The 114,207-nt window shown below is 71.6% G+C and carries 100 protein-coding genes, 3 tRNA genes, 1 pseudogene and 1 other annotated feature (2 of these 105 running past the window's edge); of the genes and pseudogenes, 49 read left to right on the top strand and 55 right to left on the bottom strand.

Features of this window, described 5'->3' with window-relative positions; translation table 11 throughout:
* A protein-coding gene (locus ABIH81_RS30325) for a DUF6458 family protein (protein ID WP_013284878.1) crosses the window boundary here: on the bottom strand, nucleotides 1-48 show its 5' portion. 198 nt of this gene lie to the left of the window's left edge; only the first 48 of its 246 coding nucleotides appear in the window; the start codon lies at nucleotides 46-48; its stop codon lies off the left edge, out of view.
* A 159-nt stretch (nucleotides 49-207) separates the two neighbouring features.
* Here ABIH81_RS30325 and ABIH81_RS30320 point away from each other — a divergent pair.
* From ABIH81_RS30320 to ABIH81_RS30310, 3 genes are all read left to right on the top strand, one after another.
* Nucleotides 208-280, top strand: a tRNA-Gly gene (locus ABIH81_RS30320).
* Nucleotides 281-291: 11 nt separating this feature from the next.
* Nucleotides 292-363: transfer RNA gene (locus ABIH81_RS30315), tRNA-Val, on the top strand.
* Between the two features lie 167 nt (nucleotides 364-530).
* Nucleotides 531-2,177, top strand: a complete 1,647-nt coding sequence (locus tag ABIH81_RS30310; RefSeq protein WP_349878253.1) for a PKD domain-containing protein — start codon at nucleotides 531-533, stop codon at nucleotides 2,175-2,177.
* Between the two features lie 61 nt (nucleotides 2,178-2,238).
* Here ABIH81_RS30310 and ABIH81_RS30305 read toward each other — a convergent pair whose 3' ends face one another.
* The gene (locus ABIH81_RS30305) at nucleotides 2,239-2,811 is read right to left on the bottom strand and encodes a hypothetical protein (RefSeq protein WP_349878252.1); all 573 of its coding nucleotides are present in this window, start codon (nucleotides 2,809-2,811) and stop codon (nucleotides 2,239-2,241) included.
* Between the two features lie 1,045 nt (nucleotides 2,812-3,856).
* Here ABIH81_RS30305 and ABIH81_RS30300 point away from each other — a divergent pair.
* Nucleotides 3,857-4,858 carry an NAD-dependent epimerase/dehydratase family protein gene (locus ABIH81_RS30300; RefSeq protein ID WP_349878251.1) on the top strand — a complete coding sequence of 334 codons (1,002 nt, stop codon included), beginning with the start codon at nucleotides 3,857-3,859 and terminating at the stop codon, nucleotides 4,856-4,858.
* A gap of 18 nt (nucleotides 4,859-4,876) precedes the next feature.
* On the opposite strand, the gene ABIH81_RS30295 is transcribed toward ABIH81_RS30300, so the two are convergent.
* Nucleotides 4,877-5,851 carry a nitroreductase gene (locus tag ABIH81_RS30295; protein ID WP_349878250.1) on the bottom strand — a complete coding sequence of 325 codons (975 nt, stop codon included), beginning with the start codon at nucleotides 5,849-5,851 and terminating at the stop codon, nucleotides 4,877-4,879.
* Nucleotides 5,852-6,038: 187 nt separating this feature from the next.
* Here ABIH81_RS30295 and ABIH81_RS30290 point away from each other — a divergent pair, with 187 nt between their 5' ends.
* The gene (locus ABIH81_RS30290; protein ID WP_091427689.1) at nucleotides 6,039-6,677 is read left to right on the top strand and encodes a response regulator transcription factor; all 639 of its coding nucleotides are present in this window, start codon (nucleotides 6,039-6,041) and stop codon (nucleotides 6,675-6,677) included.
* 7 nt (nucleotides 6,678-6,684) lie between these two features.
* Here ABIH81_RS30290 and ABIH81_RS30285 read toward each other — a convergent pair whose 3' ends face one another.
* Together ABIH81_RS30285 and ABIH81_RS30280 are read right to left on the bottom strand one after the other, a co-directional pair.
* Nucleotides 6,685-8,352, bottom strand: coding sequence for a GAF domain-containing sensor histidine kinase (locus ABIH81_RS30285; protein ID WP_349881251.1), 1,668 nt, complete (start codon nucleotides 8,350-8,352; stop codon nucleotides 6,685-6,687).
* A gap of 93 nt (nucleotides 8,353-8,445) precedes the next feature.
* Entirely contained in the window at nucleotides 8,446-9,456 is a 1,011-nt protein-coding gene (locus ABIH81_RS30280; protein WP_349878249.1) for a nitroreductase, read from the bottom strand.
* A gap of 166 nt (nucleotides 9,457-9,622) precedes the next feature.
* Between ABIH81_RS30280 and ABIH81_RS30275 the strand changes: the two genes are divergently transcribed.
* Nucleotides 9,623-11,971, top strand: coding sequence for a heavy metal translocating P-type ATPase (locus tag ABIH81_RS30275; RefSeq protein WP_349878248.1), 2,349 nt, complete (start codon nucleotides 9,623-9,625; stop codon nucleotides 11,969-11,971).
* A gap of 1 nt (nucleotide 11,972) precedes the next feature.
* Here the strand turns inward: ABIH81_RS30275 and ABIH81_RS30270 are convergent, their stop codons facing one another.
* The 4 genes from ABIH81_RS30270 to ABIH81_RS30255 all read right to left on the bottom strand — a co-directional run bounded on the left by ABIH81_RS30270 (nucleotide 11,973) and on the right by ABIH81_RS30255 (nucleotide 17,080).
* A complete protein-coding gene (locus tag ABIH81_RS30270; RefSeq protein WP_349878247.1) occupies nucleotides 11,973-12,839 on the bottom strand; it encodes a universal stress protein in 867 nt (288 codons plus the stop codon).
* A complete protein-coding gene (locus ABIH81_RS30265; protein WP_349878246.1) occupies nucleotides 12,836-15,238 on the bottom strand; it encodes a phosphoketolase family protein in 2,403 nt (800 codons plus the stop codon). Before ABIH81_RS30265 ends, ABIH81_RS30270 begins: the two co-directional genes overlap by 4 nt.
* Before the next feature lie 128 nt (nucleotides 15,239-15,366).
* Nucleotides 15,367-16,197, bottom strand: a complete 831-nt coding sequence (locus tag ABIH81_RS30260; protein WP_349878245.1) for a universal stress protein — start codon at nucleotides 16,195-16,197, stop codon at nucleotides 15,367-15,369.
* An 82-nt stretch (nucleotides 16,198-16,279) separates the two neighbouring features.
* The gene (locus ABIH81_RS30255; protein ID WP_349878244.1) at nucleotides 16,280-17,080 is read right to left on the bottom strand and encodes a PP2C family serine/threonine-protein phosphatase; all 801 of its coding nucleotides are present in this window, start codon (nucleotides 17,078-17,080) and stop codon (nucleotides 16,280-16,282) included.
* Between the two features lie 96 nt (nucleotides 17,081-17,176).
* Here ABIH81_RS30255 and ABIH81_RS30250 point away from each other — a divergent pair, with 96 nt between their 5' ends.
* The 6 genes from ABIH81_RS30250 (at nucleotide 17,177) to ABIH81_RS30225 (ending at nucleotide 22,474) form a co-directional block, all read left to right on the top strand.
* Complete coding sequence (locus tag ABIH81_RS30250; protein ID WP_030275209.1) at nucleotides 17,177-17,413, top strand: HTH domain-containing protein; 237 nt, start codon at nucleotides 17,177-17,179, stop codon at nucleotides 17,411-17,413.
* Complete coding sequence (locus ABIH81_RS30245; RefSeq protein WP_349878243.1) at nucleotides 17,413-17,988, top strand: Clp protease N-terminal domain-containing protein; 576 nt, start codon at nucleotides 17,413-17,415, stop codon at nucleotides 17,986-17,988. Before ABIH81_RS30250 ends, ABIH81_RS30245 begins: the two co-directional genes overlap by 1 nt.
* A gap of 91 nt (nucleotides 17,989-18,079) precedes the next feature.
* On the top strand, nucleotides 18,080-19,087 hold the full coding sequence (locus ABIH81_RS30240) for a diacylglycerol kinase family protein (RefSeq protein ID WP_349878242.1): 1,008 nt from the start codon (nucleotides 18,080-18,082) through the stop codon (nucleotides 19,085-19,087).
* Entirely contained in the window at nucleotides 19,080-20,081 is a 1,002-nt protein-coding gene (locus ABIH81_RS30235) for a YihY/virulence factor BrkB family protein (RefSeq protein ID WP_349878241.1), read from the top strand. The genes ABIH81_RS30240 and ABIH81_RS30235 overlap by 8 nt, the downstream gene beginning before the upstream one ends.
* Nucleotides 20,082-20,181: 100 nt before the next feature.
* Nucleotides 20,182-21,672, top strand: coding sequence for a phosphatase PAP2 family protein (locus ABIH81_RS30230; RefSeq protein WP_349878240.1), 1,491 nt, complete (start codon nucleotides 20,182-20,184; stop codon nucleotides 21,670-21,672).
* 4 nt (nucleotides 21,673-21,676) lie between these two features.
* A complete protein-coding gene (locus ABIH81_RS30225; RefSeq protein WP_349878239.1) occupies nucleotides 21,677-22,474 on the top strand; it encodes an endonuclease/exonuclease/phosphatase family protein in 798 nt (265 codons plus the stop codon).
* Here ABIH81_RS30225 and ABIH81_RS30220 read toward each other — a convergent pair.
* The gene (locus ABIH81_RS30220) at nucleotides 22,461-23,117 is read right to left on the bottom strand and encodes a GAP family protein (protein ID WP_349878238.1); all 657 of its coding nucleotides are present in this window, start codon (nucleotides 23,115-23,117) and stop codon (nucleotides 22,461-22,463) included. The two genes, ABIH81_RS30225 and ABIH81_RS30220, sit on opposite strands and share 14 nt — an antisense overlap.
* Nucleotides 23,118-23,377: 260 nt before the next feature.
* Entirely contained in the window at nucleotides 23,378-24,340 is a 963-nt protein-coding gene (locus ABIH81_RS30215) for a TIGR03557 family F420-dependent LLM class oxidoreductase (protein WP_349878237.1), read from the bottom strand.
* A 296-nt stretch (nucleotides 24,341-24,636) separates the two neighbouring features.
* On the opposite strand from ABIH81_RS30215, the gene ABIH81_RS30210 reads away from it, so the two are divergent.
* Nucleotides 24,637-26,025 (top strand): cellulase family glycosylhydrolase, encoded by a 1,389-nt coding sequence (locus tag ABIH81_RS30210; RefSeq protein ID WP_349878236.1) that lies wholly within the window; start codon nucleotides 24,637-24,639, stop codon nucleotides 26,023-26,025.
* A gap of 88 nt (nucleotides 26,026-26,113) precedes the next feature.
* On the opposite strand, the gene ABIH81_RS30205 is transcribed toward ABIH81_RS30210, so the two are convergent.
* From ABIH81_RS30205 to ABIH81_RS30190, 4 genes are read right to left on the bottom strand one after another with little or no spacing between them, the layout of a single operon-like run.
* Nucleotides 26,114-28,324 carry an alpha-galactosidase gene (locus ABIH81_RS30205; RefSeq protein WP_349878235.1) on the bottom strand — a complete coding sequence of 737 codons (2,211 nt, stop codon included), beginning with the start codon at nucleotides 28,322-28,324 and terminating at the stop codon, nucleotides 26,114-26,116.
* A complete protein-coding gene (locus ABIH81_RS30200; RefSeq protein ID WP_349878234.1) occupies nucleotides 28,321-29,202 on the bottom strand; it encodes a carbohydrate ABC transporter permease in 882 nt (293 codons plus the stop codon). Before ABIH81_RS30200 ends, ABIH81_RS30205 begins: the two co-directional genes overlap by 4 nt.
* A complete protein-coding gene (locus ABIH81_RS30195; protein WP_349878233.1) occupies nucleotides 29,199-30,155 on the bottom strand; it encodes a sugar ABC transporter permease in 957 nt (318 codons plus the stop codon). The genes ABIH81_RS30200 and ABIH81_RS30195 overlap by 4 nt, the downstream gene beginning before the upstream one ends.
* Before the next feature lie 22 nt (nucleotides 30,156-30,177).
* Nucleotides 30,178-31,509, bottom strand: coding sequence for an ABC transporter substrate-binding protein (locus ABIH81_RS30190; RefSeq protein WP_349878232.1), 1,332 nt, complete (start codon nucleotides 31,507-31,509; stop codon nucleotides 30,178-30,180).
* A 279-nt stretch (nucleotides 31,510-31,788) separates the two neighbouring features.
* Here ABIH81_RS30190 and ABIH81_RS30185 point away from each other — a divergent pair, with 279 nt between their 5' ends.
* From ABIH81_RS30185 to ABIH81_RS30175, 3 genes are all read left to right on the top strand, one after another.
* Nucleotides 31,789-33,798 (top strand): beta-galactosidase, encoded by a 2,010-nt coding sequence (locus ABIH81_RS30185; protein WP_349878231.1) that lies wholly within the window; start codon nucleotides 31,789-31,791, stop codon nucleotides 33,796-33,798.
* A gap of 34 nt (nucleotides 33,799-33,832) precedes the next feature.
* Nucleotides 33,833-34,609 (top strand): DeoR/GlpR family DNA-binding transcription regulator, encoded by a 777-nt coding sequence (locus ABIH81_RS30180; protein ID WP_349878230.1) that lies wholly within the window; start codon nucleotides 33,833-33,835, stop codon nucleotides 34,607-34,609.
* Between the two features lie 103 nt (nucleotides 34,610-34,712).
* The gene (locus ABIH81_RS30175; protein WP_349878229.1) at nucleotides 34,713-35,699 is read left to right on the top strand and encodes a sporulation protein; all 987 of its coding nucleotides are present in this window, start codon (nucleotides 34,713-34,715) and stop codon (nucleotides 35,697-35,699) included.
* Between the two features lie 60 nt (nucleotides 35,700-35,759).
* On the opposite strand, the gene ABIH81_RS30170 is transcribed toward ABIH81_RS30175, so the two are convergent.
* On the bottom strand, nucleotides 35,760-36,092 hold the full coding sequence (locus ABIH81_RS30170) for a hypothetical protein (RefSeq protein WP_349881250.1): 333 nt from the start codon (nucleotides 36,090-36,092) through the stop codon (nucleotides 35,760-35,762).
* 317 nt (nucleotides 36,093-36,409) lie between these two features.
* Between ABIH81_RS30170 and ABIH81_RS30165 the strand changes: the two genes are divergently transcribed.
* Nucleotides 36,410-36,832: a hypothetical protein gene (locus ABIH81_RS30165; protein WP_349878228.1), complete on the top strand. Its 423-nt coding sequence runs from the start codon at nucleotides 36,410-36,412 to the stop codon at nucleotides 36,830-36,832.
* A gap of 160 nt (nucleotides 36,833-36,992) precedes the next feature.
* On the opposite strand, the gene ABIH81_RS30160 is transcribed toward ABIH81_RS30165, so the two are convergent.
* Together ABIH81_RS30160 and ABIH81_RS30155 are read right to left on the bottom strand one after the other, a co-directional pair.
* Complete coding sequence (locus ABIH81_RS30160; RefSeq protein ID WP_349881249.1) at nucleotides 36,993-39,218, bottom strand: AAA family ATPase; 2,226 nt, start codon at nucleotides 39,216-39,218, stop codon at nucleotides 36,993-36,995.
* A 241-nt stretch (nucleotides 39,219-39,459) separates the two neighbouring features.
* Nucleotides 39,460-40,569: a sigma-E factor regulatory protein RseB domain-containing protein gene (locus ABIH81_RS30155; protein WP_349878227.1), complete on the bottom strand. Its 1,110-nt coding sequence runs from the start codon at nucleotides 40,567-40,569 to the stop codon at nucleotides 39,460-39,462.
* Nucleotides 40,570-40,664: 95 nt separating this feature from the next.
* On the opposite strand from ABIH81_RS30155, the gene ABIH81_RS30150 reads away from it, so the two are divergent.
* Nucleotides 40,665-41,321 (top strand): response regulator transcription factor, encoded by a 657-nt coding sequence (locus ABIH81_RS30150; protein WP_349878226.1) that lies wholly within the window; start codon nucleotides 40,665-40,667, stop codon nucleotides 41,319-41,321.
* On the top strand, nucleotides 41,318-42,721 hold the full coding sequence (locus tag ABIH81_RS30145) for a HAMP domain-containing sensor histidine kinase (RefSeq protein ID WP_349878225.1): 1,404 nt from the start codon (nucleotides 41,318-41,320) through the stop codon (nucleotides 42,719-42,721). The genes ABIH81_RS30150 and ABIH81_RS30145 overlap by 4 nt, the downstream gene beginning before the upstream one ends.
* 3 nt (nucleotides 42,722-42,724) lie before the next feature.
* Here the strand turns inward: ABIH81_RS30145 and ABIH81_RS30140 are convergent, their stop codons facing one another.
* Together ABIH81_RS30140 and ABIH81_RS30135 are read right to left on the bottom strand one after the other, a co-directional pair.
* Nucleotides 42,725-44,290, bottom strand: a complete 1,566-nt coding sequence (locus ABIH81_RS30140; protein ID WP_349878224.1) for a tetratricopeptide repeat protein — start codon at nucleotides 44,288-44,290, stop codon at nucleotides 42,725-42,727.
* 48 nt (nucleotides 44,291-44,338) lie between these two features.
* A complete protein-coding gene (locus tag ABIH81_RS30135) occupies nucleotides 44,339-44,809 on the bottom strand; it encodes a MarR family transcriptional regulator (protein WP_349881248.1) in 471 nt (156 codons plus the stop codon).
* A 50-nt stretch (nucleotides 44,810-44,859) separates the two neighbouring features.
* On the opposite strand from ABIH81_RS30135, the gene ABIH81_RS30130 reads away from it, so the two are divergent.
* Entirely contained in the window at nucleotides 44,860-45,381 is a 522-nt protein-coding gene (locus ABIH81_RS30130; RefSeq protein ID WP_349878223.1) for a VOC family protein, read from the top strand.
* A gap of 48 nt (nucleotides 45,382-45,429) precedes the next feature.
* Complete coding sequence (locus ABIH81_RS30125) at nucleotides 45,430-46,332, top strand: hypothetical protein (protein WP_349878222.1); 903 nt, start codon at nucleotides 45,430-45,432, stop codon at nucleotides 46,330-46,332.
* On the opposite strand, the gene ABIH81_RS30120 is transcribed toward ABIH81_RS30125, so the two are convergent.
* Together ABIH81_RS30120 and ABIH81_RS30115 are read right to left on the bottom strand one after the other, a co-directional pair.
* Entirely contained in the window at nucleotides 46,298-46,816 is a 519-nt protein-coding gene (locus ABIH81_RS30120) for a potassium channel family protein (protein WP_349878221.1), read from the bottom strand. The two genes, ABIH81_RS30125 and ABIH81_RS30120, sit on opposite strands and share 35 nt — an antisense overlap.
* A gap of 110 nt (nucleotides 46,817-46,926) precedes the next feature.
* A complete protein-coding gene (locus ABIH81_RS30115; protein WP_013284922.1) occupies nucleotides 46,927-47,106 on the bottom strand; it encodes a DUF4236 domain-containing protein in 180 nt (59 codons plus the stop codon).
* Nucleotides 47,107-47,370: 264 nt separating this feature from the next.
* Between ABIH81_RS30115 and ABIH81_RS30110 the strand changes: the two genes are divergently transcribed.
* From ABIH81_RS30110 to ABIH81_RS30080, 7 genes are all read left to right on the top strand, one after another.
* Nucleotides 47,371-47,448 carry a putative leader peptide gene (locus ABIH81_RS30110; protein WP_349881247.1) on the top strand — a complete coding sequence of 26 codons (78 nt, stop codon included), beginning with the start codon at nucleotides 47,371-47,373 and terminating at the stop codon, nucleotides 47,446-47,448.
* Between the two features lie 135 nt (nucleotides 47,449-47,583).
* Nucleotides 47,584-48,612 (top strand): ABC transporter substrate-binding protein, encoded by a 1,029-nt coding sequence (locus ABIH81_RS30105; RefSeq protein ID WP_349878220.1) that lies wholly within the window; start codon nucleotides 47,584-47,586, stop codon nucleotides 48,610-48,612.
* Nucleotides 48,609-49,427 (top strand): ABC transporter ATP-binding protein, encoded by an 819-nt coding sequence (locus ABIH81_RS30100; RefSeq protein WP_349878219.1) that lies wholly within the window; start codon nucleotides 48,609-48,611, stop codon nucleotides 49,425-49,427. Before ABIH81_RS30105 ends, ABIH81_RS30100 begins: the two co-directional genes overlap by 4 nt.
* Nucleotides 49,420-50,268, top strand: coding sequence for an ABC transporter permease (locus ABIH81_RS30095; protein WP_349878218.1), 849 nt, complete (start codon nucleotides 49,420-49,422; stop codon nucleotides 50,266-50,268). The genes ABIH81_RS30100 and ABIH81_RS30095 overlap by 8 nt, the downstream gene beginning before the upstream one ends.
* 11 nt (nucleotides 50,269-50,279) lie before the next feature.
* Nucleotides 50,280-51,614 (top strand): LLM class flavin-dependent oxidoreductase, encoded by a 1,335-nt coding sequence (locus tag ABIH81_RS30090; protein ID WP_349878217.1) that lies wholly within the window; start codon nucleotides 50,280-50,282, stop codon nucleotides 51,612-51,614.
* On the top strand, nucleotides 51,611-52,174 hold the full coding sequence (locus ABIH81_RS30085; protein WP_349878216.1) for a flavin reductase family protein: 564 nt from the start codon (nucleotides 51,611-51,613) through the stop codon (nucleotides 52,172-52,174). The genes ABIH81_RS30090 and ABIH81_RS30085 overlap by 4 nt, the downstream gene beginning before the upstream one ends.
* Nucleotides 52,171-52,782, top strand: coding sequence for a malonic semialdehyde reductase (locus tag ABIH81_RS30080; RefSeq protein WP_349878215.1), 612 nt, complete (start codon nucleotides 52,171-52,173; stop codon nucleotides 52,780-52,782). Before ABIH81_RS30085 ends, ABIH81_RS30080 begins: the two co-directional genes overlap by 4 nt.
* A gap of 1 nt (nucleotide 52,783) precedes the next feature.
* Here the strand turns inward: ABIH81_RS30080 and ABIH81_RS30075 are convergent, their stop codons facing one another.
* Together ABIH81_RS30075 and ABIH81_RS30070 are read right to left on the bottom strand one after the other, a co-directional pair.
* A complete protein-coding gene (locus tag ABIH81_RS30075; protein WP_349878214.1) occupies nucleotides 52,784-53,239 on the bottom strand; it encodes an Rrf2 family transcriptional regulator in 456 nt (151 codons plus the stop codon).
* Between the two features lie 7 nt (nucleotides 53,240-53,246).
* Nucleotides 53,247-54,164, bottom strand: coding sequence for an AraC family transcriptional regulator (locus tag ABIH81_RS30070; RefSeq protein WP_349878213.1), 918 nt, complete (start codon nucleotides 54,162-54,164; stop codon nucleotides 53,247-53,249).
* A gap of 187 nt (nucleotides 54,165-54,351) precedes the next feature.
* Between ABIH81_RS30070 and ABIH81_RS30065 the strand changes: the two genes are divergently transcribed.
* The gene (locus ABIH81_RS30065; RefSeq protein WP_349878212.1) at nucleotides 54,352-55,128 is read left to right on the top strand and encodes a glucose 1-dehydrogenase; all 777 of its coding nucleotides are present in this window, start codon (nucleotides 54,352-54,354) and stop codon (nucleotides 55,126-55,128) included.
* A 74-nt stretch (nucleotides 55,129-55,202) separates the two neighbouring features.
* Here ABIH81_RS30065 and ABIH81_RS30060 read toward each other — a convergent pair whose 3' ends face one another.
* Entirely contained in the window at nucleotides 55,203-55,634 is a 432-nt protein-coding gene (locus ABIH81_RS30060; protein WP_007457244.1) for an SsgA family sporulation/cell division regulator, read from the bottom strand.
* Between the two features lie 273 nt (nucleotides 55,635-55,907).
* On the opposite strand from ABIH81_RS30060, the gene ABIH81_RS30055 reads away from it, so the two are divergent.
* Together ABIH81_RS30055 and ABIH81_RS30050 are read left to right on the top strand one after the other, a co-directional pair.
* Entirely contained in the window at nucleotides 55,908-56,447 is a 540-nt protein-coding gene (locus ABIH81_RS30055) for a TIGR02611 family protein (RefSeq protein WP_349878211.1), read from the top strand.
* Nucleotides 56,448-56,497: 50 nt separating this feature from the next.
* Nucleotides 56,498-56,572: transfer RNA gene (locus ABIH81_RS30050), tRNA-Val, on the top strand.
* A gap of 606 nt (nucleotides 56,573-57,178) precedes the next feature.
* Here the strand turns inward: ABIH81_RS30050 and ABIH81_RS30045 are convergent.
* On the bottom strand, nucleotides 57,179-58,636 hold the full coding sequence (locus ABIH81_RS30045; protein ID WP_349881246.1) for an IS1380 family transposase: 1,458 nt from the start codon (nucleotides 58,634-58,636) through the stop codon (nucleotides 57,179-57,181).
* An 80-nt stretch (nucleotides 58,637-58,716) separates the two neighbouring features.
* Nucleotides 58,717-58,959: a hypothetical protein gene (locus tag ABIH81_RS30040; RefSeq protein ID WP_349881245.1), complete on the bottom strand. Its 243-nt coding sequence runs from the start codon at nucleotides 58,957-58,959 to the stop codon at nucleotides 58,717-58,719.
* Between the two features lie 2,413 nt (nucleotides 58,960-61,372).
* Here ABIH81_RS30040 and ABIH81_RS30035 point away from each other — a divergent pair.
* A protein-coding gene (locus ABIH81_RS30035) for an IS3 family transposase (protein ID WP_349878210.1) occupies nucleotides 61,373-62,607 on the top strand; the annotation gives its coding sequence in 2 pieces (ribosomal slippage) (nucleotides 61,373-61,652 and nucleotides 61,652-62,607; 1,236 coding nt in all).
* Nucleotides 61,648-61,779, top strand: a sequence feature (AL1L pseudoknot). (Overlaps the previous gene by 132 nt.)
* Here the strand turns inward: ABIH81_RS30035 and ABIH81_RS30030 are convergent.
* Nucleotides 62,582-63,058, bottom strand: coding sequence for a hypothetical protein (locus ABIH81_RS30030; protein WP_349878209.1), 477 nt, complete (start codon nucleotides 63,056-63,058; stop codon nucleotides 62,582-62,584). The genes ABIH81_RS30035 and ABIH81_RS30030 overlap by 26 nt on opposite strands.
* 222 nt (nucleotides 63,059-63,280) lie before the next feature.
* Here ABIH81_RS30030 and ABIH81_RS30025 point away from each other — a divergent pair, with 222 nt between their 5' ends.
* The gene (locus ABIH81_RS30025) at nucleotides 63,281-64,120 is read left to right on the top strand and encodes a DUF4253 domain-containing protein (RefSeq protein ID WP_349878208.1); all 840 of its coding nucleotides are present in this window, start codon (nucleotides 63,281-63,283) and stop codon (nucleotides 64,118-64,120) included.
* A 1-nt stretch (nucleotide 64,121) separates the two neighbouring features.
* On the opposite strand, the gene ABIH81_RS30020 is transcribed toward ABIH81_RS30025, so the two are convergent.
* Both ABIH81_RS30020 and ABIH81_RS30015 read right to left on the bottom strand, forming a co-directional pair.
* Nucleotides 64,122-65,192, bottom strand: coding sequence for a peptidoglycan DD-metalloendopeptidase family protein (locus ABIH81_RS30020; RefSeq protein ID WP_349878207.1), 1,071 nt, complete (start codon nucleotides 65,190-65,192; stop codon nucleotides 64,122-64,124).
* A gap of 115 nt (nucleotides 65,193-65,307) precedes the next feature.
* Complete coding sequence (locus tag ABIH81_RS30015) at nucleotides 65,308-66,345, bottom strand: hypothetical protein (RefSeq protein ID WP_349878206.1); 1,038 nt, start codon at nucleotides 66,343-66,345, stop codon at nucleotides 65,308-65,310.
* A 1,181-nt stretch (nucleotides 66,346-67,526) separates the two neighbouring features.
* Here ABIH81_RS30015 and ABIH81_RS30010 point away from each other — a divergent pair.
* Both ABIH81_RS30010 and ABIH81_RS30005 read left to right on the top strand, forming a co-directional pair.
* Nucleotides 67,527-69,536 (top strand): hypothetical protein, encoded by a 2,010-nt coding sequence (locus tag ABIH81_RS30010; RefSeq protein ID WP_349881244.1) that lies wholly within the window; start codon nucleotides 67,527-67,529, stop codon nucleotides 69,534-69,536.
* 29 nt (nucleotides 69,537-69,565) lie between these two features.
* Nucleotides 69,566-69,961, top strand: a complete 396-nt coding sequence (locus ABIH81_RS30005) for a hypothetical protein (RefSeq protein ID WP_043328857.1) — start codon at nucleotides 69,566-69,568, stop codon at nucleotides 69,959-69,961.
* A 447-nt stretch (nucleotides 69,962-70,408) separates the two neighbouring features.
* Here the strand turns inward: ABIH81_RS30005 and ABIH81_RS30000 are convergent, their stop codons facing one another.
* From ABIH81_RS30000 to ABIH81_RS29945, 12 genes are all read right to left on the bottom strand, one after another.
* A complete protein-coding gene (locus ABIH81_RS30000; protein ID WP_349878205.1) occupies nucleotides 70,409-70,555 on the bottom strand; it encodes a hypothetical protein in 147 nt (48 codons plus the stop codon).
* A 134-nt stretch (nucleotides 70,556-70,689) separates the two neighbouring features.
* A complete protein-coding gene (locus tag ABIH81_RS29995; protein WP_349878204.1) occupies nucleotides 70,690-71,337 on the bottom strand; it encodes a GGDEF domain-containing protein in 648 nt (215 codons plus the stop codon).
* Nucleotides 71,338-71,432: 95 nt separating this feature from the next.
* Entirely contained in the window at nucleotides 71,433-72,431 is a 999-nt protein-coding gene (locus ABIH81_RS29990) for a MarR family transcriptional regulator (RefSeq protein WP_349878203.1), read from the bottom strand.
* A gap of 180 nt (nucleotides 72,432-72,611) precedes the next feature.
* Entirely contained in the window at nucleotides 72,612-72,962 is a 351-nt protein-coding gene (locus ABIH81_RS29985) for an Lsr2 family protein (protein WP_349878202.1), read from the bottom strand.
* Between the two features lie 29 nt (nucleotides 72,963-72,991).
* Complete coding sequence (locus ABIH81_RS29980) at nucleotides 72,992-74,128, bottom strand: monooxygenase (RefSeq protein WP_349878201.1); 1,137 nt, start codon at nucleotides 74,126-74,128, stop codon at nucleotides 72,992-72,994.
* Between the two features lie 251 nt (nucleotides 74,129-74,379).
* A complete protein-coding gene (locus tag ABIH81_RS29975) occupies nucleotides 74,380-74,697 on the bottom strand; it encodes a hypothetical protein (protein ID WP_349878200.1) in 318 nt (105 codons plus the stop codon).
* Entirely contained in the window at nucleotides 74,694-75,539 is an 846-nt protein-coding gene (locus ABIH81_RS29970) for a hypothetical protein (protein ID WP_349878199.1), read from the bottom strand. The genes ABIH81_RS29975 and ABIH81_RS29970 overlap by 4 nt, the downstream gene beginning before the upstream one ends.
* Before the next feature lie 415 nt (nucleotides 75,540-75,954).
* On the bottom strand, nucleotides 75,955-76,605 hold the full coding sequence (locus tag ABIH81_RS29965; RefSeq protein WP_349878198.1) for a hypothetical protein: 651 nt from the start codon (nucleotides 76,603-76,605) through the stop codon (nucleotides 75,955-75,957).
* Between the two features lie 603 nt (nucleotides 76,606-77,208).
* Complete coding sequence (locus ABIH81_RS29960; RefSeq protein ID WP_349881243.1) at nucleotides 77,209-78,024, bottom strand: replication-relaxation family protein; 816 nt, start codon at nucleotides 78,022-78,024, stop codon at nucleotides 77,209-77,211.
* 356 nt (nucleotides 78,025-78,380) lie between these two features.
* Nucleotides 78,381-80,897 (bottom strand): DUF87 domain-containing protein, encoded by a 2,517-nt coding sequence (locus ABIH81_RS29955; RefSeq protein ID WP_349878197.1) that lies wholly within the window; start codon nucleotides 80,895-80,897, stop codon nucleotides 78,381-78,383.
* Entirely contained in the window at nucleotides 80,894-82,666 is a 1,773-nt protein-coding gene (locus ABIH81_RS29950; RefSeq protein ID WP_349881242.1) for an ATP-binding protein, read from the bottom strand. Before ABIH81_RS29950 ends, ABIH81_RS29955 begins: the two co-directional genes overlap by 4 nt.
* A gap of 65 nt (nucleotides 82,667-82,731) precedes the next feature.
* The gene (locus tag ABIH81_RS29945) at nucleotides 82,732-83,697 is read right to left on the bottom strand and encodes a PrgI family protein (RefSeq protein WP_349878196.1); all 966 of its coding nucleotides are present in this window, start codon (nucleotides 83,695-83,697) and stop codon (nucleotides 82,732-82,734) included.
* On the opposite strand from ABIH81_RS29945, the gene ABIH81_RS29940 reads away from it, so the two are divergent.
* The gene (locus ABIH81_RS29940; RefSeq protein ID WP_349878195.1) at nucleotides 83,655-84,083 is read left to right on the top strand and encodes a DUF5372 family protein; all 429 of its coding nucleotides are present in this window, start codon (nucleotides 83,655-83,657) and stop codon (nucleotides 84,081-84,083) included. The genes ABIH81_RS29945 and ABIH81_RS29940 overlap by 43 nt on opposite strands.
* Nucleotides 84,080-86,119 carry a recombinase family protein gene (locus ABIH81_RS29935; RefSeq protein ID WP_328853271.1) on the top strand — a complete coding sequence of 680 codons (2,040 nt, stop codon included), beginning with the start codon at nucleotides 84,080-84,082 and terminating at the stop codon, nucleotides 86,117-86,119. Before ABIH81_RS29940 ends, ABIH81_RS29935 begins: the two co-directional genes overlap by 4 nt.
* Nucleotides 86,120-87,096: 977 nt before the next feature.
* Here ABIH81_RS29935 and ABIH81_RS29930 read toward each other — a convergent pair.
* The 3 genes from ABIH81_RS29930 to ABIH81_RS29920 are packed head-to-tail and all read right to left on the bottom strand — an operon-like array spanning nucleotide 87,097 to nucleotide 90,032.
* Entirely contained in the window at nucleotides 87,097-87,591 is a 495-nt protein-coding gene (locus ABIH81_RS29930) for a DUF892 family protein (RefSeq protein WP_349878194.1), read from the bottom strand.
* Nucleotides 87,592-87,627: 36 nt separating this feature from the next.
* The gene (locus ABIH81_RS29925) at nucleotides 87,628-89,697 is read right to left on the bottom strand and encodes a glycogen debranching N-terminal domain-containing protein (protein WP_349878193.1); all 2,070 of its coding nucleotides are present in this window, start codon (nucleotides 89,695-89,697) and stop codon (nucleotides 87,628-87,630) included.
* Nucleotides 89,694-90,032, bottom strand: a complete 339-nt coding sequence (locus ABIH81_RS29920) for an SCP2 sterol-binding domain-containing protein (protein ID WP_349878192.1) — start codon at nucleotides 90,030-90,032, stop codon at nucleotides 89,694-89,696. The genes ABIH81_RS29925 and ABIH81_RS29920 overlap by 4 nt, the downstream gene beginning before the upstream one ends.
* 328 nt (nucleotides 90,033-90,360) lie before the next feature.
* On the opposite strand from ABIH81_RS29920, the pseudogene ABIH81_RS29915 reads away from it, so the two are divergent.
* A pseudogene (locus tag ABIH81_RS29915) lies at nucleotides 90,361-90,853 on the top strand (transposase); the annotation flags it as partial.
* Between the two features lie 176 nt (nucleotides 90,854-91,029).
* Here ABIH81_RS29915 and ABIH81_RS29910 read toward each other — a convergent pair.
* The gene (locus ABIH81_RS29910; protein ID WP_349878191.1) at nucleotides 91,030-91,410 is read right to left on the bottom strand and encodes a metalloregulator ArsR/SmtB family transcription factor; all 381 of its coding nucleotides are present in this window, start codon (nucleotides 91,408-91,410) and stop codon (nucleotides 91,030-91,032) included.
* Between the two features lie 97 nt (nucleotides 91,411-91,507).
* On the opposite strand from ABIH81_RS29910, the gene merA reads away from it, so the two are divergent.
* Nucleotides 91,508-92,929, top strand: a complete 1,422-nt coding sequence (gene merA / locus ABIH81_RS29905; protein ID WP_349878190.1) for a mercury(II) reductase — start codon at nucleotides 91,508-91,510, stop codon at nucleotides 92,927-92,929.
* 126 nt (nucleotides 92,930-93,055) lie between these two features.
* Entirely contained in the window at nucleotides 93,056-93,562 is a 507-nt protein-coding gene (locus ABIH81_RS29900; RefSeq protein ID WP_349878189.1) for a DUF1440 domain-containing protein, read from the top strand.
* Between the two features lie 407 nt (nucleotides 93,563-93,969).
* Here the strand turns inward: ABIH81_RS29900 and ABIH81_RS29895 are convergent, their stop codons facing one another.
* The 3 genes from ABIH81_RS29895 to ABIH81_RS29885 form a co-directional block, all read right to left on the bottom strand.
* A complete protein-coding gene (locus ABIH81_RS29895) occupies nucleotides 93,970-94,884 on the bottom strand; it encodes a conjugal transfer protein TrbL family protein (protein WP_349878188.1) in 915 nt (304 codons plus the stop codon).
* 2 nt (nucleotides 94,885-94,886) lie between these two features.
* Entirely contained in the window at nucleotides 94,887-95,279 is a 393-nt protein-coding gene (locus ABIH81_RS29890; protein WP_013285002.1) for a pilin, read from the bottom strand.
* Between the two features lie 647 nt (nucleotides 95,280-95,926).
* Nucleotides 95,927-96,811: a hypothetical protein gene (locus ABIH81_RS29885; RefSeq protein WP_349881241.1), complete on the bottom strand. Its 885-nt coding sequence runs from the start codon at nucleotides 96,809-96,811 to the stop codon at nucleotides 95,927-95,929.
* Between the two features lie 836 nt (nucleotides 96,812-97,647).
* On the opposite strand from ABIH81_RS29885, the gene ABIH81_RS29880 reads away from it, so the two are divergent.
* Together ABIH81_RS29880 and ABIH81_RS29875 are read left to right on the top strand one after the other, a co-directional pair.
* On the top strand, nucleotides 97,648-98,568 hold the full coding sequence (locus ABIH81_RS29880; protein ID WP_349878187.1) for a hypothetical protein: 921 nt from the start codon (nucleotides 97,648-97,650) through the stop codon (nucleotides 98,566-98,568).
* Nucleotides 98,552-99,553 (top strand): DNA methyltransferase, encoded by a 1,002-nt coding sequence (locus ABIH81_RS29875; protein ID WP_349878186.1) that lies wholly within the window; start codon nucleotides 98,552-98,554, stop codon nucleotides 99,551-99,553. Before ABIH81_RS29880 ends, ABIH81_RS29875 begins: the two co-directional genes overlap by 17 nt.
* A 219-nt stretch (nucleotides 99,554-99,772) precedes the next feature.
* Here ABIH81_RS29875 and ABIH81_RS29870 read toward each other — a convergent pair whose 3' ends face one another.
* Nucleotides 99,773-100,315 carry a hypothetical protein gene (locus tag ABIH81_RS29870; protein ID WP_349878185.1) on the bottom strand — a complete coding sequence of 181 codons (543 nt, stop codon included), beginning with the start codon at nucleotides 100,313-100,315 and terminating at the stop codon, nucleotides 99,773-99,775.
* Nucleotides 100,316-101,248: 933 nt separating this feature from the next.
* Here ABIH81_RS29870 and ABIH81_RS29865 point away from each other — a divergent pair.
* The 3 genes from ABIH81_RS29865 (at nucleotide 101,249) to ABIH81_RS29855 (ending at nucleotide 104,252) form a co-directional block, all read left to right on the top strand.
* A complete protein-coding gene (locus ABIH81_RS29865) occupies nucleotides 101,249-101,551 on the top strand; it encodes a helix-turn-helix domain-containing protein (RefSeq protein ID WP_349878184.1) in 303 nt (100 codons plus the stop codon).
* A 63-nt stretch (nucleotides 101,552-101,614) separates the two neighbouring features.
* Complete coding sequence (locus tag ABIH81_RS29860; RefSeq protein WP_349878183.1) at nucleotides 101,615-102,751, top strand: tyrosine-type recombinase/integrase; 1,137 nt, start codon at nucleotides 101,615-101,617, stop codon at nucleotides 102,749-102,751.
* 409 nt (nucleotides 102,752-103,160) lie between these two features.
* A complete protein-coding gene (locus ABIH81_RS29855) occupies nucleotides 103,161-104,252 on the top strand; it encodes an IS630 family transposase (RefSeq protein WP_349878182.1) in 1,092 nt (363 codons plus the stop codon).
* On the opposite strand, the gene ABIH81_RS29850 is transcribed toward ABIH81_RS29855, so the two are convergent.
* Nucleotides 104,231-104,743 (bottom strand): hypothetical protein, encoded by a 513-nt coding sequence (locus ABIH81_RS29850; RefSeq protein WP_349878181.1) that lies wholly within the window; start codon nucleotides 104,741-104,743, stop codon nucleotides 104,231-104,233. The genes ABIH81_RS29855 and ABIH81_RS29850 overlap by 22 nt on opposite strands.
* 181 nt (nucleotides 104,744-104,924) lie before the next feature.
* A complete protein-coding gene (locus ABIH81_RS29845) occupies nucleotides 104,925-105,707 on the bottom strand; it encodes a transposase family protein (RefSeq protein WP_349878180.1) in 783 nt (260 codons plus the stop codon).
* A 148-nt stretch (nucleotides 105,708-105,855) separates the two neighbouring features.
* On the opposite strand from ABIH81_RS29845, the gene ABIH81_RS29840 reads away from it, so the two are divergent.
* From ABIH81_RS29840 to ABIH81_RS29830, 3 genes are all read left to right on the top strand, one after another.
* A complete protein-coding gene (locus ABIH81_RS29840) occupies nucleotides 105,856-106,371 on the top strand; it encodes a hypothetical protein (protein WP_349878179.1) in 516 nt (171 codons plus the stop codon).
* A gap of 330 nt (nucleotides 106,372-106,701) precedes the next feature.
* Nucleotides 106,702-107,205, top strand: coding sequence for a DUF892 family protein (locus ABIH81_RS29835; protein WP_116507033.1), 504 nt, complete (start codon nucleotides 106,702-106,704; stop codon nucleotides 107,203-107,205).
* Between the two features lie 168 nt (nucleotides 107,206-107,373).
* Nucleotides 107,374-108,672 carry a low temperature requirement protein A gene (locus tag ABIH81_RS29830; RefSeq protein WP_349878178.1) on the top strand — a complete coding sequence of 433 codons (1,299 nt, stop codon included), beginning with the start codon at nucleotides 107,374-107,376 and terminating at the stop codon, nucleotides 108,670-108,672.
* A 176-nt stretch (nucleotides 108,673-108,848) separates the two neighbouring features.
* Here ABIH81_RS29830 and ABIH81_RS29825 read toward each other — a convergent pair whose 3' ends face one another.
* Nucleotides 108,849-109,505 carry a DUF1345 domain-containing protein gene (locus tag ABIH81_RS29825; RefSeq protein WP_230650317.1) on the bottom strand — a complete coding sequence of 219 codons (657 nt, stop codon included), beginning with the start codon at nucleotides 109,503-109,505 and terminating at the stop codon, nucleotides 108,849-108,851.
* Between the two features lie 600 nt (nucleotides 109,506-110,105).
* Between ABIH81_RS29825 and ABIH81_RS29820 the strand changes: the two genes are divergently transcribed.
* Nucleotides 110,106-112,580 (top strand): ATP-dependent Clp protease ATP-binding subunit, encoded by a 2,475-nt coding sequence (locus tag ABIH81_RS29820; RefSeq protein WP_349878177.1) that lies wholly within the window; start codon nucleotides 110,106-110,108, stop codon nucleotides 112,578-112,580.
* Nucleotides 112,581-112,925: 345 nt separating this feature from the next.
* Here ABIH81_RS29820 and ABIH81_RS29815 read toward each other — a convergent pair whose 3' ends face one another.
* On the bottom strand, nucleotides 112,926-113,696 hold the full coding sequence (locus tag ABIH81_RS29815; protein ID WP_349878176.1) for a hypothetical protein: 771 nt from the start codon (nucleotides 113,694-113,696) through the stop codon (nucleotides 112,926-112,928).
* On the bottom strand, nucleotides 113,693-114,207 hold the 3' portion of the coding sequence (locus ABIH81_RS29810; RefSeq protein ID WP_030275000.1) for a cytochrome d ubiquinol oxidase subunit II. The gene runs 505 nt beyond the window's last position; 515 of the gene's 1,020 nt are visible here — the last part of the coding sequence; the start codon falls outside the window, past its right edge; the stop codon is at nucleotides 113,693-113,695. The genes ABIH81_RS29815 and ABIH81_RS29810 overlap by 4 nt, the downstream gene beginning before the upstream one ends.

Here is a 114,207-nt window from a genome sequence, read left to right as displayed (position 1 = left end):
GAGGATCGCGCCGACCGCGATCAGGAAAATGCTCGTACCGATACCCACGACAGCCTCCTTCGGGGGGATGGTTGTGCTGTCACCGGCCTCAGTACCCCGGCGGCGAGCAGCGCAACCACACGGCCACCGGGCGCGGCGGGGGCCTGCCGCACGGCGATCTTGGCATCGGGTAGAGTTCACCCCGTCGCCGGCGCGAACCGGCGGCACGCGGACGTAGCGCAGCTGGTAGCGCATCACCTTGCCAAGGTGAGGGTCGCGGGTTCGAATCCCGTCGTCCGCTCGCGATTGCCCGGGCGATTGGCGCAGTGGGAGCGCGCTTCCTTGACACGGAAGAGGTCACTGGTTCAAACCCAGTATCGCCCACCGAGATTCACCCTCCCCGCCCGCCGGCGCCGCCGGTCGATCGGCGGACGTATCCCACCGGACGGTTCGTACCGGCCACATCGGTCACCCGGCTCCACCGTGCGGGTTATTCAGCCGCCGCCACCGCGCGTGTCACTGTGATGCCCGATACGCAGGGAGGCGGTCACATGCACATGATCGAGCGGGGACGGTGGCGGCGGACGGCCGCCCGGTTAGGGGTGGCGACTGTCGTCGCGGCGGCCGGGGTGACGGTCTCGGCCGCGCCCGCTCAGGCCACCGCGACGCGGACGGTGGCGTTCTTCAGCATGGACGAGCCGGCGTCGTCGACGGTGCTGACCGACTACAGCGGCAACGGCCGCCACGGCACGATCGGCGGCGAGGTGGTCACCGGCGCGCTCTACGCCGGGGCGACCGGCCACCGCTTCGCCACCCACCTGCCCACGGACAAGGAGTACGTCCCGGGTCACGTCGACGTGGTGCCGCACAGCACCGACTTCAACCCGGACGCCGGGGACTTCTCGGTGACCATCCGCTACCGGACCACGTACTCCTTCGGGAACCTCCTCCAGAAGGGACAGGGCAACACGGCCGGCGGCTACTGGAAGTTCGAGGCGCCGAACGGCAAGCCGAAGTGCCTGTTCCGGGGCGCGGACGGCGCCTCCCGTACCGGCTACACGGATGTGCCGATCTCCGACGGCCAGTGGCACACGGTCACCTGCAACCGCACCTCCGCGTACGTGGAGATGTACGTCGACGGCGTGCGGACCAGCCGCCTCAACGGGCCGACCGGCACCATCGCCAACACCTGGCCGCTGTCCGTCGGCGGCAAGAGCCAGTGCGACGGTACGAAGGTCACCTGCGACTACTTCGCCGGCGACATCGACTACGTGAAGATCCTGAAGGGATCGGGCGGCCCGGCCAACCAGGCGCCGGTCGCGGCGCTGACGCCGACCTGCTCCGGGCTGGTGTGCACGTTCTCCGGCGCGGCCTCCACCGACGCCGACGGCGCGATCCAGGACCACAGCTGGAACTTCGGCGACGGGGACACCACCGGCACCGCCTCCGTACCGACCACGTCGCACACGTACGCGGCCGCCGGCACCTACCCGGTCACGCTCACCGTCACCGACGACCGGGGCGCCACCGGCACCGCGACTGCCGACGTGACAGTGGCGCCCGTACCGGAGCGGATCTCGTTCGTCGGCCAGGCCACCGCGAACGCCAACTGGACCAGCCACACGGTCACCGTCCCGGCGGGCGTGCAGGCCGGTGACACGCTGCTGCTCCTGCTCAGCCAGAACACGCACACCGGCACCGGCGAACCGGCCGGGGTGACCGGCTGGACCAGGCTCGACCGGCTCGACGGTGGCTTCGCCACCACCACCGCCTGGTGGAAGACCGCGAGCGCGGGTGACGCCGGCACGGCGGTCCGGGTGACGCTGGACAGCCAGGCGAAGGGCAACCTGGTGCTGGCCGCGTACCGGGGAGTGGCACCGATCGCGCCGGTCTTCACCCGGGCCACCGACCCGGCGAGCACCGCCACCCGGATCACCCCGTACGCGCCGGTGACCGCCGCCCAGAGCTGGGCGGTGTCGTACTGGCTGCACGGCGACAGCACGTCCACCGCGCTCACCCCGCCGGCCGGCGTGGCGGTGCGCAGCAACACCTCGCAGACCGGCGGCGGCCGGGTGACCGGCCTGCTCGCCGACTCGGCGAGCAGCGTGCCGACCGGCAGCTACGGCGGGCTCACCGCCACGGGCGCCGCGGCCAGCACGACCACCACCACGTGGACGTTCGTCCTGCCCCCGGCCTGACCCATCGGGTACGCGAAAAGGCCGGCACCCCGGGTTCGGGGTGCCGGCCTCTCGTTGTGTCTTACTTGTTCCAGTGTTCGGCGACGAGGTCGGCGGCCTGCTGTTCCCACTGGGCGTAGTGGTCGGGGTAGGCGGAGACCTGGACGGTCTGGGCGGCCTTGGTCAGGGGCATGTCGCGCCAGCCGTCGACCTGCTTGAGGCCCTTCAGGAACGCGGTGGTGGAGTACTCGGGGTCGGTGATCTGCTCGACCGTGCCCCACCCGCTGGAGGGGCGCTGCTGGAACAGGCCCTGCGAGTCGTGGTCGTTGCGGTCACCGAGGTGGCCGAGGTTCTCCAGCTTCGACTCCTGCAACGCGGTGGCGATGGAGACGACCGCGGCGCGCTCGTCCATGCCGGCCTTCTTCGTGGCCGCGATGATCGCCTTCACGTTGGCGGTCTGCTCGTCGTTCAGGTCGATGCGGGACTGCGCGCCCTGCACGCCGTGCGGGATCAGCTTGTCACCCTGCACCGTCGCCGTGACCGGCTTCGCGTGGGTGGTGTCCGCGGCGTGGGCGGCGACCGGACCGGCGAACACACCACCGGTGAAGGCCAGACCAGCGATACCCAGGATGCTCTTACGCAGAATCGTGTTCATCAGAAATGCTCCATTCGGGGGTCGACGCACCCGGGGGACGGGATGCGCGGGCACCGTCAGGCGCTCAAAGTCTTGGGGGGTCCGGCTGCTCGCGGGGCACTCGGGGGGTGCCGCTTCGCGGCGCCGGAAGCATGTCCAACGACCCGCCACCCGCCACCATTCCCGAGGCGGTGCACGCCGCCGGGGAGCAGCGCGGGGGTTCACGTCGCCGGAACCGTGTTCAACGACCGGCGGCCCGGGCTGATTCCCACAGGCGGCGCGACCCCGGTTCCGGGGGCTCGGCTGGTGCTCGGTCGTTCACCCGGTTACAACGCCACCCACCCGCCAGCCATTCCGCCGCCAGAGTGCCGCCCACCACCCCCGAACCCGACACCCCGACCCCACGCAGCCAGACCCCCCACCCGGCCCAGCCAGGGCCAACACGCTCTACACCCCGGTGATCAAGGAGTTCGCGTCAACATCCGGCGCGGGCGAGGACACAAACTCCTTGATCACTGCCGACGAAGCCCTCCCCCGGCACCCACCCAGAGCGTCGATCATGAGGTTAGCGGCGACAAAACGGACACCACACGCCGTCAACCTCATGATCGACCCGACCCGGGCAAGGCTGGCCGAGGCGCGGGGCAAGGGCGGGGGCGGGGTCACCCCCGCGCGATCTTGCAGGTCGAGCCCTCCGGGTGCCCTATTCGCGAGGTTTGCGGGGTCCGAAAGTGCAAGATCGCGGGCTGAACCGAGGGATCTTGGACGGCTGCTACTCGGGGCTGATGAGGACTTGCCGGCGACCTCGGGAGGATCCCGCGATCTTGGAGTTGTGGCGCCCACGATGCCCGGATCACCACCTTCGCGAGGTGCCACAACTCCAAGATCGGCGGGGGAGGGCTGGGTCGCGACAACTCCAGCGACGACTCCAGCGACAACTCCGGGCCGCACGGAACGGGGGCGGCGGGCCCGGTGCGGGGCGGGAGAACCGGGTTCTGCCGTTGGCAGATCCGCTGACCGTGAACGGGGCACCTGCCGGGCGGCGCCGGGCGGCACGCTGGGACGTATGCGACTCCTGATGCTTGGCGGTACGGGCTTTGTCGGCGGTGCCGTGGTGGCCGAGGCGGTACGCCGCGACTGGCAGGTGACCGTGTTCAACCGGGGCGTGCACGGGCAGGTTCCGGACGGCGTTCACCGGTTGCGGGGTGACCGGACCGCGCCGGACGGGCTGGCCGCGCTCACCGGCGGCGAGTGGGATCTGGTGGTGGACACCTGGGACGGCGCGCCCCGGGCGGTACGGGACGCGGCGTCGGCGCTGGAAGGCGCGGTGCCGCACTACATCTACGTGTCCAGCGGATCGGTGTACGCGCCACCCGTCGAGCCCGGCAGCGGCGAGGAGGCGCACACAGTGCCGGCCGACCCGGACGCCGACGACTGTGACTACCCGGCGAACAAGGCCGGCGGGGAGCGCGCCGCGACGCGGGTGTTCGGTGACCGGGCGCTGCTGGTGCGCGCCGGGCTGATCCTGGGGCCGGGGGAGGACATCGGGCGGTTGCCGTGGTGGCTGAACCGGGTCGCCCGGGGCGGGGACGTGCTGGCGCCGGGGCCGCGTGACCTGCCGATCCAGTACGTGGACGTCCGGGATCTGGCGACCTGGCTGCTGGACCGGGGCGCCGAGGGCGTGGGCGGGACGTACAACGTGGTGGGTCGCACCGGGCACGCGACGATGGGTGACCTGCTCGACGCGGCGGTGGCGGTGACCGGGTCGGACGCGACGCTGCGGTGGACCGCGCCGGAGCCGATCCTGGCCGCCGGTGTGGAGCCGTGGAACGACCTGCCGGTGTGGATTCCGCGCGGGCACGAGTACCGCTGGTTGCAGGAGCGGGACGTGGAACGCGCGTACGCGGCGGGGCTGGTCTGCCGGCCGGTCACCGAGACGGTCGCGGACACCTGGCGGTGGCTGCGCGAGGTGGGCCGGGTGCCGGCCCGCGCGGGGCGTCCGGCGCGCGCCCCGGTCGGCCTGGCACCGGAGCGGGAGGCCGCCCTGCTGGCCGCGCTCCCGGCCTGACCGGCGGAGGGGTACGGGTCAGGCCGGGACGACCGGCAGGTCGAGCACCTCCTCGACCGGGCGGCGGGGGGTGGCCCGGCCCGGCTGGCCGTACCCGATCCGCATCACCATCTGCGGGGTGCCGAACCGGCCCAGCGACATCCGCAGCGCCTCCCGTGCGGCCGGCACCTCGATCGGCTGGGACAGCATCGACACGCTCAGCCCGGCGTCGGTGGCGGTGAGCAGCACCCGTTGCAGCGCCTGCCCGGCGAGGATCTGGTCGGCCGAGGTGTTGCCGGCCGAACCGAGCACCGCGACCAGCGGCTCCGGTTCGAAGTCGCGGCCGGGGGCGCGGTTGCGTCCACCGAAGCCGCGCTGGGGCAGCAGGTCCTGCGGCTCGCTCTGCGGTCCGCCGGCGCCGGCGGGCACGCCGTCCGGGGCCGGCTCGGAGCGGATCCACTGCGCCCGTTCGGCCACGTACGCGGGGTCGCGTTCCAGCACGCGGTGGGCGCTGCGGGCGACCTCGGCGACCGCGTTGACGGCGCTGGTGCCGATCACCAGTTCCAGCCAGCACTGTTCGGCGCGGGCCGCCTCGCCGAGCCGCCAGCGGGCCTCGGCCGGCACCGGGTCGGGCCAGAACGGCGCGCGGTTGCTGAACCGGTGGCTGATGGCCCCGTACAGGCTCTGCTCGACCGGGGTGGGACGGCGCGGCACGTCCGGCACCAGCCGGGCCACGACGTCGGGGTCGGCGGGGTACGGGCGCAGCCGCACAGTGGCCGGGGTGCCCGCGACGGCGAGCGCCAGCCGCAGGTTGAACAGCGCCGCTCCGGCGGCGATGCGCGCGCCCCAGCCGGTCGGGTCGGTGGCGGGCAGGCCGCGCAGCGGGTCGACGGACACCTCGATGCCGCCGCCGACGAGCCGGAACCGCCACGGCTGGGTGTTGTGCAGCGACGGCGCCCGGACCGCGTCGGCGACCGCGGCCCGCAGTTGCCCGGCGGTGTATTCGGTCGTCATGGTGGTGCTCCCTCTCGTGCGGCGCCGGCTCCCCCGGCCGGGTACACCACTACGGTGCGTCAGCGGCCAGCGCGGTGAGCAGGGCCGGAGGTCCCCACCTGCGCCCGGCCGTCGGTCCCGGCCGACGCGGGCAGGACGGGACTTTCGACCCGTGCTGCCGGGGCGGGAGAGCGGGTAGAAAGGACGGATGATCCGGGTGTTCCTGCTCGACGACCACGAGGTCGTCCGTCGTGGCCTTGCCGACCTGCTCCAGAGCAGCGGCGACATCGAGGTGGTCGGCGAGTCCGGCCTGGCCCAGGAGGCGACGCGCCGCATCCCGGCGCTGCGCCCCGACGTGGCGATCCTCGACGCCCGGCTGCCCGACGGCAACGGCATCGACGTCTGCCGGGACGTCCGCGCCGTGGACTCCTCGATCAAGGGCCTGATCCTCACCTCGTACGAGGACGACGAGGCGTTGTTCGCGGCGATCATGGCGGGTGCCGCCGGGTACGTGCTCAAGCAGATCCGCGGCACCGACCTGGTGGACGCGGTCCGCCGGGTGGCAGCCGGGCAGTCGCTGCTCGACCCGGCGATCACCACCCGCGTGCTGGAGCGCATCCGCAGCGGCGTGGAGCAGCCGCGGGAGCTGAAGTCGCTCACCGAGCAGGAGCGGCGGATCCTGGAGTACGTGGCGGAGGGGCTCACCAACCGGGAGATCGCCGGGAAGATGTTCCTCGCCGAGAAGACGGTGAAGAACTACGTCTCCAGCGTGCTCGCCAAGCTGGGCCTGGAGCGGCGTACCCAGGCGGCGGTGCTGGCCACCCGGCTGCTCGGCAAGAACACCTGACGGCTCCTCAGCCGAGCGGGACGCTCCAGCGCACCTCGGTGCCGCGCGGCTCGGCCCGGCGCAGCGAGAACCCGCCGCCCAGCCGCTCGGCCCGCTCCCGCAGGTTGACCAGGCCGCTGCGGGCCGCCTCCGGGTCGCAGCCGATCCCGTCGTCGGTGACGGTGATCTCGACCCGGCCGGAGTCGACGCGTACGCGCACCGACACCCGGTCGGCCTGCGCGTGGCGTACCGCGTTGGACAGCGCCTCGCGTAGCACGGCGGTGAGTTCGGGGCGCAGGTCGTCCGGGACGGCGCTGTCGATCGGGCCGATCAGCTCCAGGTCCGGCCGGTAGCCGAGCGACTCGGCGGCCACCTCGATCGCCTCGCGGATCTCGGTGCGCAGCGCCGCGCTCATCGGCGTACGCAGCTCGAAGATGGTGCGGCGGATGTCGCGGATGGTGCCGTCCAGGTCGTCGACCGCCTGGTTGATCCGCTTGGCCGCCTCGGGGCGGGCGTTCATCGCGCCGCTCTGCAGTTGCAGGCCGGTGGCGAACAGCCGCTGGATCACCACGTCGTGCAGGTCACGGGCGATGCGCTCGCGGTCCTCCAGCACCACCAGCAGTTCCCGCTCCTCCTGCCCGCGGGCGCGTTCCATGGCCAGCGCGGCCTGCCCGGCGAAGCTGGCGAGCAGGGCGAGGTCGTCGTCGGCCGCGGGCGCGTGGTCGGGCCGGTAGCCGATCACCAGGACGCCGTGCAGCGTGTCCGCGGCGGCGAGCGGGGAGACCACGGCCGGCCCGGCGACCACCGGCCGGGGCCAGGGCGCCGCGGCGGCGAGGTCGTCGACCTGGTCGTGCCGGCCCTGCGTCACGGACGCGGCGAAGCTGGTCTCGGCGGCCGGCAGCACCGCGCCGACCAGTTCCCGGGTGACCGGGTCGGCGCCGTCGACCACCTCGACGGTGAACTGCGCCTCGTCCTCGTCGTAGAGCAGCACCAGGGCCAGCTCGGCCTCGGCGACCTCACGGGCGCGGCGGGCCACGAGCGTCAGCGCGTCGGTACGGCGTACCTCACCGAGCAGCACCGAGGTGATCTCCGCGGCGGCGGCGAGCCAGCGTTCCCGGCGGTGCGCCAGCGCGTAGAGGCGGGCGTTCTCGATCGCCACGCCGGCCGCGGCGGCCAGCGCGACCACGATCTCCTCGTCGTCCTCGGTGAACTCGGTCGCGCCCTGCTTCTCGGCCAGGTAGAGGTTGCCCCAGACGTGGTCGCGGATGCGCACCGGCACGCCGAGGAAGCTGTGCATCGGCGGGTGGTTCGGCGGAAAGCCGTACGAGTTGGGGTGCTTGGTGATGTCCGGCATGCGGACCGGCTTCGGGTCGTCGATGAGCAGGCCGAGCACGCCACGCCCGTGCGGCAGCTCGCCGATCTTCGCGTGCAGCTCGGGGCTGATGCCGTGGACGATGAAGTCGTGCAGCATCCGGTCGCTGCCGATCACGCCGAGCGCGCCGTAGCGGGCGCCGGCCAGCTCGCACGCCGACTGCACGATCCGTTGCAGCGTGCTGCGCAGGTCGAGGTCGGACCCGATGCCGACGACCGCGTCCAGCAGTGCCCGGAGCCGCTCGCGGCTGGTCACCACCTCGCCGACGCGGTCGAGCATCTCCTGGAGCAGTTCGTCCAGGCGGACGCGGGACAGCGGGGTCAGCCCGAGCGAGGGCGCGAGGTGCTCGTGCCGGGACTGGGGTGCGGCGGCCACCCGGCGATGGTAACGCCCGGTGGCCGCCGTGATCGAGACCGGTCAGGCGAGACGGTCGCGGACCGCCGAGGTGTCGACCGTCTGCGTGACGTCCAGCCGGGGCGTGTGCGGCGGGCCGGCGTGCGTCGGGTCGGCCACGCCGAGCCGCATGCTGATGTACGGGAACCCGAGGCCGGCGAGCATCTGCCGCAGCACCTCGCGGGTGCCCTCGACCTCCACCACACCGGACAGCGGCACCAGCGACACCCCGTGCCGGGTGGCGGTGAGCCAGGCGGCGGAGAGCGCCTCACCGGCGCGCAGCCAGCTCATCGGCTCGTCGTCGGAGCCCCACAGGATCCCGTACACGGCGGCCTTGTCGTGGCCGGGCCCGATCGGCAGCGAGCCGCCGCGGCCGAAGTCGCGGGCCGGAACGGTCGTCTGCGGGGCCTGCTCGGGCAGCACCTCCGGCGGCAGCCCGGTGCCGGTGCCGGCCCGGCTGGTCCAGTACGCCAGCTCCTCGCGCAGCTCCGGGCTGTCCGCCTCGACGGCGGCGGCCTGCTGGGCGGCGCCGGCGAGCTGGATCTTCTGGGTGTCGTCGAGCAGTTGCAGGTTCACGCCCTCCAGCGTGGCCGCCCGCTCGATGTCGTTCAGCGCGTCGGTGGGGATCGGCTCGTCGCTGACCGGCCGCCGGTCGGTGTGCCGCACCTGCATGCACTGCACGACGCGCATGGCGTCGGGGTCGGCGCCGGTGTGCTTCAGGCTGGTGATCCGGGCCAGCAGGTCGGGTTCCTTCGGGTCGGGCAGCCGCTCCACCACCGGGGTCCAGCCCTCGGCGGCCAGCGCCACCCGGGCGTGGTGCAGCGCGGCGCCGCAGCTCACCACCAGCAGGTGCCCTTCCGGGTCCAGGGCGCTGAGGTGCCGTTCGCGGACCACCCGCAGCTCCAGCGCGTCGGGCAGGACCGTCCAGTGCCACGGCTGCGTGTTGTGCACCGAGGGGGCGTGGCCGGCCATTCCGGCGGCCTCCGCGAGCGCGGTGGTCAACGGGCGATCGCCGGCCGGCGTCTCGTGGCTCATCGTCACGACCTTTCCTGTTTTCCCCATCGTGCCCCACGCCCGGGACGCCCGGGTGGGGATGCCGCTCCATCCTCGGGCATGCCCGGCCGCCCCCGCAGGGGTCCTTCGCCCCCGCATTACCCGCGTCGCCCCGCCCGCCCCGCGCCGGGACTGAGACGATCCACACGTGGGAAGCGAACCACGCGAGTGCGTACCCGGGCAGCCGGCCCGCGCGCCGCGGCGGGCCTGGACCGAGTGGGCGCCGCTGGTGCTGCTCACCGCGGCGGTGCTGGCCGGTGCGGCGCTGTGGTTCGCCGGCGCGCACGAGGCCGCCCGGCTGCTCTGGGCGGCGGTCACAGTGGTCGCCCTGGTGCCCGCGGCCTGGACGACGCTGCGCCAGTTGTGGCTGCGGCAGTTCGGGGTGGACGTCATCGCGGTGCTGGCGCTGCTCGGCGCGCTGCTGGTGCGGGAGTACCTGGCCGGCGCCGTGATCGCGGTGATGGTCGCCACCGGCCGGGCGCTGGAGGAGTACGCCCAGCGCCGCGCCACCCGCGACCTGCGGGCGCTGCTGGAACGCGCGCCCCGGCAGGCCCGGCGGCGCACCCCGGACGGCGGGATCGAGGTGGTGCCGCTGGACCGCGTCGCGGTGGGGGACCGCCTGGTCGTCGGGCCGGGCGACGTGGTGCCGGTGGACGGCGTGGTCGAGGAGGCGGCCACGCTCGACGAGTCGGTGGTCACCGGCGAGTCGCAGCTGGTCACCCGCGCGGCCGGGGAGGAGGTGGCCAGCGGCGTCGTGAACGCGGGCGCCGGCTTCGGGCTGCGGGCGCGCCGTAACGCGGCGGAGAGCACCTACGCGGGCATCGTCCGCCTGGCCGGCGAGGCGACGGCCCGCAAGGCCCCGATGGTACGGCTGGCCGACCGGTACGCCGCCGCGTTCGTGCCGTTCACGCTTGTGCTGGCCGGGCTGGCGTGGCTGCTGTCCGGCGAGTTCACCCGGGCGGTGGCGGTGCTCGTGGTGGCCACACCGTGCCCGCTGCTGCTGGCCACCCCGATCGCCGTGGTCTCCGGGCTGTCCCGGGTGGCCCGGCGGGGTGTGCTGGTCCGTGACGGCGGGTCGCTGGAACAGCTCGGCCGCGCCCGTACCCTGCTGCTGGACAAGACCGGCACGCTCACCGCCGGCCGGCCCCGGGCGGCCGAGGTGGTGGTGGCGCCGGGCGGCGACCGGGACGAGGTGCTGCGGCTGGCCGCCTCGGTCGAGCAGCTCTCCCCGCACGTGCTCGCCGCCGCGCTGGTCCGGCAGGCCCGCGAGCGCGGGCTGGCGCTGGCCGAGCCGACGCAGGTCACCGAGGAGCCGGGGCGCGGGGTCAGCGGGCGCGTCGACGGGCGGATGGTGCACGTCGGGCAGCTCGCCGGGGAACCGCCGGAGTGGGCGGGCCGGCTCGGTGAGCGCGCCGAACGGGCCGGGCGTTCCGCGGTCTGGGTCGGCGACGACAACGGGCCGCTCGGCGCGATCCTGCTGGAGGACCCGGTCCGGCCGGACGCCCGGCGGACCGTGCGGCGGCTGCGCGAGGCGGGCCTTTCCCGGCTGGTCATGGTGACCGGTGACCGCCCGGGCACGGCCCGGCAGGTGGCGCAGGTCGTGGGCGTGGACGACGTGATCGCGGGGTGCTCGCCGCAGGAGAAGGTCGATCGGGTACGCCAGGAGTCGGCGCGCGCGGTGACGGTGATGGTCGGCGACGGCGTCAACGACGCGCCCGCGCTGGCCGAGGCGCACGTCGGCGTGGCGATGGGGGCGACCGGGGCGACCGCCTCGGCGGACGTGGCCGACGCGGTGCTCACCGTGGACCGGCTGGACCGGCTCGCCGACGCCGTCGAGATCGCCCGGTACGCCCGCCGCATCGCGGTGCAGAGCGCCACCGTCGGGATGGGCCTGGCGGTGCTGGCGATGCTCGTCGCCGCCGCGGGCCGGCTGCCCCCGGTGGCCGGCGCGTTCCTCCAGGAGGGCATCGACGTCCTGGTGATCCTCAACGCGCTGCGCGCGCTCGGCGGCGGCCTGCGGCGCCGGGATCTGCCCGCGCACACCCGCGAACTGCTCGACCGGTACGCGGGCGAGCACGGCGGCGTGCGCGACGTGCTCGCCCGGCTGCGGGACACCGCCGACCTGGTGGCGACCCGCCCGGACGACCCGGCGTGCCTGCCGGCGCTGCGGGAGGTGCACCGGCGCCTGGTCGACGAGGTGCTGCCGCACGAGGCGGCCGAGGACCGGCAGCTCTACCCGGCGCTGGCCGGGCCGCTCGGCAGCGACGAGGCGACCTCCACGATGAGCCGGGCGCACGTGGAGATCGTGCGGCTGGTGGAGCGGATCGGCGGGCACCTCACGGCGCAGCCGGACGGCCGGCTGCGCCGTGACGAGGTGCCCGATCTGCTGGCCGCGCTCTACGGCCTGGACGCGGTGCTGCGCCTGCACCTGGCCCAGGAGGAGGAGGACTACTTCTCGCTCGACCCGGAGGAGGGCTCCACCTCGCCCGGCCGCTGAGTCACGGCTCGCGTACCACAGCGACGGGGCAGTGCGAGTGCTGGATGAGCTGCTGACTGACCGAGCCGAGCAGCATGCCGCGCAGGCCGCCCCGGCCCCGGCTGCCGACCACCACCAGCTGCGCCGACCGGCTCGCCTCCACCAGCAGCGCCGACGCGCTGCCGGGGACCGCCTCGATCTCGACCGGCACGTCGGGGAAGCTCTCCCGCCACGGCGCCAGCTCCGCCTCGGCGGCGGCCCGCTCGCTCGCGGCGACCTGCTCCGGGTCGAAGTCCGGCGGCACCCACCGCTCACCCGGCGGCTCCCAGGCCCGCAGCACCCGCAGCGGCACGTCCCGCTGCGCGGCCCGCTCGACGGCGAAGCCGAGCGCCCGCAGCGCCGACTCCGAGCCGTCCGAGCCGACCACCACCGGCCCGGACGTGGCGGCCTGGCCGTCGCGGACCACCACCACCGGGCAGTGGGCGTGCGCGGTGACCGAGACCGCCGTGGAACCGGCGAGCAGCCCGCCGAAGCCGCCGTGGCCCCGGCTGCCGAGCACCAGCATCCCGGCCTCGGCGGACCGCTCCTGGAGCACCAGCGCGGGCGGCCCGTCGAACACCTCGCCGTGCACGGTCAGGCCCGGCCGCTCGGCGGCGGCGTCCGCCGCCGCCTTGCGGACCAGTTCCTCGACCTGCTGCCGGGCGGCCTCGTCCGGCCACACCCCCGGCGCCACACCGGGCCCGATCCAGCCGGTCACGGTCAGCCACTCGAAGACGTACGCCAGGCGTACCGGCCGCCCCGACCGGCCCGCCTCGTCCAGCGCCCAGTTCAGGGCGACCGCCGCGTCGGCGGACCCGTCGTAGCCGACCAGGATCTCGTCGCCGCTCATTCGCCGCTCCTCACCGCGGGGTCGTTCTCCCTGATCCAGCGCCACTCGGCGACCCGGGGGTCGTCCTCGCCGTAACGGCGGGTGTAGTCGCGGCAGGCCTGGCGGGCGTCCACCATGTCCTGGCGCAGGTGCGCGGCGCGCGACCGCAGCCCCGGCACCCGGTCGATCACGTCGATGACCAGGTGGAAGCGGTCCAGGTCGTTGAGCATCACCATGTCGAACGGCGTCGTGGTGGTGCCCTCCTCCTTGTAGCCGCGCACGTGCAGGTTCTCGTGGTTGGTACGGCGGTAGGTGAGCCGGTGGATCAGCCACGGGTAGCCGTGGTACGCGAAGATCACCGGCTTGTCGCGGGTGAAGATGGTGTCGAACTCGTTGTCCGGCAGGCCGTGCGGGTGCTCCGACGGCGGTTGCAGGCGCATCAGGTCGACCACGTTGACCACCCGCACCTTCAGGTCCGGCAGGTGCCGGCGCAGCAGGTCGACAGCGGCGAGCGTCTCCAGCGTCGGCACGTCGCCGGCGCAGGCGAGCACGACGTCCGGTTCGGTGCCGTCGTCGCTGCTGGCCCAGTCCCAGATGCCCAGGCCGCGGCGGCAGTGCTGGACCGCCTCGTCCATGGTCAGCCAGTTCGGCGCGGGCTGCTTACCGGCCACCACCACGTTGATGTAGTGCCGGCTGCGCAGGCAGTGGTCCATGGTGGACAGCAGCGTGTTGCCGTCCGGCGGCAGGTAGACCCGGACCACCTCGGCCTTCTTGTTGACCACGTGGTCGATGAAGCCCGGATCCTGGTGCGAGAAGCCGTTGTGGTCCTGGCGCCACACGTGGCTCGACAGCAGGTAGTTCAGCGAGGCCACCGGCTCCCGCCAGGGGATGTTCCGGGTCACCTTCAGCCACTTGGCGTGCTGGTTGACCATCGAGTCGACGATGTGGATGAACGCCTCGTAGCTGGTGAAGATGCCGTGCCGGCCGGTCAGCAGGTAGCCCTCCAGCCAGCCCTGGCACAGGTGCTCGGAGAGCACCTCCATCACACGGCCGTCGGGGGAGAGGTGGTCGTCGCCGGGCACCTCGGCGCCCACGAACGCGCGGTCGGTCACCTCGAACGCCGCGCCGAGCCGGTTCGAGGCGACCTCGTCCGGGCCGAACAGGCGGAACGTCTCCGGGTTGCGCGCGATCACGTCGCGGACCCAGGGGCCGAGCACACCGGTCGCGCCGGCCATCGGCTCACCGGGCGTCGGTACGTCGACCGCGTAGTCGCGGAAGTCCGGCAGCTCCAGGTTGCGCAGCAGCCGGCCGCCGTTGGCGACCGGGTTGGCGCTCATCCGGTGGTCACCGGTGGGAGGCAGGCCGGCCACCTCGGCGACCGGGCCGCCGGTGGCGTCGAACAGCTCCTCCGGCCGGTAGCTGCGCAGCCAGCGCTCCAGCTCGGCCAGGTGCTCCGGGTTGTCCCGGACCCCGGAGATCGGCACCTGGTGGGCGCGGAACGTGCCCTCGACCTGCTTGCCGTCGACCCGGGACGGACCGGTCCAGCCCTTCGGCGTCCGCAGGACGACCATCGGCCAGCGGGGGCGCTCGACGTGCTCGCCGGAGCGGGCCCGGCGCTGGATCGCCGCGATCTCGTCGACCGCCCGGTCGAGCGTCGCGGCCAGTAGCTGGTGCACGGTCGCCGGGTCGTCGCCCTCGACCACGTACGGCTCGTAGCCGAAGCCGCGCATCATGTCCCGCAGGTCCTCGCCGGGGATCCGGTCCAGCACCGTCGGGCTGGCGATCTTGTAGCCGTTGAGGTGCAGGATCGGCAGCACCGCGCCGTCGCGGGCCGGGTTGAGGAACACGTTCGACAGCCAGCTTCCGGCCAGCGGGCCGGTCTCCGCCTCGCCGTCGCCGATCACGCAGGCCACGAGCAGGTCCGGGTTGTCGAACGCGGCGCCGTACGCGTGGCTCAGCGCGTACCCCAGCTCGCCGCCCTCGTGGATCGAACCCGGCACCTCCGGCGCCACGTGGCTCGGGATGCCGCCCGGGAAGGAGAACTGCCGGAACAGCCGCTGCATGCCGGTCTCGTCCCGGGGGATGTGGTGGTACAGCTCGCTGTAGGTGCCCTCCAGCCACGTGTTCGCCACCAGCGCCGGGCCGCCGTGGCCGGGGCCGGTGACGAAGATGGCGGACAGGTCCCGGTTCACGATGACCCGGTTGAGGTGGGTGTAGAGCAGGTTGAGCCCGGGGCTGGTGCCCCAGTGGCCCAGCAGGCGCGGCTTGACGTGCTCAGGCTTGAGCGGTTCGCGCAGCAGCGGGTTGTCGAGCAGATAGATCTGGCCGACGGTCAGGTAGTTCGCCGCGCGCCAGTAGGCGTCCAGCCGGCGCAACTCGTCTTCGGTCAGGGGGCTGTGCAGGTTCACCGCGGTGTCCATGCTGCCTTAGCCTCTCGTGGCTCGGGGTCGGCTGCCACTCGGGGACCACATCTTCTTCCCCGGCGCGTCCAGCCTCGTCCCCATTCGGGGTCGGCGGTCAGGGCCGTAGGTCCCGCCTCGCGCGGGCGTCATGACCCGTCCCCGGCATCCGCGGGGACGCCCCGTACGACGATCAGCGGGGCCGGCGAGTGGTAGAGCAGGGACTGGCTGACCGTGCCCAGAGTGGACCCCACCGGCCCGTCTCCCCAGGCGGCCACCACCGCGAGCTGCGCGGTACGGGACCGGTCGAGCAGGACGGACCGCGGCTCACCGTGGACGGTCTCGCAGTCGGCGGCGACGCGGGGGTACCGCTGGGCCTGCCGGGTGACCGCCTCGTCCAGCCGCCCGTCGTCGCGGTCGCCGGACTCCGGCTCGATCACCCGGACGGCGAGCAGGCGGGCGCCGCGGTGCTGCGCGCAGTCGAAGGCGTACCCGAGGGCGGCCCGCGAGCTGGGCGACCCGTCGAAGCCGACGACCAGCGGCCCGGGCGGGGCCGGCTGGGTGCGCCCGACCAGCACCGGGCAGCCGGCCCGGGCGGCCACGTCCACGGCCGGCGTGTCGGGCGGTACGCGGTCCGGGTGGGCGGACATGCCCCCGTCACCGAGCGCGATCAGGAACGCGGTGTCGGCGAGCCGCAGCAGCGCCTCGACCGGCGAGCCCTCGACGATCCGGCCGCTGACCGGCACCTGCGGCGCGCACTCGGCGACGACCTGTCCGGCATGCTCCAGCACGTTCTCCGCGTCCGTGCGGGTGCCGCCGGCCGGGGCGGGGCCGGGCGTCGCGGCCCAGTTGAACGCGTGCAGCAGGTACAGCGGCCGGTCGTGGGCGGCGGCCTCGGCGGCGGCCGTGCGGACCACCGTCAGATCGGCCTCGGACCGGCCGACGCCGACCACCACGGCGCCGTGGCTGGGTGCGGCCACCCCGGCTCACCTCCCGACCCTGCTTTTCACCCACGGTAGTCGTGGGACCGGGTGCGCCGGAGCGGGTCGGCGGAACTGGCGGTCAGCGCGGCGCGGGAAGCGCCGGGTGTACGCGCAGCACGACCGCTGTGGCGTTGTCCTCGCCGCCCTCGTCCAGGCTGGCGGCGAGCAGGGCCTCGGCGGTGCGCGCCGGGTCGCGTCGCGCGGAGAGCAGGTCGCGCAGCCGGTGGTAGCCGAGCTGGTCGCTGATCCCGTCGGTGCACAGCAGCCAGGTGTCGCCCTGGCGCAGTGGCACGGCGAGCAGGTCCGGCTCGGGCCGGTCCGGGTGGCCGACGTAGCGCAGCAGCTGGTAGCGCGCCCGGGCCGCCTCCGGCGAGTCCGCCGGCCACCAGCCGTGCAGCAGGCCGAGCCAGGCCATGGTGTGGTCGACGGTGACCAGTTCCAGCAGCCCGTCACGCAGCCGGTACGCCCGCGAGTCGCCGAGCTGGACCAGCCAGCCCTGGTCGCCGTCCGGCTCGACCACGAACGCGGTGAGCGTGCAGCCGGTCAGGCCCGGCTGCGCGGCGCCGGCCTGGCGTACCCGCCGTTGGGTCTCGGCCACGGCGGCCCGCAGCGCGGCGGCGCCGACGGCGGGCCAGCCGGCGCGGACCCGCGCCACGAACGTCTCGGCGGCGGTCGTGCCGGCCACCCGGCTGCCCTCACCGTCGCCCATCCCGTCGCAGACCACAGCGAGCGGCAGCTCGGGGTCGACGTGCAGCACGTCGTAGTTCTCCGGGTAGCGGTGCCCGACCACGCTGCCGCCGGCGATCTCCAGGGTGAGGCGGCCGGCGGTGAGCCGGCGCGCGGACTCGACCGGCCGGTCCAGCGGGCGGCGGCGGAACACCAGCGGACCGTAACACCGGGACGGGCCGGACAGCGGCAGGCCGGGCGGCTGTCAACCAGGGTTGACAGGCGAGGCGTGTCAACCTACATTGACAGCATGAGTCAAGCGACGGAACTCGCGGCGGCAGCCGGCAGCACCGACCCCAAGGTCGGCCTGCGCGCCGTGCTCGCCCTGCGCCGGCTGCTCGAACGGCTCGAGGTGATCCAGGTCGACAACGCCCGGCGGCAGGGCTGGTCGTGGCAGGAGATCGCCGACGCCCTCGAGGTCAGCCGGCAGGCGGTCCACAAGAAGCACGCCGGACGACCGGCGGTACGCGAGAGCTGGGAGGCGTGATGTTCGAACGATTCACCGACCGGGCCCGGACCGTGGTTCACCACGCGCTCGACGAGGCCCGCGCCGAGGGGCGGCGGCCGGTCGGCACCGAGCACCTCCTGCTGGGCGTGCTCGCCGACCGCGACAACCTGGCGGTACGGCTGCTGGCGGCCGGCGGCGTCGACGCCGACGCGCTGCGGGCCGCGGTGGCCCGCCACACCGCGCAGGGCGTGGACGGGCTCGGCGCGGCGGACGCCGCGGCGCTGCGCGAGATCGGCATCGACCTCGCCGCGATCGTGGCCCGGATCGAGGAGTCCTTCGGCCCCGACGCGCTGCGCGAGGCGACCCCGCGCCCGCGCCGGTGGTGGCGTCGCGGGCCGCACCACGGCGCGTTCTCGCCCCGCGCCAAGAAGGTGCTGGAGCTGTCGCTGCGCGAGGCGCTGCGGCTGCGCCACCGGCACATCGGCACCGAACACATCCTGCTCGGCCTGCTGCGCGAGGGCGACGGACTGGCCGCGGTGGTGCTCACCGAGGCCGGCGTGGACCTCGACGACCTGCGGCGGCGCGTCGACGCGGCGCTGCGCGAGGCGGCCTGACCCGCACCCGGTCCTCAAACCTGTTTGCGGTCCTCGCAACGTCCCGCGCCGCCGGGTCGCCGTCACGCCCCGTGTCCTGCACACTGACGCCGTGGACGGTGCAGACGACAAGCGCCCGGTGAACGCGGAGAACCGCACCCCGCGCTCGGCAGTGGTGGTCAACCCGGTGAAGGTGGCCGACCTGGACGAGTTCCGCCGCACCGTGGACGGCGCGCTCGCCGCCGCCGGGTGGCCGGCCCCGGCCTGGTACGAGACGACGGTCGAGGACCCGGGCCGCGGGCAGGCGGAACAGGCCGTCGAGGCGGGCGCGGAGGTCGTCTTCGCCTGCGGCGGCGACGGCACGGTGATGGCCTGCGTGACCGCGCTGGCCGGCACCGACGTGGCGCTCGCAGTGCTGCCCCAGGGCACCGGCAACCTGCTGGCCGCCAACCTCGGCCTCTCCGGCGACCTGGCCGCCGGGCTGGAGGTCGCCGTCGAGCGCGGGATGCGCCGCCTCGACGTCGGCGTGGTGGGCGACAAGTGCTTCGCCGTGATGGCCGGGATGGGCTTCGACGCCCAGATGCTCGACTCCACCTCCGAGACCACGAAGAAGCGGATCGGCTGGCCGGCGTACGTGGTGGGCGCCGCCCGGCACCTGCGCGACCGGCCGATGCGGGTCTCGGTGCGCATCGACGGCAAGCCGCCGCTGCGCCGCCGCGCCCGCTCGGTCCTGGTCGCCAACGTCGGGCGCCTCCAGGGCGGGGTACGCCTGCTCACCGAGGCCGAACCGGACGACGGCTGGCTCGACGTGGCGGTGCTGACGCCGCGTACGCTGCGCCACTGGCTCGCCATGGGCTGGGCGGTGCTGCGCCGCCGCGACAGCGTGCCCCGGATGGAGGTGTTCCGGGCCCGCTCGGTCGAGATCACCAGCACCCGGGCGCAGCCCCGGCAGCTCGACGGCGACCTGATCGAGCCGGGCCGGTCGCTGAAGGCCACCATCCGCCCCGAGTCGCTCTGGCTCTGCGTACCGCGCCCGGAGGAGCACCCCGACCTGGCGGAGGACGCCGACGCGGTCGGCGAGCGCGGAGAGCACCTGGTCGAGGAGGCCCGCCGTGAGTAGCACGAAGCTGGTCCCCGAGACCCGGTTGATGACCGAGGACCAGCTCTCCGCCGACGACGCCTGGCACACACTGCGCCGGCACGGCGGCTGGTGCCTGCTGCGGGACGCGTTCATCCGGTTCCGCTACGGCGACGGCTTCAGCCACTCCCGGGCGCTGGCGTTGCAGCTCTGCCTGGCCGTGGTGCCGTTTCTGATCGCGCTCACCGGTCTGATCACCGACCTGGGCGTGGACGAGGGCGGCAAGGTCGTCGCCGACACGGTGCTGGCCATCACGCCCGGCCAGAGCGAAGCCATGGTGCAGGACCTGCTGACCGACAGCGAGCGTACCGAGGACGCCGGTGAGCTGGCGCTGACGCTCGGTCTGCTCACCGGGCTGGTCGCGCTGACCACCACGATGGCGCAGATCGAGCGGGGCGCCAACCGGATCTACGGCGTCGAGCGGGACCGCCCGGCGCTGGCCAAGTACGCGCGCGCCGCGGTCCTCGCGGTGGTCGCCGGTGTGCCCGCGCTGGCCGGGTTCCTGATCCTGGTCGGCGGCCGGGCGATGGGCGAGTCGGTACGGCGGCACTACGAGTGGGGCGACCTCGCCATGGCCGGGTGGGACGTGATCCGCTGGCCGCTGAGCCTCGGCCTGACCGTGCTCGCCGTCGCGGTGCTGTTCCGGCACGCCCCGCGACGCCGCCAGCCCGGCCTGTCCTGGCTCTTCTTCGGCGCGTCCATCGCCATCGCGATCTGGTGGCTGGCCAGCCTGCTGCTCGCCGCCTACGTGAAGTACAGCGGCGGATTCGGCCAGACCTACGGGGCGCTGACCGGCATGATGGCCCTGTTGCTCTGGGCCAACCTGACCGGGATCGCGCTGTTCGGCGGGCTGGCCTTCGCCGCCCAGCTCGAAGCGATGCGCATCGGGGTGGACGAGCCCGCCCAGCCGGACCTGTGGGAGCCGGAGGCGCAGCGGGCGGAGCTGTTCGACACCGGCGAGATGACCTCGCTCTGACGCCACGGCCGGTCCGGCGATGACGCCGCGCCGGTACGGCGTGTACGGAACACGCCGATCGGGTACAGCGCGCCTCGCAGAAGAACGAGGGAGGTGCGGTGTGACCGCGGTCAAGGAAGCCGGGAGCCGGCCGCTCAGCCATTTCGCCGAGCGGAGCCTCGCGGGCCTGCTCGCCGTGGCCGGCGCAGGAGTCGGGTTCGGCGTGCTGCTCATGCTGGTCCGGTTCCGGTGGAGCCCGCTGGGCGACGCCGACCACGCGGTGGCCGAGTGGTTCAACGGCCTGGTGTCCCCGCACGGCCCGCTGGTCACCGTGCTCCAGGCGATCACCGACCTGGGCGGGCGGCCGGTGATGATCTGGCTGGTCACCATCGCGGTGGTGGGCCTGCTGATCCGCCGCCAGTCCCGGCTGGCGGTCTACCTGATCGTCACCGGCGCCGGCGGGCTGATCCTCGACCCGTCGCTCAAGGCGCTGGTCGGGCGGCTGCGCCCGGTGGTGGACGTGCCGATCGCCAGCGCACCGGGCAACAGCTTCCCCAGTGGGCACGCGCTCGGATCGTTCGTCGCGTACGGGGCGCTGCTGCTGGTGTTCCTGCCGGCCATGTCGCCGCGCTGGCGCAAGGCCGCCATCGCCATCGCCGGCGTGCTGATCCTCCTGGTCGGGCTGACCCGGATCGCGCTGGGTGTGCATTTCGTGTCCGACGTGATCGGCGGCTGGCTGCTCGGCGCGGCCTGGCTGGGCGTCACCGCGTACGCCTTCCGGCTGTGGCGGCGCGAGCGCGGCCGGCCGGTGCCGCCGCTGCGTGAGGGCCTGGAGCCGGAGGCGGGCGAGGAGCTGGCGCTCGCGCCGGACGAGGAGAAGGTGCTGGAGCACCCGCGCTCGGCGGTGGCCGAGCTGCTGGTCGGGTGGGTGCTCGTCTTCGGTGTGCTCTACGCGTTCGGCATGTTCGTCAGCTACCACGCCAAGGGCACGTTCTTCGACACGCTGGACACCGAGGTGCCGCGCTGGTTCGCCGAGCGGCACACCGACGTGCTCACGGAGCTGAGCTGGTGGTGGAGCAAGTTCGGCGACACCCACGCCATCCTGCTGGTGTCGCTGGTGTTCTGCCCGATCGTGCTGGCCGTGTGGCGGCGGTGGCGGCCGGTGCTGTACGTGGTGCTGGCGATGTTCGGCGAGCTCAGCCTGTTCCTGGCCAGCGCCCGGGTGGTGGACCGGCCCCGGCCGCCGGTGGAGAACCTGGACGGGCCGATGCCCACCTCGTCGTTCCCGTCCGGGCACATCGCGGCGACCATCTGCCTCTGGGTGGCGATGGCGGTCATCGTGTTCCCGCGTACCGACAGGTGGTGGCGGTGGCTGTTCGTCGGCATGGCCGTGCTGATGCCGGTCGGCGTGGCCACCTCCCGGATGTACCGGGGCATGCACCACCCGACCGACTTCATGGGCGCGATCCTGCTCGGCGCGCTCTGGCTGTCGCTGCTGTACTGGGTGATCAAGCCGAACGCCGACGTGCACGAGGGCAACCGGCCGGCGATCGAGTCCGAACAGGTCGACGAGCTGGACGACGAGCTGGCCAAGGCCGCGCGGCCGGACTGAGCCGATGCTGCGGGTGATGACCTGGAACATCCGGACCGGCGGGCGCGACGGCGACGGCGCCGACCGCCGGGACCGGATCGTCTCGGTCGTCACCGCGCAGCGCCCGGACGTGCTGGCGTTGCAGGAACTGCGCGGCATGGACGCCACGCTGGGCGGGCTGGCCGAGCGGCTCGGGATGGCGGCGCACCTGGCCCGGTCCTGTTTCGGCCAGCCGGTGGCGGTGCTGGTCCGCCCGCCGCTGCGGGTGCTGCGCGCCGGGCGGGTCCGCCGCCCGTTCCACCACGCCGCCGCCCGGGTGCGGGTCGCCACCGGCGCGGGACCGCTCACCGTGTTCAGCACGCATCTGAACCCGTACTCGGGTGGGCGGCGGCGGATGGAGGCGGACTGGCTGGCCGCGGCGCTCCGGCGTACCGGGGGAGCGCTGGCCCTGCTCGCCGGTGACCTGAACACGCTGGAGCCCACCGTCGACCACACCGCCCGGCTGGCCGGGCTGGCCACCCCGTACCGGCGGCGGCACCTGCGCCGCGACGGCCGTACCGTGGACACCTGGGCGGTGGCCCGGCTGCTCGACGCCGGGCTGGTCGACCTGTGGCCGCGCTCCGGCGGCGACGAGCCCGGCGGCCTGACCGTGCCGACCCGGCACGGCGGCGCCGAGTTCGCCGGGATGCGGCTGGACTACCTGCTCGCCACCCCGGCGCTGGCCGATCGGGTACGCGCGGTGCGGGTGGTCCGCGAGGGTGACGCCGACTCGGCCTCCGACCACTATCCGGTGCTGGCCGACGTGGACCTCACGGCCGGCTGAACGACCCGGACGCCAGGTCGGCCACCACGAACGCCGCGAAGATTCCGATGACCGTCTCGCTGATCAGCCAGGAGTGCCTGTCGGTCCAGGAGCGGAACGCGGGGAGCAGACGCTCCGCGCGCCCGCCGGACAGCAGCAGCGTGAGCAGCGGCAGGGCCAGCAGCAGCACGGTGAGCGCCGTGAACGGCAGCAGATGCCACCAGGGGCGGCCGTGCCCGGCCATGCTGCCCGCGACCGACGCCATGACCAGCTCGTCGCTCGGCACGGCGACGGCGAGCACCAGCCCCAGACCGAAGGCGTACGACGGCCGCGGATCCTGCAACCGGCGGAGCCACCCGGACGGCCGGTTGCGGTGCCGCCTGCGGAACGTGATCACCATGAGGACCGCCAGCAGCGCCAGCACGATCCAGTCGATGAGCTTGCGGCTGCCGCCCACCCCGATGCCGTGCACCGCGGTGTGCCGCACCACCCGGAACGCCGCGTACCAGAGCGTCAGCGGACCGAGTACGCCCACCGTGACGCCGGCCAGGTAGGCCACCGAGCTGCGGCGCGGGTGACGGCCGGCGGCGAGGACGACGGCGCCGACGAGCTTCGATCCGGCGACCATCTCCAGCGCCAGCGGCAGCGCGGTCAGCATGGGCATGCTTCATTCTGGTGTCGCCGTGGTGCGCGCCGGGCCGGGTTCTACAGGACCAGGTTGAGCAGCACGGTGAGCACCACCGAGGCGACGATCGAGAAGAGGATCATCAGCAGGCAGCCGAGCCCGCCTCCGGCGGGCCGGATCTCGGTGTTCCCGATACGCATGGCGTCAGCTCCTCAGCGGGGTGGTGAGCAGGTCGTGGACGGCGCACGCGAGGCGCAGCTCGGCCGGGCCGAAGCGCCCCGGCGGGGACGGTGCGACAGTCACAGCTCGCGCAGCCGGGGCAGCAGTTCCTCCTGGGCCCAGTCGAGGAACATCGGCTGGGTGCCGCCGCCCACCTGGATCAGCGCGACGTGGGTGAAGCCCGCGTCGACGAACTTCTTGAACGCCTCGACGTGCCGGTCGGTGTCCGGGCCGCAGGGGATGCCCTCGGCCACGTCCTCCTCCCGGACGAACCGGGTGGCCGCCTCGAACGACTCCGGGCCGGGCAGGTCGGCGTTGACCTTCCAGCCCAGGCCGAACCAGCGGAACTGGTCGTGCACGATCTTGCGGCACTCGTCCTCGTCCGGGCCGTAGCAGATGGCCAGCTGCCCGTAGCGGGGGCGGCCCGCGCCGCCCGCCTCCTCGTACATGTCGATCAGGTGGGACAGCGGGTCGGTGGCGATCATGGCGTCGGCGTACTCGGCGGCCAGCGTGGCCGACTGCCGTCCGGAGGCGGCGACCGCCATCGGCACCGGCCGCTCCGGGCGGTCCCAGAGGTACGCGTCGGGCACGTCGAAGTGGTTGCCGGAGAACGTCAGCGTCTCGCCGTTGAGCAGCGGCCGGATGATCTGCAGCGCCTCCTCGAACATCTCGTGCCGCTGCTGCACGTGCGGCCATCCGCCCACCACGTGCTCGTTGAGGTTCTCCCCGGAGCCGAGGCCCAGCGTGAACCGGCCGCCCGAGAGCACGCCGACGGTGCCGGCCTTCTGCGCCACCACCGCCGGGTGGTACCGCCGGATCGGGCAGGTCACGAACGACATCAGCTCGGCCCGGCTGGTGGCGTGCGCGACGGCGCCGAGCACCGACCAGGCGTACGGGGAGTGGCCCTGGGACTCCAGCCAGGGGTAGTAGTGGTCGGACATGACCAGATGGTCGAAGCCGGCGGCCTCGGCGCGTACGGCGTGGTCGACCAGTTCCTTCGGGCCGGCCTGCTCGCACAAGAGGGTGTAACCGACGTTGACCATGGCACGTCTCCTTCCCGGGCGGATCGTCCCCGGATACCCCACCGGGCGCGGGTCAACCCTGCTGTCCGCTTTCGCCGCCGCTCCTTAACCGGTTCAGCTCATGCGACCCGTCAAGCGTCGCCGCCTCCCGGCCGATCCCGCTTAACCGGTTGCCTAAAGTCTTCCATCGTCCTACGCTGATGCCTGCGTCCGTTCGGGAACCGGGCGGCGGCTACCGGGCTCAGCCGCCACCACCTCGTCACCGTCACCGCACCCCCCGCTCGGGCACCGGGGGAGACCTTCCCTTGAGGACAGCCATGAAGAAACTGCTCTCCGTCGCGGGCGCCGCCCTGCTGACGGCCCTCGCCGCCGTCTTCGCCCTCGGGCAGCCGGCCCACGCCGCCACCGGGTTCTCCGTCTCCAACGGGCGGCTCTACGACGCAGGCGGCGTCGAGTTCGTGATGCGCGGGGTCAACCACGCGCACACCTGGTACCCGCAGCAGACCAGCTCGTTCGCCGACATCAAGGCGCTCGGCGCGAACACCGTCCGGGTGGTGCTGTCCAGCGGCGACCGCTGGACGAAGAACAGCGCCGCCGACGTGGCCAACGTGATCTCCCTGTGCAAGGCCAACCGGCTGATCTGCGTGCTGGAGGTGCACGACACCACCGGATACGGCGAGGACGGCGCCGCCACCACGCTGGCGAAGGCCACCGACTACTGGCTGAGCATCGCCGACGTGCTCAAGGGCCAGGAGAAGTACGTCATCGTCAACATCGGCAACGAGCCGTTCGGCAACCAGGGCTACAGCGCCTGGACCACCGACACCTCGAACGCGATCAAGCGGCTGCGCACCGCCGGCCTGACCCACACGATCATGGTGGACGCGCCGAACTGGGGCCAGGACTGGTCGTTCACCATGCGCGACAACGCCGGCACCGTGTTCGCCGCCGACCCGCAGCGCAACACCGTCTTCTCCATCCACATGTACGGCGTGTTCGACACCGCCGCCGAGATCAGCGACTACCTGGGCCGGTTCCGGAGCGCCGGGCTGCCGATCGTGGTCGGCGAGTTCGGCTTCAACCACTCCGACGGCAACCCGGACGAGGACGCCATCATGGCGTACAGCCAGGCCAACGGCATCGGCTACCTCGGCTGGTCGTGGAGCGGCAACGGCGGCGGCGTGGAGTACCTGGACATGACCACGTCGTTCAACCCGGCCCAGCTCACGAGCTGGGGTCAGCGGATCTTCAACGGCGCCAACGGCATCGCGGCCACCTCCCGCGAGGCGTCGGTGTACGCCGGCAGCACCCCGACCGCCAGCCCCACCGGCGGCCCCACCACCAGCCCGACGCCCACGAGCAGCCCCAGCCCGACCCCGCCGCCGACCACCACGCCCCCGCCGTCCGGTGGCTGCACCGCCACCTACACCGTCGTGAACTCGTGGCAGGGCGGCTTCCAGGGCGAGGTCAAGGTGACCGCTGGAGCCGCCGCGATCACCGGCTGGACGGTGCGCTGGACGTACGCGAACGGGCAGTCCGTCACCCAGGCGTGGAACGCGAGCGTCAGCAACAGCGGGTCGGCGTACACCGCCCGCAACGTCGACTACAACGGCCGGCTGGGCGCGGGCGCGAGCACCAGCTTCGGCTTCATCGGCACCTGGCAGGCCACGAACCCCGCCCCCGCCGTGACCTGCACCCCCGCCTGACCCCCTAGTGCGTGATCAAGGAGTTTGTGTCCCGATCGGACCTCGACGGAGACACAAACTCCTTGATCACCGGGGTGGGGCGGGGTGGTCAGGCGGCGGTGGCCTCCAGCAGGAGGGCCTGCTCGGGGTGCAGGGCGGGCAGTTGCAGGCCGACCGACCCCAGCACCGAACCGCTCACCGTGATGCCGTCGCCGGGCCAGGCCAGCCAGCCCGGCGGAGACAGCTCCAGCCGCGCCGGCTCCGGCACCCCGGCGGGCGGGCGCACGAGATAGCGCCGCGCCGGGTCCAGCCCCGGCAGCCGGACCGCGCCCGGCACCTGCGCCACCGAGGTGGCCACCCGGCTGACCGCGTACACCGCATGCGAGCGGTCGTGGGCGACCACGCCGTGGGCCTGCACGGCCGGGTCCGGGTGGTCGGCCCGGACCACCCGGCCGGTGTGCAGCAGCGGGCGCAGCCGCTTGTGCAGCGCCACCCAGGCGGCGAGTTCGGCCCGCTCGGCGGCGTCGATCGCGGTGATGTCCCACTCGATTCCGTGGTGGCCGAACAGCGCGGTGACCGCGCGGAACCCCAGGTCGTGTACGCGGTGCGTGGTGTGCGAGCGCTCCGGCCCGATGTGCGTGCCGATCAGTTCCGGCGGCAGCAGCAGGCCGGTCCAGCGCTGGATGGACAGCCGTTCCAGTGCGTCGTTGCAGTCGCTGGCCCAGACCCGGTCGGTGCGGCGCAGGATCTCCAGGTCGACCCGCGCGCCCCCGGAGGAGCAGCTCTCGATCTCGACGTCCGGGTGCCGGGCGCGCAACTCGTCGAGCAGCCGGTACACCGCGAGCGTCTGCGCGTGCACCCCGGGCCGTCCGGCGTGCCCGGCCTCGGTGAGGTCGCGGTTGTGGTCCCACTTCAGGTACGCGATCCCGTCGTGCTCGCTCAGCACCGCGTCGAGCCGTCCGAGCAGATGCGCGTACGCGTCCGGGTGGGCCAGGTCGAGCACCTGCTGGTGCCGCCACGGCGGCGGCAGCCGGCCCGGCGCCTGGAGCACCCAGTCCGGATGGGCGCGGAACAGGCCGGAGTCGGGGTTGACCATCTCCGGTTCCACCCAGAGCCCGAACTGCATGCCGTGCCCGCGTACGTGGTCGATCAGCGGCTGCAACCCGTCCGGCCAGACCGCGCCGTCGACCCACCAGTCGCCGAGCCCGGCCTGGTCGTGCCGCCGGCCGCGGAACCAGCCGTCGTCGAGCACGAAGCGTTCCACACCGACCTCGGCGGCCGCGTCGGCGAGCGCCCGCAGCCGGTCCAGATCGTGGTCGAAGTAGACCGCCTCCCACACGTTCAGCGTCACCGGCCGCGGCGTGCGCGGGTGCGACGGGCGCGCCCGCAGGTGCGTGTGCAGCGCTGCGCTGAGCCCGTCCAGCCCGTCGGCCGAGTGCGCCGCGTACAGCAGGGGAGTCGCGTACTCCTCGCCCGGCCCCAGCACGACCTCACCCGGCGCGAGCAGCTCACCGCCGCCGAGCGTGGCCTCACCGGTCGGGCGGCGCTCGGCGGCCGTGACGTGGTCGCCGCTCCACGCGGTGTGCACCGCCCACACCTCGCCGTGCCGGAAACCGAACCCGGCCGTGCCCGCGACCAGCAGCAACGTGGCGTCGTGGCCGGTGCGGCCGTGCCGCCCCTCGCGTACCCACGCGCCCATCGGCAACGGGTGCCGCTGCGGCGCCCGCTCCCGGCACCACCGGCCGGTCAGGTCGAGCAGTTCGGTGGCGACCGAGGGCACGGGCAGCACCGGTGTCAGCTCCCGCAGCTCGTACCGGCCGTCGCCGTCGTTGCGCAGCCGGTGCCGCAGCGTCAGCACCCCCGCCGCGTCCAGCGTGATCTCGACGGTCAGGCCCAACCCGGCGCCCGGGTCCGCCGCCCGCACCACCACCCGCCCCGAGGTAAGGAAGGGCCCCTTTTTAACGCCTGGTGCATGTGAAGGGTCCCCTCCTAACAGGTCGGGCGGCGGCGGCGCGAGGTCGTCGTGCACGTCGAGGCCGGTGAGGCGGAACGCCGTGGACCAGTCCCGGCCGTCGCGGTGACCGGCCAGACCGGGCCGCCCGCTCCACCCGGCGCTCGCCTCGGGCAGCAGCGACAGCACGGTGGGCGCGTCGAAGCTGCTCGGCACCACGGGCGGCACCGTGGCGTCGACGAGCGCGGGCAGGTCCCCGTCGGGCAGCGGGCCGAGGTCGGCGCCCCAGTGCACGACCCGGGGCAGCCCCGGGCCGCGTGCGTCGAGCACCAGGCTGGTCCGCGCGCGGCGCAGGTGGACGATCGTCATCCCTTGGAGGCTCCCAGCGTCAGACCCCGGACGAACTGCTTCTGGAGCAGGAAGAAGATCACCAGGGTGGGTATCGCGACCAGCACCGAACCCGCCGAGACCAGGTTGTTGTCGGTGAAGAACTCGCCGCGCAGGTTGTTCAGCGAGCTGGTGACCGGGAACTTGTCGCCGGTCCGCATGAGCACTGTGGCCCAGAAGAACTCGTTGTAGATCCAGGTCACCTCGAGCGTGGCCAGCGCGGCGAGCGCCGGGCGGCACAGCGGCAGCGTGACCTGCCAGTACTGCCGCCACACGTTCGCCCCGTCGACCATCGCGGCCTCGTACAGCTCGTGCGGCAACGCCTTCATGTAGTTGCTGAGCACGAACACGCAGAAGCCGCACTGGAACGCGACGTTGACCAGGATCAGCCCCCAGTAGCTGTCGTAGAGCAGCTCCGAGTCGCTCATCCAGGCCGGCAGCGGGATCTCGGTGAACATCCGGAACAGCGGGATGAGCAGCGCCTGTTGCGGCAGCAGGTTCGCGGCGGTGAACAGGCCGAGCAGCGCGATGTTGAGTTTCCAGCTGAACCGGGCGATCACGAACGCCACGCAGGAGGCGAGGAACAGCGTGAGCAGCACGGCCGGGATGGTGATGTAGGCCGAGTTGAGGAAGTGCTTGCCGAACTCGGCGGTACGCCAGGCGGTGACGTAGTTGTCGATCGTCCAGCCGCCGAGCGACACGTAGCCGTTGGCGGCTGTGTACTCGTAGGAGCGGAACGAGGTGAGCACCGCCCAGAGGATGGGGAACAGCCAGCCCACCGCGACCGTACCCAGGAACAGGTGCAGGACGACCCGGGCGGGCCGCACGGGGCGGCGGCGGCCGGCGGAGACGGCGGTCATCGCTTGTCCTCCCGCATCACGGTCCAGAGGTAGATGGTGATGAAGACCAGCGACACGGCCAGCATGATCGTCGCCAGCGCGGAGCCGAACCCGATCCGGCTGGCCTCGCCCACCACGTTCTGGGTGACCAGCGCGGAGATCAGTTCCAGCCCGTTGCGGCCCTTGTTGATGACCCAGACCAGGTCGAACGCGCGCAGCGACTCGATCACCGTCACCACCAGCACGATGATGTTGATCGGGCGCATCACCGGGAAGACGACCCGGAAGAACGTGCTGGTCTCCGAGGAGCCGTCGACCGCGGCGGCCTCCCGCAGCGACGGGTCGACGCCCTTGAGCCCGGCCAGGTAGAGCAGCATGATGTAGCCGACGTGCCGCCAGCCGGCCGCCACCAGCACGGCCCAGATGTTGACGTTCGGGTCGCCGTACCAGTCGGTCTCGCCGCCGAACACGCCGTTGAGCAGGCCCTGGTCCCGGCTGTAGATGAGCTGCCAGACGAAGCCGATGAGTGCCAGCGACAGCACCACCGGCAGGTAGAGCGCGGTCTGGTAGAAGCGGCTGCCGCGCAGCTCCTTGTCCAGCAGCACGGCGAGGAACATGCCGATCGGGGTGGCCACCACGAACAGCGCGGCCAGCCAGAGCAGGTTGTTCTGCACCGCCGGCACGAACGGCGGGTAGATGTTCACCACGTCGTCGTAGTTCTTGGCCCCGACCCACTCGATCTCGCTGATCGGGCCGATGCCGTCCCAGTTCGTGCCGGACAGCAGCACCGTCGCCACCGCGGGCAGCCAGACCAGCCCGGTGACGAGCAACAGGGGTACCAGCACCATCAGCGTGATCACCACGCGGTCGGTGCGGGACAGGAGCCGTAGCCGGCGACCGCGACCACCGTTCGTGGTGGTCGCGGCCGGCGGCGGCACGGCGCGATCCGCTTGGATCAGGGGCAGGTCGGACATGATGTCCTTCCCCCTTCCGCCGTCAGCTGGTGAAGATCGACTTCTTCTGGTTCTCGATGCTGGTGAGCAGCCCGCTGATGTCCTTCGGGTCCTTGATGAACTGCTGGAGCGCCGGGATGATCACGGTGGAGGCGAAGTCCGGCCGGGTGTCCCGGTCGAGGAACTGGGCGATCTCGGTGGCGGAGCCGACCAGCTCGGCGGCCTTCTTTTGCAGCGCGGTGTAGGCGCCGGTGTCCGCGCCGCTGTTCGCGACGAGCGTGCTCGGGTCGTTCTTGACGGTGATGTCCGCCGCCTCCTTCGAGCCCAGGTACGTCAGCAGCTTCTGCGCCGCGTCCTTGGACTTCGGCTTGCGGGCCATCATGTAACCGTCGATCGGGGCGTCCAGCGCCTTCGCGCCGATCGTGGAGTCGACCTCGGGGAACGTGAAGAAGTCGAGATCCTCCAGGTCGGCGCCGCTGAACTGCTGGCCGACGAACAGGCCGAGCAGGTACATGCCGCTCTTCTTCTGCTGCAACGACTGGGCCGCCTCCTGCCAGGTGCGGCCGAGCGAGTCCGGCTGGTGCAGGGGGAGCAGCCCGGCCCAGGTGTCGAAGACCTTCTTCACCTTGTCGGAGGTCCACGCCTCCTTGCCGGCCATCAGGTCGATGTGGAACTGGTAGCCGTTGATCCGCAGGTTGAGGATGTCGAACGTGCCCATCGCCGGCCAGCCGTCCTTGTCCGCGAACGCGATCGGGACCAGGCCGTCCTTCTTCATCTGCGCGCCGAGCGTGTTCAGGTCGTCGAGCGTCTTGGGGATCTCGTAGCCGCGCTGCTGCCACACCGACTTGCGGTAGAAGACGGCCCACGGGTAGTACGACGCCGGCACGAAGTACTGCTTGCCGTCGTCGCCCGTGGACGCCTTCTTGAACGCGTCGGAGTAGCCGTCGAGCTTGCCCCACACGTCGCTGAGGTCACCGGCCAGGCCCTTGGCGGCGAAGAACCGCATCCGGTAGCCGGCGAACCAGGTGAACACGTCGTCCGGCTTGCCCTGGAGATAGTTGTTGATGTTCTCCTGGAACGTGTTGTGGTCGACCGTGTTGATGTCGACGGTCACGCCGGAGGACGTCTTGAAGCCGTCCATCACCTTCGCGACGACGTCCTTGGGCTTCGGGTCCGACTGGTTCGAGCCGAGGGAGACGCTCTTGGCGTCACCGCCCGATCCGGAGTCGGAGTCGCCGCAGCCGGCGAGCAGACCGGTGCCGAGCAGCGCCCCCGCGCCGGCCGCGCCGGCGAGCAGCGAGCGCCGGTTCAGGCCGGCGACGGACGGGGGTACGAGCCGGGCGAGGTATTCGGCTTGCGAGCGGGGACGGGACATGGTGCCTCCTGCATGGAAGAGGTGCGCTGCGCTCATGGACCGTGATCGTTGGCGGTGAGCGGTGTCCGTGTCGGCCGCGGCAGATCCACCGAGAATCCACACGTCCGAACACAAACAGCCGGTGGCGCTTGAAGCTACCCCTTGGTGCGGCGCTGTCAAGAGGGCAAAAAGACGACGCCGTCAGCGGTAAGGCAGGGCAAAGAGCCGGTAAACGTTGGAACCTCTGTCGATGTTGGAAAGTGTTGACTTGGGTGCTGTTCGGGGGCAACCTCTGCTGTCATGCGGAACTGGCACGGCGAGGGCCTCTGGTGCGGCGCGGACTACAACCCGGAGCAGTGGCCCGAGCAGACGTGGGCCGAGGACGTCGAACTGATGCGCCGGGCCGGGGTCAACCTGGTCTCGGTCGGCATCTTCTCCTGGGCCCTGCTGGAGCCCACCCCCGGGCGGTACGTCTTCGACTGGCTCGACCGGGCAATCGACCTGCTGCACGACGGCGGCATCAGCGTCGACCTGGCCACCGCCACCGCCAGCCCGCCACCGTGGCTGGCGCACCGGCACCCGGAGACGCTGCCCCGCCGGGCCGACGGAACAGTGCTCTGGCCCGGCGGCCGGCAGGCGTACTGCCCCAGCTCGCCGGTGTTCCGGGACCACTCGCTCGCCCTGGTCGAGGCCGTCGCCCGCCGGTACGCGCGCCACCCCGCCGTCGTGCTCTGGCACGTCTCCAACGAACTCGGCTGCCACAACGTGCACTGCTACTGCGACGTCAGCGCCGAGGCGTTCCGTGGCTGGCTGCGCGAGCGCTACGGCGACCTGGACTCGCTCAACGCGGCCTGGGGCACCGCGTTCTGGAGCCAGCGCTACCACGACTGGGCCGAGATCAACCCGCCGCGTACCGCGCCGACGTTCGCCAACCCGACCCAGCAACTGGACTTCCTGCGGTTCTCCTCCGACGAGCAACGCGCCCAGCTCCGCGCCGAGCGGGAGCTGCTGAACCGGCTCGTCCCGCAGCCGGTCACCACGAACTTCATGATCGGCACCGGCATCAAGTACCTGGACTACCACTCCTGGGCCTCCGACGTGGACGTGGTCGCCAACGACCACTACCTCACCGCCGCCGACCCGCAGCCGCAGGTCGGCCTCGCCCTCGCGGCCGACCACACCCGGGGCGTCGCCGGTGGCGCGCCGTGGCTGCTGATGGAGCACTCCACCAGCGCGGTCAACTGGCAGCCCCGCAACGTGGCCAAGACGCCCGGTCAGATGCGCCGCAACAGCCTCGCCCACGTCGCGCGCGGCGCCGACGGGGTGCTGTTCTTCCAGTGGCGGGCCTCCCGGGCCGGCGCGGAGAAGTTCCACTCCGCGCTGGTGCCGCACGCCGGCCCGGACACCAAGGTGTTCCGCGAGGTCTGCCGGCTCGGCGCCGACCTGCGCGCGCTGGCCGAGGTACGCGGCAGCCGCGTCGACGCCGACGTGGCGATCCTGTTCGACTACGAGGCGTGGTGGGGCGCCGAACTCGACTCCCACCCGAGCGTCGACGTCACCTACACCGACCGGTTGTCCGCCCTGCACGCCGCGCTGTGGCGGGCCGGGATCACCGCCGACGTGGTGCACCCGTCGGCCGACCTGTCCCGCTACCGCCTCGTCCTCGCGCCCACGCTCTACCTCGTCCGCGACGCCGACGCCGCAGCGCTGCGCCGGTTCGTGGAGGCCGGCGGCACCGCGGTGGTCACCTACTTCAGCGGCATCGTCGACGAGCACGACCACATCCGGCTCGGCGGCTACCCCGGCGCGTTCCGCGACCTGCTCGGCGTACGCGTCGAGGAGTTCTTCCCGCTGCGGGCCGGCGAGACGGTACGCCTCGACGACGGCGCCCGCGCCGACGTGTGGACCGAGTGGCTGCACGCCGAGGGCGCCGAGGTGCTGGCCGCGTACACCGACGGGCCGCTGCCCGGCGTGCCGGCGCTGACCCGCAACGCCGTCGGCGCGGGCGCCGCCTGGTACGTCGGCACCCGGCTCGACGACGACGCCACCGACCGGCTGGTGGCCCGGCTGCTCACCGAGACCGGCGTGCGCCCAGCGGTGAGCGCGCCGGCCGGGGTGGAGGTGGTCCGCCGCCGCTCGGCGGACCGGAGCTGGCTGTTCGTGGTCAACCACACCACCGAGCCGGCCCGGCTGGCGGTCAGCGGCGTCGAGCTGCTCGGCGGCGCCCGCTGCGACGGCGAGCTGGAGGTGCCGGCGGGTGAGGTGGCGGTGGTCCGCGAGGAGCCCGCGCCGGTGCCCGCGACCGCCTGACCGGTACGTGGCCGTTCGCGCCGAGGAGGTTCCCATGCTCGCCCAGCAACGGCAGAGCGCCATCCTGGAGTTGATCCGCCAGCGCGGCGGCGTCCGGGTCAGTCACCTGGTCAGCCGCTTCGGGGTGTCCGACATGACGATCCGCCGCGACCTGGAGGTGCTGGCCGACCGCGGCCTCATCGACAAGGTGCACGGCGGCGCGACGCTGGCCGGGCCCGGCTCCACCGAGGAGCCCGGCTTCGCCGCCAAGTCGGTCCGCCAGCAGGCCGAGAAACGCGCCATCGCGGAGCGGGCCGCTGGGCTGGTCGAGCCAGGGATGGCCGTCGCGCTCTCCGCGGGCACCACCACCGCCGCGCTGGCCGCCCGGCTGGCCGAGGTACGCGGGCTCACAGTGGTCACGAACTCGATCCCGGTGGCCGACGCGCTCTACCAGAACCCCCGCGCCGACCAGACAGTGGTGCTGACCGGCGGCATCCGTACCCCGTCGGACGCGCTGACCGGCCCGGTCGCCGAGGCGGCCATCGCCGCGCTCAACGTCGACCTGCTCTTCCTCGGCGTGCACGGGATGAACCCACGTACCGGATTCACCACGCCCAACCTGCTGGAGGCGGCGGTGAACCGGCGGCTGATCGGCGCCGCCCGGCGGCTCGTGGTGCTGGCCGACCACACCAAGTGGGAGACCATCGGCATCGCCACCATCGCCCCGCTGGAGGAGGCCGACGTGCTGATCACCGACGCGGGCCTGTCCCCGGAGGCCCGCCGGCAGCTCGGCGAGCAGGTCGGCGAGCTGGTGGTGGTCCCGGCGGACTGAGGCCACGGCGTGCCTCACAGACAGTTCTCAGCCCCGCCGTCTAGGGTGCTCTGACGAAGTGCCCGACGGTCCATGTCGGAGCGCAGTTGCACGGGAGTGACCGATGGTCTTCAAGAAGATGTTGAGCGCGTTCGGCGTGGGCGGCCCGAGTGTCGACACGGTGCTCAGCAACCCGAACACCCGGCCGGGCCTGACCCTGGACGGGCACGTGAACCTGGTCGGCGGCGACGCGCCGGCCCGCATCGAGCAGATCAACATCGGTCTGGTGACCCGGGTCGAGATCGAGAGCGGCGACCACGAGTTCGCGGGCGTGATGGAGTTCCACCGGATGCCGGTCAGCGGTGCCTTCGAGCTGGCCCCGAAGCAGCAGCTCTCCATCCCGTTCCAGATGCCGGTGCCGTGGGAGACCCCGATCACCGACGTGTACGGCCAGCGCCTGCACGGCATGACGATGGGCCTGCGTACCGAGCTGGCGGTGGCCCGCGCGGTCGACAAGTCGGACCTGGACCAGGTGTCGGTGCACCCGCTGCCGATCCACGAGCGGATCCTGGAGGCGTTCCAGGCGCTCGGCTTCCGGTTCAAGCACGCCGACCTGGAGCGGGGCCACATCTACGGCGTGCCGCAGACGCTGCCGTTCTACCAGGAGATCGAGTTCTTCGCCGCGCCGCAGTACGCGCAGACGGTCACCGAGGTCGAGCTGACGTTCGTGACCAGCCAGCAGGGCGTCGAGGTGATCCTGGAGTGCGACAAGCGCGGCGGCTTCCTCAGCGCCGGGCACGACGTCGTCGGGCGGTACTCGGTCCCGCACAGCGACGCCGCCCGTACCGACTGGGTGCAGGTCGTCGACGGCTGGCTGCGGGAGACCACCGGCCGCTACGGCAGCCTGCGGGCCCAGGGCTTCGGCATGCCGCACGGCGGCCACGGCTACCCGGGTCAGCACGGATACGCCGGTCACGGGCGGCGCGGCCCGGGCATGGGCGGCGTGGTGGCGGGCGCCGCGCTGGGTGTCGCCGGCGGCATGATCGCCGGCGAGATGCTCGAGGACGCGTTCGACGGCGGCGACGACTCCGGGGACTTCGGCGAGGAGTGAGCACACGCGACGACGCCCCCGGGACGGATCCCGGGGGCGTCGCCGTCTGCGCGGCGTCGGTCAACGCCCGCGGCGCTCCCTGCTGGAGCGGCGCGCGCTGCCCGCCTTCGACAGGCCACGGCTGATCAGGTACGCGCCGGTCAGCGCGGTCAGGTACCACCAGGCCTGGTTCGGGTTGTTGATGTTCAGGCCGTTGGTGGCGGCGCCTCGCCAGAACGCGGCGATCACGACGACCGCGACCGCTGCCGCGTACACCCAGAACTCGGTGGTCAGGAACGCCTGCTTCGTCTCCGTACCCGGAGACGGCATGTTCTCCCGGTGACCGTCGTGCATCGACGGCATCTGCCGGGTCGACGTGTCCTGCATGCCCGACCGGTTCTGGACGTCGGACATCGGCCGGTTCATCGGCCTGGTGGATGCAGCCTGCGTGCTCATCTGGTCCTCCTCAGGATTTGATGAGTCGTTAACCTGCACACCCTCGCCCCGCTACCGCAGGTCGGCCACGGCGCGGTTCGCGCTCGGTGGCGGGGGCACCCGGGGTCTACCCGGGGCCGGAGACAAGGTAACCGCCGTTCGGCATCTGATGGCCGCCGCGCTCCCGAACCGGACATCCGGGCGCCTTCCCGGCCTCCCGCCGCTGGTTCCGGTTTCAGCCACCCAGCCTCGGGCACGCAACACCGATACCCCGAGAGAGCTGCGAGGTGGTTGACGTGCGTGAGGACGACATGCGGCAGGACGCCGCCCGGCGGGCCGAGCAGCGGGTCGCCGGAGGCGTGTACGGCGAGGGCGCGCTGGACGAGGTCACGGTGCCGCAGACCGACGTCGAGCGGATGCGGCAGGAACTCGACCCGGACGACCCGGCGGACGTACCCGTCGACCCGACGGTGCTGCGCGACGGCGGACCCACCGGGGGCCAGGGCGCGGTGACCACGACCGGTGGCACGGCCGGCCCGGCCAGTGCGCGCCGCCTGGCCCGCCAGCCCGAGAAGCACCCGGGCAAGGTCGCGCCGACGACAACCGGTGACGCCGGCACGGGTGGCCTGAGCACCCCGGCCGGCGGCTCGACGAGCGACAACTCGGCCACGGGAGCCCAGGTAGGCAACTTCACCAACAACCGCCCCAACCCAGGCTGACCGAGCAGCGCCAAGATCGGTGGGGCGGCCTCCGGCCGCCCCACACGTCCCCTCTGCTCGCCGCCGACTCCGTCGATCATGAAGTTGGCGGCAGTTGGGGAGATCCACATCGCCGCTAACTTCATGATCGACGGGGCAAGGGCGGGCGGGCGCGGGGGGGTCAGGCAGCGGGGGTGCGGAGGATGCCTAGGCGCTGGGTGGCTCTCGTGAGGGCCACGTAGAGGTCGCTGTTGCCCCTCGGGGACTCGGACACGATCCGGGCCGGGTCGACCACCAGCACCGAGTCGAACTCCAGGCCCTTGGCCTGCTCGGTGGTCAGCACCACCACCCGGTTCGCCAGTTCCGGCTGCTCACCCACCGTCGCCTCGGGCAGCGCCGCCACCACCGCCCCGCCCAGCTCGGCCACCCGGCCGGTCGGCACCAGCACGCCGAGCCGCCCGTCGCCGAGCGACGCGGTCTCTTCGGCGGTCGCCTCGACCAGCTCCGTCACCAGCCGGTCCGCCGGTACGGTCCGGTCCCACGGCGGTACGCCGGTGGCGCGTACCGAGCGGGGTGGCCGCAGCGCCGGGTCGATCTCGGCGAGCACGTCGGCGGCGACCGCCATGATCTCGGCCGGGGTGCGGTAGCTGACCGTCAGCTCCTCCAGCCGCCACCGGTCCGCCACGTACGGCGCCAGGGCCTCGCCCCACGACGGCGTGCCCGCGAGCGCGCCGGTCTGCGCCACGTCCCCGACGATCGTCATGGACCGGCTCGGGCAGCGGCGCATCAGCAGCCGCCACGCCATGGGCGAAAGCTCCTGCGCCTCGTCCACGATCACGTGCCCGAACGCCCAGGTACGGTCGGCGGCGGCGCGCTGGGCGGTGGTGAGCCGGTCGGACTCCTCCTGCCGCTCGGAGAGCCGGTCGGCGTCGATCAGGTCGGTGACGCCGAGGATCTCACCGCCGTCGGCCTCGTCCTCGACGTCGATGGAGCGGGAGCCGCGCCAGATCTCCAGCACGCCCTCGGCGTACTCGCGTTCCAGCGCCCGGATCCGCTCCCGGCGGGCGACGGCGGCGCGCTCGTCCTCGCCGAGCAGCTCGGCGGCCTCGTCCAGCAGCGGCACGTCGGCGGGCGTCCAGCCACCGGGCTCGCGGTGCAGCGCGGCCCGTTCGGCGTCGGTGAGCATGGGGGCGGCGGTGGCGATCCGCTCCGGCGAGGCGTACAGGTCGGCGAGCAGGCGTTGCGGGGTCAGCACCGGCCACAGTTCGTCCAGCGCGGCCCGGATCTCCGGTTCCTCGCGCAGCTCGCGGCGGATCTCCGCGCGGTCGGCCTCGGAGAGCAGGTTCTCCCCGCCCAGCGGGTCGGCGCCGATCCGCTCGGCCACCTGGTCGGCGAGCGCGTGCACGATCTCCACGTCGAACAGGGCGCGGGCCAGGTTGTGCGGGCGGCCGGTGCGGCGTACCCGGTCGCGGGCCTGCCGCACGGTCTCCGGGTCGAGCGTCAGCACCTCCCGCTGCGGCAGCTCGATGGTGACCGGCTCGTCCGGCACCCACTGCCGGTCGCGGACCGCCGCGGCGAGCACGTCGGCCAGCACCGCGCGGCCCTTGAGCGCGGCGGTGGTGGCCGGCTCAGCGCGGCGGGCGTGCACGCCGGGGAACAGGTCGGCCTGGGTACGCAGCAGCACGCCGGTCTCGGCCAGCGTGGGCAGCACCTGGGAGATGTAGCGCAGGAACGTGGCGTTCGGGCCGACCAGCAGCACGCCGCGGGTGGAGAGCTGCTGGCGGTGGGTGTAGAGCAGGTACGCGGCCCGGTGCAGCGCCACGGCCGTCTTGCCGGTGCCCGGCCCGCCCTGCACCACCATCACGCCCGGCAGGTCGGCGCGGATGATCCGGTCCTGCTCGGCCTGGATGGTCTCGACGATGTCGCGCATCCGGCCGGTGCGCCCGGCGTTGAGCGCGGCGAGCAGCGACGCCTCGCCGGTCAGCTCCTCGTGCGCGGTGGGGGAGGCGGCGGCGATGTCCAGCACCTCGTCGTTGAGCCCGGTCACCTTCCGGTCGCGGGTACGCAGGTGGCGCCGGCGGCGTACGCCCTGCGGGTTGGCGGCGGTGGCCAGGTAGAACGGGCGGGCGGCCGGGGCGCGCCAGTCCATCAGCAGCGGGTCGTAGTCCCCGGAGGAGTCGAAGATCCCGATCCGGCCGATGTAGCGGACCGCGCCGTCGTCGCCGTCGAGGCGGCCGAAGCACAGGCCGCTCTCCACCGCGGAGAACTGCTCGACCTGGTCGGCGTACATCGCCACCGTCGAGTCGCGCTGCGACCGGGCCTGCTGCGTGCCACCGGTGTGGCGCAACTCCTCGTCGAGCCGCCGGGCGGCCTGGTCCCGCATGCCGTCCAGCCGGTCGTACAGCATCGAGACGTATTCCTGTTCCCGGCCGATCTCGTCGTCCTGGCGCAGGTCAGCCGACACGTCGGAGTGCGTTGACAATCCGGCTCCTCATTGACTAAAATTGCCGCAGGAATGGCATTCAGAAGCCATTCCTTTTTTGTGCCTGAACTGAGAAAGATAGCGCGTCGGCCGCCACCCGACCAAGCCCGGACACGACTCGGGGCCCGGCCGGCGTCAGCCGACCGAGCCCCGGGCACGGCATGTCTCAGCCCTTGGCCGCCTCGTAGAGCCGCTCCGGCGTGACCAGACCGGCGATCACCCGGCCGTCGTCGGTCAGCAGCACGCTGAACAGCTTGCCGCTGAGCAGCCGGCCGCTGCCCCAGTCGCCGCTGACCTTCGGCAGGTCACCGAGCACCTGCGCCAGCATCTGGGCATCCGGCGCGTCCGCGCCGGGCTTCGCGCCGCCGCCGGTCGCCGCGTCGCCGATCTTGGCGACCACCACCGTGGTCCAGCCGGTGCCGACGGTACGCACGTCCGGCCGCTCGGCGTCCGGCTTGTCGAACCGCTTGCCCGCCGGTCCGGGCCGCTCGTCGGCCGGTGCCTCGGTGACCTTCACGCCGGGCGGCGGGTTGAACCGGAACTGGTCGGCCTCCGGCGTGCGGAAGTCGACCTGGGTGAACGCCACCTGGAACGCCGGCTCGTCCTGGCCGTCGGCGAGCACCTGCAGGCGCAGCGGGACGTGCTCCTCGGCGTCCAGCGCGATCCGGACCTGGTGCACCAGGGACGCCTTGTCGCGCGGGGTGAGCACCAGCTCGTACGCGCTGCGCCCGGCCACTGTCGCGGTGCGGCCGACGGTGACCGCCGTGGTCGGGTCGATCGCCTCCAGCGCCCGGTCCGCGGCGTCGGCCGGGGTGGCCGGCACGGTGGCCCGGTCCGGGGCGTCGGCCGGCAGCACCCGGTGCGTCGCGGTGTTCTCCCGGCTGTTCCAGGTCCAGACGTCGCGCCCGTTGCGCAGAATGTCCTGTTCGCCGAGCGTGTCGACCAGGGCGAGGCGCTGCCGGTCCTCGCCGCCGTACCAGACGCGCAGCGTGTGCGTACCGGACACCAGCGCGGCCAGTTCGTTGCCGGTGGCCCGCCCGGCGAGCGCGGCGATCGGCGGCAGGCCGAGGTCGGCGCGCTGCACCACGGTGCCGGAGAGCCCGTCCAGGCGGGACGTGCGCAGGTCTTCCAGGAGCTGGGCGGCGCTGCGCGGCGGCAGCGCCGGGTCGGCGCCGGCGGCGAACGTGCCGACCGCGGCGCCTCCGCCGATCACGGCGACCCCCGCGGTCACCGGGACCAGCCAGCGCAGCACGGCGCGGTTCTTCATCACGGACATAGTGTGCACCTCCTGCGCACCATGCTGCGCGATCGTCGCTGTGACCACGCTGAGGAGATCCCCTACGGGTGACCCCATGGTGGCACCCTGGACCGGTGCGGTTGCTGGTGGTGGAGGACGAGACGCGGCTCGCGGCGGCGCTGCGCCGGGGCCTGTCGGCGGAGGGCTTCGTGGTCGACGTGGCGGCCACCGGCCCGGAGGGGCTGGACGCGGCCCGGCACGGCGAGTACGACGCGATGATCCTCGACGTGATGCTGCCCGGCCTCTCCGGGTACGAGGTGGTGCGCCGGCTGCGCGCCGAGCAGCGCTGGCTGCCGGTGCTGATGCTGTCGGCCAAGGACGGCGAGTACGACCAGGCCGACGGCCTGGACTGCGGCGCCGACGACTACCTGACCAAACCCTTCTCGTACGTGGTGCTGCTGGCCCGGCTGCGGGCGCTGCTGCGCCGCGGCGCGCCCCGGCGGCCGGCCGTGATCACCGTCGGCGACCTGCGCCTGGACCCGGCCCGCCGCCGGGTCACCCGGGCCGACGCGGAGGTGGTGCTGACCAGCCGCGAGTACGCGCTGCTGGACTACCTGATGCGCCGCCCCGGCGAGGTGGTCTCCAAGACCGAGCTGCTGGACCACGTCTGGGACGCCTCGGTCGACACCGCCCCGAACGCGGTGGAGGTGTACGTCGGCTACCTGCGCCGCAAGATCGGCCGGGAGCGGCTGGAGACGGTGCGCGGCGCGGGCTACCGGCTGGCCACATGAGCCGATGGATACGCGGCCCGCTGCCGCGGCTGGGCCTGCGGGCCCGGCTGCTCGCGCTGGGTGTGCTGGGGCTCGTGGTCGGGTTCGCGTTCGGCGGGGCGCTGCTGCTCGGCGCGCTGGGCTGGACGCTGCAGCGCTCGGTCGACGAGGAGGCGCTGCGTACCGCCGACGCGGTGGCGTTGCTGACGGCCGAGGACGCGCTGCCGGATCCGCTGCCGGTGGCCGGCGGGCAGTTGCGGGTGCAGGTGGTCGACGGGCAGGGCCGGATCCGGGCCGCCTCGATCGACGCGGACCGCCTGGTGCCGATGCTCGGCCCGGCCGAGCTGCGCCCCGGGCAGCGGCAGCGGCTGGTGGTGGACGGGCGGCGCGTCGGCATGCCCGGCCCGGTCCGGGTGGTCACGGTGCCGGCCGGTACGGCGCAGGAGCCGCGTACGGTGCTCGTGGCCAAGTCGCTCACCGACGTGCGGCACAGCCTGCACGTGGTCCGCAACCTGCTGCTCGTCGGTTTCCCGCTGCTGGTGGCCGGGCTCGGGGTGGTGGCCTGGCGGGTGGTGGGCGCGACGCTGCGCCCGGTCGAGCAGTTGCGCAGCGGCGCCGCCGAGATCACCGGGCGGGCCGGGGCGGAGCGGCTCCCCGTACCGGCCGGGCAGGACGAGATCCACCGGCTCGCGGTCACGCTCAACGACATGCTGGACCGGCTGGCCGCGTCCCGGGACCGGCAGCGGGCGTTCGTCGCCGACGCCGCGCACGAACTCCGCAGCCCGCTGACGAACATGCGCACCGAGCTGGAGGTGGCCCGGCGTCTCGGCGACGACACCGACTGGCCGGCGGTCGCCGACGACCTGCTCGCCGACACCGAGCGGCTGAGCCGCCTGGTCGACGACCTGCTGCTGCTGGCCCGCCTCGACGAGCAGGACGCCCGGCCGTCCCCGGTCGGCCCGGTGGAGCTGGGTGAGCTGCTGCGCGCGGTGGCCGCGCGCTATCCGTCACCGCCGGTGCGGCTGACGCCGCCCGACGCGCCCCGGTGGGTCGAGGGGGACGCGTCGGAGCTGCGCCGGGTGCTGGTGAACCTGGTGGACAACGCGCTGCGGCACGCGTACACCGGTGTGGATCTGGCCGTGAGCGGGCCGGACGGTGCGTACCACCTGATCACGGTGACCGACGACGGGCCGGGCATCCCGGCGGCGGACCGGGAGCGGGTGTTCGCCCGGTTCACCCGGCTCGACGACGCGCGGGCCCGCGACGCGGGCGGCGCCGGCCTGGGCCTGGCCATCGTGCGCGAGCTGGTGCGCCGGGCCGGCGGCACGGTGGAGCTGGCCGACGCCACGCCCGGCGCCGCCGCGCCGGGGCTGCGCGTGACGGTACGGCTGCCCGCGCTGGCCGAGCCGGACGCGGAGTGACGGTCAGCGGCGGCGTTTGGTGCAGACCGGGCCGGTGCGCGCGACGGTGTCGGTGGACCAGACGAGCGCGACTGTGAAGCAGTAGTCGGTGGTGCGGTCGAGCCCGTAGGCGATGTAGTCGGCCGAGCCGGCGGGCAGCGTCGCGAACGTGCCCTGCGGCTGCCCGGACCGGCCCCCGGCGACCACCACCGGTCCTTCCGCGCCGGCCGGGTACGTCCAGCTCAGCACGATGCTGTCGCGCCGGTCGGTGAGCGCGAACCTCCCGGGCGGCGTGCCGGGCTCGGCGGCGGCGGGAGTGGACGGCGCGGGACCGGCGGAGGTCGGCGCCGGTGCGCTGGTGGCCGGTGGCGGGGTGTCGCGGCCGTCGTCCACCCGGGACACCCCGGCGATCACCGCGATGGTGCCGAGCAGCAGCGCCACCACGACGCCGAGCACCACGAGCGGCAGCCAGGGCAGCGTGCGCCGCTCGGCGGCCGGTGGCCGGGGCACGTGCACCGGCAGGTAGCGCGACGGCGGCTCGGGCGCGGGCGGCGGCACCCGGCGTACGCCGTCGGGCTCGTCGTCGGCGAGCCCGACCACTGTGGGCGGCAGCGGGTCGGCGTCGGGGCGCCACGGCTGCTCGGCGGGCTCGTCGGGCGGCCACGGGTAGTCGTCGAAGGCGTCGCCGTCGGCCTCGGGCGCGGTACGCGGCGTCGGCACGTGCGCGGTCTCGGCGGCCCGGCCGGGCGGGTGGTAGAGCGGCGTCTCGACCGGCTCGTCGAGCGCGGGCGGCGAGTACGGCGGCAGGTCGTGCGGGCCTTCGGCGGGCGGGGGAACCCGGGCGGCGGGCACCACCGGCGTGGTCCGGGCGGGCGGCGGCTCGGGGGCGGGCGCGGGGCAGACGTGGTCCGGGTCGGCGGCGGCGCGGGCCAGCCCGGCCACCTGGGCGGCGAGCGGGTCGTCGGGGTCCAGGTGCAGGCGGCACAGCTCCTCGGCGAGCGTCAGGTGCTCGTGCGAGTCGGCGTACCGGCCGCAGTCGCGTTCCATCGCGCCGAGCTTCGCCAGCATCTTGACGCCGCTGGGATGGCCGTCGCCGTAGACCTCCCGGTGCAGCTCCCAGGCGTCCTGCAACCGGTCGCGGGCCACCTCGCACTGGCCGCGCGCGTACTCCACGGTGGCCAGGTCGGCGTGCGCGGCGAGCACCCGCTGCGACTCCGGGCCGTCGCGGGCGGTCAGCTCGATGATGACGTCGGAGTAGAGCCGGGCGGCCCGGGCGTCGCTGCCGACCCGGTGCAGCACCGCGGCCAGCGTCGCGGCGGCGGTGACGGTGCGCTCGTCGGAGCGGCCGTGCAGCCGGGTGGCCGCCGCGTACGCGAACGCGGCCCAGCCACGGGCGGAGTGCGGCTCGCCGAGCGCGACCAGCACCCGGGCCTGGAGACCTGCTGCCTCGGCCAGCTCGGGGGAGGCGTTGCCGGGACGGGGATCGGCGTCGCTGAGCGCGTCGGCGAGCAGCCGTTCCGCGCCGGTGAGGTCGCCTTCGGACACCAGTTGGTGCGCCTGGACGGTCAGGTCAGCGAAGCCGGAGGACACGCCCCATCGTGCTCGTCCGGCGACGGTATGTACAAGACCCGGAGTGGATCAGTTTGGTCCCGAATCCGTCAGGTGGTCGGCGAGCGTCTCGCTGATCCGGCGGAGCTGGTCGACCTGGGCCGGGCTGAGCGCGTCGAACAGGTGCCGGCGTACCCCCTCGACGTGGCCGGGCGCGGCGGCGGCCAGGGTGGCGAAGCCCTCGTCGGTGAGCACGGCGACCTGCCCGCGCCGGTCGGTGGGGCAGTCCTCCCGGCGGAGCCACCCGGACGCCTCCAGCCGGGCGGCGGCGTGCGAGAGCCGGCTGCGGGACGAGCCGGTCAGTTCGGCCAGCTCGCTCATCCGCAGCCGCCGGTCCGGGGCCTCGGAGAGGCGGACCAGGATCTCGTAGTACGCGTGCGGCATGCCCGCGTCGTGTTGCAGCTCGCGGTCGAGCGTCTCCATCAGCGCCCGGGAGGCGGTGAGGAAGGCGCGCCAGGTCCGCTGCTCGTCGGGGTCCAGCCACCGGGTCATGACGCCCATCATACCGCCAATAGTTGAACGCTCAACAAAATCGGGGTACGGTCGGTGGCATGGGCATCCACCGACTCAACCACGCCGTCCTCTACGTCAGTGACCTGGAGCGCAGCGTCGCCTTCTACGGCGACGTGCTGGGCTTCCGCCGGGTGCCGATGACGCCCGAGGGCTTCCGCGGCGCCGCCTTCCTGCAGGCGCCCGACTCCACGAACGACCACGACCTCGGCCTGTTCGAGATCGGCACGGCGGCCGGGGCGTCCCAGGCCGGCCGGGCCACGGTCGGGCTCTACCACCTGGCCTGGGAGCTGGACACGCTCGACGAGCTGGCCGCCACCGCCGAGCGGCTCTCCGCCGCCGGAGCGCTGGTCGGCGCGTCCGACCACGGCACCACCAAGAGCCTCTACGGCCGTGACCCGGACGGGCTGGAGTTCGAGATCGTCTGGATCGTCCCGGCCGACCGGCTCGACGACGCCGCGCTCGCCGCGCGTACCCGCATCGGGCGGCTCGACCTCGACCGCGAGCGGCAGCGCTACGGCGGGCAGACCCGCGGCGGCGTGGGCATCTCCGTCCCGGTCTGAGCGGGGTTAGCGGCCGGGCCCGCCGCGCCGTGCGGTAGAAACGGCACCATGCCGACCGACGCCGTCCTGCGCGAGCTGCTCGTCCGCCAGCTCGACCACTGGCTCCCCGCCGCGCTGCACCGGGCGCGGCGGGCCACGCTCGCGCTCGCGTACGCCGGGGGTGACGCCACCGGCGCGGAGGAGGCGTTGCGGGTGGTGGCCGAGTTCGCCGACCGGCTGCGCGGGCGGCAGCTGACCGTGCTGGTGCTCGCCGACGACGGCACCGACCTGCCGGCACGCCTCGGCGCCGCCGAGGCCGCGCTGCCGCCCGGCGTCGCCGTGCACCTCGTGCCCGGCGGGCCGGACCGGCTGCCGGTGGCGCTCAAGGCCGCCGGCGCGGCCGGCGCGCCGCTGCTCACGGTGGCCGACGGCGCCGGCCCGGACCCGGCCCTGCTGGCCGCCGCCGCGTCCGGGCGCCCGGCCGAGCTGCTGCTGGTGACCGCGCCCGGCCGGTCGCTGCGCCCGGCGCTCACCGGTGCCGGGTTCCCGCTCGTCACCGAGGTCGAGCTGGTGCCCGACGGGGACGGCCCGGCGCGGCTGCTCGGCTACGCCACCGGCTCGGACCGAGGGCTGGAGGCGGTCAAGGACGCGCTCTGGGCGGTCGACGAGTACGCCGGCGTGCGCTACCGCGACCCGGCCGACCCGCAGGGGCGCCTGCTCGACATCTCGCTCGACCCCGAGCCCGGCCCGCTGCGCCGGGAACTGCTGGCCGAGCTGGCCCGCTCCGGCCCGCGTACGGTCACGCAGCTGCGCCGCTTCGCCACCACCTCGACCGTCTACCGGGCCGCCGACGCCAACCGGGCGCTCGCCTCGCTGCTCGCCTCGGGCGCGGTGACCCGCGACCCGGAGCACGGCCGGCTCGGCGGGGACGTGTCGATCAGCGCCGGCCCGAACGCTGGGTCATCTGCTTGACCACTATCGACGCTCCGGTGGCGACCACCCCGATGCTGAACACCATCTGCGCGCACACCGCCACCCGGGCGATCTGGCCCTGGGCGTGCACGTCGCCGTAGCCGACGGTGGTGAGCGTCGCCAGCGCGAAGTAGAGCGCGTCGACCCGGGTCCGCAGGCCGACGAACTCGCCGGGCCGGGTGTTCGCCACCACGTAGTCGCCGAGCGCGAAGGCCAGCAGCCCGGCGATCAGCGCGACCGCGAGCCGGGTCAGCGCCCGGTCCTCGTCCCGTCCGGCCGGCTGGTCCCGGACGAGCTGGCGGCGTACCTGGCCGGTGACCAGGAACGCGATCACGGCCACCAGGACCAGGGTGCCGGCCGAGCGCAGGACCAGCCGCAGGCCGTTCGGATCGGCCTCGACCGGCACGAGGAAGTAGCCGACCAGCATGAGCGCGCAGGCCGCCACGGCCCGCCGTCGCAACCGCCGCAGGAACACGTCCGCCATGCGGCGATTCTCCGGTCGCCGGGACGCCGTGGCCGGCGGAACCGGAAAGCCGGTACGGACGACGATCGGGGCGCCGGCCAGCAGCCGGCGCCCCGATCCGCGTCCGGGTGTCAGGCCCGGGTCTTGTCCTGCTTCCAGGACAGCGGCCCCGGAAGGTCCACGCGGTGGGCGCGGGTGTTCGAGTTCCAGGACCAGCGGCCGATCTTGATGCTCCACGACGAGAAGCCGTTCTGGGTGAAGTGGAGGATCAGCGGCCCGTACTTCTTACGCTTGCGGAACTGGACGCCCATCGGGGGTGCCTCCTTCGTCTCCCTGCTTCTGCAGTCGTCTCCATGCCTTCGCGGCAACGAACATGCCCGGATCGACGATTCGCGAAACCCTGCCCGGTCCGCTCTGGACGGTGGGACCGCCGCCCGGCAAAATCTCTATCCAACGGGTAGGTGTTAAGGAGTCGTAAATGCTGGTGGTGGCGGGTCGTAACAAAGCCAGCGACGAAAGTCTCACTGAGTGGAAGGGCGTTGACCGGCGTGGAGAACGGTCGGCAGCATGAGGGCATGTCGCAGCGGGACGAGCTTCTCCTCACCGCTCGCGTGCACGTCGACCTGGTCCGGCACGCGAGCGCGCTCTGTTGAGCCGAGCGTTCGTCGTTCCCTCTCCGCCCGTCCGTTCCCGCAGCCGGCGCACCGTGGCCCGGCGCGGTACGGCGTGCTCCCCGGCCCCGCGCGGGCCCCCTCCACCGCATCGTGGACAGATCAGGAGACTCCGCCATGCCCTCGACCCGATCGCCGCGGCGTGCCCTCACCGCCGCCGTCGCCCTGCTCGCCCTCACCACCGCCACCGCGTGCGGCGCCGGCTCCGCCGGCGGCGCACAGACCAAGGAACTGCGCTACCAGGGTTCGGTGGGCCAGGTGACCCTCCCCGAACTCGCCGCCGACCTCGGCTACCTCGGCGACGTCAAGCTCAACTGGATCGGCAACGTCACCGGCGGCCCGGCCGACATCCAGGCCACCGCCACCGGCCAGAGCGACTTCGGCGGCGCGTTCAACGGCGCGATCGTCAAGCTCCAGGCCGCGAACGCCCCGATCACCGCGGTGGTCAGCTACTACGGCTCCGACGCGCAGACGTTCCAGGGCTACTACGTGCTCGACGACAGCCCGATCCGCGGCCCGCGCGACCTGATCGGCAAGCGGGTCGGCATGAACACGCTCGGCGCGCACGCCGAGGCCGTCCTGCGTACCTGGCTGGCCCGGGGCGGCCTCACCGCCGCCGAGATCGGCAAGGTCGAGCTGGTGGCGCTGCCGCCGGTGAACACCGAGCAGTCGCTGCGCGCCCGGCAGATCGACGTCGCCGTGCTCGGCGGCGTGATCCGCGACAAGGCGGTCGCGGGCGGCGGCATCCGCACCGTCTTCACCGACTACGAACTCCTCGGCGCGTTCAGCGCCGGCAGCTACGTCTTCCGCGACGACTTCCTCACCCGTAACCCGGACACGGTCCGGACGTTCGTCACCGGCGTGGGCAAGGCGATCGAGTGGGCGCGCACCCAGCCGCTCGAGACGGTGGTGGCCCGGCTCAAGGCCGTCATCAGCAAGCGCGGGCGCAACGAGGACACCACGCTCGTGGAGTACTGGAAGTCCAGCGGCGTCGCCGAACCCGGCGGCGTCATCACCGACCGGGAGTTCGCCACCTGGATCGACTGGCTGGCCGACACCGGCGAGCTGAAGGGCGAGCGGCCCAAGCCGTCCGACCTCTACACCAACCGGTTCAACACGTTCGCGGCCCCCGGCGGTGGCGCGTGAGCACCGACAAGATCCTCTTCGACCGGGTGCGCAAGGTCTTCCCGGGGCGGCGTGGCGCGGGCGGCGCGGTCACCGCGCTCGACGGGCTCACCCTCGGGGTACGCCCCGGCGAGTTCCTGGTCGTCGTCGGCCCCAGCGGCTGCGGCAAGTCCACGCTGCTCGACCTGCTCGGCGGGCTGGCCACCCCGACCGCCGGGCAGGTGCTCGTCGACGGCCGCCCGGTCACCGGTCCGGGCCTGGACCGGGGCATCGTCTTCCAGCAGTACGCGCTGCTGCCCTGGCGCACCGCAGCCGGCAACGTCGCGTTCGGACTGGAGGCCAAGGGCCTGCCCCGCGCCGAGCGCGCCGACCTGGTCGCGTACCACCTCGGCCTGGTCGGGCTGACCGGCTTCGCCGACCGCTACCCGCACGAGCTGTCCGGCGGCATGAAGCAGCGCGTCGCCATCGCCCGCAGCCTCGCGTACGACCCGGACGTGCTGCTCATGGACGAGCCGTTCGCCGCGCTGGACGCGCAGACCCGCGACTCGCTCCAGGACGAGCTGGTGCGGATCTGGCAGGCCACCGGCAAGACCATCGTGTTCATCACGCACGGCATCGACGAGGCGGTGCACCTCGGTCAGCGGGTCGCCGTGATGACCTCCCGGCCCGGCCGGATCAAGCAGGTCATCGACATCGAGCTGGGCGACCGGGAGGCGGAGGAGGACGTCCGCTCCACCGACGCGTTCCGCCACCACCGGCACCGGATCTGGACGCTGCTGCGCGACGAGGTACGCGCCGCGCAGTCCGCCGTACGCGAGGAGGCCCGCGTTGGTTGACGTCGCCGCACCGCCGGCCCGGCCGGTGGCGCCGCCCGCCCCGGCGGCCGTGCCCGCCCGCCCCCGCCGGCTGCTCGGCCTCGGCGGCCGGGTGCTGCACCGCAGCGCCGCGCTGCTGGTGCTCGCCGCGATCTGGGAGACCGTGCCCCGCGCCGGGCTGGTCGACCGGGTCTTCCTGCCGCCGCTGTCCGAGGTGCTCGCCGCCTGGTGGGAGCTGCTGCGCAGCGGGCAGCTCGCCGACCACGTCGGCGCCAGCCTCACCCGCTCGCTGACCGGCCTGGCGCTCGCGGTGGTCACCGCCATCCCGCTCGGCCTCCTCATCGGCTGGTACCGGCCGCTCGCCGACCTGCTCAGCCCGCTGCTGGAGGTGTTCCGCAACACCGCCGCGCTCGCGCTGCTGCCGGTCTTCGTGCTCATCCTCGGGCTCGGTGAGACGTCGAAGATCGCCCTGGTGGTCTACGCCTGCTCCTGGCCGATCCTGCTCAACACCGTCGCGGGCGTGAAGGGCGTCGACCCGCTGCTGATCCGCTCGGCCCGCTCGATGGGGCTGAACCACCTGCGGCTGTTCCAGAAGGTGATCCTGCCGGCGGCCGTGCCGACCGTGTTCACCGGCGTCCGGCTCGCCGGGGCGTACTCGATCCTGGTGCTCGTCGCCGCCGAGATGGTCGGCGCGAAGGCCGGGCTCGGCTACCTCGTCAACTACGCGCAGTACAACTTCGCGATCCCCGACATGTACGCCGGGATCATCACCATCTCCGCCATCGGGCTGGTGGTCAACCAGCTCCTCGTCGCCGGGGAACGTCGCTTCTCCACCTGGCGCGCCGACGTCACCACCGCCTGAGAGGAACCGCCATGTCCCGGACCCTGCACCTCAACGCCTTCCTGATGGGTGTCGGCCACCACGAGGCCGCCTGGCGGCACCCGCGCACCGACCCGAGCCGCCTCGCCGACGTACGCCACTTCCAGGAACTGGCCCGCATCGCCGAGCGGGGCACGCTCGACTCGGTGTTCCTCGCCGACGGGCTCGCCGTCGGACCGGCCGTGCGGCACAACATCCAGGCCGTCTTCGAACCGATCACGCTGCTCGCCGCGATCGCCACCGCGACCGAGCACATCGGCCTGATCGCCACCGCCTCCACCACGTACACCGAACCGTTCAACCTGGCCCGCGCGTTCGCCTCGCTCGACCACCTCAGCGGCGGACGGGCCGGCTGGAACATCGTCACCTCCGCCCAGGCCCGGGAGGCCCGCAACTTCAACCTCGACGACCACCCCGCGCACGCCGACCGCTACCGGCGGGCCGCCGAGTACGTCGACGTGGCGATCAAGCTCTGGGACAGCTGGGAGGACGACGCGCTGGTCCTGGACACCGCGGCGGGTGTGTTCGCCGACACCGGCCGGGTGCACGAGATCGACCACGTAGGCGAGCGGTTCCGGGTCCGCGGGCCGCTGAACACGCCCCGCCCGCCGCAGGGCCGGCCGCTGCTGGTGCAGGCCGGCTCGTCCGCCGACGGCATCGCGTTCGCCGCCCGGTACGCCGAGGCCGTGTTCACCGCCCAGCAGACGCTCGCCGACGGGCAGGCGTTCTACGCGGCGCTCAAGCGGGCCACCGCCGACGCCGGCCGCGACCCGGAACTGGTGAAGGTGCTACCGGGTATCGCGCCGGTCATCGGGGGTACCGAGAGGGAGGCCCGTGCCCTCGCCGACGAACTGGAGGCCCTGATCGTGCCCGAGCACGCGCTCGCCCAGCTCTCCGGCATGACCGGGCTCGACCTGACCGGGCTGCCGCTGGACGGCCCGCTGCCGGACCTGCCGGACGCCGGCGCCGTGCAGTCCCACCAGAGCCGCTACCAGCTCGTCGTCGACCTGGCCCGGCGGGAACTGCTCACCCTGCGGCAGCTCATCGGCCGGCTCGGCGGCGGACGCGGGCACCGCGTCGTGGTCGGCACCCCGGAACAGATCGCCGACCAGATCGAGCTCTGGTTCACCCAGGGCGCCGCCGACGGCTTCAACGTCATGCCACCGCTGCTACCCGATGGACTGGAGGCCTTCGTGGACCACGTCGTACCACTGCTGCGCCGGCGCGGGCTGTTCCGTTCCGCGTACACCGGGCGCACCCTGCGCGAGCACTACGGCCTGCCCCGCCCGGCCAGCGTCTACGCGACCCGTGAGCTGGTGGCGTCGTGACCACCGTGGACCGGCCCGGCACCGCCACCGTCGAGCTGCGCCCGGTCGACGTCGACTCGTTCCGCGGCCTGCTGCGCCGCCAGGCGTCCACGGTCACCGTGGTCACCACCCCCGGCCTGCGCGGCAACCGGATGCGGCCGGACCTGCCACCGGCCGGCTTCACCGCCACCTCGTTCACCTCGGTGTCGCTGGACCCGCCACTGGTCTCGGTCTGCCTCGGCCGCGCCTCGTCGAGCTGGCCCACCGTCGAGCAGGCCGAGCACGTCGCGGTGCACCTGCTCGCCTCCGGCCAGCAGGAGATCGCGCAGATCTTCGCCACCAGCGGCATCGACCGGTTCACCGCCCATCCGGGCTGGACCACCGGGCCGTTCGGCGTGCCGCTGATCGGCGACGCGCTCGCCGTGCTGCTGTGCCGGGTGGTCCGCCGGATCGAGGCCGGTGACCACACCATCCTGCTCGGCGAGCCGCTCGCGCTCGGCGCGGGCGAGGACGGCGACCCGCTGCTGCACCACCGGGGCCGCTACACCACCACGCTCGGCGACTGGCCCGAGGCGTGGTGACCACCACCGCCGACGAGCTGATCGCGCTCGACCGGGCCGCCCAGGACCTGCTGTTCCGGGCGGCCCGCACGGCCAACGCGTTCACCGGCGAGCCGGTCGGCGACGAGCACGTCCGCGCCATCCACGACCTGGTCCGGTACGGCCCGACCGCGATGAACGCCCAGCCGCTGCGGGTGCTGCTGCTGCGCTCCGCGGCGGCCCGGGCGCGGCTGCTGCCGTACGTCAGCGCCGGCAACCGGGACAAGACGGCGACCGCCCCGCTGACCGCGGTGCTCGCCGCCGACGTGGACTGGCACGACCGGCTGCCCGAGCTGTTCCCGCACCGCCCCGGCGCCCGGGACTGGTTCGCCGGCGACCCGGCCGGCCGGGAGGCGCAGGCCCGCTTCAACGCCGCGCTCCAGATCGGCTACCTGCTGGTCGGCGTACGCGCCGCCGGGCTGGCCGCCGGGCCGATGGCCGGGTTCGACGCGGCCGGCGTGGAGCGGGAGTTCTTCCCCGGCGGGCGGCACCGGGTGCTGCTGCTGATGAACATCGGCCGCCCGGCGCCGGACGCCTGGCGGGAACGGCTGCCGCGCCTGCCCTACGAGGAGGTGGTCAGCACGCTGTGAATCAGCGCGGCTCCCACGCGTCCGGCTGCGCGGTCAGCTTGCGCACGTGGGCCGGCAGCCGGCCGCTGACCAGCTCGTCCAGGCTCACCTCGTCGACCACCCGGCGTACCGAGGCGCGCACCGCCACCCAGAGGCGGGGCAGGTTCTCCGCCGCCCCCTCGTACCGGGTCTCCTCGGGGCGCAGCCCGCGTACCCCCGCGAGCGGACCGTCGACGGCGCGCAACACGTGCCCGATGGTGATCTCCCGTGGTGGCCGGGCCAGCGTGTACCCGCCCTCGGCGCCGCGCTGGGCCCGGACGACCCCGGCCCGGCGCAGGTCGGCCAGGACGGCCTCGAGGAACTTGCGCGGCATGTCCTGCTCCGCCGCGATGGCCTGGGTGGACAGCAGGGCGGGGTACGCGGTGGCCAGGCTCAGGGCTGCCCGGACCGCGTAGTCGCCGCGCGCGGAGATCTGCACAGTGCCATCATGCCTGGCCGCCGGGTGCGGGGGAGTCGGCGGGCGGCCGGGGTCGCACCAGACGGACGGGCAGCGGGCGTTCCCGCTCGGCCCGGAACGTCCCCGGGCTCACCCCGACCTCCCGGGTGAAGAAGCGGCCGAAGTTCGTCGGCTCGGGAAAACCCAGCTCCCGGCCGACCGCGGCGATCGACTCGTCGGTGGCGGCGAGCAGCCTGCACGCCTGCAACGCGACCCGCTCGTCGATCACCTGCTTGGCGCTGCGGCCGGTCACCGCCAGGCAGGCCCGGGTCAGGGTACGCACCGAACAGCCGAGCTGGGCGGCGTAGTCCTCCACCCGGCGGGTGTGCCGGTAGCCGCGTTCCACCTCCCGGCACAGCCGCCGGAACGTCTCGGTCTCGGCCCCGGGCCGCGCGCCGTTGACCGGATGCGGCAGCAGGCTCAGCCGCAGCAGCAGTACGGCGAGCTGGTGGCGCAGCAGTGCCGCGGCGGCCGGCACCAGCGCGTGCCGGTCGGCGTCCACGGCGAGCTGGCTCACCTCGCTGATCACCGCGTCCTCGTCCTCACCGGCGAGTTGGCGGTGGGCGGGCACCGCGTCCGGGTCGACGTCGAGGCCGCGCAGCGCGTCCGGCCGCCAGCTGACCACCGTCGCGTCGAGCTGGGTGCCGACGAACCGCAGCGCCTGGCCGGGATGCGCGCGCAGCAGCGTGCCCGGACGGCAGGGGACCGGCCGGAAGTCCAGCTCGGCGGTGCCGTGGCCGTGGGTGACCAGGATCAGCAGATCGCGGTCGAGCAGGACCGGGCGGGGCCAGCCGGGCTCGGCGGCGAGATCGCCGAGCACACCGGTGACGATCTCGTCGGTGCCGGCGCGGAGCTCCGGCGGGCCGGTGCGGGTGGCCGGGGAGGGCTGACCGGTAGTGACCATCATCCCGACGGTAACCGGCCCGCCCGCACGTTGCATCTCGACGGTTTCACCCGCCCGGGCCGCTCTTGTCGGCAGCCGAGCCGGACGGTTAGGTTACCGATCGGTAAGACCCGGGCCGGCGTGCGTTGCGCACCCGGCCACGCGGCCCCGGCCGACCGGCCCGCGGCCGGGCGACGGCGATGGGATGGGCATGACGGATCTGTTCTCGGTCGACGGCAAGACGGTCCTGGTCACCGGCGGCTCACGCGGCATCGGGCTGATGATCGCGCGGGGCTTCGTCCGGGCCGGCGCCAAGGTGATCATCTCCTCGCGCAAGGCCGACGTGTGCGAGTCGGTCGCCAAGGAACTGTCCGCCGAGGGCCACTGCGAGGCGATCCCGGCCGACCTGGGCAGCGACGCGGGCGCGCTGGCGCTCGCCGAGGCCGTGCGCGAGCGGCACGACCGGCTGCACGTGCTGGTCAACAACGCGGGCGCCACCTGGGGCGCGCCGCTTCAGGAGTACCCGGAGAGCGCCTTCGACAAGCTCTGGGCGGTCAACGTCAAGGCCGTCTTCCGGCTCACCACCGCGCTGCTGCCGCAACTACGCGCCGCGGCCGGCGCCGACGACCCGGCCCGCGTGATCAACATCGGGTCGATCGACGGCATCCGGGTGCCGTGGATGGAGGTGTACGCGTACTCCGCCACCAAGGCGGCGGTGCACATGCTCACCCGTGGCCTCGCCCACCAGCTCGCCGGTGAGCAGATCACCGTCAACGCGATCGCGCCCGGACCGTTCGAGAGCAAGATGATGGCGTTCGCGCTGGACGACCCGGACTCGCGCGCCGCGATCGAGCAGCAGGTGCCGCTGGGCCGGATCGGCCGGCCCGAGGACATGGCGGGCACGGCGATCTACCTGGCGTCGCGGGCCGGCGCGTACCTGACCGGAGCGGTCATCCCGGTCGACGGCGGGATCACCACGCGCGGCTGAGGCGTACCCCCGGTTGGAGACGGCCCGGGGCCGCGCGGACTCGGCAGATCCGCGCGGCCCCGGGTGTCGCCGTGTCAGCGACCGGCCAGCAGCCGGTTCACCGCGGTGTCGACGTCCAGGTGCTCGGCCTCGCGGCCGCGCGGGACGACGACGTAGGTCCGGCGCAGGAAGCGCACCAGCACGCTGCGCGGAACCTCGAACAGGGCGTTGCCGTCCGGTGACGACAGCGCCAGCGCGACGAAGTCGCCGCGCGGGGTGGCCCACGGCCAGACCCGCACATCACCGATGCCGGCCGGTTCGTCGAGCCCGGTGACCAGCAGTTCGCGTGCGAACGACCAGCTCACCGCCTCGCCGCCGGCGGATTCGGCGTGGAACAGGACATGGACCGCATACGGGTCAGCAGGGTCGTAACGCAGACTGGCACGCACCGGCAAGGCGGTGGCGTCAGGCGCGACGAGCCTTAGCGACGTCTCGACCTCTACGGTCGTCGGTCGGATGACACTCATGGACGTTCTCCCCCCGGCACCGCTGCGGAACGCGCGTGTCCCGCTTTTCCCATACTCAGGTGCTGCTCCTGGCTACGCTCCGCCATACGCTGACTTCACCCAGTGGTGGGAAGGGGTTCCGAAAGCCCCCGGGACCGCTCGGCCCCGCGTAGAATTTCGGGTTCCGCCCACTCCGTCGTCCCGCCCGGCAACGGGTGGTTCAGTCGTCGACTTACTCCGGTAACGTCCAGTCGTCAGCAGGGGTGACGGTCCCGGGCGACACTGGGGGTGGAAATGGTCACGAGGGGCTCCTCGGTGACGTCGCGGACCACGGCCGAATCGCCGAAAGGTGCGGCCCGAGCAGCCGAAAGTCGGGGGTACGAGGTGCCGGTGGAAGGGCGGTCGCAAGGCGCTCTCATGGAGCAGCGCCGGCGGCGACGGGGCTGGCGCGGACGCCTGCACACCACGCTCGACCTCATCCGCGCCAACCCCACCGGCCGCGTCGCCCTGAAGATCTTCATCGGCATCCTCGGCGCCATCGTCGTCACAGTCGGTATCGCGCTGATCCCGCTGCCCGGGCCCGGGTGGCTGCTGGTCATCGCCGGCCTCGGCGTCTGGGCGGTCGAGTTCCACTGGGCGCGACGGCTGCTCGCGTTCACCCGTGGGCACGTCAACTCCTGGACGCGCTGGGTGACCAGACAGTCGCTGCCGGTGCGGTTCGTGCTCGGCGCCGTCGGGCTCGTGTTCGTGTCGGTGGTGGTGTGGCTGTCGCTCAAGTACAGCCTCGGCATCGACGTGGTGGCGCAGGCGCTGCACTACCTCGCGACGCACTGAGGCCCGGTTTTTGGTCCGGGCGGGTGATCGGGTAGAGTCATGCGCGCTGAGGGCGATTAGCTCAGCGGGAGAGCGCTTCGTTCACACCGAAGAGGTCACTGGTTCGATCCCAGTATCGCCCACCATGAATATTGGCAGGTAGAAAGCCCGTCACCGGTCTAGCCGGTAATGGGCTTTCGCGCTGTTGCCCCTTAAATTGGGAGCAGTTTGGGAGCAGTGGCGTCGGCGACCGCTTGCCCGTCCCGTCTGCTGACAACCTTGCCGCGGAGCGCTGAGCGTCGCTAGAGGGCGGTCGTGTCGAGATCAAGTCTCTGCCGGCCTTGCATCGCTGCCGCGCCACCCGCGAAGATCTACGGGCTCGTAGCTGGCTTGGCTATCATCCGGCTCGTCCGTGGCTACTTTGGACGACGGTTGATCATCGATGACGGAGCGGTCGTGACTTGTTGCGTGGCCTGGTCGCCCTGTGAGCGCTCAGGCCCTGCCGCGCCCTGGACCATCTGTGCGTGAGCAGTCCAGACCCTGACGACGTAGGGGCGTCAGACGTCTATCCGGAGCTACCCTGACGGAGGTTGCATCGATGGCTAACCTCGGTCTTTCATTTGAGTGTGACTGCATAGCCGATTCTCGATGAGTCTGATTCGCGTGGTTGCTGACGTTTTGACGGCATGCTGAGGGCCCGGCGTGGGGCCGGGTTCCTCCGAGTCGACTGGTAGTGGTGTGGGGCTGCGGGATCAGCCGGTGGGCCGGGGTAACGCGGCGAGAGCGGTGAATGCGCTGGTCAACGCGTCGGTCCAGGGCCAGCCGTTGGCGATAGCGAGACGGGTTCGGCGGGCGGTGCGGGTGATCCGGGCCGCGACGTGCAGCAGCCGGTAGCGCAGTTTCTTGGGCTCAGCGGTGGCGAGGTCACCGTCCAGCAGCAGATTCTGGGCCCAGGCGAGCAAGTCGATGCCGGTCAACGCGAGTTGGAGCCAGGCCTGGTTGATCGCGAACAGTCGGGACGGGAACCGGCCGAAGCCGGTGTCTTTTCCGGTGCGGATGCGGTCTTCGACCCGGGCGTGAGCCCGGTGGCGGGCTTCCAGGAACTGGATGCTGCCGGTGCCGGGCGGGGTGTCGGTGGCGACGAGTTGGTGCCGCCAGCCCTCGACGGTGTCGAACAGCGACAGTTGAGCGCCGGGGTGCGGACGTTCCCGGCGGACCAGGAAGCGGGTGCCCTCGGGCCAGCCGCTGGCGTCGAACAGGCCGGTGATCTCGCAGACTTCGGCATGTTCACGCAGGTCACCGTCGGTGTCGACGGCGGGGACCCAGCCAGTCGCGGCCCGGATCGCTTCACGCACGGGTTCGGTGATCGCGGCGCCGACCGAGAACCGGATGTCGAGGTGCTGATCCCGCAGGCTGCGGATATGGGCGAGGAACCCGTGACTGGAACCGGCAGCGTCGGCGCGGAGCAGGATCGGGGTGCCGTGCCGGCAGGCGTCGGGGATCTGGGCGAGGGCGTGGTCGAGGACGGTGACGTGGTCGGCGGTGGTGTTGGAACCGGCCCGGCCCTCCCGCAACAGCCCGGCAAGAGCTTCGCCGGTGTTGTCCAGGAAACACAGCAACGGGTGGTAGCCGAAGGTCTTCTTCCAGGTGCGGGTCGCCGCTTCCTTCTCGGAGTGGCAGATCACGATGGTCGCGTCGATGTCCAGGACCAGGCCGTCGACCAACTGGCCGGCGACCGCCGGTTGCGGCAGGTCACCGCGGGTGTCGGCGTGCTGGGCCCAGGCGACCTCCCGAGCTCGGGCCCGCGCGGCACGCAGCTCGGCCAGCAGCGTCTCGTCGAGTCGCGACAACAGTCGCCAGGCCGTGGGGTCGGAGGCGACCGTCCCGAACAGAGCCGCCTGGTCACGCAGCACGGCCAAATCGGCGATGGCCTCACCGCCGTTGGCGAGCATCACCGCCAGATCGACAGCGACACGGCCCGGATCATGGCCTCTGCGGCGCTGCCGCAGACCCGCCATGGCCTCACTGAACGCGCTGGTCAACCCGGTGGCATCGGCGAGATCAGCGAGCAGCCGGGCACCGGCATGACCGACCACGCCCCGCCCGTTCCCGGTCACGATGATCTTCGGACGTGTTGCGGTAGCCTTCACCCTGCAAGTGCCTTCCGTGGCGGGACTATGGGACCTTCGACAAGCCCTATTTTCCCTGATCAGAAGGCACTTCTTCGTTCTCGGTCCACACTTTGGACAGCCCTTAATGAAGGCCCGAGGCTAAGGGTGTATTTCCTAACTCACGGTGAGGCGATAGTGAACCGGTAGCGGACGCCGTCGCCGACTGGCCGGTAGACGGCGCTGTGAGCCGGGTCGAACGGGTTGGGCAGGAGATGGATCCGCCGCTCGGCGGCACGGAAGACGTTCGTGATGAAGAGGATTGTGTAGCGTTCGTTCCTTTTTAGGCCTCGAGCTCTGGTGATCTCCGCAGGGGTGAGTAGGAACTCGGAGGCTTCGCTCTCGGATGCCTTGACCTCGAACATCAGACGCCGGCGGCCCTGCTCGACCAGGATGTCGTACCCGAGGGTGTCGTCCCCGCCGTTGTCGCCGAGCAGCTGGTTGCGATAGCCGGAATGCCAGCACTGCAGCTCGTTCAGGCCCGGGTAGCGCTCCTTGAGCCACTCCAGCGCCGCGATCTCGCCAGCCAGACCGATTGCAGCCAATTTGGCCTCCGGCGGCCGGCCCTGCCGTGCGGCGGTCGTCCCGGGGCCGCCCCACCCGGGTGCACGGCGCGTCGGGCGTGCGGCGGCCTCCAGTGAGGTGTGACCATTGGCGGCGCGGAATTCGGGCGTGATGCTCGCCCGAACGGCCGTGGCGATTTCTGCGTAGTTCGTCTCGTCGGCTACCAGCTGAACCCCGTTGATCTGGACGGTCCGGCGTTCCAGCTCGCGGCGGTCGTGGATCTCCCGCTGTTGCTTTCGGGCCAGGTCTAGGGCGTTGGCGGGCAGGCCGAGCGTGCCCAGGTCGGTGGAGGGCGGCATGTCGGCCGGCCAGCGGTTGGTGTCTGCTGCCCAGGCCAGCAAGCGGTCCGCGTCGACTTGCTCGAAGTCCAGGATGCCTACGCTACTAGCCGCGTCGGCGACCGCGGTTGGCTCACCCGGCAGGCCGGACGGGGTAAGGCCGCGATGGGTCTCGTACGCCCGGACGGCCCGGGCGGCATCGGTGGCCCAGTTCAGTGCTGCAGTGCGATTGACAATCCGTAGCCGGTCGAGCGGTTCGAGCCCGGGACTAACGCCGAGATCATCGGCGCCGGACGCGGCCAGCCAGGCGTTGACTCGCTTGATCATCTGGGCGACGGGGACGGCGGGATAGTAGTCCAGTGCCCACTCCGGATCGGGGCCGAGGTTTGCCAGCGTTCGGTGCGCGACGTATCGGTCCAGCGGGCGGCCGGCCCGAAAGTCGGCGAGGAAGGCCGCCCGCAGGGCATCGAGGATCGGCCCGGTGCGCTCGGCGACGAAGGCCCGGAACTGCTGGGCGATCCCCTCCGGGTTGGTCAGAGGATGGTACGGCGCCCCGAGCGCCCGAATCGCCGCGTTCAACGGGCGCAGTTCGATACCCAGCAACCGCCGAGCCGCGTCCAGGCCCTCGGCGGCGGCCTGGAGCAGGGCGTCCGGCGTGGCCGTGGCGTCGCTGCGGTCGCACAGCCATGCCGCGATCTCGCCGGGGGTGGCTGCCGTGTCGTCGCCGTCCAGATCGTGCGCGCGGGCCGGGCCGAGGGCGGCGACCAGCGGGACGAGAACCTCGAGGGTGACCTCGTCGGGCCGGCGGATCGCGGCGCGCACCTCCTCCACCCTGGCGACCGGTTCGCCGAGTACGTCGGCGATCGCGGCCGGCGACGGGGACTGGTCGGGTCCGTAGCCGTCTCGGGCCAGCTCGATCAGGGCGAGCCGGAGGGACTCGTCCAGCGACGGATGACCGAGCAGTTCGCCGACGGCCGGGGCGGCGCATTCCAGTAGCCGCTGGCGGTCGGGCGAGCGCAGCAGCAGGACAGTTGGATGGGTGTCGTCTGGCACGGCCAAGTGCCGCGCCTCGATCGTATTACCGCCGAAGCCCGCCTCGATCCGGTCGGCCTCTACGACTCGGATCCGGCGGAGCATGGTGTTCGCCCGGCGCAGCACGTCCGTCCGACTGGCCCGGAGGCTGCGCCCCCGCAGGTCGATCACCGCGGCAACCAGGTCAGCGAACCAGTCCTGGTCCGGCTGCACCAGCAGCGGCGGCGCGTCCGACGGGGTGAACGGGATGCCGTCGACGGTCACCGCCGGGTGCACGCCGGAGACCCGCTGCACCCGAGCGCCGAACGCCGCGACCAGCCGGTCGGCGACGGCGGACGCCTCCGGGCGGCGCAGGCGGAGCACCGGGAGTCCGCACTGCTCAAGCATCCGGAGTCGTTGCCGCTCGTCCGTGTCCTGCACGAACACAGGATCGGTCGCCGTCTCGGCGGCGAGATCGATCACGTCGATGGTGGTGCCGCGGGTGACCACCAGCGGTGCCCGGCTCTGGTGGTCGAGCGGCGTCCCGGCGGACCGCTGGCGGACGAAATCCGTCCAGGCATCCTCGTACGCGTTGCGGAACGGGGGCACCACCGTGTCCGGTACCTGCCCGGCCTCGAGCAGTTGGGCCAGCAGGAGGACTCGGTCGGCCGCGGTGGCCGGGTCGTCCCAGGTGCGGATGCCGAGGCGGGTAGCTCGTGCCTCAGCGACCGGGCGGGCGTGGATCAGGCTGCGGACCCGGGACGCGATGACGGCGGCGAACGGCAGCGCGTCCCCCCGATCCGACCAGCCCTCGCGTGCCTTGCGATAGGTGATGTTGCTGCGGTCGCGCGGGGCGGTGACCGGCAGCCAGTCTGTCCCGCCCCGGGTTTGATGGAGACATCGAACACCCGGAGGATTCACTGTCATGGCGGCACCACGGAAGTACCCGGACGAGTTGCGCGAGCGCGCGACGCGGTTGGCGGTCGAGGCGAGGCGGGACCCGGCGTCGAGCGTCGGGGCGATCAGGCGGATCGCGGGGCAGCTCGGCGTGCATCCGGAGGCGTTGCGTACGTGGGTGAAGCAGGCCGAGACCGATGATGGAGTCCGGTCGGGGACGACGTCGTCGGACGCGGCGAGGATCGCCGAGTTGGAGCGGGAGGTTCGTGAGCTGCGGCGGGCGAACCAGATCCTGAAGTCCGCGGCGTCTTTCTTCGCGGCGGAGCTGGACCGTCCGTCGCGATGAAGGTCGATTTCGTCGACTCCCAGCGGGAGGAGCACGGTGTCCAGCCGGTCCTGCAGGCGCTCGAAGGCACGCCGGCACAGATCGCACCGTCGACCTACTACGCCGCCAAGACTCGCCCCGCCTCGGCCCGGGCGATCCGCGACGGCGAGCTGATCGCCAAGATCGAGCAAGTGCACGAGATGAACTACGGCGTCTACGGCGCCAGGAAGGTGTGGCACGAGCTGAACCGCCACGGCGTGGCCGTCGCCAGGTGCACGGTCGAGCGGCTCATGCGCGAAGCCGGCCTGCGGGGGCTGCTGCGGGACAAGTCCCCGCGGACCACCCGGCCCGCGCCGGAGACCGCACGCCCCGGTGACCTCGTCGAACGCGACTTCACCGCGACCGGCCCGAACGAGTTGTGGGTCGCGGACCTCACCTATGTGCGCACGAGCGCGGGATGGGTGTACGCGGCGTTCATCCTGGACGTGTTCTCCCGCATGATCGTCGGCTGGCAGGTGGCCACCTCGCTCTACACAGACCTGGCCCTCGACGCGCTACAGATGGCGATCTGGCGTCGGCAGGCCGGGGGCGCCGACCTGGCCGGCTTGGTCCACCACTCCGACAGGGGTGTCCAATATCGGGCGATTCGCTACACGCAGCGGCTGGCCGAGGCCGGCGCCGTCGCGTCGGTCGGCTCGGTCGGCGACTCGTACGACAACGCGATGGCCGAGGCGTTCAACTCGCTGTTCAAGGCCGAGCTCGTGCGCAACAAGGGACCCTGGCGCGGGCTGGACGACCTGGAGATCGCGACCGTCGAATACATCGACTGGTACAACAACCGGCGCTTGCACGGCGAACTCGGGCACGTCCCGCCCGCCGAGTACGAAGCCCTACACACGATGACCCACCCGGTCACCGAGACCCTGGAAACCAGATAATCCCGTCTCCATCAAACCCGGGGCTTGACAGGTCCTCGACCGGGTCGAGGTGATGCGCGCTGTGCCGCAGCCAACGGCCGTGAATCGTCGCCTCGTACACCACCAGCCGCCGCTGGTCGAGGTGCAGCAGATACAGCCACTCCAGGGCCCCGCCGACGTCCTCGCGCAGCGCACCCCGCCGAACGGTGGCGTCCTGAGCGACGACCGGGTAGCCCAGCCCGGGCACGGGCGGCTGCCGGTCCCAGCGCCGGGGCTTCGGGTGGACGGCGAGGGACCACCAGTCGTGGGCCAGCAGCGCGGCGGCCATAGCGCCGGTGTCACGGCCGAACGTGTCGGTCCAGATCCGGCGCAGCAGCGGCACCAGAACCTCCGGACTCTCACCGAACTGGATCAATCGGGCGGTGTAACTGCCGCGGAACGCGGCGACACCGATCAGCGTTGGTGTACTCACGTGCCTTCCCTCCTCAGGAATGCGTGGATGGGGTTGCGGCGGCCGTCCCAGGGCGGGCCGACCGTCGAGCTTGGGTGCCAGGGACGCGCCGGCATCACTCATGGTTTTCGCGGGGAGGCGGCGGTACTCGAACCCCGCGGTATCGCGCCCACCGAACCGCGCCGATGGGCAGGAGGCGACGGCTCAGGCGGGCATGTCGGCGGCCGGTATTACCGTGCGTGGATGGCTCCGCGGATCGAGGACATTGGTGACATCGCAACCGCACTGCGGGGTACTGCTCTGCACGGCCATCCCGTAGAGGAAGGGCCCGGTCACACCTTCGTGGTGGAAGAGGTCGATCCTGGCCGACTACTCGATGCCTGGCAGGCGGCTCATGCGGCCATGCCTGTTACAGGCCGCTGGCCGGTGTTCACGCTGCCAGGCGTCCCCGGCCACGAACCAGATGCCGATGAGCTCGCCGACCTGGACCAGGTGGCTCGGACGCTGGATCCGTGGTCGGTGTATCGGCGATACCGCAGGGATGACGTCCAAGACCAGGAAGACGTTGAACGCTATGTCCAGACGTTTCTGGGTGACGACATGGTCACCAGGGCCATCGAAGAGCTGACCCCACCCACCACGTCGGCAGCCCTGCAGCGGTGGACCTACGACACCCTCATCGCCGATGGGCAGCTCGCCTCCCGAGCCTTCAGCGGGTCCGAGTACCTCGTCGGCACCGCCCGATGGCACACCCCGCCGCAAGTCCAGCTGGTGCTGCTGCCCACGACGTCGCAGTGGCTGGCCCCCGCCTGGGTGCCCTACTTCGGAGCCGACCGCGACAAGGGCGTCGCCGCATTGGCAGCAGCGATCTGGCAGTGGGAACAGCGGTGGGGCGCCGCCCTGATCGCCGCCTGGGGAACCATGCTGCAGTTCACCGCGCAACGCCGGCCGCACCCCGGTCCGCAGGCATGGGAGCTGGCCAAGGAGCAGTTAGCCGTCGGTGGCAGCTTGCAGTGCGAACAATGGCAGCTCGCGATCGCCCTCACCCGAGGCGACGCATGGTTCCTGCACGACCGCCCCTGAATCACGTCGACCGCCCGAGCGGGGCGTTCTGAGCGGCCATGAAGGGCACCGGGTCGATCGCACCGTTCGGGCTGGCATCGCCGTGGCGGTGCACCTCGTAGTGCAGGTGCGGGCCGGAGCTGTGGCCGGTGGAGCCGACAACACCGATGGGCTGCCCGGCGACGACCGGCTGCCCGACCGTCACCATCGGCGGCTGGTCCATGTGGCAGTAGCGGGTGAGCAGCCCACCGGCATGGTCGATGTCGACGTACCAGCCGCAGCCGCGCGTGAGAACGGGGTCGCCGTCGCGGTCGCAGCCCCATCCGCCGCCGGTGTCGGCGTGGACGGCGTTGCAGCGGACGGTGCGGACGGTCCCGGCGGATGCCGCGCGGATGATCGTGCCGCGCGGGGCGCTGAGGTCGACGCCGTCGTGGCCCGGTCGATCGCCGGTGCGGAATCCGGATCCGACAGGGGCCAGGACGGGCTGCGTCCAGGGGCCGGTGGCCCCGCACCCGACCAGGCCGCCGGTGTCGGCGATCGCGGTGACCAGCTGGGTGGCCGGTCCTTCCCATGTCGCGTAGGCGTCGGGAAAGGCGCTGATCTGCACGGCCTGGGCGGCCTCGGTCAGCGGCATCGCCTGCCAGCCGTCGACGTCCTGCAGCCTCTGGTAAAACCTCGTTGCTGCGTACTGGGGATCGTGCAGCTGTTCCGGTGTGCCCCAGCCATGGGAGGGGCGCTGTTGAAACAGGCCGACCGAGTCGCGGTCTCCACCCGGGGTATTGGTCAGGGAGGATTCCTGCATCGCAGTGGCCACGGCGATGACCCAGCCGCGGGGCGGGACGCCCAGGCGCATGCCGACGGTGGTGATGGTGGCGGCGTTGCCGACCTGCTCGGCGTTCCAGTCACCGATCGGAGCGATCCCGCCCAGGGCGGGGCCGCGGGCGGCCGACGGGGCGGTGGGCGTGACGCTGGTAGTCGGCCCGCACGCGCCGGCGCCGCCGCCGCCGAAGATCAGGGTGGTGGCCAATCCGGAGCACAGCAGCAGGACGCTGGCGACCGCGATGGCGATCCAGGACAGCACGCGGATGGTCATGACTGGTTGCTCCTTTGAGGAAGGGCAGGCGGCGGGAGCGGGTCGGGCGCGGGGACGGCGAAGGCCGAGCGGGGCCTGGACAGGCGTCGCGCGGCCTTCGGGCGGGGTGCGGGAATCAGCGGGCGAGAATGGCGACTTTCTCGCCGTGCAGCAGGGGCGCCCCGTCGGGGCCTTTGATGTGGGCGTTGATCCAGATGCGGTAGGGGTGGCCGTCGCGGTCGATGAGGCGTCGCCAGTGGCCGCGGACGACGAACCGCACCCGGTAGTGCCACTTGGGCTCGCCGTCGGTCGGTTCGGCGAGAGGGCTGGTGCGGCGCAGCATGACCACGCGGGTGTCATGGCGGATGCCGGCCCGTACCGCGCGGCGCCGCGCGGCGCGGTCCAAGGGGGCGGCGGCCACGGTCGCGAGGGGTTGAGCCTGGATACGCCAGAAGGCATAGGCGACAGCGGCGCAGGCCCGCATCGCGGTCGTGGTCTCGTCAATACAGAACCGGCCGTCGGGCGCCGGTTCCCAGTCGCGGTCGTCCCCGTCGAAGACGGCAAGGTCGGGGCTGGGGTCGACGGACTGACCGATGGGGATCTCGGTGACGTCGGTCAGCACGTAGGGGCCGAACTGACGGGCGAGATCCGGCCGGGCAGCGAGCTGCGCACGACGGCGCACCGCCGCCGGGTCGTGCGCGTCATGGTGGTCGGCCCAGCCGGCGACGGCCCAGAAGAACCGGCCGCTGCTGGTGCTGGTGGTGCGGGCCCAGGTGATCGCCCCGATCGAGGACACCTCACCGCTGAGGCTGCGGTGGTAGATCGGTTCGGGAAGGAACAGCACCCCGCCGTCATCGGGGGCGACGTCGGCGGGAAGCACCTCGCCGGTCAGGTCGAGGGCCGCCGCGGCGGCGGCGATGATCGCGGTCATCGCGGGGGCGATGACGTACGGTTCGCCGAATCGCCACGGGTTGGCGGTGATGGCACGCACCGCGTCGAGGACCTTCGCCATGCCCCCGGAACTGGGACTGGGGTGGTCGGCGAGACGGCTGCCGAAGAACGCCTGCAGGTACTGCGCCGCAAGCGGACTGCGGTGGTAGTCGACCATGCGGATGCGCAGGTCGACGGCGGTGCGGGCGTAGCCGGCGAGTGTGTCGTTCGGTAGGAAGTTCACTAGTTCTGCCTCCAGGGTGCGTGCTCAGGCGGCCGACGCCGCCACGGGTGGACGCCGGTGAAGCCGGGATTCCGGCAGCACCGCGCCCGGTACGGACGCGGGCCGCATCACAGGTGCCGGCGAGTGGGCCGGGGTGAACCAGCCGGTCAAGCGACGCGGCACGGCGGGCACGGGGGCGCGTCCGCGTGCGGTCCCGGCCGGACGCGGCGAAGGCGGCGGAGCGAGTGCGGTGGTGGCGCGGCGGGCGCGTTGTTCGGCGTGCCGGGCGGTGCGCAACGCCCAGCAGGGGGCGTACTGCCGGCGGCACTGCAGGTTCCTGCAGGCACCATCGGATCCCAGTTGATGGGCGGCGGCGACGTCGACCGCGAGCGCCCACAAAAGCCTGTCGGTGACGTCCTCCGGTACAGAGGTGCGGTCGCTGGGACGCCGGCTGCGGTCCTCGGGGTCTGCGGGGTGTGCCATGCGGGTGGCCCTTCGGTCGGCGGATCGCGGGCATGCACGGTCGCCGCCCGACTCGCGCCGGGGCCTCTGGAAATGCTGCCGCCCGGACGACGGACGACGACCAGCACTGATCGACGCTCATCTCTCGACGAAGGTCAAGTCATGTCGGACGGGTGAGACGTTGCCCGCCCGACACGGCAGTGAGGAGTCGCCGCTCAGGTGGCCTGCTCGGGATCCAGGCGCACGCGGGTGGGGTCGACGGTGATGAGCAGGTGGCGGAAGACGTCAGGCAGTGGCGGCGGTTGTTGCCGCCGAGTGGGGTCGATGGAGACGCCGACGCTGCCGTAGGGCAGTGGTGGTGGCTGGCCCGATGACCCAGGGCCGCTACTTGCGATGATCAATCAGCCAACATGGGCTGGCGACCGGAACGCGGCATGAGCGAACGCGCCTTCACGCGGTCCCTCGGTCCGAGCCTGGCGTGCCTGAGAAGTTGTTCGACCACCCAGGCCTGCCGGTGCCGGGAAGGCGACCACTGCGTGAGCCGGGATGTACTCATCGGCGCCACCGGCCAACTGGCGGAAATTGCTGACCGCCGGCCCGGCACCCCACCGCCGTACGCGCTCCGGTCGGCTGACCGCCGGCCACCGGCGCCCGTCCGTGACCGTGCGGAAAGCCGGAAAGGCGTTTCTCCGATTGGCGTTCGCTCCGTAGGATCTCCGGCGATCAAGGGGGATGAAGCGGTGGGCGATTTCCAGCAGTTCGTGGCGGATGTGACTTCGCGTCTGTCCACCATGTCCAAGGCTGAGTTGTACATCGTCGGCGACGGTCTCGACCGGGACTCACTTTGGCTCACCTTTCTCGATTCCTTCCCCGCCGGTACCAATCTGCGGTTCCGTGAGCGGTCCGAGTACGACTGCTCGACGTGCCGCGGTTTCATCAAGCACTTCGGCAACGTCGTCGAGATCCACGACGGGCGGGTCCGTACCGTCTGGTCCGGGGCGTCGGCATCCGACCCGGTCTTCTCCGTCGTCGCCGCCGCTCTGGACGAGTTCGTTCTTTCGCTGCCGTTGTCCACCATCTTCCGGTCCACCCAGGCGCAGTACGGGACGAAGACCACCCGGACGCTGCGCGACGGCCAGGTCGAGGTGTGGCATCACCTGCACGGCCGGGTGGAGAACCGGCATCGCATCGAAGACGTCGGCGCGGCACAGGGCAACTTCGACGCGGCGGTGCAGGTCTTCCAGCGTGGCCTGGCCGAGCTGACCCCGCACGCTCTGGACACCGTCGTCGACCTGATCGACGACAACGCCCTCTACCGCGGCACGGAGCATCGTCGGGCGGTGACCGAGTTCCGGTCGCTGCAGAACCAGTGGACGACGGCGACCGACAGACGGGCCTTCGTCTTCGCCAACGCCATGAACCCGGCGGCACGCCTTCGCAACACGGTGATCGGCACCCTCGTCCAGGATCTCTCCGCGGGCGCCGACCTGGAGCAGGCGGTCCGGTCGTTCGAGACGAAGGTGGCACCGCAGAACTACCAGCGCCCCACGGCGTTGATCACCCCGGCCATGGTCAAGGCTGCCATGAGGACCATTGACGAGTTGGGCATCGAGGATTCGTTGCAGCGACGGTTCGCCCGGCTGTCCGACGTGTCGGTCACCAACGTGCTGTGGGTCGACAACGACACACAGCCGCGGATGAAGGACGGCATCGAAGGGCTGCTCATGCAGGCGGCCACCGTGAAGTCGGCAGGTGCGCGCCTTCGTGACGCGAAGCCCGAGGAGATTCCCGTAATCTCCTTCATGAAGGACATCCTGCCCACCGCCACCACCATCGACCTATGGGTCGCCAACACCTACGAGCCGCACTTCGTCAGTCTCACGACCGGCCGGCACCCGGCTGCTCCGCGGTTGTTCAAGTGGGACAACGACTTCGGCTGGTCGTACGGCGGCAACGTCACCGACTCGATCAGGGAGAAGGTCAAGCGGGCCGGCGGCAACGTCACCGGCAAGCTGCGGGTGAGCCTGTCCTGGTTCAACCACGACGACCTCGACCTGCACGTGTTCGAGCCCAACGGCGACCACATCTGGTACCAGGAGAAGCGCAACAAGCTGGACGTCGACATGAACGCCAGCGGGCCGCTCTCCCGCGAGCCGGTGGAGAACGTCACCTGGACCGACCGTGTCCCTGACGGTGAGTACCGGATCGAGGTGAACCAGTACCGCAAGCGGGACAGCGCCCAGGGCGGCTTCGTGATCGAGACCGAGAGCAACGGGAGGATCGAGCACTACCGCCACGAGCGCGCGGTCGGCCACAAGGAGACCGTCGAGGTGGGCCGGATGACGGTTACCGGCGGTGTGATCACTGCTTTCCGGCCGGGTGAAGACCTGCAGCCGGGCAGTGCGGGCAGGCAGGTGTGGGGCATCACCACCGAACAGTTCGTGCCGGTGTCCACCATCATGTACTCGCCGAACTACTTCGACGACAACGAGGTCGGCAACCGGCACTACTTCTTCATCCTGAAGGGGTGCGTGAACGACCAGCCGACGCGGGGGATCTACAACGAGTTCCTCCGCGGCGACCTGCAGCCGCACCGCAAGGTGTTCGAGGTTCTCGGCGACCGCACCAAGTGCGAGCCGTCTCCGGACCAGCTGTCCGGCCTCGGCTTCAGCTCCACGGTCCGCAGCTCTGTGGTCGCCAAGGTGACCATGACCGGCGGCCGACGCCACCTCATCAGCATCCAGTTCTGATTCCCTACCCAGAAATCGGAGAGGCCATCGTGACCATCTTTGAAAAGGCCACGCGGGAAAAGTTCCGCTATCCGTCGGCCAAGGGACTGCTGACCACGGAACAGTTATGGGAGCTTCCGCTGACCGCCAAGTCCGGCTTCAGCCTCGATGATGTGGCCAAGGCGGTCAACGCCGAACTCAAGGCCGTCGACACCGAGTCGTTCGTTGCCACCGAGGCCAATCCAGCCAAGGCGACCTTGGAGACCAAGTTAGAGGTCGTCAAGCACGTCATCGCCGTCCGCCTCGCGGAGGACCAGGCGGCGAAGGCGGCGGCGGCCAAGAAGCTCGAGAAGGAGAAGCTGCTGGCGGTCCTGGGCCGCAAGCAGGACGCGGTCCTGGAAAACCTGACCGAGGCAGAGCTGCTGGCCCGAATCAACAACCTGTAGCCCGCCTACAATCTGCCAGCAGATCCGCACATCGCCGGGAAGTACGGTCGCCATGCAAGACCTGCGCGGCCAGGCCAGCGCTCAACGGCCACGTCTCGGCGAACTCACATCGATACAACAGCGACCGCGACGCCCTCTCCTCGGCTAGATCCGGACATCGCCCGGGCTCGCCAGAGGCCGCCGTATGTGGTCGATGACTTTATGTGCTGGCCGCAGCTAACGGCCAGCTCGCCGCGTTGCGCATGCCGAAGGCTGTATGTAATCGGTGGCGTCCGCGGCTCTGCCCCTGCAACCCGTACGCGAACAGCTCGCCTTGAGGCTGCTTCCAGCTCGCCCTGGCGACGGCGACGAAAACGCCCCGGTGCAGGGGCGCCCGTGGACCGCGGTCCACTCGCTGCCGGTGGTGGCGTCCGCCGACGCGGCGGGCCAGGCATACGGGGCTGACCTTCACCGGTCGGCCGCCGTCAACGGGTTCGACGACGACGCCGACCGGCAGCGGGTGACGGCGGTGAGTCTCGCCCGGCTGCTGACGCGGGCCATTGCCAGGTCGATGGTCACCTGGCCACCGATCGTGTACAGGTGAGGGACGCTCACGGCGGATGTGCTCCCGACGAGGTCTCGGCGACCGTCGCCGTGGACGGGGAAGGTAAGGGCTGGGCGGGCGAAAGCGGGGCACGGTGAAGACCTCGCGTCATCGGCGCGAGGCCCCCTGGCGTGTCCGTAAGCGGTCAGTGGCGGCGCAGGTCCCGCAGGCGGGAACCCGGCGGCGGCCCGGTGTGACTGGTGGTGGCGGTGGCGCCATGGACTCCGGCACCGGATTGCTTTGCCCGATACATAGCGATGTCGGCCTGGTGCAGCAAGGTCCGCGGGCCGACACCGAGGGCTGCGCTGGTGTGCCCGACACTGGCACGCACGGCCAGCGCGTGCTCGCCGAGGTCGACGGGGTGGCCGCCGACCGCCCGCCAGGCGGCGCGGGCGGCGGCGGCGACCTCGTCGGGGCCGCCGTCGACCAGCAGGGCGAACTCGTCGCCGGACAGGCGCGCGGCGAGGCGCACCGGCCCTCGCAGGGCGGCCAGCCGCCGGCCGACCTCGGTGAGGACGTCGTTGCCGGCCTCGTGGCCGAAGGTGTCGTTGACGGCTTTGAAGCCGTCGAGGTCGAGCAGGACGAGCCCGAACGGGGCATCGGCGCGTGTGGCGCGGGTGAGGGCGGCGAGCAGGGCCCGCCGATTCGGCAGACCTGTCGTGTCGTCGTGGTCGGCAGAGTAGCGGGCGCGGGTCAGCGCCTGCTGCTGGCGCCACAGCAGCGCTGCGGCGAGGGCGAGACCGGCGAGGACTCCACCGACGGCGGTGACGATCGAGGTCAGGATAGGAGACACTTCGGAAGCTCCTTCTCTAGTAAGGAGCACCGGGGGCGGGCGTGGTTCCGGGAAGTTCGACGCCCGCCTCCGGGCTACCGGCAGGGCGGGGTCGTTCAGGCGGTGGGATCGGCGAGGGCGAACGTGGCGGGCTTCTCGGCAGCCAGGACCACCTCCCCGGTCCCGACGAGCTTCACGGCGGCGTTGTGGACCGCGCCCGCGCTGGCCTTCTTCGCGCCGGTTCCCTCGTTGGCCCGGTCGACCAGCTTGCACAGCTCGCTGACCTTGTACTGCCGGCCGGGGTTGGCCTCGAGGACGTCGAGGATCGCGCCGCGCAGGGTGCCCGACGCCCGCCGGGTAGAGGCCTGTGCCGCCTCGCCCGCCGCCTCCGTGGCCGGCGGCGCGGCCGGTGCTTCCGTAGCGCGTTCACCCGTGGTGCTGTCGGCGGCCGTGCCGGCTGAGGGACGCTGCGGTGTGGCCGGTCCGGCCTCCGCATCGTTCGCTACGGACGCCGGTCCGATGGCCGAGCCGGTGCCGTCGGTCGCGACGGGCACCTCGGGCTCGGCAATCGAGCGGTCGCTGTCGTCGCCGTGCTCGATTTCGGTGTCCTCGGCTTCAGCGGCCGCATCGAATGCCGCGCCGGCATCACCAGGAGCTGGCGATGCCGAATCCTGGGGCGCGTCCGGCTGCCCGTCGGCGGGAACCTCGGCGGCTGGCCGCTCGTCGTCGTCCTTCGCGTCAGCCTCCCCAGTGTTCTGCCTGTCGTCGCCGCACGGCCCGTGCTCTGCGGCGGCGCCGGGTGTGTCGGTGTCGCGGGTGGCGGGCTGCGGTGTGGGCTGACCGTGTCCGCCCTGTTCGGTATGCGCGCGGCCGGCGTCGGTCAGCCGCCACAGGGTGGGTCCGGTGTCGCTTCGGGTGGGCTCGGCCAGTCCCGCGGTGTGGAGGGTGCGCAGTTTCGGGGTGGTGGTGGAGTAGCCGAGGCCGGCGTCGGTGGCGATGGCAGCGGCGGTCGCTTCGCCGAGCCGGTGCAGCGCGGCGAGGACCTTCACGACGCTGGGCGCCAGTGGCGCTGGCACGGGCGTATCGGTGGTCGTATTCGTGGGGGTGCTGGTCATGGGCGCGTGGCCCCCTTTCTCCTGCCGTCGGCAGGGGGTTGGTGAGTGAGGCGTGCACTGATGCACGCTCCGGACCGGGTATCGATCAAGTCGTCTGCCCGAGATGTGGGACTCCGCCGGGCGGCGCCACAGGTGCGCCGCCCGGTGATCGCACGCCCGGCAGCCTGTTGGTGACCGGGGTCAGTGGGCGGCGTGGTAGGCGTCGCGCACCGCGGCGGGGATGACGCCCCCGGTTCGTGGCCGGGGCAGGTTCAGTTCCCGCCAGTTGACCGTCCACCACCAGGTGCGGATCTCCTGGCTCTGGACGCGGCCGGTCGCGGTGCCGCGCTGGCGCCGCGCTGCCCGGGGCTGTTTCGGCAGGCGCCGCCCGGCCATGAGGAATGGGCCGAACGCTGCGGCCATCCGGTCGAAGTTGCCGGCGGACAGGTCGATCTCGTAGGTGATGCCGTTGAAGGCGAACTGGTGGGTGGCGACGTCGTCGGTGGAGCCGTCAAGGTCGTCGACGAGAATCGCGGTGATCTTGGTGGCCATCAGGGCCACCTCCTTTCCACTCGGGTGGGTTACCGGGCGGGTCGGTGACTGCCGAGGCCGAGCTGCCGGCCGATGACGGGCCCGCGACGCACGGCGGCGACGGCGGCGGGCAGGTGTCGGCGTTGCCAGCCGTGCAGGGCGGCGGCGAGGTCAGCGCCGTACTTGCGGTGCTGGATGAGGGCGGCAGCGAGGCCGGCAGCCTGCTCGATGCCGTTGTTGGCGCCGCGCGCGGTGTGCGGGCGCACGGGGGCGAGGGCGTCACCGAGCAGAACGGCATGACCGGCGCCGACCGGCCACACCATCCGGTGCGGTGGGGTGATGTCGAGGACCGGTACCGCCATGCGAGTGGTGGTGGCGCGCACAACGGCAGCGTGGTCGGCCGGTAGGAGCAGGCCCGCGCGGGTGTCGACGTGGGCGCGGGCGGCCGGGCTGACATGCCGGGGCAGGGCGAAGACCCGGCGGGTGGGGTCGGCGCCGAACCGCTGCGCGTACTCGGCGCGGGTGCAGTCGAGGTAGAAGGTCCAGTCGCAGCCGCCGGGTACCGGGGCGAGGTTGAACTGCACGCCCGGGCAGGGCTGCAACCGCAGGAAGTCCCGCAGCCCGGGCTGCGGGGTGATGCCGGCGATGCCGCGGTGGGCGACGTAGCCCGCGTACCGCAGAGCCCGCTCGGGATCCAGCAGCCGGCGGCCGGTGGAGGACCGGCCGTCGGCGAACACGACCAGGTCGGCGGCCGCGGTGTGGCCGTCGCGGAACCGCAGCACCGGCCGACCGTCCTGCTCGACCAGGGCCGTGACCTTCATACCGGTGTGCAGGACACCGGCGGGCAGGCGGCGGATCAGCGCCTGGTGCAGCAGCGTCCAGGTGGTGTTCCGCCCCGGATAGGTACGCCGGATCGTCTCGGCCGGCCGGCGGTCGAGGACGGTCATCTGGACGATGGCTTCGGAGTCATGGGCGACGAACTCGTGCTGGCCGATGTCGAGGCGGTCGAGCACGTCGAGGGCGGGGTGTTCCAGGCCGATGAGGCCGCCGCCCAGAGGCGCGGACGCCGGCGCGGCCTCGAAGACGGTGACGTCGTCGAATCCGGCGCGCAGCAACAGCAGCGCGGTGACCGGGCCGGTGATACTGCCGCCGATGACGGCGATGGTGGGCCTGGTGGCGGATGTCATGAGGGTTCCCTTCTGGAGGGCGGGAAACCCGGGCACGGCCGTGCCCGGGTGTGCGCGAGTGCGCGGGGTGGCCGGGCATCGGCCAGGTGGTGCCAGTGAGAAGGAGAGTCAGCGGCGGTGGGCCGCAAACACACAGGTCAGCCGCCGTACTCCGGCGGGCCTACAGAGACGCGGGCACGTGGCGCCGCGCTGCGTCCACTGATGCGCGAGGCGCGACCGGACGGGCAGCGGGAAGGTGTGGCCTTGCCCGGTTACCGGCCGGGCGTGGTGAACGGAGGCGGCACGGAAAGGATCCGCCGGGCCCGCTGCAGCACCTCGTCGGCGACCGTGATCAGCGGTGTCGCGTCCGGGGGCGTGGCCGGGGTCGTGCGGTGCCAGCCACTACCGGGGCTGCTCGCGATGATCGTCCAGGTGAACAGCGGGGTGAGGACCTCGGCGACCGCCGTGCTCTGCGTGGCGTAGCTGTCGCGGCAGACCCGCACCCGCAGGACGTACCCGTCGATGTGGTGCACCCGGCTCAGCTCGTAGGTGCCGTGGCCGCGCTGGTGAAACACCTCGTCAACGATCACCGCGACCGGCCCTCCGGGTCGGTGGCGCGGGTCGTCGCCTCGGACGCGACACGGCTCCAGGGCCACTGGTAGGCGCCGACGGCGTAGCAGCCGTTGGCATCCGGGACGACCCGGTCGGCCTCGACCCAGCGGCTGCCCAGGCCGTCGTCGTCCTCCCACTCGACGGTGACCTCGTCGCCGTCGAACCACAGCCGGGGATGCTCGCCGGGCATGTCACCGGGGTAGAGGGCGTCGAGGTGGACGGCCATGCGCTGCACCGCGAACCGAGGGAAGCGGCACAGCACCCCGGTGCCGGCGAGGGCGGTGTAGCCGGTGGCGACCAGGGCGCGGTAGGCGCCGCCGCCGACCACGTCGCAGGTCACGGTCGCCGGCGCCCAGGTGGCAAGCGGCGGGCTGATGTCGCCGCGGCTGCGGGAGACGCGGTAGCGGCCGCCGGTGGTCTCGCCCGCCGGGCCCGGGTGCAGCCCGAACCAGTGCATCCCGTGGCGGCGGGCGTGGCGGAGCAGGTCGAGCAGGTCCCGGCGGCCGTCGAAGTGATCGGTGTGCAGGGGCAGGAATCCGTTCCCGTCGTCGGCAGGGACCGGGTTGCCGGTGGCGCCGGTGGCGGTGTGGATCCAGGTTTCGGCGCGGACGCGGTGGCCGGCGCCGTCGACGTCATACCAGCGGGGGACGCCGTAGGAGGACAACCAGTCACCGTCGATGTCGTGGGACCAGATGAGCGCGGCCTGGTCCGGGACGCCGGCCCGGTACTGCTGCCGGGTCCTGCGGTGCGCGCCGGTGGAGGCGGCGTGTTCGGCGAGCGGCAGGACGTCGTCGAGGCGAAACCACAGTCGATCGGACATGGCGGGGAAACCTCCTGATCGTGGAAGAGGGAAAGGCCGGCCGCTGTGCTGGCCGGGCGTGAGGGGCGCCCCGGCCCGGGGCGCCGGGCGGCGCCGCGCGGAGCCGGCAGCGGGGTCCACGCCACGCTGCTTCGGCCCGTGGGGACGGCCCATGGCCCGCAGGAGCGGGTCGGATGGAGTCCCAGGCGGGCGTGGTTCAGGTGGCGGTGGACGTTGGCGTGGCGGCAGTGGCCGCACTCGTCGCGGCCAGGTTGCGTCGCAGGGCCGGGGACGCTCAGGGCCGCGGCTGCGGAGCTTGCGTCCGCTGCTGGTGGCCGGCCCGAGGGGGGATGGGGTAGAGCCGGTCGGGCCGCCGCCGATCCCCAGGGAAGAAGAGGATGGGTGGCGGCGCCCGACCGGTTCCGGTGCGGTGGTGCTACAGGGCGACGGCGAGCAGCCGCTGGTCGGCCTCGACGGTGTCGAGGTACCGCATCGCCTGCTCGAGGTAGGTCACCCGGTGGGTCAGGGCGTCGCTCGCCGGTGCCAGCTGGTGCCCGTCCGCCGTGAGCAGGGCGTCGCCGCACACCGCGGTGGTGGCGCTGTAGTGCTGGTAGGCCATCGGGCCTGCCTGGAACATCTCCAGCTCCCCCAAAGCGAGGTGGGCGGCGCCGTAGGCGGCCGCGTTGTGCATCCGCATCGCGTTGACGCGGGGCTGGTGGTGGAAGTCCGCCTCGGCCCGCTCACGCGGGTAGCGGGCAGGGTCGGCCAGGTGGCGGGCCAGCAAGGCCGGCCACGGGGTCGCCGGCCGCGTGCCGTGCACGACCTGCTGCCACAGTTGATGGCGGATGCCGGCACCGACGCCGGCGGCCTGGCGCATGGCGGCGAGGCCGAGCAGCTTGACCGGTCCGCCGGCGCAGTAGACCGGGCGTCCCTTGCGGGGCGCGACCAGGTGGCCGCGCTGCCACAGCCACATGTCCGGGATGGCCCAGAAGCGGGGCTGCAGGGTGCCGGACACGCCGAAGTGCCGGTCGAGCTGGGTGTCGGTGAGTGCCTGCGACGGCAGTCCGTCGGGCAGGCAGACGATCATGCTGTGGATCGTCGCGGTCGGCGTGACCAGCGGCCTGGTAGGCGCCGTGGTGCCGGCGGTGGTTGCCGCTGGGCCGGTCGTTCGGCCCCTGCAGGGCATCACGCGGGTGCCGTAGCGGCTCAGGGGAGTCGCGGCATCGTTGGTTGCGGTCATCTGGGGTTCCTCCTTCGCTAGGACGTGCTGTTCGCGCGCGGAAGCGGCCGGCCCACCGGGTACATGGGTCGGCTCGCGGGGCGAACAGGGGCAGGTGTAGCGGGTGGTGCTGATGGTGGGGTGCGGACCTGGGGGTCGCCGCGCGGCGCGGGAGCCGACCGGCCTCGAAAGGCGGGTGGGCGGAGCGCACCGTGGGGTGCGGCGGTGGTTCCCGAGGTGGAACCCGACCGGGTGGAGCGATATAGAGGTGAAGGTGGTGCCGATGAAGGTAGCGGCCGCATCTGTCAGTGCCCGCCGCCGCCATGATCGTCAGCAGTGGGATTGACCTGCACTGTCAGACGCATCCATGGTTCTGCTCTGGCCTGCAGCCGGAGACTGTGAGATCTGGCCGGTCTCACAACCGCCCTCGACCGGTGGACAGGACGCACCCCCTCGGGGCGAGGGCAGGTCTCACCGATCCGGGTCGAGGCCGCCGGGGTCGTCGTCGGGGAAGCGGTGCGGGTTGGTGGCCGGGTTGTCCGGGCCATGGTCGGACGGCAGTTCGTGCAGCCAGCGGCGCAGGCCGGGGCCGGTGGTGAGGGTCCAGGCGGGTCCGGCGGGGTGTTCGCTGTGGATCCCGGTGGCGATGGGCATGGCGGTGGGCACTCCGGCGAGGGCGTCGAGGAGGTGCTGCTCGCGGCGGCGGCCGGGAACGCGGAGAAGCACCGGGTACCGCGGCCCGTAGGCGGCGAGCTGCTCGTAGCCGCGCAGCTTGCGCAGCACCGTGCCGAGGGGTTCGGTGCCGTTGTCGTGTTCGAGGAAGAACCCGACCTCCCGGCCGCCGGCCGCCCACACGCCGTGCCCGTCGGGCTGGATACCGGAGCGGGCGAACACCGCGGTGGCGTGCTGTTCGGACCACCAGCGGGCCAACGTCGCGTTGCCGTCGCCGCGGGAGTAGGCGGCCAGGTCGATGAACAGCTGGTTGGTGCCTAGAAGGTGGCGCAGCTTGCGGCTGCCGATGATGCGTTCGGTGCGCTCGACGCTGGAACGGGGGGCGCGAACGTCGGCCCGGTTGGGGTCGTTGAACGCGCTCGGATAGACCACGACGCCGAGCGGGCCGAGGGTGTAGAGGTACTGGCCGCTGCCAGTGGTGACGTCGACGAACCGGCTGACCGCCTCCATCTGATGCAGCCGGGCCAGGCGAAGCCGGGCGGAGCGACGGGAGGGGAACAGGGCCGCCGCGATCTGGTCGGTGGACAGCACATAGTGCTCGGCGAGCCAGCGCAGCAGGTGGTGATCGCGGGCGGTGAGGCGACGCAGCCGGTCGAGACGAGCCCGGCGAGACAACGCGCGGGCAGGCGACGATGAGGCCGACGACGAACGGGAACCGGAGGTGTTGGCAGGCATGGTGGACGCTCCAAGCGGGGAGAGGGAGTCCCTCCGAGGGAGGGTGTCGGGGTTCGGCGGGACGCCCACCTCAGCGGGTGACCGCCGACGAGCGGCACTGACAGACAGGCACGGCCCGATCCGTCAGTGCCGCCTGGTGATCGGTGGTGAAGGACTGGTGAAGCCCTCACGGAAAGGGCTGACCTGGCTCGTCGACCGACGTCGACCGATCTGTCGATCTCACCCCGGGCCGCGGTTCACGCGTCGGCCGCCGGGCCGGCCTTGCTCCGGGACCGGCGGGTGTCGTCGGGTCGGGCCGAGAATCGGTCGACGAGCTGGTCGATCGCGCTGGTGTCCTGCGCCGGCACCGCCTCGGCGGCGGCCTGCCGGATTGCTGTCGCCTCGCCCACGACCGGCTTCGGCGGCCGGGTCTTGAGGGTGAACGCCGGCGTCTGCCGCCCGCCGACGACCAGGCGGCCGACGGCGGTGTAGGCGTCCAGGTGGGTCAGGTCGTGCTCGTCGAGTTCGGGCAGGGTGTGCCTCGCCAGGACGCGGGCGTCCTCCGGGGCGACGGAGAAGTACAGCTTGTTCCGGGCGTTCGCCGACGCCGCAGCCAGGAGGTCCTTCGGGAACTGGGCCAGGTCCTGGTGCGCGAGGACCATCGACAGCCGGTACTTGCGCGCCTCCGCCAGCATCGAGTCGAGACTGTTGGCGAGGGTCAGGAAGTTCTGACACTCGTCGATGATCAACGTGGCGTCCCGGCGCTTGTCCGCCGGCACGGCGGCGCGGGCGGTCGCGGCCTGCCACACCTGCGCCAGCACGAGAGAGCCGAGCAGCTTGCTCGTATCCTCACCGAGCTGCCCTTTCGGGATTCTGACGAGGAGGGCACCACCGTCGAGGACCTCGCCCATGTCGAAGCTGGAGCGGGGGTAGCGCATTGTGCGCTTGACGAAGTCGCGCAGCAGGAACGCCCGCAACCTCGCGAGGACGGGCCCGATGACCTGGGAGCGCAGGGCCGGGTTGAGCTGGTCGTACCACTGCCAGAACCCGGACAGGCCGGCCGGGTCGTCCAGGCCGACGGTCATCGCCGACCGGAACTGCGCCGAGTTGAGCAGGGGCGGGATGTGCTGGAGGGTGACGTTGGCGTGCCGCAGCAGAGTCAGGCAGGCCACCCGCATGACGTCGTCCATCCGCGGCCCCCACGCCTTGGCGAAGATATTCCCGAAGATCGACACGAGGTTGTCCACGACCAGGTCCGGGTCGGTGCCGGACAGCGGGTTGAGGGTCGGCGGGTTGGGCTGGTCGGGGTCGAACAGCACCACCCGCCCGGCGACGCTCGCGGGGAGCCGGTCCAGGATGTCGAGGACCATGTCGCCGTGCGGGTCGATGACCACGGTGCCCCGCCCGGCTTTGATGTCGTCGACGGCCATGTTGACCAGCAGGGTCGTCTTCCCGGAGCCCGTCGAGCCGACCACATGCAGGTGATACCTCGCATCGGCGACGGGCAGGGCCACCGAGTGGCCACCGACTTCGGCGTCGCCGAGGACCTTCGTGCCTCGGCCGCCGGCCGGCACCGCCACGGGGGCGGGCATGGACTTCGCCCGCGCCCGATCCAGCCCCGGCACGGCCAGATCCCGCGGCAGGGCGGCCAGCACGGCCAGCTCGGGGGTGCAGGCCAGGAACCCGGCTCCAAGCCGCCGTGCGGCCAGCACGGCCACCGGCCGCCCCATGCGCGCCCGCCGCGTGAGCCGGTTGCGGCCGGCGTACACGGCGAACGACGAGGCCACCGCGTCCGCGATGCCCTGCAATCTGGCCTGCGGCCGGGAGCCGCCGCGGTGATTGTTCTTCGCGACGGCGTAGCGGACGCCGATCGTCCACAACGGGTGATTGGTCTTGTCGAGGATCGCCCGCACGTCCCGCTCCACCCCCGGGTCTCTCCGGGGCGCCGCACCCGCCGACCCGGCCCGGCTGCGCGCGGAGGATCCCGCCTGGAAGACCTCGATGAGCCACAGCAGCGGCGCCGCGGGATTCCCGACCGGCACGGCGGTCTTGCCGTCACGCAGCCGGCCCGCCGCGCGGCGGGCCCGCGCACCCCGGCGTGCGGTGGCGGGCCGGGCGAGGACCTGCACGCAGGCGTACTCGTCCGGCTTGAGCTGCGACCCCGCGGCCATCAGCGCCCGCAGCGGATCGTTGTCGTGATCCGTCCGCAACGGCAACCACTCGGCAGCCGCCGGCAGCAGCTGCCCCCCGACGGCGGCCGGCACGTCCAGTGGGATCGGCGGCGGCGCCGGGTCGTCGGTGGCGCAGGCGGCGCCGGGCCACGCGGCCCGCACAGCAGCCTCAACCGCCCGGGCCGGCACGCTCCCGGGAACCCAGATCGAGATCAGTAGCCGACGGCCGATCCACGTGTACTGCCACACCACGTGCGGGCTGCCGTACAGCAGCCGGCGCCGGCGGGACGGGGCGAGCGTGCCGTGCAGGTTCGCCCACAGCGCGGCGGCGCTGTGCGGGTCGACCTCCGGCGGTGGGGCGACCGTGACGAGGCGGGCCCGGTCGGCGTGGCGGCGGTGCCGCCACCCATCGACCAGGTTGCGCCCGGCGACATAGGCCACCAGCAGGGCGGCGGCGACGCCGACCAGCCACGGCCGGTCCACCGCCCAATCGGCGGCGTGCAGAACCCAGCGCGTGGGCGCTTCCGGCGGCAGAATGACTCCGGCGCCCGGCCCGGAAGGACTGGGCGCCGGGGTCGGCGACAGGGCACGCAGTGGTGTCACAGGTCCTCCTCTGCGTCGTCGGAGTCGAGGTCGGCGAGGTCGGACGGCGTCGTGGTCGCGAGAACATGTTCGGCCTGCGAGGAGATCGACTCGAACGCGGTCCGGTTCGTGCCGGAAATCAGCAGACCGTGCCCGACCCGGGCCGACAGCAGCATCCGCCGCTCGCCCGCGGTCAGGCCGAACGCGTCAGCGACCTGGTCGATGGCCTGCGGGGCCTGCTTGAGCAGCACCTGCGTGGCCGCATTCGACACGACGGCGTGGCCGAGGTCGGTGCCGAGCACGTCGGCGACGTCCTGGGTGATGACCGACAGGCCGGCGTTGCGCTTGCGGCCGGCCTTGCTCATCTTGAACAGGAACCGGGCGCCCTCGCCGTCGCGCATCAGCAGCCACGCCTCATCCACCACCACCAGCCGCCGGCCCTGCGGGCGGGATCCTTCGCGGGACCGCCGCCGATACTGAGGTGGGAGGTCGACCTGCCGCCAGATCTCGTCCAGCGCGAGCAGGGTGCCGACGGTGCGCAGTTCGTCCGGCAGGTGCCGCAGGCTCCAGACCACGAGGTGCCCGTCCGGGCGGGTCGTGGTCGGTGAGTCGAACAGGTCGGAGAACGACCCGGCCACCCACGGCGCCAGCCGGGCGGCCAGCTCGTGGGCGGCCGGGTTGTCGTCGGCCCGCAGTGTCGCGGCCAGATCCTTCAGCAGGGGCGCGGGCCGGTGGTGGGTGGCCGGGTCGGCGGTGATGCCCGCCTGCCGGTACACCTGCAGGATCGCCCGGTCCAGGGCAGCGCGCTCGGCGGGCGGCGGCACCTGCCCCAGCAGCACCGCGATGAGGGTGTGCAGGAACAGGCCGCGGCGGGTGAGCACGTCCGGACGGCCGTCGCCGGCCGGCAGATCCAGGGGGTTCATCTTCACGCCGGGTGCACCGAGCCGCACGATGGTGCCGCCGACCGCGTCGGCAAGGCGCAGGTATTCGTCCTCGGGGTCGACGACGGCGACCTGCACTCCCTGATACAGGTTGCGGAGCACGTCGAGTTTCACGAAGTAGGACTTGCCGGCGCCGGAGCGGGCCAGGACCACGCTGTTGTGGTTCTCCTGCGCCCACCGGTCCCACCAGACGATGCCCTGGGAGTCCGGGTTGACCCCGTACAGCACCCCGCCGGTGGTAGCGGGGTCGCCGGGCAGCGGCGCGGGCAGATCCGCGCTGGCGAGAGGGAACGCGGCCGCCAGAGCTTGGGTGTCCATGGTGCGGCGCATCTGCAGACTGTCAGTCGCAAGCGGCAGGGTGGTGGTCCAGCCGGGCAGGTGCCGCCACGTCGCGGGCTGCACCTCGATCAGGGTCGACGCGGCCGCGGCCTTCACCTGCGCACACGCGTCGAGGAGTTCGGCTTCGGTGCGGGCGTGCACAGTCAGGTACAGGCCGACGCGAAACAGCTTCGCCGCCCCCCGTGCCAGGCGCTCGGCGAGGTCGGCCGCGTCGTCGGCGGCGGCCTCCACGGACGGATCGGCCAACTTCCCCTTCTCGGCATCGGCCCGCCGGGACGACTCGAACCGGGCGCGCTGGTTGCGCAGCCGGGACGCCGCCACCGGCGCGGGGATCGGGTCGACGTACAACGCGAGGTCGAGGCGGCCCGGCCAGGACAGCAGCGGCTCCAGCCACGCCGGCCCGACCTCGGCCGGATACCCGGTCACCACCAGCGTGGCGGCGTAGCCGTCTCCGACTCGCAGGAACCGGGGCGTGACCTCCACCGAAGCAGGTGCCACCGCCGCCGCCAGTCCTGCGGACGGCGGGCTGGCGCTGGGGTTGTCGTCGTGCGGGGCGCGTCGGCGCCTGACGGAGATCACGATGTCCTCCTGGTGCGTGGCCTCCTGGCCGGAGGGCCGGTGATGGTGGTGTGGGGTGCGGCGAGTCCGCCGGGGCGGGACGGCCGGTACGGGTCGGCGGCGGCGGCCAGGGCAGCGGTCGCGGCGTGGCCGTCCAACGCGCGGGTGGTGACGCCCAGCCCGGACAGCGCCCGGACCGTCTGGTCGGCGCGGCGCCGGGCCGCGTGCTCTCCCCGTTCGCCGCTGGTGGTGCGGGTGACGATGAGGACCTGCCGGCGCAACGGATCCCGCCGCTGCGCGAGGTCGTCGAGGAACCGGGCGTGGTCGGCCGCCGCGTCTGCGAGAGCCGGGTGCGGCATGGCGTCCGCCGCCTGGGCCAGGGTGTGGGCGGCGGAGTGCAGGTCGACCGGCTGCGCCGACACCACGATCTGCGTCGGCGTGGACAGGCTGTTGAGCCACCGGCCGAACGTGTCGACCAGGGCAGCCTGCTCGTCAGCGGTACGCAACGCGAGGTTGACGCTGGTCGCCGCGACGATCGCCGCCTTCACCGCTCCGAGGCTGATCTCCCCGCGGTCGTCGATGGCGTCGGCCGGCAACCTCAGCGGCGCCGGCAGTGTCACCTTCGACGCCGGGGCCTGCACCCAGTCGGGTGTCTTGGCGGTGGTGTCGGTGGTGGACAACGCGCGCGGCGCCCGCCAGTGCCGTACCGCGCAGGCCAGCCACACGTCCATGGGCAGTCCGTCGCGGCGGCTGACAGCGAGGCCGAACACCAGGCCGCCGAGCACGACGCCCGCGCCGAGCAGCACCGGTGCGGGCACGACGGTGTGCAGGGCCTTCCCGCCGCCGTAGAAGACGACGGCGGCCACCGCCACGATCGCGAGTTGCCGGAACGTCAGCCCGTAGAGCACCTTGTCCGGCGCGTCCACGTCGGCGGGAACCCGTGCCCCATACAGCCCGTCAGTTGCGTCGGGTTTCGGACTCATTGGTGATCACTCATCCTTTCCATCCGTTGAGGGGGCAGAGCCTGGTTGTGCTGTTTACGCAGCGCAGGCGGCATGGTCTGTTCTTCGTGTGTGAGGTCGAGGGGAGGCGGCGCATCACGGTGGCGCAGGACTGGACCGACCGTGGTGTGCCGGCGTCGTCGGATCGGCTGGCGGTGGAGGGTTTGTCGGCGGCGCGGGCGCTGATCGACAAGATCGATCCAGCGTCGGTGGTGACGGATTCCCATGAACAGGCTCCTGACAGTGATGGGTGTGATGGCAGACCAAGTGGGCCGGGAAGGGGGACAGTTGAGCGGGTGGGACGTTCGCCAGGCCGTGATGGTCGTGGCGAACATGGTCGAGTCGCTGCTGCACGGAGCCGGCGATGAACCCGACCTCGAAGATCACGGCGAGTCACCTGTCCCGGCTGGCGATCGTCTATGTGCGGCAGTCGACGTCGGCGCAGGTGCGGCAGAACACCGAGTCGACGCAGCGCCAGTACGCGCTGGCGTCGACCGCCGCCGAGCTCGGGTGGCTGGCCGAGCAGATCGTCATCGTCGACGCCGACCTGGGCGTGTCCGGGCGGTTCGGGTCCGAGCGGGAGGGCTACCGGGAGATCGTGGCCCGGTTGTGCATGGGGGAGGTCGGCGCGGTGTTCGGCCTGGAGGTGTCCCGGCTGGGCCGCTCGAACGCCGACCTGACGAGGTTGATGGAGCTGGCGCGGCTGACCGACACGCTGCTGATCGACACCGACGGCGTGTACGACCTGGCCAACGTCAACGACCGGATTCTGCTGGGCCTCAAGGGCCAGATGTCGGAGATCGAGCTGCACTTCCTGCTCGGTCGGTTGCACGGGGCGAAGGTGGCCGCGGCGCACCGTGGAGAGCTGCGCCATCCGTTGCCGGTCGGGTACGTCTACGACGAGGACGGCCAGATCGTCAAAGACCCCGACGAGCAGGTCCGCCGCGCCGTGGAGGACCTGTTCGCGGAGTTCCAGCGGACGGGCTCGGCGTTGAAGACTGTCCGCGCGTTCCACGAAACGGGGCGGTTGTTCCCGCAGCGGGCCTGGGCCGGGGCGTGGGCGGGGACGATCAAGTGGGGCAAGCTCACCCACGCTCGGGTAGCGCAGGCGCTGAAGAACCCGACCTATGCCGGTGTCTACACCTTCGGCAAGACCCGCGAAGTACGGCGGGTGCTGCCCGACGGCACGGTGCGCTCCACCCGCCGACGCCGGGCACGAGAAGACTGGGCGGTCCTGATTCAGGATCACCACGAGGGGTATGTGACCTGGGCGGAGTTCCTGGCCACGGAGGCCAAGCTCGCGGCGAACAACACCGGGCGCGGGGCCCGGCCGGTGCGGGAAGGCACCGCCCTGTGTCAGGGCATCATCCTGTGTGGTACCTGCGGAGGGCGGGTCGGGACCCGCTGCAGCCGCAAGGACAGCAAGGTGACCTACCTGTGTGCCGAGCCCACCGCCGGCTGCCGGACCGTCATCGCCGACACCGTCGACGACGCGGTCGCCGCGTTGCTGCTGAAAACCGTGACCCCGCAACAGATCCAGGTCGCGTTAGCCGCCGCGGATGAGGTCGCCGACCGGCAGGTGCGCACCCACAGGGCCGCTGAACTGGCCGTGGAACGGGCCCGCTACGAGGCCGACCGCGCCGAACGCGCCTTCGGCCAGGTCGAGCCGGAAAACCGTTTGGTGGCAAAGACATTGGAGTCGCGGTGGGAGGCCAAACTCGCCGCTCTCGCCGAGGCGGAGGCCGCGCTGGCGACCGCCCGCGCGGTCAAACCGCCGGTGCCGGACCACGACGCACTGCGCGCCCTGGCCGCCGATTTGCCCCGGCTGTGGGATGCGCCGACCACCAGTCCACGTGACCGCAAGCGCCTGCTACGCACGCTGATCGCCGACGTCACGCTCCTGCTAGAGCAGGATTCCGACATCGTTCGGATCGGCGTGCGCTGGCACACCGGCGCCACCGACGAGCTCGTCGTGCAACGGCGCGGGCCCGGCCGCACTCCGCCCGAGGCACTGGAGATCATCCGCAAGCATGGTGCCACCCACAGCAACGTGCAGATCGCCAAGATGCTCAACGACGCCGGCCTGCGGACCGGCAAGAACCTGCGCTTCACCCCTCGCCACGTCGCGGGGGTGCGCGGCATCTACAAGATCTTCACGTCGCGGACGATGGCCGTGCGGGACGGGGAGATCAGCGTCAAACAGGCCGCCCAGCTGCTGGGCATCCCCGCCGACGCGATCTACAACTGGCTGCGCCACGGGCAGGTCCCCGCCCACAGCCGCGCGAGACGCTGGTGCATCCCCTGGGACTCCGCGACGCAGGAGGTCTACCGGAAGAAGGTCGCGGGCTCGTTCCGGCTCAAGCCGAACCCGCCCGTGGCCGCCACCGGCGATGCCGGCAGCTAGCTCGTGCGCGGGGCCGGGTGTGTCACGCCCAGGCTCGTCGCGGCCTGGAACATCTCGACCCAATGGCCGACGCCATCGCCGTACGGCTGCTCACGCAGGCCCCTGCGGCTCGACCCTGGCCTACGAGATCGCGTTCCTCGTACGTACTCTGCCGTTCTGCTCACCATCGGGCAGCCGTCGACGACCCGCATCGGACGCCACTAGATGATTGAGTCCGAAGTCTGTACGGCAGCGTGGGCTTGACTCGGACGCGGCGAAGGGTATCGCGTACGACCATTGACCAGCCCGAACTTCGGACTCAATCATCTAAAGTCTGGCCGAGCTGGTCTACCTGGGACTGGAGTTCCAGAGATCCTTCGCGCCTCGAACACCCCCGCGGGGGTCGGATGCGACGCCGCGCACGTCAGCACATCCCGTCGGCGCGACCTGCTCGGCCGGCCGGTGGGGGCGGTTGCGCAGGCACCGGACCGGACCATCCTCCACCATCCGGCGGACTGGACGCACCGTCCGGCCCACTCGCAGATCGACGGATTACCGATACCCGGTACGGCCTTCGTCGACAACGCTGGGCGTGATGGCCGCGCCGACTGCGCCTCCCGAAGGCTCCTCTACCGAGATAGCCCACGCTGGTGCCTACTGTCCTGGGAAGCCGGTTTGGGTGTACCGCAATGCATGGCAGCCCGGAGTAGTTCTTGACGCATCTCCGCGCGCGGTGCTGGTCCGCTACCGCTACTACGGACGGGCACTCGGCGTCGACACTGCTCTGCCCTATCAGGTGGCTTCACGCGACGAAGCGGACCCACTCATCGATGGCACCACCCCTTGAACCGCCGGATGTCACGTTGAGCCGGGTCGGCCGACGCGGATAGCACCGCCTTTTCCATGTTCGCTGGGCGGGCGAACACGCGGGGCAGGTTGGCATGCCGTTCAAGGTGCGCTTGACGCATCCGTCGGCGTCACGGTCGGTCGTGGACGGTTCACGTGGTGGTGGCGAGGAGTTGTTCGCTGAGGGTTTGGTTGAGTTTTCTCAGCTGTTGTGAGGTTTCCGTCTTTTCGATGAGGTTCTTGAGGAGGCACTGGATGCAGGTCGCGGCGGCGATGGCGGTGGCCCAGTCGGTGAGGTGTTCGTAGCCGGCGATGGCGAGCTTGGTGATGCGTTGAGCGGCGTTGAGAGCGAACAGGTCACGGACGGCGTCGTTGTGGGGGGTGCGGAGGAAGACTTGGAAATCGTCCTGGACTCCGCGGATGGGCGCGGATCGGGTGTGCAGGGGTGCGGTGCCGAGGTGGCGCAGGCAGGCGTCCATCCGATCGGAGTGGCGCTCGCTGGCGTCGGCCATGTCCTCGATGATGCGTTTGAGCGTGCTGTCCTGGATGCGGGTGCCGATCAGGAGACCGAGAATGGAACGCGCCTGGTGTTCCAGGTCCTGCATGGCCGCGAGCTCGTAGAAGAAGATCTCGTTGGCGGTCTCCACCGCTTCACCCTCCTTTGGCCGGTGCCGGCCCTTTCATCAGCTGCGGGAGGCGCTGTCTCGTTCGTTGTGGTTGGTGTCCGGTCGTCGGCGGCCGAGGGCGTCGACGACTCCCCACCGGCCGGGGATGTCCAGCAGTTCGATGCGGTTGATGCTGTCGGGGAGCGCCGGGTCGACGACGAGATGGTCACCGTGGGGTTGCAGGCCGAGCATCACCCGTATGAGCAGCAGCGGCGTTCCGGCGGACCACGCCTGCGGGCTGCAGGCGGTGGGGTACTGCACGGGGTACTTCGTTCGCTTCCGATCGTATCCGGCGAACGCCTCCGGAAGGCGGCCTTCGAAGTATCGGGCGGCGTCGAGCATCGCCTGGCAGACGATGGCGGCTTCCTCCCGGAACCCGTACCGCCACAGGCCCCAGGCGATGATCGAGTTGTCGAACGGCCATACCGTCCCGACGTGGTATCCGAGGTGGTTGTAGCGGCCGTTGCCGGTGGCGAGGGTACGGATTCCCCAGCCGGAGAACAGCCGCGGCCCGAGCAGGTGGCCGACAATGTCGGCGGCCCGCTGCTGGTCGACGATGCCGCTCCAGAGCAGATGCCCGATGTTGGAGGACAGGGCATCGACCTGCCCGCCCTCGGCGTCCAGGGCCAGGGCGTAGTACCGTCCGTCGCCGACCCAGAAGTCGCGGTTGAACCGGTCCTTGAGCTCGGCCGCCTCGTGTTCCAGCCGCTGCGCGTAGGCGGGATCGTCCCACAGCAGCCGGGCGAGCCGGGCGCCGCGCATCTTCGCGTCGTAGGCGTACCCCTGCAACTCGCAGGTGGCTCTCGGGAAGGCGGGCAGCCGGCCGTCGGCGTAGGAGATCGAGTCCCAGGAGTCCTTCCAGCACTGATTCTGCAATCCTGTCTCGGGGTTGCGCGTCTGGTACCACACGTATCCGGTGCCGAGCAGGTCGCCGTAGGTGTCGATCCAGTCGAGTGCCGCGCGGGCCTCCATCTCGAACCGTTTCGGAAGTGTGTCGTCGCCGGTCCACCGGTGGTACTCGTCGAGGAGGATCACGAACAGCATCGTCGAGTCGGCGGAGCCGAAGTAGGGCGAGTGCGGTTGTTCTGCGAAGCCCGCTGACTCTCCGTAGCGCAGTTCGTGCAGGATCTTGCCGGGCTCCTCGTCGCGGAAGTCATCGAAACGGGACCCTTGGGCCAGTGCCAGCGCGGTGATGGTCGGCGGCGTGAGACGCGGCAGGAAGGGCAGGGACTGCAGGCAGGTGAACATGCTGTCGCGGCCGAACAGGGTCATGAACCACGGCAGGCCAGCGGCGACCAGGTGAGTGGCGGTGCTGACCGAGGTGTACCGCAACGCGGCGAGGTCCGTGAGGCTTCGACGGTAGGTGGACGTGAGCGTCTCGCTGTCGCTAACCAGCCGCGGTGTGGCGTCCAGCCATCTGGTCAGCGCCTCGGCGATCTGCGCCGCGGACCGGGGACGGTGCAGCCGCAGGCTGTCCCGGAAGTCCCGCCCCTGCGCGCCCAGGATGTTCGTCGCCACATGGAAACGGGTGCGCCACTCCGCGTGCGCGGGAACCTGAATCCGGAAAGTCATGCCGTGCTCATCGACATCGCCGGCCACGCTGCTAGACACCACCGTCTGGCGTTCGAAGCTGCCCCGACGGTAGGTGAAACACAGCAGGCCGTCGCGGACGGTGACGGTGACCGGCGCGACCTTGCGGGTCGGGTTCTTGATCTCGAACAAGTCCGCGAAATCCGCGCCCATCTCGACCCTGACCACCAGTTCCGCCGGCTCGTTGCCCTCGTTGAGCACCGCGAGATCCTCATCGAAGCTCCCGCCGATCGTGCGGTGACGGATCACGGAGATGTCGGTGTCCACGTAGTGGGTCGGCTCACCGGGCACGAGGAAGAACCGGCTCTCGTAGTACTGCAGGTCATCCACTGACAATGCGGTGAGCCGGCCACCGTTGATGGTCAACTGCCAGGTGGACAAGAAGCGGGTGTCGTAGGAGAACAAGCCCGTGGGAAAGGCCGGCGAGGGATCCACATCCCCCTGCCGGTCGCTGACCAGAAACGTGTTGCCGTCAAGAATGTTGACCAACGGCTTCATGCCCGCTCCGCTGGTGTGCTGCGGGCGATGGTCTCGTCCATCCGCTCCCGCCAACGACTGCCACCGACCACGTCCCTCGGGTCACCCGACCCTGGCGCGGAGGGAAAAAACCGCCTCAACACCAACAACAGCGCGACTTCCCCCACCACCGTCGCCTCGTTACGCAGCAACGCGGCGATCAACTGATCACCACCCGTGATCAAGTCGTGGAACAGGCCAGCCGACAGCACCACCGTGGCATCGGCCGGCTCGCTGCCCCTGTCCACGACGACACCCCGGTCACGCATCGCCACCCGCCAGAACTCCCCGCCGTCACCCACCTCCACCTTGATCAACACCACTCCGGCGACCCAGCAGGGAAGCACCCGCCCCGCCCGCGACGACAGAGACCGGAAAAACGTCTCCCGCTCCCGCGTGAGCTCCCGTCCCGAGGGCGACATGACCCCATCGTAGGCGCGACACGAGCCACCACCCGGACGAACGCCGAACCCACACGACACGAATCGAGCCTCAGCCCCGTCAACAACACCCGTGCGTATGCCCGGGGCTGTCTCGCTAACGGTCCCGTCCCCGCAACTGTGGTGATTCACTCGTTAGCGCGCCGACCCGATGTGCGTCCACCCGCACGAGTACGGGTGGTTCACAGTGAAGCCGACACGCGAACTTTTGGGCGCCACAGTGATCCGGCACCTGGCCGCCAACACCCCGACCGGGGTACCGGCCCTGCGACTGATCGACTCCACGCCCGTGCCCTGCGGAGCCTCCCGCGAGACCGCCAAACGTTGCGACCTGGCAGGCGACGCCGGCTACGGCTACTGCGCCTCCCACTCCCGCTACTTCTGGGGCATGCACCTGTATCTGGTCACGACCGTCGAGGGCATGCCGGTGAGCTGGTGCCTGGCCACCCGAAACTCGACGAACGCGAGGTGACCAGGGCCCTGCTGGAAGTCGATCACCACCTCGTCCAGTCCGGCCAGGTAATCCTGGCCGACCGGGGCTTCGCCGGTCAGGCGTTCGAGGCGTTCCTCGACGACCTCAATGCCCACCTGGTCCGCCCCGCCCGCAAGGACATCCGACCCCCGCCGTGAGTCCCACCGAACAGCGCCTGCTACACGTGCGCCAGTGGATCGAAGCGATCTTCGACACGCTCAATGGCCACTGCGGCGGCGACTGCGGCACCGGCGCCGAGGGCGACACCGCCCTGGATGAACCCGCCGATCCCGCCGAGGACTCCGGTAAGGATGAGTAGGTGGGTGGTGCAGCAGGCGGCCATGGCGGCCACGCCGCCGGCGGCTGCGGCCGTCGGGGCGGCGGAGGGCCGGTTGCGTATCGTCATCGGGTGCCGTCTTCGGGGCTGGGGGTGATGCGTATGCAGGCGGCCAGGGCGGCGGCGTTGTCGGCCGCGAGGGAGCGGGCTTGCAGGATGAGGTCGGCGACGCGGGGGTCGGTGGCGGTGTAGAAGGTGCGTCGGCCGTCGCGGCGGGCGGTGACGTAGCCGCAGTCGGCCAGGCAGGCCAGGTGGGTGGAGACCCGGCCCTGGGCCAGGCCGACGTGGGCGACGCACTCGCCGACGGTGTGCTCGTCGTGGAGGAGGAACTCCAGCAGCCGCAGCCGGGTCGGGTCACCCAGGGCGCGGAAGAACTTGGCGACCATCTCCACCCCGCCTGCCTCGTCGGGCAGCAGGATGATCCGGCCGCGGGAATCCTGACCCACCAACCAATCCCCTATTCATCCGGATATCAAGATGGGAGCGTAGCATCTTCCCATCTGGGTAACAGGGCTCGGCTGAGCGGGGTGGAGGACAGGGGTCATGGCGTACGACCTGGCGATCGTGGGCTCCGGCGGTGGGGCGTTCGCGGCGGCCATCGCGGCCCGACGACGTGACCTGTCGGTGGTGATGGTCGAGCAGGGCACGGTCGGCGGCACGTGCGTGAACACCGGCTGTGTGCCGTCGAAGGCGCTGCTGGCCGCGGCCGACGCCCGGCACACCGCGCTCGCCGCCGGCCGGTTTCCCGGCCTGCGGCCGGCGGAACCGGTGGTGGACTTCGCGGCGCTGATCGCCGGCAAACGCGGCATGGTCGAGACGATGCGCGCGGACAAGTACGTGGATCTGGCCGCCGAGTACGGCTGGCAGATCCTGGCCGGCACGGCCCGCTTCACCGGCGACCCTGACCAGCCGCGCCTGGCGGTGGAACAGGCCGACGGGGGCACCCGCGCGATCGAGGCCACGCACTACGTGGTGGCCACCGGATCGGCGCCGTGGACGCCGCCGATCGCCGGGCTCGCCGACGCCGGCTACCTGACCTCCACCACGGCGATGGACCTCGACCGGCTTCCCGAGTCGATGATCGTCATCGGCGGCAACGCGATCGGCCTGGAACAAGCACAACTGTTCGCCCGCCTCGGCACACGGGTCACCGTCGTGGAGACCGTGGACCGGCTCGCGCCGTTCGAGGAGCCGGAAATCTCGACGGCCATCGAGGGCGTGTTCGCCGACGAGGACATCACCGTGCACACCGGCGCCACCGTCACCGCCGTCGCCCGCAAGGCCGCCGGCTACTCACTCACCCTCACCACCAGTACCGGCACCCTGGAGTTGGCCGCCGAGCAGCTGCTGGTCGCCACCGGCCGCCGCCCCCTCACCCGGGGCCTGAACCTCGACCAGGTGGGGGTCACGGTCGGCCGGCGGGGCGAGATCATCGTCGACGAGCACCTATGCACCAGCAACCGGCGCATCTGGGCCGCCGGCGACGTCACGGGGCATCCGCAGTTCGTGTACGTGGCGGGCGCACACGGCGCCCTGATCGTGGACAACGCCTTCGACGACGCCGACCGCAGCATGGACTACACCCACCTGCCGCGGGTCACCTTCACCACCCCAGCGATCGCCTCAGTCGGGCTCACCGACGCCCAAGCCGCCGAGCAGGGCCTGGACTGCGAATGCCGCGTCCTGCCCCTGGACTACGTGCCACGAGCGATCGTCAACCGCGACACCCGCGGCCTCATCAAGATCGTCGCCGAGCGCGGCAGCGGCCGCATCCGGGGAGTGCACGTCCTAGCAGACAACGCCGGTGACGTCATCGCCGCCGCCGTCTACGCGGTGCAAGCCGGCATGACCGTGGCGCAGATGGCCGACACCTGGTGCCCCTACCTCACCATGGCCGAAGGCCTGAAACTCGCCGCCCAAACCTTCACCCGCGACGTGGCCAAGCTGTCCTGCTGCGCCTCCTGACCGCCCGCCTGGGACAGCGGCACTGCCGAATTCGGCGCCCTCCTGCACGCCCACGACATCCCCGGGTAGTCACCGGCGAGGCCGGATACCAGCGGCACCGCGCCCACCACCGAAGGAGACCGCACGATGAGGCTCACCGAGACGATCAAGGACCTGGCCGTCGCACCGGCAGCCGGCTACGCGGCGACCAAAGTGATGGACCCGATCAGCATGAAGCTGTACCAGCTCGAATCCGACGCCGACCGCAAGCGGGAAGACACCGCCCGCCCCGGCCTGCCCTACGAGATCGCCGCCGCCAAGACCCTGCGCCTGCTCGGCGTCGACCTACGCGGCACGGCACGGCAGCGGGCGGGGATGGCCATCCACTACGGCCTGGCGATCAGCTGGGCGCCGGTCTACTCGGTGCTACGACGCACCACCGGCCTCAACCCGGTGCTGGCCGGTCTGGCCTCCGGCGCGGTCATGTCCCTCATCGTCGACGAGGGCCTCACCCCAGCGCTACGATTCTCCGCCCCCAACCGGGCCTACCCCCTGGCCACCCACCTGCGCGGGTTCGTCGCCCACCTCGCCTACGGCCTGACCGTAGCCGCCGTGACCGAAACCGCGTGGAAACTGACCCGCCGACGCCCCTGACCACCAACCACGCAGATCAACCATGCGGCGACGGCAACCCAGCAGCAGATTGCCCTTCCCGTACACCCGCTGAACCTGACCCGTCTGCCTGGCCACCCGCCGCTCCCCGCGATGGCCTACCCGCCGACGGGCAGGACGGTCTCCTCGCCGAGGATGCCCGCCGTGCGGGGCGTGAACACTCCCGCCCACGCCCCGCACACCACCCTGACAGCGCAGACAGCCCCGCCAACGCGACGACCCCCGAACATCACCAGGCGCGGTCAACCCCACTCACTCGTTGGACACTTGCCGACATCGCCGACGCGACGGTCAGCCACGCGAACCCCAACACCATCCGCAGGAGAGGCAGTATGAAGCGCCCGTCGGCATCCGAGCGGCGACGGGCTGCTCGCCGCGGCGGTCGCGGCTCATCGCCGCACCGCCCCAACGCCGGGGACGCGCAGCCCGCGGGTGAGCTGCTGCACTACGACGACCCGCACGACCGCGCCGAGCGGATTGCCACCGTGCCCGCCTGCGCCGCTGGTGGCGTAGCGGCGCATCAGAGCAGGCACCTTGACCGTGGTCCACAGCAGGACCATCACGACGAACAGGTTGAGCACCCCGCCCGGTTCGACCGGCAGGCCCAGCAGCGGCAGCATGGCGCTGGTGTCCAGCAGCATCCACTGGCCGGCGAACAGCACGAACGCCTGCACCACCGGGATCGCCAGCATGGCGACGTACGACCGCCACCACAGGCGGGCCACACCCTCTGTTTGCGGCAGGGCGTGGCAGGCCAGGGCGATCGGCGCGACCGCGGTGAGCACCAGCGCGACCGCGAAGCGGACGATCACACTGCAGGCCGTGGCGGCGAGCAGGACAACGATGATCGCCAGGCAGACGACGAACAGCAGACCGGCGCTCTGGTCCCGCGCGGCCATCAGGTGGGTCTTGACGGCGTCGAGGGCCCCGTCGCCGTTGAAGTCCTGCGCGGTCAGGGCGGTGGTGAACGCGTTCGCGGCCTCGATCAGCGTGCCGGCGATCAGCTGCGAGAAGTGGGCGGTGACGAACCCGACCACGCACCGCGGCAGGAGATCCTTCGCGGTGTAGCGGGCGCGTTCGTCACCGCCGGCGACCATGGGGAGAACACCAGCGGTGACGAACGCCAGGACGAAGACGGTGTCGACGACCCAGACCGACCGTCCGGTCAGGGCCTGCACCTGCGGCAGGCTGGTGACGTCCGGGGTGATCAGCAGCGCGCGGGTGATCGCGGTGATGAGCCCGTTCAGGCAGTCCAGCAGCAGACCGGCGAACCAGTCCAGGATCTGGTCGAGCGCCCAGGCCATCGTCAGCCTCCGACGATTCCCTGAACGACCCTCAGCAGGACGGGCGCGAGCACGGCCAGGCCGTAGCCGATCAGAGCGTTCTTCAACGCGCCCTTGGCCTTGTCGACCTGGACGGGGTCGCCGCCGGCGGTGGCCCAGTACACCCCGGCCAGGACCAGGAACAGGGTGGCGACGGCGGCCAGGATGCCCATCACCCAGGCCTGCAGGTTGGCGATGACGGTGGGCAGGTCGTTGACGGCCAGGATGACCGGCTCACCGGCGTCGCCGTAGGCGACGGCGGGCACGGCCAGCATCCCGAGGGCAGCCGCAGCGGGCGCGGCGACCCGGGCGACGCGGCGAAGCGTGGACAGCGCGATGGTCAGAGCACGAGAACGTGCCCACAACGTGGGGAACATGGGTGGCTGCACCTCCCGCACCGGCTCACGGCCGGCGCGAATAGTCGAACTTGGCGGTCGGGGAGCCGCCGCCGGGCGCGGGAGACACATGCCGGACAGGGGAGCGCGGTGAACCTCGGGAGGAGCTCGTCCTCCCGTTCGGGTCAGCGGCGATCGATGAGGTGTCAGCGCATCAACGTGGCGCGGCACCCGAGGCACCCGGTCCCGTGTCAGCCCTATGTCCCGGCCCGACGGCGGGCGAAACCAAACCTCCGCATGACGCCGTGGTGGCGCCGGAGGAGTTCCGCACCCTCAAACCGGCGTTTGTGAGCCCTGGCGAACACCTGCCTGTCCCACAGCGCTCCGACACCACCTCACAAACCTCGAACGACCCTGGCCGGCACGCCTTTCCGGCGAGCATGCCGCCGGTGACGGAACCGCCTGTCAGCATCGGCGCCGGAACCTCACAGCCGCCTCCCCGACATCCCCTGGACGCCGTTGTGAGAGTTCCGACAGCCCGGCCCACCCCCGGGCACGGCGGTTCGCCGCCGTACCGGGGAATGGATGGGGAACCGGTCGCCGATGCGGCACGGCAGGCTCGCCGCACACGGTCGCGGACCCGACCAGATGGCCGGGCCCGCGTCGGGCCGCTCAACGGGGACGGCACCTCAGGCGGCTGCCAGCCTCACCCGCGCCGCAGCCGGTCGCGGACCAGCGCCGCGGGCGGCCCGAATGTGTTGTCGTCGCTCGGCCGCCGCGGCGAGGTCCTCCTGCACCCGCGGTGAGATCACCTCGGTGAGAAGCCCGGCGGCGAGCGCTTCGGCGATGCGGACGTCGATGCGCTCGACGCGCCGCCGCAGCGTGTCGACCTCCACGCCGAGCCGGGCGGCGATGGGTTCGATGGCCCGCCGGCCCAGCCGCAGGTCGATGTAGGGCTGCTCATCGCACTCATCGACGATGCCCAACTCGACAGCGCGGCGCACGAGAAGGTCCGGATGCCCGTAGGGCCGCCTCGGAGTACGCGGACCGGTGACGTGCTCGAGGTCGTCCACCGGCACGGCCTCGGCGCCAGCACGCTGCCGCAGTTCATGGCCGGCCCGCCACGCGGCCATGCACAACGCCGCGTACGGCGCCGGGCGGGCCAGGTCAACCCGGTCGCGCAGCGCGGTCAGGAAACCGGTGAGGATCTCGGCGTCCAGGTCGTGGGCGTCGCCGGCCCAGCCCGTATGCAACCGGCCGGCGTAGCGGCGCAGCGCCGGCATCGCCAGGGCGACCGCGGCGATGACCCAGGCCGGCCCATCGAGGCGGGCGCGCAAGATCAGCTCCCGCCACACCACGTCCCGCACCCTGTAGGCGCGGGGATGCTTCAGCAGCCACTGCCGCAACGCCGGCAGCGCGATGACACCGCCGGGCAGACCGGTGTCATCACCCAGCTGCCCGACAAGCGAATCGAGGTCCAGGGACAACGGGTCGGGGTCGCAGGTCAGGCCGGCGAAGGCGGTGTCCACGGCGTCCAGAGGGGAGTCGGGCCAGCCGGTGGCGGAGGAGGTCATGTCAGGAACTCCCATGTCAGAGGCGAATGTCGAGGACGGGCCGACGCAGCAGCCGGCACGCCTGACCGCCATTGCGCCACCCCGGCCTCACGGACCCCTGACAACGCAGGCTGGCCGACATGGACACCGGGTCGACGCCATCAGTCGCCTCTCGCGACACCACCGCTCACTGACGATCGACGTCGACGTGCACCGTTCTGATACGCCACGCTGACCTGCGCGCTGACACGACCAGAGACGGACGGACACGCTCCGCAGCCGCGGCCGGATGAGAGGACGCGCCACCGCGGCGCGGGCCCGACGACACATCCCAGCCCGTCTCCCAGCGCCTGACAGCGAACAGTGACAGACCGCGATCGGCTGGACGCCCGGCCGCCTGCCGGCGTCCACGGGGCGTGGGGTGCGCCGGCGTGCCGGCTGACAGCGTCCGTCCGCCGGGCCGTGACGGTCTGACGAGCCGCCATCCGAATGACAGCTTCGGAGCCGGTGCCCCCCGGCGGCGCCGCTGCCGTCCGGGGAAGTCGGACAGCGGTCTGACAATGCCGGCCAGCACCCCGTGTCATTGGCGTACGCCGCTGGTGTGGCCGAGGTGGCCGTGACACTGGGCGGCTGACAGAACTGGGACGATCGACGGCTCTGGCAGCCTCCCGATATTGATCCGACCCATGGAGTCGGCACCCGCGTGAATATCCCGGCGGCCAGGGCAGCCAGGCGGACGGGAACCGGCTGTCAGACATCTGCGAGATCACCGTGAGAGAGGCAGGTGTTCGCCACAGCTGACAAACACCGGTTTGAGGGTGTCAGCGCACCACGGCGCGGCGCGGAGCCGACACCACATGAGCGAGCACACGCCGCAGCACCACAACCCGCATCCCGACCCCACCGCCGACACCGGCCTGCTGGCCGAGGTCGACCCGACACCGACCGACCTGGTCGCCGGCGACCCGCCGGTACCGCTCACCGTCTGGCGCACCGCCCGCACCCCGGGCGAAGCCGGACGCAGCATCGGCACCCGACTGGCCGGCCGCCTCATCGCCGCCTACAGCCGCCCCGGCGAAGCGGTCGTCGACCTCACCACCGACCACGCCCTCACCCAGGCCTGCGCGGCCGGAGCGCGCCGTCACCACCCCGCGTGGTTCACCGACACGTCCAGCCTGATCATCGGCCCGGGCGCCGCGGCCCCGCCTGCCGGCGCCACCGTCGGTGCGGAACTGGACGGGGAGGACGACCTGCCCGAGATGGGCGCCTGGTTCGGTGACGATCTCACCGACCCGCAACTGCACCCACCGACCGACACGGCGGCCGTCCCGCCACCCGACAACTCCCTGCAGCAGGCGACCAGTCTCGTGGTCGCCTGCTGGCCCCTGCACGAGCACGCCGCCGCCAACTGGGTCCGGCTGGCGTGGCTGCTGACCGCCTGCGCCGCACTGCTGCAACCGGGCGGCTGCCTGATCCTCCTCGTCACCGTCCCGGCCGGCACCACCACCGGCCCGGAAGACTTCTCCGGCGTGGTCCAGGCCGCCGCCAGCGTCGGACTGGGCTACCTGCAGCACCTCGTCGCCGTCACCGCCGACACCGACGGCGACGCCTTCGTCTACCACGTCACCGACGAGGAACTACTCACCCTCACCACCACCGACCAGCGGTGGCAGATGGCGCACCTGCGAGTCCACGCGGACCTGATGGTCTTCAGCCAATCCCAGAGCCGCGCCCCGCGTCGACGGGGCGGGCGCGAGGGCGATGGTCGCCGTGGCTAAGCACCGCGCAGACACCGTCGGCGACCCCGACGAGCAGAGCACACCGACTGCCCCCTTCACCATCGACCCGATCGGAGGTCATCAGGCTGCTGCCGGCCCGGAGGGCCTGTCGGTGTGGGCGACGGCCCAGGCCACCGGCCCGGTCCAGCGCCGCGGCCGGTACGTGCGCGAGTCCGTGCAACACCCGGCGCGGATGCTCCCCGCGATCGCCGCACACGCCGTCGCCGCCTACACCCAGCCGGGGGACCTGGTGCTCGACCCGATGTGCGGGATCGGCACCACCCTCGTAGAGGCCATCCACGCCGGCCGCGACGCGATCGGCGTGGAGTACGAGTCACGCTGGTCCGACATCGCCGACGCCAACATCACACACGCCCACACCCAGGGCGCGACCGGCCGGGCAGGCGTCATCCGCGGCGACGCCACCAGCATCCTGTCGCTCGTACCCGGGGCCCTGGCCGGGCAGGTCGCCCTCGTCGTGACCTCTCCGCCGTACGGGCCGACCGTGCACGGCCTGGTCCGGCCCGGCGCCGACGGCGTGGCCAAGTTCGACAACGCCTACAACGACGGCACCGACCGCGGGAACCTCGCCTACCGCGACCTCACCGGCCTCGCCGACGGGTTCGCCCAGATCCTCGCCGGCTGCCACACCCTCCTACGCCCCGGTGGGGTCGTCGTCGTGACCGCCCGACCGTGGCGCAAGCACGGCGCACTGGTCGACCTGCCCAGCGCGGTCATCGGCGCCGGCATCCGCGCCGGCCTCACCCCCGTCGACCGATGCGTGGCGCTGCTCGCCGCCGTCCGCGACGGCGGGCTCGTGGCCCGCCCGTCGTTCTTCCAACTCCAGGCCGTCCGCAAGGCCCGGGCCGCCGGCACCCCCATGCACCTGATCGCGCACGAGGACGTTCTCGTGTTCATCAAGAGCCAGAGTTCCGGAAGTTCCCGCGAACCCAAGTGTTCTCACGGGGAACCCAAGGCGCGGTAGCGGGCTGCCTCATTCCCGTGCTGCCGCCCCGTGCGGCGCTGGGCGGGTCGGTCCGCCGCCCGTGGCAGAGACGTCACGGTGGGTGGGCTGACTCGTTTCCGTGCTGTCGCCCTGAGGGCTGACGAGGTCTTGTCATGTCGTCCGCCGCCGTGTCGACCTGCCGGCGTGACGTGGTTGAAGCTTGGTCCCTATCTCCCGATTGAGGCACGTCCGCCGGGTTTAGCCGCGGCGCCGCGGTCCCCACCAGGGCAGGATCGGAGGAAGATCACGCAGCGGGTTCTTGGGAGGCTTGGGCATCGGCGATTCGTCATCGTCGCCGTCCCACCGTCGACCGTACTGATCGGGCAGGTTCCCCCAGCCCCAGTACGGCGTCGGCTCCGTCGGGACGAAGCCGAGCTGTTCCAGCGGATCGATCCGCTGTTCATCGACCGTGCACAGGTGCGTCCAGTCGTCACCCATGTCGAAGACGTAAGCGAGCTGTTCACCTGGGGTGAGCCTGCTCAGGTTGGTCTTGTCGCTGTCGACAGCACCGTCCGGGGCCTCTTCCCAGACCTGGAACGAGCAGACCGGTGTCACGTCGGCAAGGGTGAACAGGCGCAGGTGTGCCAGGTCCCATCGGCCGAAAGCGTCATCGATCGCCGCGCCGAACTGCTCAAACGTATGCGTCCGCGCTGCCGCGAAGATCCGCCCTGGGCGAGGCCAGAAGTCCTCGCCACGGCCGGACACCAACTCAACCCGGATCGACAACCACGTCCGCGCCACCGCACCGCCTCCGTCACCAGCTGCGCAAAGAACGCTACCGGCAGCACCTCCCTCGGAGGCCGCCGGGGGCCAGAAGCCCAAGCTTGACATTGGAGCGACAAGACATCTCCAAGGCCGGCAAACGCGCCGCCATCAGCGGTGTCCATAGCAATCTGTGGACAAGCGCCACCCACGCTGTTCGCGATCTTCGACCGCCCCTCGTGTTCGTGGAAAACGTCGCCGCCTTCCCCCACGCCGACTCGACGTCGTTCACGCCGACCTGGCCACGCTCGGGTACGAAACGAGCCGGCTATGCCTGTGCATCCGACGCCCCGCACCGGCTGGACCAGTTGATCCTGCCCGCCACCGGCGGCGGGAGCAGCTACTCGCGCTGCCCACCCTCTGCGCCCGCGAGGGTAACGGACCCGAGCACACATCACGGCTGCTCGACATCACCGAACCCCCACGGCACCCGCCACCTCCCACCAACCCGATTCGCCAGCGACAGCAGAACCAGCGGCCACCGAGTCGGCCCCGACTTCCGCCCAACCCTGTCCGGGGTCCTGCTGCCTAGACCCCGCGCTTCCTGATGCCAGAGACCCCGGCCACCACCGCACCCGGCGGATCTGGCCTGCGCACTACCGTCGCTCACCCCGCCACCACGCTCGGCGCACCCTCACCCACCCAACCCGGACAAGGCGGCCAACCCGTCCTCGCCCCACCGTTCGTGGCATCGCTCATGGGCCTGCCCGACCCCTCGGTCACCTGGCGTTCGCCCTGCCTCGCACCGTCGCGCTACGGGTTCTCAGCAACGGTGTCGTCCCCGCCCAAGCAGCCGCCGCCCTCCGCCCTCCTGCTGTGCCGTCACCACTGACCACCCGCGGGCTCTTCGCGGGCCGACCAGACATCCGCCGGCGAAGAGCACGCCCCACCCGCGCCTGCGAGGAGCTCACCGTGCGCGACAACCCGCCCCGCCCCCGACGACGCCCACCGCCGCCACCCACACCCGTCCGCGCGACGGGACACCACGACGAGCAGGAACCGCGCCTCTACACACCAGCCGAAGCCGCAGCGCTGCTGCGCATCCCGGAATCCTGGCTACGCCGCCGCGCCGGGCGCCGCCAGATCCCCTGCACCTTCCTTGGCAAGCACCTGCGCTTCTCCGCCGCCGACCTCGCCGCCCTCATCGCCGCCTCCGCAGAACCGGCCACCGGCCGCCGCACCCACCGGCGGTGCCACCCGCCGACGCCGACTTGATCCGACCCGCGAAGTCACGCGTCCATCACCGACGCACCGCACCTGCACCGAATGGAGTAACCCATGGCTTGGGTGGAACAACGCGGCATGAAGTTCCGCGTCCGCCTCCGTATGACCGACGGCACCGTCACCACCGACTCCACCCATGACCGGCGCGCCGATGCCGTCATTCGCGCCAAAGAGATCGACGTCGAGGTCGCCCGCGACACCTTCATCGACCCTCGCGGCGGACGGATCCCCCTCGCCGAATGGGTGCCCATCTGGGAGTCCACCCACCAAGCGTCCCCCGCTACCTGGGCCGCCTACCGCAGCCACTTGCGGCTGCACATCCTGCCCAGCCTCGGCCCGCTACCCCTGGTCGACATCCGCCGCCAACACATCAAGACCCTCGCCGTCGTCCTCGGCAAACGCCTCGCACCCCGATCCGTCGCCGACGTGATCATGGTCCTGTCGATGGTCCTACAAGAAGCCGTAGAAGACCGCCGGATCCCCTTCAACCCCTGCCGAGGAATCCGCATCCCCAAAGGCATCCGCGCCGAGCGGCCCCACGCCACCGCCGAACAAGTCGCCGCCATCGTCGCCCGCCAAGCCCGACCCTCCGACGGCCTGATGATCCTCACCGCCGCCTACACCGGCATGCGCTGGGGCGAACTCGCCGGCCTGCACCGAGACAACCTCGACCTCACCCTCGGCAGCATCTACGTCCACCCCGACACCGGGGCCCTGCACGAAGTCGAAGGCAAGCTGTACCTCGGCCCACCCAAGACAAATGACTCCGTTCGCCACATCCGCCTACCCCGCTTCCTCACCAACCTCCTCGCCACCCACCTCGCCGGTCACCCCCACCACACCGTCTTCCCCGGCGCCCGCGGCTACCACCAACGCCGCTCCAACTTCAACCGCCGCGCGTGGACCCCCGCCCTCACCGGCGGCCCCCAGCGAGACATCCCGCCGATTCTTCCCGGGATGCACTTTCACGACCTGCGCCACACCCACAAGACCTGGCTGATCGAAGACGGCATCCCCGAGATCGCCCAGGCCCGACGGCTCGGCCACCGCCTCGCCGGCGTCAGAGGCATCTACAGCCACGTCACCGAACCCATGATCACCAACCTTGTTGATGCGCTGCAGCGACGCTGGGAAACAACCCATCCCGACCGCCCCAACAGCACGCTGCGGCATCTGCGACCCGTCGCTTGATCAGGCTGCTGAGGTGCGCATAGGTGTCCAGCCGTTATTAGCCACATCATCTCGCCCAGGGCTGGACATGGGCGAGCACTGGTTGAGCGGGGGGTGTTGTGCCGCGCATTCGCGGGCACTAGCACCGCTGCGGAGAGCATCTGAGACTCCGCCGTCAAGCCTGGTTCGCGCAGCTCAGCGCCGACGGCTGGACCCTCCTTGAGCCGTACGTGTTCGACGAGCGGCGCCACAAGCCCGGCGATCTGGCCGCCACCGTCGGCACGTTCCGACCGACCCGCACCAGCTGACCGGCCACACCCACGGTCACCTAGTGCCGCGTCTTTGAACGTTGATCGTGTAATCCGTCGGTTCTGAGTACGTGTCGGGCAGGCTGTCTCCCAACGCATGAGGCTGTGGGAGGTGGTGGCCGGTGGGCAGGCGCCCGGAGGTGTTTGTCCGGCAGGTGTCGATGGCTGAGGGCCAGCGGTTGCAGCGAATCACCCGGACCGCGAAGGACCCGGTGAAGCTGCGCCGGGCGATCGTGGTGCTGATGTCCGCCCAAGGGCAGCCGGCCCCGGACATCGCGCACTTGCTCAAGACCAGCGAGGACTACGTCCGCGACGTGATCCACGCGTTCAACGAACGGGGGTTCGACGCGTTGGACCCAAAATGGAGCGGGGGCGCACCGAGACGGATCGATGAGCAGACCCGCGACTGGATCTGCGTCATCGCCCGGTGCGACCCCCGTTTCCTCGGCAAACCATTCTCCTGCTGGTCGCTTGCCAAGCTGCGCGACTACCTCATCGACGCCGGCTATGTCACGGCGATCAGCGTCGAGACCATCCGGCGGATCCTGCACGAACGTGGGGTCTCCTGGCAGGCCACCAAGACGTGGAAGGCCAGCAACGACCCTGACTTCACGGCGAAGATGCGCCGCGTCCTGGACCTCTACGACCATCCGCCGGCGGACGGCCGGGTGCTCTGCGTGGACGAGTTCGGTCCGTTGAACCTGCAGCCTCGCCCCGGCCGGGCCTGGCGTCCCCAGGGCCAGCCGGTGCGGCTGCGGGCCACCTACACCCGCGAGCAGGGCGTGCGGCACATGATCGCCGCCCTCGATTTGGCCACGGGCAAGCTGCACTACCGCATCCGTGACCGCAAACGCTGGCGCGAGTTCCTCGGCTTCCTCAAGACCCTGCGTCGCCGCTGGCCTGAGGACAGGCTCTACCTGATCGTGGACAACTTCTCCCCGCACAAGCACCCCGAGGTCCGCGCCTGGTGCGCCGCCAACCAGGTCGACCTGGTGTTCCTACCGACCTACGCCTCGTGGCTGAACTGGATCGAGGCCGAATTCGCCGCGGTGCGGTACTTCGCTCTCAACGGCACAGACCACCGCGACCACGCCGAGCAGGACGCCGCGATCGGCGACTACATCCGCTGGCGCAACCAGCGAGCTCGACCGAAATCCGGATTCGCGATCAACTCCAAGATCCGCCGCCCGGATTACCCGTTCAAGGCTGCATGACGAGGCACTAGACGGTCACAGCGCCATTCGTCTATGGCTTCCAAGCCAAAGAGACCGGCCATGCCCGACGGCTCCGCTCGATGGGAAGTGGGCGTATCGCCGCTCGTGGTCCTTTGTCTGCCGATCACGGCATGTCCCAATTCGTGTGCGAGTAGGTAGACGAACATGGCTTGCTGAGTTCCATCGGGTGTGGAAGTCATCATTCCCATATCCATCACTACATCGACTTTACTGTAGTTAGTCGGGTCGATCGGCATTGTCTTTCCGGCAACCTGGCCGCCGATTCTCTCCGGCGAAAAGCTCTTGTCTGTTGCTCGGCGATTAACAGATGCCGTCAGATTCCCTGACATGACGACCGTTGTTTCGAGCGGAGGAGTCGACAAATCTTCGGCTACGGTCGCGATGGCCGAATGAACCGGCTGGATAAACTGATGATACTCAGATTCCTGGAAGAATTCGTTGAGAACGATCAGAGGAAACTTATCCGGCAATGGACTCTCCGATCTCCACCCCTAAGGGCACAGGTTGTCGCACGCAGGGATGCACCATACACCTCGTCGCCGACAGTCCGAGGGCGTAGACGCGTCGCCCTGCCCATCTTCCAGTCCATGTCAGCGCCTGATCAAGTTGACTCGGTCGGCATCATCGAGGTGTGACGCCACTGAGCCCTTTTCATCCTGCGTAGCGGTTGGCTTCGACGTGGTGCAGGACGAGGATGGCCTGCACGATCGCGGTCGCTCGGTGTGGGCAGCAGCGCAGCTTGGTCAGGATTTTCCAGGTCTTGAGTGTGGCGATCGCGCGTTCGCCGCGGGCGCGGATCTTCGCGTGGGCCCGGTTGACGGCCTTTTGCCGGCGTGACAGCTTCGGCCGGAAGCGGCGCCGCTTGAACGGGGTGCGCACGCTGCCGCTGGCGCCTTGGTAGCCCTTGTCCGTGAAGGTCATCACGTCGGCGCTGGTCAGGGCGTCGATGATGGCGTGGGTGCGGGCGGCGGTCAGGTCGTGCGTCGAGCCGGGCAGCGCGGCCGAGGCCCAGACGAGACGCCCGGCCGCGTCGGCGATGACCTGCACGTTCACTCCGTGACGCTTGTGCTTTCCGGAGTAGTACGGCTTCTGGTTGGCGACCCGGTCGATCGGGATCAGGGTGCCGTCGAGGATTGCGTAGGCGAGCAGCCGGATCCTGGTCATGGCCGTGGTCAGGTCGTCGGTGGTCGCGGCGAGGAGGTCGATGGCCTCGCGGACATAACGCCAGGCCGTCGTGACGCCGATCTCGAATCCGGCGGCCAGGCGGGTCAGGGTGTCGCCGTTGCGCAGGTGGGCCAGGGCGAGCAGGGCTTGCCGGCCGGGGTCGAGGCGTCGCCACCGGGACCGTCGCTGCTGGCGGCGGGTTCGGATGAGGGCAGCGAGGTGGTTCAGGCTGGCGGTGGACAACGGAATCGCGGCAGGGTAAGACAGCACAGCGAGGCTCCCGGTTGGGGCATCTGATCTTGGTCGATTGCTGTCTTACCGGGAGCCTCGTCCTACATGGACATCGACCTCCCGCGCCGCCCGTGACCTGCACCGTCACGATGAAAATGGCTCACTCTGGGTTCCCCTCGCAGTTGCGGTGATCGGCGTACTCGGCACGCTCTCTGGCGGCATCGCGGGCGTGCTGATCACGCAGCGCCGCTCGGACCGGCGAGAGGATAAGACGTGGGAGCGAGAGCGGGCACGTGAGCACGAGCGGTGGTCCCGGGAGGACGAGGCCAGGACGTTCGATCACCGCCGCGAGTCCTATGTCGACTTTTACGACTCACTCAAGACCATGGCACGGTTGGCTTACGACAAGGGTTACGGCTTCCTTGAGGAGCCCGAACTCCCGGATGACTGGCATACAACGGCCTTCGAGAGGCTCAACCGTTTGAGGATCTATGCTGCGCCACCAGTTGCTGCGGCAGCCGCTGCGGCATACAACGCAGCCTGGCAGTGGGGGCACTATTGCAAGCACGACGACCCGGATGACCCCAGGTTTCATGAGGGGCAGGTAGCGTACGACAACGCAGAAGTCGACCTTCTCATGAGGATCCGCGAGGATCTGGCGATTCCCGGCAGTGGCACAGACGACGTAGCACCGTTCATCTGAACGTGCGGCAGCTCAGGGCCGGTGGTGGCGGAGGCCAGCTAGCCGTGTGACCACTGTGGCGATGTCCGCCGGGGGCGCGGTCCGTGACACGAGAGCCGACTCAGTCTGTTCCGACAGCGTCCGTACGCGCGTCAAGGCCCGCGGGCCGGGCGGCGGCTCGCTCCCCAGGAGGGGCGGGTCGATGGCAGACAGGGATGGCTCATTCATCCTTCTCGGCCTCTCGTTCGACATGCGCAAATTTACACCCTTCCTGCTGGCTTGCCTGCCGCGTTTTGGTGGTTTCTGAACGGGTAGGCCGTGGCGGCTCGCCAGCGAGGTCAGGAGGAGCACATGGCGATTAATACGACGCGTGACCTGTTCATATATGAGCTAGGCATACTAGGTGAAATGGAGATATCCGGGCGGCGGGTACTCGACTTCTTGGCCCATCGAGTTAGTGACGATCTCGGGCAGATCGTACGGCGCAAGCAACAGGAATGTGTGCAGTGGAATCACAACATCAACTCCTGCGCCAAGGCATTCGGCACCTCCCCGCTTTCAACCCGGTCCGACACTGTTGAAGGCATGTATGGGCGATTTGAAAGCTTCGTACGCACAAACCCCTCAGTCGACCTCGTTGATCAATTCGCAGTCGATACTCTGATTCGGTTCCTATACCTCACCATTGCGGCACACAAGACCCTTTTTGATTGGGCGATTATTATGGGTGAGGCCCAGTGTGTGCAGTATCTACACGCCAACCTCGTCCAGAAGCAGGAGAGTGCGGCTGAAATTGAACGGTACGGCCACGAATTGGGCGTACGACTCCTAACCCCCGTCGCTCGGCCCGCGTGAGCTTACGTCGGGCACCACAGGGGCTACCAGCCTCCGGAGACAGGGAGGCTGGAAGGTCTGCAGCCGTCCGATGAGGAGGTCATCCTCTCGCTCTTGCCTGTGATCATCCTGTCCACATGCCGGCTAGGCGGGGACGCCGGCCAGCCAGTTTTAGGCCAGCCGAGGGCCGTGCTCAGGAATGAGTCCTCAGATACCCGCAATCGTCCGACGCGCGGCGGCATTTCGGCATTGAATGGCTCGCATGGAAGGTGCTGGTGCGGCCAGTGGTTTGGGGGTGAGGCTCCTCGGGGGGAGTGGAGCAAGCAGGAAGCGAGTTTTGTCGAACTCTTTTTCGATCTTGTGCTGGTCTTTGCTCTCAACCGGGTGGTGGCTACCAGCACGTCGCAGCTGGCGTCTTCCCCCTCTAGTGCAGGGCGGTGGGCGAGCCTACTGCAGGCACTGCTGCTGATCCTGCCGCTGATGTGGGTCTGGTCAATGACGGCTTACAGCACGGCGCGCTTCGAGCCCCGCCGCCTGGCGGTGCAGGTCATGGTGCTGGTGACAGCCTTCGGTGTGTTGCTCCTGGGCGTCGTCACGCCGAAGGCGTTCGGCGGCAGTGCGTGGATGTTCGCCGGCGTCTACGTCGCGCTCCAGGCCGGCCGGGCGCTGGTGGTTGCTGTGGCGTTGCGGTCACATTGGTTACAGCGCCTCTATTGGGGAATCCTGGTTTGGTTCTGCGTGTCCGCCGTGGCGTGGCTGCTCGGTGCCGTCGCCCACGATACGGCCAGGATGCTGCTTTGGTCGCTCGCGATCGTCATCGAGTACGGATCGGCGCGGCTGGGCTGGTGGGTGCCGTGGCAAAAGCCAGAGCGCATCTTGGCTTGGGAGGCCGCTGCCGGGCATCTCGCTGATCGGTATCAACAGTTGGTGCTGATTGCGCTCGGGGAGACGATCCTCGCGGTCGGGATCGCCTACACCGAGGCGTCCGGGAGCCGGCGCTTTCCGCAGACGTTTGGGCTGGTGATCGCGTTCATCACCGCTGTGCTGCTGTGGCGTATCTACTTCTACAGGGCGGGCGAGGTGTTCGGATCGGCGGTCAAGTCGGCGGCCAATCCCGCCAGGCTGGGCCGAGTAGCCGGCAGCGCTCATCTGCTCATGATCCTCGGGGTTGCCGCCGCCGCCATCGGCAATGAACTGGTGCAGAAGCACCCCACCGGCCACACGTTCAAGTCTTGGCTTGCGTTGATGCTCGGCGGCCCGGCTCTGTTCGTGGCGGGCCGCACGCTGCTGGAGTGGGTGGTCTTCTCCCGCGTGTCCCGGCCCCGGCTGCTCGGCATTGCTGCCCTGCTGCTGCTCGCCGTGCCGCTGGCCTTCGCCCCGCCGCTGGTGGTGGTCACCGTAGTGGCCGTGGTGCTGCTCGCGATCGCCGTCGCCGACGCACGCCGGGCAGCCGGGAAGCCTGCTGAGGCACCCACGCCGCCGGGCTGACCATGGGCGGCAGACTGAGGATCGCCATACTTCGTAAACATCATAGCCGCTATCAAACCCGGGGCGGTTCATACAACGATCATCGGCGAAGCTCACGCCGACACACCGAGCCACAGCGGACAAACCTGGCCTTTCAAGATCTGTAGCGAGACAGTCCTGCTTCTAACGCTCGTGGGTCATGACTGACCAAGGTTGGTGACCAGGTTGACGGCGACGGCCAGGATGCCGGTTCCGAAGGTGTACGAGAGCAGTGCGTGCCCGAGCGCGATCCGGCGCATGTGGTTACTCGTCGGTTCGTTCTCGCCCGGGGCATAGGACATGCCGACCGTGAAGGCGATGTACGCGAAGTCGGCGTACGCCGGTGGATCTTCCCGCTTGAAGTCGATGCCACCGCCGTCGTCGCGGTAGCACAGCCGGGCGTACTTCAACGCGAAGACCGTGTTCACCAGCGCCCACGCCAGGACCACCGCGATGACGCTGAGGATCACCAGCGTGACTGCCACTGCGTCATGCTGGTTCGAGGCGCGCACGAGCGCCTCGGCCACGGCGGCGAGACTGGCAACGGACGCGATCAGGATCGCCGAGTCGGTGGAACGGGAGTGCTGCTCCGCCTCGGCAAGCTGCTCGGTACGCTTCGGGCTCGCCGACCAGCAGGCCCGCCACACCCAAACGAGGATCGTGCCCGCCGCGATCGTCCAGACCACCAGCGGCGTCAGCTCCGGCGCCCCGACGAGCGCGGTGGCCGTGCCGGCGACGACACCGGCGGCCAACGACCACAGCGCACGCCTGACGGACAGCAGGCGTCCCGGCGCACGTCCCGATCGCTGCTCCACCCGTTCAGCGTTCCGGATCAACCGGGCCGGCCAGCGGAAACCCGGAGCCATCACCGGATCGGGCCGCATCGAGGGTGGGGCGGGGTGGCCGGTGTGCTGCGGGGAGGGTTCCTCATCCGCGACCGCAAGTACACCGCCGCCTTTCGATCACGCCTTCGCCGCCCGAACTCGGCGGAGATGTCTGGGGCGCAAGACGGCGGAGAGCGTGGTGCTGTCGGAACACTGAGCGCAATTCGGTCCCCCGCCGATGGCCAAACTCGGACGCCTGCCGGACGCCTGGGTCAAGTCCACCGGTAACAACGCAGCGCTCGTGAGGGCAGACCGCAGGGTCCGCGGGTACCGGGGTCCCGCGCCTCCCGGCCTGCCGGTCAAGGCGCCGATCCGATGGTGGGCAGGCCGCAGGCGCCGACGGGGCCCAGCGCCTGGGACGCTCCGGTGCGACCTCCGCGACAACCACCCTCAGTGGCTGCCCTGCACCCGCAGCGAGTACAAACCCTGGCCTCCCCAGAAACCCATAAGGCCAACTCTGTGGGCGAAAGGTGCGTAGCGTTCAGGTGGGCCTGTGCCGAGGACCCACCCCACCGGCAGAAAGGGTATGAGATGTCGCTCGACGCGTTCCGCATCCCTGGCGGCTCCTTGGACGACCTGATGAGTCGGTTCTTCGGGGGGGATCCGTTCGCGGGACGTCCGGTGGAGCGGGTCGACCTGTCCCGGCTGCTCTCCACCGAGTCGCGGCAACTGCTGCAACGGGCAGCCGAGCAGGCTACGGAGTGGGGCAGTCCCTATCTCAATGTCGAGCACCTGCTGTGGGCCGCCGCCCAGGCCGACCCCACCCGCCGGATGCTCGGCGCGAGCGGCGCCGACCCCGACGACCTGGCCCGCCAGATAGAGTCGGCCGTCCCCAAGGGCAGGCCACGCGAGGACACGCCTCCGCTCGCGCCGGCGGCGAAGCGCGCCCTGCTCGACGCGCACCGCGAGTCGCGACGGTCCGGCGCGACGTACATCGGCCCCGAACACCTCCTGCTCGGCATCGCCGCGAACCCGGAGACGACCGCGGGCCGGGCGTTGCGGGCGCTCGGTGGGGCCGTCACCGGGCCCACGCCGCCGGCGGGCGGTGCCGACGGGCGCGGGGCCAGCAGCACCCCCACCCTCGACCAGTACGGGCGGGACCTCACCGAGGACGCCCGGGCCGGTCGGCTCGATCCGGTCGTCGGCCGTGACGACGAGATCGACGACACGATCGAAGTGCTCTCCCGGCGTACGAAGAACAATCCGGTGCTCACCGGCGAGCCGGGCGTCGGCAAGACGGCCATCGTCGAGGGCATCGCGCAGCGCATCGTCAACGACGAGGTGCCCGAAACCCTGGCCAACCGGCGTGTGGTCGCACTCGACCTGTCCGGGATGGTGGCGGGCACCAAGTACCGCGGTGAGTTCGAAGAGCGCCTGAAGAACGTGATCCAGGAGGTGACGTCGGGCGAGGACGGGCTGATCCTCTTCATCGACGAACTGCACACCGTTGTCGGCGCGGGCGGCGGTGGCGAGGGGGCGATGGATGCCGGCAACATGCTCAAGCCCGCCCTGGCCCGCGGCGAACTGCACGTGGTCGGTGCGACGACACTGAACGAGTACCGTCGCTACATCGAGAAGGATCCCGCGCTGGAGCGCCGGTTCCAGCCGATCCTGGTATCGGAGCCGAGCGTGGAGGACACCGTCGCGATCCTCAAGGGCATACGTGACCGGTACGAGGCGCACCATCAGGTGCGCTACACGGACGAAGCGCTGGACGCCGCCGCTGAACTGTCCCACCGCTACATCACCGACCGGTTTCTGCCGGACAAGGCCATCGACCTGCTCGACCAGGCGGGCGCCCGGGTCCGGCTGCGTTCCCGCACACCCGCTCCGGACAAGAAGGAGATCGAGAAGCGGCTGTCCCAGCTGCGCCGGGAGAAGGACAGCGCGGTGGCGAACGAGGACTATCAGCGCGCGGGTGCGCTGAAAGCCGAGATCGGTGCGGCCGAGCGGGACCTGGCGGCGGCGCAGGAGGGCACGCCTCCGGTGCCCGAGGTGCGCATGAGCGACATCGCCGAGGTGGTCAGCCGCCGTACCGGTGTTCCCGTCACCCAGCTCACGGAGGTGGAGAAGCAGAGGCTGAGGCGCATCGAGGAGCAACTGCACGAGCGCGTGGTCGGCCAGCACGAGGCCGTACGGGCTGTGGCGGCCGCCGTACGCCGATCGCGTTCCGGGCTGAGTGACCCCCAGCGACCCGACGGGTCGTTCCTCTTCCTCGGACCCACCGGCGTCGGCAAGACCGAACTGGCCAGAGCCCTCGCCGCGGCGCTCTTCGGCGACGAGTCCAGCATGATCCGCTTCGACATGAGCGAGTTCCAGGAGCAGCACACGGTCAGCCGGCTGGTCGGAGCGCCCCCGGGCTACGTCGGGTACGAGGAGGCCGGTCAGCTCACCGAGGCGGTCCGGCGCCGGCCATACTCGGTGCTGCTCTTCGACGAGGTGGAGAAGGCGCATGCGGATGTGTTCAACGCGCTGCTGCAGGTGCTCGACGACGGTCGCCTCACCGACGCACAGGGTCGCACGGTCGATTTCAGCAACACCATCCTGATCATGACGAGCAACATCGGCGCGGACCGCATTCTGGCCGCGCAGGCGGCAGGGCGTCCGGTCAACGACCAGCGCGAGGAACTGATGGGGCTGCTGGGGCAGCGGTTCCGGCCGGAATTCCTCAACCGGATCGACGAGATCATCGTCTTCACCGGCCTGGACCGGGACCAGCTCCTTGAGATCACCGGCCTGCTGCTGGACCGCACCCGCCGTCGGTTGCACGCACAGAACATCAACCTCGAGATCAGCCCGGACGCCACGCAGTGGCTGGCCAACCGGGGCTACCAGCCCGAGTACGGGGCGCGGCCACTGCGGCGCAGCATCCAGCGCGAGTTGGAAGACCGGCTGTCGACCCTGCTGCTCGAGGACGGGGCGAGTCCGGGCGACACCATCGAGGTCAACGTCGTCGGCGGCGAACTCGACCTCTCGGTCCGGCCCGCCGTGCCGGCTGGCACGTGACACCCGACGAGCAGCTCGGCGAGCCGTCGCGGTGTGTCCCGGGGGCTCCACCCCGGCGAGTTGTTGCAGCAGATCATCCAAACCGCGGCCGTGCTGGGAGGGCTTGACGACGACGCCGGCGCAGGCCGGTCAGCCTGCGGGACAACCGCCCGGCCAACCCCCTGTGCCTGAAGGACGTCGCCATCGGCCCCCAATGCGTAGAAGGCGCTGCGCCGCACGGGCGGCATCCGCTGCACCCCACTGAATGACGGCACCGTGAGCGCCGGACCGGTCGACGTGACGGTCAGTCGCTGACAACCGGCCGCCATCACCGGCTGGCCGTCTGGAGGCGGCCGGTGATCGTCCTCAGGCAGCGCCGACGTCGGTGGTGAAGGTCGCGAAGGCGAGCAGGCCGGAGTAGGCGGCCAGGCCGATGGTGAACCAGGTGAAGCTGGAGTGCCTTTCGGGGGCCAGTTCGTCGACGAAAATGTTGAGCAGGATCCCGCCACCCAGGAAGGCGGTGAGCACGTTCATCAGCACGCCGGTGGGCTGGACGGCGACCGCGGTCACCCAGCCGCCGGCGGCGCCGGCGACCAGGACGAGGCGCCACCCGGTGGTGAGGCTGACCGGGAAGTGCTCGGCCAGGACGCCGTCGGTGGCCAGCACGTGCAGCCCCATGGCGACGGCGAACAGCACCGCCGGCCCGAGCCCCGCGTCCAGCTTAGTCGCCAGGGTGTACGTGATCAGGCCGCTGTACAGGGCGAAGAAGCCGAGCTGGAACCCGAAGACCAGCCGGGTGGGCTCTTGCCGGCGCTGCTGCGAGCGGTGGGTGACACGTTCCAGGGCGTAGAACGTGAAGAAGCCGACCAGCGCGACGAGGAACAGCACGAATCCGCGGGCCGGGGTGGGCCTGATCTCCTCCTCCAGGACGTGGGCCACCGCCTGGTTGCCCTCCGCGAGGCGCGGCAGCAGGTAGCGGAACACGTACGCGGCGGCGATGCCGCCACCGAGGGACGTCGCCGCGTGGGTGGGCACCGGCAGTCTCCGGCGGATGGCCGGCGCGAGAAGGTGCAGGGCTCCCAGCGCCACCGCCGCCGCCAGCGCCGCCCACAGGCTGCCCGCCCGGGTGAGCGTCACCGGGGCGGTGGGTTGCCGGCGGCCGGCTTGGAGCGCTGGAAGATGCCGAACAGCCAGAGCAGGGAGGGCGCCAGCAGCAGCGCTCCGACCGCGAGGACGGCGAGCACCGTGGCGAGCACGGTGGGATCACCGGCCGCCTCGGTGACGGTCAGGTCGGGCGGCAGCAGGTCTGGGTACTGGGCGGCGCCCCAGGCCCAGAGGACGGCCGCGACCGCGAGGGCCGCGGTCACCCGCACCGCCCGGTAGCGGCCGGTGGCGATCAGCACCAGCGACCCGAGCCCCGCGGCGAACGAGAGCAGCACCAAGGCGAGCGCCCGGCCCCGAAGATCGGCGAAAAGGTCCGGCGCGTCGGCGGCGACGACGGCCAGCCCGGCCGCCGCGCCGACGCCCACCACTATGCCGGTGACCAGGGCGCGGCGGCGGAACTGGGCCACCAGGTCGGCGGCACCGGCGCGGCGCGCGTCGTGGATGAGGTAGACCGCGGCGAGGTACGCGCACACGCCGATCGCGA

The organism is Micromonospora sp. HUAS YX12 (assembly GCF_040215685.1).
In the GTDB taxonomy this organism is placed as follows: domain Bacteria; phylum Actinomycetota; class Actinomycetes; order Mycobacteriales; family Micromonosporaceae; genus Micromonospora; species Micromonospora tulbaghiae.
The sequence above is the reverse complement of the archived record's forward strand: the minus strand, read 5'-3'. Positions and strand labels throughout refer to the sequence as shown.

Coding starts and splice junctions, on each gene's coding strand:
- ABIH81_RS30310 (WP_349878253.1), top strand. CDS start 531: ATGCACATGATCGAGCGGGGACGGTGGCGGCGGACGGCCGCCCGGTTA.
- ABIH81_RS30305 (WP_349878252.1), bottom strand. CDS start 2,811: ATGAACACGATTCTGCGTAAGAGCATCCTGGGTATCGCTGGTCTGGCC.
- ABIH81_RS30300 (WP_349878251.1), top strand. CDS start 3,857: ATGCGACTCCTGATGCTTGGCGGTACGGGCTTTGTCGGCGGTGCCGTG.
- ABIH81_RS30295 (WP_349878250.1), bottom strand. CDS start 5,851: ATGACGACCGAATACACCGCCGGGCAACTGCGGGCCGCGGTCGCCGAC.
- ABIH81_RS30290 (WP_091427689.1), top strand. CDS start 6,039: ATGATCCGGGTGTTCCTGCTCGACGACCACGAGGTCGTCCGTCGTGGC.
- ABIH81_RS30280 (WP_349878249.1), bottom strand. CDS start 9,456: ATGAGCCACGAGACGCCGGCCGGCGATCGCCCGTTGACCACCGCGCTC.
- ABIH81_RS30270 (WP_349878247.1), bottom strand. CDS start 12,839: ATGAGCGGCGACGAGATCCTGGTCGGCTACGACGGGTCCGCCGACGCG.
- ABIH81_RS30265 (WP_349878246.1), bottom strand. CDS start 15,238: ATGGACACCGCGGTGAACCTGCACAGCCCCCTGACCGAAGACGAGTTG.
- ABIH81_RS30250 (WP_030275209.1), top strand. CDS start 17,177: ATGAGTCAAGCGACGGAACTCGCGGCGGCAGCCGGCAGCACCGACCCC.
- ABIH81_RS30245 (WP_349878243.1), top strand. CDS start 17,413: ATGTTCGAACGATTCACCGACCGGGCCCGGACCGTGGTTCACCACGCG.
- ABIH81_RS30225 (WP_349878239.1), top strand. CDS start 21,677: ATGCTGCGGGTGATGACCTGGAACATCCGGACCGGCGGGCGCGACGGC.
- ABIH81_RS30220 (WP_349878238.1), bottom strand. CDS start 23,117: ATGCCCATGCTGACCGCGCTGCCGCTGGCGCTGGAGATGGTCGCCGGA.
- ABIH81_RS30215 (WP_349878237.1), bottom strand. CDS start 24,340: ATGGTCAACGTCGGTTACACCCTCTTGTGCGAGCAGGCCGGCCCGAAG.
- ABIH81_RS30210 (WP_349878236.1), top strand. CDS start 24,637: ATGAAGAAACTGCTCTCCGTCGCGGGCGCCGCCCTGCTGACGGCCCTC.
- ABIH81_RS30205 (WP_349878235.1), bottom strand. CDS start 28,324: ATGACGATCGTCCACCTGCGCCGCGCGCGGACCAGCCTGGTGCTCGAC.
- ABIH81_RS30200 (WP_349878234.1), bottom strand. CDS start 29,202: ATGACCGCCGTCTCCGCCGGCCGCCGCCGCCCCGTGCGGCCCGCCCGG.
- ABIH81_RS30195 (WP_349878233.1), bottom strand. CDS start 30,155: ATGTCCGACCTGCCCCTGATCCAAGCGGATCGCGCCGTGCCGCCGCCG.
- ABIH81_RS30190 (WP_349878232.1), bottom strand. CDS start 31,509: ATGTCCCGTCCCCGCTCGCAAGCCGAATACCTCGCCCGGCTCGTACCC.
- ABIH81_RS30185 (WP_349878231.1), top strand. CDS start 31,789: ATGCGGAACTGGCACGGCGAGGGCCTCTGGTGCGGCGCGGACTACAAC.
- ABIH81_RS30180 (WP_349878230.1), top strand. CDS start 33,833: ATGCTCGCCCAGCAACGGCAGAGCGCCATCCTGGAGTTGATCCGCCAG.
- ABIH81_RS30175 (WP_349878229.1), top strand. CDS start 34,713: ATGGTCTTCAAGAAGATGTTGAGCGCGTTCGGCGTGGGCGGCCCGAGT.
- ABIH81_RS30170 (WP_349881250.1), bottom strand. CDS start 36,092: ATGTCCGACGTCCAGAACCGGTCGGGCATGCAGGACACGTCGACCCGG.
- ABIH81_RS30160 (WP_349881249.1), bottom strand. CDS start 39,218: ATGCTGTACGACCGGCTGGACGGCATGCGGGACCAGGCCGCCCGGCGG.
- ABIH81_RS30155 (WP_349878227.1), bottom strand. CDS start 40,569: ATGTCCGTGATGAAGAACCGCGCCGTGCTGCGCTGGCTGGTCCCGGTG.
- ABIH81_RS30145 (WP_349878225.1), top strand. CDS start 41,318: ATGAGCCGATGGATACGCGGCCCGCTGCCGCGGCTGGGCCTGCGGGCC.
- ABIH81_RS30135 (WP_349881248.1), bottom strand. CDS start 44,809: ATGGGCGTCATGACCCGGTGGCTGGACCCCGACGAGCAGCGGACCTGG.
- ABIH81_RS30130 (WP_349878223.1), top strand. CDS start 44,860: ATGGGCATCCACCGACTCAACCACGCCGTCCTCTACGTCAGTGACCTG.
- ABIH81_RS30125 (WP_349878222.1), top strand. CDS start 45,430: ATGCCGACCGACGCCGTCCTGCGCGAGCTGCTCGTCCGCCAGCTCGAC.
- ABIH81_RS30120 (WP_349878221.1), bottom strand. CDS start 46,816: ATGGCGGACGTGTTCCTGCGGCGGTTGCGACGGCGGGCCGTGGCGGCC.
- ABIH81_RS30115 (WP_013284922.1), bottom strand. CDS start 47,106: ATGGGCGTCCAGTTCCGCAAGCGTAAGAAGTACGGGCCGCTGATCCTC.
- ABIH81_RS30110 (WP_349881247.1), top strand. CDS start 47,371: ATGTCGCAGCGGGACGAGCTTCTCCTCACCGCTCGCGTGCACGTCGAC.
- ABIH81_RS30105 (WP_349878220.1), top strand. CDS start 47,584: ATGCCCTCGACCCGATCGCCGCGGCGTGCCCTCACCGCCGCCGTCGCC.
- ABIH81_RS30090 (WP_349878217.1), top strand. CDS start 50,280: ATGTCCCGGACCCTGCACCTCAACGCCTTCCTGATGGGTGTCGGCCAC.
- ABIH81_RS30070 (WP_349878213.1), bottom strand. CDS start 54,164: ATGATGGTCACTACCGGTCAGCCCTCCCCGGCCACCCGCACCGGCCCG.
- ABIH81_RS30065 (WP_349878212.1), top strand. CDS start 54,352: ATGACGGATCTGTTCTCGGTCGACGGCAAGACGGTCCTGGTCACCGGC.
- ABIH81_RS30060 (WP_007457244.1), bottom strand. CDS start 55,634: ATGAGTGTCATCCGACCGACGACCGTAGAGGTCGAGACGTCGCTAAGG.
- ABIH81_RS30055 (WP_349878211.1), top strand. CDS start 55,908: ATGGTCACGAGGGGCTCCTCGGTGACGTCGCGGACCACGGCCGAATCG.
- ABIH81_RS30040 (WP_349881245.1), bottom strand. CDS start 58,959: ATGTTCGAGGTCAAGGCATCCGAGAGCGAAGCCTCCGAGTTCCTACTC.
- ABIH81_RS30025 (WP_349878208.1), top strand. CDS start 63,281: ATGGCTCCGCGGATCGAGGACATTGGTGACATCGCAACCGCACTGCGG.
- ABIH81_RS30020 (WP_349878207.1), bottom strand. CDS start 65,192: ATGACCATCCGCGTGCTGTCCTGGATCGCCATCGCGGTCGCCAGCGTC.
- ABIH81_RS29990 (WP_349878203.1), bottom strand. CDS start 72,431: ATGACCAGCACCCCCACGAATACGACCACCGATACGCCCGTGCCAGCG.
- ABIH81_RS29985 (WP_349878202.1), bottom strand. CDS start 72,962: ATGGCCACCAAGATCACCGCGATTCTCGTCGACGACCTTGACGGCTCC.
- ABIH81_RS29980 (WP_349878201.1), bottom strand. CDS start 74,128: ATGACATCCGCCACCAGGCCCACCATCGCCGTCATCGGCGGCAGTATC.
- ABIH81_RS29970 (WP_349878199.1), bottom strand. CDS start 75,539: ATGTCCGATCGACTGTGGTTTCGCCTCGACGACGTCCTGCCGCTCGCC.
- ABIH81_RS29965 (WP_349878198.1), bottom strand. CDS start 76,605: ATGATCGTCTGCCTGCCCGACGGACTGCCGTCGCAGGCACTCACCGAC.
- ABIH81_RS29945 (WP_349878196.1), bottom strand. CDS start 83,697: ATGAGTCCGAAACCCGACGCAACTGACGGGCTGTATGGGGCACGGGTT.
- ABIH81_RS29935 (WP_328853271.1), top strand. CDS start 84,080: ATGAACCCGACCTCGAAGATCACGGCGAGTCACCTGTCCCGGCTGGCG.
- ABIH81_RS29925 (WP_349878193.1), bottom strand. CDS start 89,697: ATGAAGCCGTTGGTCAACATTCTTGACGGCAACACGTTTCTGGTCAGC.
- merA (WP_349878190.1), top strand. CDS start 91,508: ATGGCGTACGACCTGGCGATCGTGGGCTCCGGCGGTGGGGCGTTCGCG.
- ABIH81_RS29900 (WP_349878189.1), top strand. CDS start 93,056: ATGAGGCTCACCGAGACGATCAAGGACCTGGCCGTCGCACCGGCAGCC.
- ABIH81_RS29895 (WP_349878188.1), bottom strand. CDS start 94,884: ATGGCCTGGGCGCTCGACCAGATCCTGGACTGGTTCGCCGGTCTGCTG.
- ABIH81_RS29890 (WP_013285002.1), bottom strand. CDS start 95,279: ATGTTCCCCACGTTGTGGGCACGTTCTCGTGCTCTGACCATCGCGCTG.
- ABIH81_RS29885 (WP_349881241.1), bottom strand. CDS start 96,811: ATGACCTCCTCCGCCACCGGCTGGCCCGACTCCCCTCTGGACGCCGTG.
- ABIH81_RS29880 (WP_349878187.1), top strand. CDS start 97,648: ATGAGCGAGCACACGCCGCAGCACCACAACCCGCATCCCGACCCCACC.
- ABIH81_RS29875 (WP_349878186.1), top strand. CDS start 98,552: ATGGTCGCCGTGGCTAAGCACCGCGCAGACACCGTCGGCGACCCCGAC.
- ABIH81_RS29860 (WP_349878183.1), top strand. CDS start 101,615: ATGGCTTGGGTGGAACAACGCGGCATGAAGTTCCGCGTCCGCCTCCGT.
- ABIH81_RS29835 (WP_116507033.1), top strand. CDS start 106,702: ATGGCGATTAATACGACGCGTGACCTGTTCATATATGAGCTAGGCATA.
- ABIH81_RS29820 (WP_349878177.1), top strand. CDS start 110,106: ATGTCGCTCGACGCGTTCCGCATCCCTGGCGGCTCCTTGGACGACCTG.